Genomic DNA, 115,343 nt, shown 5'->3' with positions numbered 1-115,343 from the left:
CGGTTCGACGTTTCGTGAAATCTGAATCGCGTGTGATGACGACGACAGGCTGTGCAACTGTTTCAAATCGCGAATCATCGCAACGATATCGAATGGCGCCATCTCGTATTCCTGACGGTTCGCTTCCATTCGTTGCAAGTCGAGGAAGTCGTTGATCAACAGCGATAAACGTTCTGTTTCCGAGTGGACAGCCTCTAAATACTTCTTCTGGCGTTTCGGAGGTAAATCTCGTTGGATCATCAGTTCAGTAAAGCCATAGATCGACGAGAGCGGTGTCCGGAGTTCATGAGAAATCGTCGAGACGAGTTCGTTTTTGATCCGGTCAATTTCGACTTCGTTCGTCACGTCACGTAAAACGAGCAGAATGCCGCGGAACTGTCCGCCATAATGGATACTCTCTGAGTATGTCTTGATGAAGCGGCGCTCGTGATCAATCGAGAAGGTGATCCCTTCGCCGATTTCCCGCTGAACGAATGTCTTTTTCAAGTAACGTTCGAATTCCGGTAGTTGATCCACGCGATGTTTGAGTTGAACGACAGACGGTGTGATGTTCATCAGTCCGTTCTCATCGATGCTCTCATCAATTGGATGATCAAACAGATCGAGGAGCGGTCGGTTGATCAACTGAATGTCACCGTCTGGTTCGATATACACGATCGATTCACGAATCGAGTTCAGCAGTCGCGCCGTTTTCTCTCGTTCGCGTTCAATCTCATCAAACGTCCGCATCCGTAGGAGCGACAATGCCAGTTGTCGCGCAAAGGCAGCTAATTCTTCCTGCTCGTAACGATCAAACGGAGCTTGATCACGAGATAAGAAAATATAGGCGATGATCTCGTTTTGACTCGGATCCAGAACCGGTGTGACGGCGCGTGCGACTTCGTGTTCGAATTGTGTATGCGGTCGTTTATCCTGTCGTGCTTCACGTAGTAAAGGTTCGATCGTCGGCATCCAGTCTTCGGTCGCGAGATTCGTCTTTGGATAAAAGACGATGTCGATCACTTTCGTACCATCCTTGAAAATCAAGGCACCTTGCGTCGCATTCGTAATCTCGACCATCTTTTGGATGACCGCAGGGTAAGCGCTGATGCTATCACGTGATGCGAGTGTTTCCGTCAATTGGTTCCGTAGACGCAAGTGGGATTCGTTCCGTTGCGTCAATTTCAAGGCATCTTCCAAATTGACGTTCGTTGACATCAATTGGTGTTTGTTTTCGATCAACGCGGTCGCCATTTGATGGAATGATTTACTCAGTTCTCCAATTTCATCGGCACGGTTGAGTGGAATCAATGGTAACGTATGTTCACCACTCGCAAGCAGTTTACTTTCCTTGCTGAGGAGATGAATTTGTCGCGTCGTCCGTTCGATGAACGGGCGGACGATCAACAAGATGACAAGGAACAGAACGAGTAGATTGACGAGCCAGATCCACTCCGCATACTTCGTCTGCGTGACGAGTTGCTCTTTCGCACCGAGTTCTTTCGCGCGGAGACTACTTCGGTAGCTTGTGAATGTACTCTCCATCGTGTTGACGCTTTTACGCATCGTCTCACTGTTCGAGGCATTCATCTTGAATTTCCGATTGGGATCGCGTGGTGCTTCAGGCATCATCGCCTTCAGACTCGGCATCTGCAAAAACGTTTCGTCGATCGTCCCAGCTTGTTTCGCTTGGACGTATTTAATCAAGCTTGGCATCACGAAGTTCGCGTAGGAATTATAGAGCGACCGAATATCCGACGCATAGACTTCATCGGCTTTGTACAGACGATTTTTCTCGAACCAAGCGGTCTGTTGTTCAAGTGACGCTTTTTTCTCATCGATGACGTCAAGTACCGCGTCATCTCCGAAGACGATATAACCGCGCATTTCGTACTGGAGGGACTGCCAATCATCCCAAAGTTTTGTCGCCCGGTCTTCGCGCACACTAATCGCATCGAGTTCTTGTTTCGCCTGTGCGACCTGATGATTCGTATAAAAATAGGCGGTGATGGATGAGATGGACAGGGCAATGAGAATCAGGTAAAACGAAGACATGATCTGTCGGCTGATCTTTTGATTGAACCATTTTCGCATATGGATTATGGATGCTCCTTTGTGTATGTGTGGAAAGCGTCGATTAGATGTATTACGTTGGAATATTTGTTACCGTAATCGTACATTTTTTAGACGGATAAATATAGTCATAATGCTTAAAATATCTTCAAAGTAAGAGATTCATGTTCACAAAGAACGACAAAAAACAGGATGGGAGTCTAGTCCCGTCCTGTTTTAATTCATTTAATGATGTTCGACGACGATTTTCCCAATCGTTTTTCCGCTCTCGACGAGACGATGTGCTTCTTTTAGATTTTCGGCGTTCATGCCGATCAATGTCTGTGTCACAGTCGTCTCGAGCGTATGCTCTTCAATCCAAGCTGCGACTTGTGTTAGGATTTCATGTTGACGAATCATGTCCTCTGTCTTAAACAGCGGACGGGTGAACATGAACTCCCAGACGAACGTTGCACTCTTTTGTTGAAGTGCACTCAAATCGAGTTTTTGGTCTGTCTCGACGATGCTGCAGATTTTCCCTTGCGGTGCAATCACATCGACCATCGTCTCGAAATGTTGGTCTGTCGCATTCAAGCAGAAAATGTAGTCGACGTACTGATAACCGAGTGCTTCGAGCTGTGGACGGAATGCCTCATGGTGATTGATCGTATGATGTGCACCGTGTTCTTTCGCCCAATCAATCGTCTCGTCGCGTGACGCCGTTCCGATGACGGTCAATCCAGCATGATTCGCGAGTTGCGTCGCGATTGAACCGACACCCCCAGCGGCTCCGATAATGAGGATCGTCTTCTCGAGGTTCGACTTAGCATCAAACGTCAATCCGAGACGATCAGTCAATGCTTCATAGGCAGTCAGCGTCGTTAATGGCAGAGCAGCTGCTTCGCTAAAAGTCAACCGTTCTGGTTTTTTAGCGACGATGCGTTCATCGACGAGTTGGAAGTCACTGTTTGAGCCAGGACGCTGAATCGCACCAGCATAATAGACTTCATCACCAACTTGGAACAGGGAAGCGTCATCGCCGACTTCAACGACGACTCCAGCAGCATCGTAACCGATGACTTTCGGGGCGTCTTCGTCTTTCCCGTGGGCGCGGACTTTCGTATCGACCGGATTAACAGAGACGGCTTTGATCTCAACTAAGAGATCGTGTCCTGTTGCTTCCGGGCGCGGCAGTTCTAAATCGATTAGACTCTCTTGTTCAGTTAATGGTAAGTGTCGGTGGAAACCGACAGCGGACATGTTCGACATCGACAATCATCCTTTCTAGATATGAATCGCTTCTTTTCATCTGTTCCACGCTCGCTTCGTCTTAAAACCAGTTGCGAAACTTTGAAAATGGATTCCCCTTCTGTCGTCAACGAAAGAATGCTGGATAGATATGGTAGCATATGAGAGTAGCTATCACTTTTTAGAAGGAGCGATTTTGTATGTATGACGTCATCTCTTTACCGGCAGGACCGACTCAAGTGACCATTGAACGTTACCTCGTCCATGCGCATCCGCACCCACGTCCGTATCGACCCGCGCGTTTGATTGCCTTACGTCAAAGTGGTGGCGTTATGCATCGGTTGTACCGAACGGAACGGGAAATCGTGCTCTCTGTGCACGAAGCACTCGCACCTCAAGTCCAGCGGCTCTCCTTCTCGCAACAAGAACGTGTTCTAGCGTATATCGAGGAACGGCGCGCGAGCTTCGGTTTTGATGAGGCAGATGAATATAAATTCTACTTACTCGAAGTGGCGTATGAACTCCGTCATCTTCCACGAACGGATCGACCGATTCGAGCACATACGTATTATCAACTCGATGAGTTATTGTCGGGTCGACCGCTCGTCCTGCGCGCTCGAAGTCAAGAACGCGCAAAATGAATAGAAAAAAGCAGTCCGCCTTTTCTTGCGTTCATCGCGAGAAAGGGCGGACTGTTTGTTAAAGTGTTGGCGTCGGTGTCGGAGTGACGCCAGTCTTTGCGTAAGCTTGATCGATTGCAGTTCGAATTTCCTTGACGGAACTGCCTTTCTGATAGGCGACGATTGACTGTGCCGCGATATCGAGACACGTACCACATGTAATACCGTGCGTCGTCCAGGTCGTTGACGTAGCGGTTTGTTCCTCGATGAAGCAGTCGTAATTGCTCGTATGACCAGCAGATTCACCGCAACCACAATAACATGGCATCTTCTTCAATAGATCCGGATGTTTGGCCACGGAACGATAGATTGTTTGAATCGATTGATCTTGCTCATTGAGAAAAGCGGGTAACGTATCCGGTCCTGCTGTCTTCTCGAGTTGATCACCTGCACCATGACTGGCGTGATCGGTGTGGTCTGTGTGTTGTGTTTCATCAGTTTGATCAGCTGTCCCGCACGCGGCAAGAAGCAGGCTGAGGCTGAGTGGAAGTGCGAAACGATACATTCGTGTCTGCATAGGAAGCCTCTCTTTCATCGTCTTGCTTTCATTATAAGGAAAGCTATACCTAGAAAGCTTGACGATTTGTTGACGCTTACTTGGTGAGTGCTTCCGTGATCGTCTCGATGTTCGCTTGCATCATGCTGTAATAGGTGTCGCCGTCTTTACCCGGTGCACCGAGTGAGTCGGTGAAGAGTGTGCCACCGATCGGAACGCCAGTCTCACGAGAGACGGTTTCCATGCTCCGGCGGTCGACACTCGTTTCAACGAACAAGACCGGAATATCTTGATCCTTAATCGTGTCGACGATTCGGCGAACTTGTGCTGGAGTCCCTTGGTTATCCGAGTTGATCTCCCAAATGTAGTCGGCTTTGACGTCATAGGCAGTCCCGAAGTATTTAAAGGCTCCTTCGCTTGTAACGAGATGGCGTTCTGCTTTCGGGATGGAAGCAAATTGTTTTTTCGCTTCCTGATCAAGTGTCTGCAATTTTTTAATATAGGCATCGGCATTTTTTTCGTAGTCGGCTTTATGCTTCGGATCTTCCTTGATCAATGCCTGCTTGACGTTTTCGACGTAGCGGATGCCATTGCTTACATCAAGCCACGCGTGCGGATCGGTTTCCGATTCCTTACCTTTCGTCGTCAGGTACTTCGGTTCGACGCCTTTGCTTAAACGATAGACCGGCGCGTCAGACGCGTCTTTGCCAGTCGTTGCCCGCAGTTTATCAAACCAGGCACCACCGGCTTCGAGGTTCAATCCGTTGTAGAAGACGACATCAGCATCTGCCATCGCTTGTACGTCTGCTGGAAGTGGATCATACTCGTGCGGGTTTGCCCCGATCTTGACCATGCTGTGGACATCGACGTGTTCACCACCGACCTCACGTGCGAGGTCAGCGAGAATCGAATACGTCGCGACGACCTTCAGCTTTCCGTTATCTTCTGCTGGTGTCGAACAAGCAGCAAGCAATACCGTACTGAGGAGTACGAACAGAAAAAGTTTTAATTTCATACAGTAGACTCCTTTCGTTTCCGGTGACGCATCAGACCGTGACGTGGTGAGAAGACGAAGACGAGTGCGAACAACGTCGTCGCGACGAGGACGATCGACGCACCGGAAGATAGATTATAGGTGAAACTGAAATACAGTCCGATGATGGCGGACAACGTACCGAATCCAGCTGCTAGGAACAGCATCCGTGAGAGGCGGTTCGTCAGTAAATACGCGGTTGCTGCTGGTGTGATCAGCATCGCGACGACGAGGATGATGCCGACGGTCTGGAGTGAAGCGACGGTGACGAGTGTCAGTAACGTCATCAGTCCGTAATGAATCCAGCGCGTCGATAGTCCATAGGCTTGCGCCATCGTCGGATCAAACGAGCTGATCAGCAACTCTTTGTAGAACAAGAAGATTCCGCTAAGGACGATCAATCCGATGATGACGGTCATCCACATGTCGCTCGGACGGACCGCGAGGACGTTGCCGAACAAGATGTGATAGAGATCGCTACTGCTGCGCAAGAACGAAATCAGGATGATCCCGAGGGCGAAGGCGGATGTGAACATAATTCCGATTGCCGTATCGTTCTTGATGCGACTGTTCTGGCTAACGAAGCCGATTCCAAGCGCTGTCACGAGACCTGTCACGACAGCACCGATCAGGAAGTTGATCCCGAGTAGGTAGGAAAGCGCAACACCAGGTAAAACGGCGTGCGAGATTGCATCCCCCATCAACGACATCCCGCGAAGGATAATGAAACAGCCGATCACACCACAGATGATGCCGACCATGACGGCAGTGATCATCGCTTTTTGTAAGAACTCATACTGAAGTAATGCCTCGATGAACGTCATCCTTGTCCCTCCTTGCGTCGTTCGAATAGGGGTAAGCCATACGCTGGTTCGAGCCATTCCGGCGTCAAGATATCAGACGGCGGACCGACAGCGATCAGTTGTTTGTTCAACAGCATCAATGTGTCGAAGTAGTCCTCTGCTTTATGCAGATCATGATGGACGACGATGATCGTCCGCCCTTCGGCTCGGAGTGTCCGTAAGAGTTCGATGATCATCTGCTCACTCGCGACATCGATGCCGACGAACGGTTCGTCCAGCAATAGTAGCTCTGCTTCTTGGGCAAGGGCACGCGCCAGGAAGACCCGTTGTTGCTGTCCACCTGACAGCTCACCGATTTGGCGTTCGGCATGATCGGACATACCGACGCGCTCGAGACATTCCATGGCGAACGCTTTTTGTGCTTTCGATGGTCGTTTGAATAAGCCGAGCTTCGGATAACAGCCCATCAACACGACGTCCTGCACACGAACCGGGAAGTCCCAATCAATTGCACTTCGTTGCGGGACGTAAGCGACGCGTGACCGGACGTCTTCGAGTGATTGGTCGAGCACACGTAACTGCTCGATACGAGCCGGGATCAGACCGAGGACGGCTTTTAAGAAGGTGGATTTACCAGCGCCGTTCGGTCCAATGATGCCAATCAACGAAGCGATCGGGAGGCGAACGGACACTCCGTCGAGTGCATGGGTATCAAAATAAGAGACGGTGAGACGATCAACGTCAAGGGCGTACATGAATAATCACTCCTTTGGTTTTGTGGTATATAGAAGGAAAGTTTCCTTAGGGCAAAAAATAGGGTAAAAATTTTAACTTCAATTATTGGAGAAAGATTCGGTCTGCAAATAATGTTTCCTTAAGGCAAACTTTAAAGCCATAGGAAACAGATGTCAACTGTTTTTCGATATCGATCGCGAATCAACTCGTGCTAAGATGAAAAGGCAGAATACAGGGGGTGAGGAGATTGCGTCAGACAGCAGAACAACAATGGAAGTGGTTATTGCTCGATGCGCTCGCGAAGGAAAAGCGGGAGCAAGCACAGCAAGTCATCGAAGAGGTCTATCCGTATGATATCGCGCAAGTGTATGAAGAGTTGGGCGAAGACGATCAGGCACGACTCCTCGACTATCTGGATCACGAGCGATTGGCGGATGTCCTCGAGGAGCTCGAAGGGGAGCAACGTCTCGCCGTTTTACGTCGTTTAGATGTCGAACGTGCCGGGCACGTCCTCGATTTAATGGAGAACGATGATGTCGCGGATTTACTCGAGGAACTTGGACCGGAAGAGACCGACCGTTTGCTTGGCAGCATGCAGACGGATGAGGCTCTGATCGTCCGCAATCTCTTGACGTATCCACCGGAAACGGCCGGGCGCTTGATGACGAACCGGTTCATTTGGGTCGGAGAAGATTTCACAGTCGGTGAGACGGTCGAGAAGATGCGTGACTACATCGAATACTCGGAGACGATCAACTACGTCTACGTCGTCAATCAACTGAGTGAACTCGTCGGTGTCATCTCATATCGGGATGTCATCTTAGCTGAAAATACGGAACGGATCAGCGACGTCATGGAGACGAAAGTGATTCGCGTCGCAGCAGAGACCGATCAGGAAGAAGTCGCGCAGTTGTTCGAACGTTATGACCTCGTCTCGTTACCGGTCGTCGAAGGGGATGTTCTTGTCGGACTGATCACGGTCGATGATGCGCTTGACGTCTTACGGGAAGAAGCAAACGAAGACATCGAGAAACTCTCAGCATCCGGTAAATCGATTGATTTCGAGACGAAGCCGTGGATCGCTGCGACCCGACGCTTACCGTGGCTGGTCTTGCTACTCTTCATCGGGCTCGTCTCCGGATCGATCATCAGTCAGTTCGAAGAGACGCTCTCGAAAGTCGTCGCACTCGCCTTCTTCATGCCGATGATTGCTGGTATGACCGGAAATACAGGTACTCAATCGCTCGCAGTCGTCGTCCGCGGATTGATCACGCGTGAAGTCGATAAGCGGGTCGCGACCCGGTTGATTCTGCGGGAGCTCTGGGTCGGTTTGATCATTGGTGTCATTTGTGGTTTCTTGATCGCGATCATCGCCTACGTCTGGCAAGGAAGTGCCGTCTTAGGTCTTGTCGTCGGCAGCTCGCTCGTCATTACGTTGATCTTTGGGACACTTGCTGGAACGATCATTCCGCTGATCTTGCATCGTCTAAAGATTGACCCGGCAATCGCATCCGGACCACTGATCACGACATTGAACGATATCTTGTCGCTCCTCGTCTACTTCGGGATCGCAACTGCTTTCATTAGCCGTTTGATGTAAAAAAACCGAACCGATTCATCTTCGTCAAGAGGAAGGGAATCGGTTCGGTTTTTTCATGTGTGCTCATTCGCCGTGCGAATCCAGATCGCGAGTGGACCGACATCGTCAAAGCCAGCTTCGAGCGCTGTGATCAAATGATCGCCATATTCGTACCCGACGAGCGGTTGACCGGGGAAGTGTGCCGAACTCAAACGCGCAATGTCATCCCACAATCGTTCGTCGAGATAATCAGAGCTGACGTATGTTAAACCAGTCGTCATCTGGTTCGAATAGGCGATGCAACTTGCTTGTTGCGCTTCTGAATAGAAGAACCGGACGTCCGGATGTTGCCAGAGGGTATCTGGTAATTCTGTTGTCGCTTGGATGGCTTGGAAGCGAGCGAACTGATCGAGATCCGTCACAACGGACCAATCGACGGGAAGGGCACGGCGATCGAGTATGGCAGGGCGGGTCATCCATTCCGCTGTGAAAAGATGACTGAGACCAGCACTCGAGAAATCATAGCTTGCCGTGCAGTCCTTGATGCTGTAGACATCCGTGACACCAATTCGCTGATGGGGAAGTCGGACCATCAGCTCCGGATAATAGCTTGGTACGTTTCCTTGAGCGTGCCAGGTCGAATCAGTTTCCGTCACCCGGCAACCGGCTGACTCACAGACGAGGCGACACCAATCGAAATTATTTTGGATGGCAGCTTGGCGCATGAATCATTCCCCCTTATTCATCCTCCGGTTGTTTAATCAGAACATACGATAACGTGGCAATCAGTGTTAAGAACAACCCGCAGCCAATCGTGATGTATGCCATCGTAAAGACCTTACCGAGCGTCGTCGTCGGAACGAACGTTGGATGCCCGACCGTACTGAGTGTCGTGATACAAAAGTAAAGTGCATCCACCATCGACAGGTTTTCTTCCGTGCTATAGAAGATCGTCCCGGAGACAAGCGTCAACAGGCAGAGAATCAATAGACCACGAAAGTAAGATAAGTGAAAGGCGCGGCGCAATCCCTTGAATAAGCGTGAAAAAATCGTCAGTACAGAAATCATGGAATCTCTCCTTTAGGATCGTTGCGTCGAGTCCATCGTATCATGAATGAAATAATCGTTCTTTCCGGCATGTTTGACGCGATACATCGCTTGGTCAGCATGATGAATCAGCGTGTCGAGATCGACGCCATGATTGGGTGAGTAGCTAAGTCCGATACTCGTTCGGATTTCAATGGTTTCTTCAGCGAACCGGTAAGGGTTGTCTTGCAAGTACGTCAACAAATTCGAAGCATAGGTATGGAGCGTAGCGACAGACGGATGACGATAGAGTAAGAAGAATTCGTCGCCACCGACACGGGCGGCGAATCCATTCTGTTCCGCGTGGTGTTCAAGTAGACGAGCGATATGAATCAAGAAGGCGTCACCGATTTGATGCCCGTACGTATCGTTGATCGCTTTGAAACCGTCGAGGTCGACGACGATGATCGCCGCGTGATCAAGTTCGAGTAACTCTTGCGCCGCACGTTCGTAAAAGCTCCGGCGATTCGCAATCTTCGTCAACGGATCGTGATAGGCGAAGAAACGAATCGTCTGCTCCGCTTCCTTGAAGGACTGGATATCACGAATCAATAACATCCCGTGCAGTTCCTGTTCGATGAAGACGAAATCGGCATCCATGACGACGTAGCGTTCTTGCTGTCGCGCTGTCAAAATCTTCGTTTCGAATTCGTTGAACTTACGTTGCGATAAAAAGTGTGTCATATAATGCAGCGACCAATCGGCTTGTTTTTTATCCGGTAAGTAGGTCGAAAACGTACATGCCGTTAAGTCATCGGTCTCGAACAGGCGATGAGCGGCTGGGTTGGCGCTCTCGATTCGTCCATCTCGGTCGAGTAACAAGATTGCCGAAGGATTCAAATTGTAGAGCGTCGCGAAACGCTTCTGATAGGACGCGAGATAATCGAATCGGCGCATTGCGATCGCCAGTGCTCCTGCCCAGAACAAACCGCCATACATATAGGCATACGGTGGCATGATGCTGTAGAACGACCAGTAGCCGAAGACGATATCCCATGCGAGAACGAGAATCGCGACACTGAGTAAGACACTGATGATGCCACGACGTGCATCTTTCAAGTGTGTCCGTGCGTACACGAGCAGACCGATGACAAGGAGATGGAAGATGTTCCCGACCGTCATCGTCACTAGATATTGTGTGTTGAATTCAGGGTAGATGAACTGTCCGACCTGTGTGAATTGCTGACTGTTGATGACGTTCGTCTGGAATACGTATGTCGTCAGCACGACGCCCATCGGAAGATAGAAGATCCATGGGTACAATAAACGTGGCATTCGTTTCCACAAATTCGAGACGCGAAAGATGAAGTGGAGCGATGTACTGAAGACGATCAGACCAGCGTTTCCGAACCAGTAGGTCACGAATGCCGGACTAAATTCGATTGGAGAAGCATTCCGGAAAAATTCACCGAGGAATAACATCCCGTAAGCGAACGTAAATAAGCTAAGCAGTCGGTGTTGTGGACGTGATGGATTGCGTAAAAATATATCAATCGACATGTAGAACATGATGAAGGTCGGAATCAGATAAACGATTGTAAAAAGAAACAAGGATGGCATAGCGTTCCGCCCTTCTAGATAATTTTTAGGTAGATAGTCTCAGTATAGTGGGCGAAGATTGCTGAGGCGGATTGAAATTTCAAAAAAAGGGGAATCAGTCAAGATTTAATGTCAGCCGTCGTATTTTAGCGATCCCTTCGAGACCTGACGGATCATGATGTGTCTTATGGGCGACGAAATGTTCATCGGCTTCCGTCGTCCGGATTCGTAACGGACGTTCGTCACGGTGGACGACCTCGAAGATTACCTCAGCCAGAGCTTCTGCCGATTGGCGATCGGCATGTCGTGTCCGATACGTCTGCAAATAAGCCGTGATGATCGGTTTGAAGTCGTCTTCGTGTAAGCCACCCGTCCGTTCAAGTTGATCGAGAACATTTGCGGTAAAGTTCGTCTCGACGGCGGCTGGTTCAATCAGGGTGACGTCGATGTTGAAGTATGGTTTATAGTAGGTCGCAAGACTTTCGAACAGCCCTTCGATCGCGAACTTACTGGCACAATACAGTTCATTCATCGGTTGACCGACGAGACCACTGACGCTTGAAGTCGCGAGTAAGTGACTACCGTCCGGTGCTTGTTTGAGTAGGGGAAGGCAGGCTTCGATCGTCCGGATGACACCGAAGACGTTCGTTTCGAAGAGTTGCTTGATTTCATAACTCGTCGCTTGACCGAGTGCGCGCAGTAAACCATGACCGGCATTGCAGAACACGACGTCGAGATGATCGACCTCCTGTTCAATTTGACGAACGGCTGCTTTCACGCTTGCTTCATCCGTGACATCGAGCGGCAAGAAGGTGAGCGTCGGCAACGACACGGTCATTTCGTCTGGACTCCGGACACCAGCGTAGACGAACCATCCGGCGTCTGCGAATCGTCGCGCCGTCGCAAGACCGATACCGGAAGAAGCACCCGTGATCAAGATCGTTTGCATATCAATTCCTCCATTCTGAAAGTAGTTGTCTTCTATTATTTACCCGAATTACCGTTGAACTATTTGCATTAAAATTGCATATTTGTAATGAAAAAACTTAATATATAGAAAAAGGAGGCGGGAATCGATGGGTCAAATGGAACGGCTGCAACAGATGCGGGAATGGATCAAGACGAGTCCTGAAATTTCGCTGGATCAACTGATGCAGGAGTATCAGATTTCACGAGATACCGCACGTCGTGACGTCATCGTCCTCGAACAAGAAGGGGAGATCATTCGCGTTAAAAATGGATTAGTCCGTGCTGGCGGAACACTTGCGTATGAGCAACGGACAGAGAAACCGGAAAAACGACGGATCGGACAACGTGCAGCGCGTCACGTCCAAGCGAACGATCGCTTATTGCTCGACGCTGCAACGACGGTATCTGAGATGGCACGAGCACTTCCGCCATATCCACTACAAGTCATCACGAACTCCCTCGACATCGCAGACTATGTCGGAGCTCGCACGGATATTGAGCTGTACGTCACGGGAGGACGTTTCGACCGGCATGCGCGAAGCTTGAGTGGGATCAAGACGGCAGACGACATCCTGAATTATCAAGTCGATTGTGTTTTTCTTGGAGCATGTGGATTAACGGAAGAAGGACTTTTTGCGGAACAACTCGAAGAAGCGGTCGTAAAGAAAGCGATGATTCGAAGTGCGACCCGTGTCATCGTCCTCGCAGACCATACGAAATTCAATAAGCGTTTTTTGCATAAGGTCTGTGACTGGGAGCAAATCGATGTACTCGTTACGGATCAAGTACCAGACGCAACGTGGCAAGAACGACTAGATCATTATCATGTCGATCTCGACGTGACAGAGGAGGAAACAACATGAACCCGATTCAAACGACGCTCGTCGGATTCGGTTTTTCAGCGGTGACGTTCCACGTTCCGTTCTTACAGGCATTACCGGCATTTGAAGTGACGCAAGTCGTCTCGAGTCGACCGGAGCAGGTGGCACAACATTTCAGTAAGGCGACGGTCGTCGCGACACTTGCTGAGGCGTTGCAGGATGAGAACACGGAACTCGTCATCATCACGACACCAACGGCACTGCATTTCGAAATGGCAAAACAAGCGATCGAAGCAAAAAAGCACGTCTTACTCGAAAAGCCAGCCGTCGTGACGATCGAAGAAGCACTGGCGCTGCAAACGTTAGCGAAACAACACGGGGTGCAGGTCGCCGTCTATCAAAACCGTCGCTTTGACGGGGACTTCCTGACACTTGAACAATTGATGGAAATGAACGAGATCGGCGACTGGCAAGTCATCGAATCACGCTTTGATCGCTATCGTCCGGTCGTTCGGGAACGCTGGCGGGAACAAGCGGGAAGTGGCGCCGGCATCCTGTTTGATCTCGGCTCACACTTACTCGATCAAGCACTTGCCTTGTTCGGAGAACCGGATGCACTCACGGGCGACGTCTACCTGCAACGTGACGGTGCTGTCGTCGATGATGGTTTCCATGTCACGCTGCATTACGGTACGCGTCGTGTCATTCTCCGTTCGACGTCCTTCATTCAAGGACCAACACCGCGTTTCGAGTTTCATGCGACACGAGGTAGTTACGTCAAATATGGAATGGATCCGCAAGAAGGACGGCTTGCGAAAGGTCATCGTGTTGACGAACAGCTTGGTGAAGATGAAGTAGATTCCTACGGCTACCTTCAAATCGCTGATCAGCCAGTCGAGCGTCTCGCGACACTTCCAGGCAGTTATGCGACGTTTTATGAACAGTTGGCGGAAGGACTTCGCGGGGGACGAGTACCTGTCGATTTACGCGACGCTGAAAAAACGATGCGTTTGATTGAAGCAGTGCGCATCAGCAGTGATGAAGGACGACGCCTCTTACGAAAGGAATGGGATGCATGGAAGAATTGAAGGTGTTGCTAGCGGAAGAGGACGAACTCGTCTTGACGTCCCTGACGAATACGGAAGCGATCGGGATGGGACATGAATTGATCGGACGGGCGATGAAGGAGAACTTATCGATCGCCGTTGAAATCAAACGGAACGGGCAGCGTTTATATTACGCGGCGCTCGACGGTACGGCGCCGGATCAGGAAGAATGGATCCGCCGGAAATCGAACGTCGTCTTACGGCATGGCTATAGCTCGCTGTACATGCGTCGTTATAATGAAAGTAAGCATCGCTCGTATCATACGATGTATGCTGTTTCTCCAGCCGATTATGCGGATGCAGGTGGGTCGTTCCCGATTCGGATTGAAGGAGTCGGTGTCGTTGGTACGATCACCGTTTCCGGTCTATCTCAGGAAGCGGATCATCATCTCGCGACGGAAGCGTTGCGCTTACTTAAGAGGCAACAGCTGGGGCAGTGAAGTACTGGACTTGATAAGACGTCCTCACGATTTCCTACCCGCTTTCCTCAGGCGAGACACAAGCCAGTGCCGGCTGTCACAGACAGCCGAATCGGGTCTTGTTTGTCTCTGACAGCACGATGAATCGTGCTTTTTCCTGTAGGAGTCGTGTGGGAATGTGAGGACTGTTCTAAGTAGATAGGCAACACCTTGGTAAAAAAGCGTTAAACCTATCCTCACACAGTAAGTTATGATTTTACGTGGAAATCGGAAAGAACGAGAGGTCATACAAAATAATGAGTAAACGATTCATATTTAAATCAAAACAACACCTAAGTGGTGGTATTATCAAAATTGTCGTAGACACTGAAACAGGTGTAAATTATTTAATGACAAGTGGACTTGGTTTGAACGGAATGACACCGCTATTAGACAAAGAAGGTAAAGTCGTTATCGATAAGCCGATCAATTGAAGAAAAAGTGCATTTATTTGTCCCGAATCGTATTCCTGTTACAAGTACTCGCTCAAGGGGTCTTAGCTATTTCGCTTTTCACGTTCATCAACTGATTTAAAAAATCCGAAACACTGAAGTAGCATCACTTCGGCATTTCGGATTTTTTTTGTTCTATTTTGATAGATCATGAGAAACAGCAGGACTCACGTTGTTCACGCGACTCCTACAGGAAAAGCGCAAGATCTTGCGCTGTCAAAGACAAACAAGACCCGTGTCGGCTGTCTGTGACAGTCGAGACTGGCTTGTGTCTCGACTGAGGAAAGCGCGTGAACGAATCGTGAGGACAATCGTCACGATGCCATCGAATCAGATGAAGCCGACACGTCTTTGCGTGTGTTCCCGCGATAGACGAAGTAAAGCGCAGCAAGCATCGCAAGCAGACCGAGCAGACGTTTTCCGTCGAGCGGCACGACGACGCCACCGAATGCACCGATGTGGTCGATGACCATCCCTGCTGCGAGTTGACCGATGACAGTCGCGATACTAGCTGCCGTGACACCGATTTGTGGAACAGCAAGAATCGTCAGGAATAGATAACTGACCCCAAACAGGACGGCACTTAGTTGCCAACGTGGTGCTTCGAGCAAGAGCAATACGTTTCCTTGACCAAAGAACAGGATGGCGAGTGCGAGAATCAGCATCCCGGTGAAGAAAGTCAGGAACGTACTTTCTAGAGCCCCTGCCTTTTGACTGAAGGCACCGTTGATCGATGACTGCGCACTCAGCATCACGCCGCCGAGTAATGTAAAACCGAGTAATAGAATATTCACGAGCGAACCTCCTTAAAAGATAAGAAATAGAGCGACGAGCATCAAAGCAGAAGCTGTCAGCTTGTCACGATTGATTGGCCGTTTCGGACTACCGAGCCAGCCGTAATGTTCAATGACCATGCTGGCAATCATCTGTCCGATGATGACACTAATCATGGCGAGACCGACACCGACGAGCGGGATGCTAATGATCAAGATCGTCAAGTAGATACTACCGAGTAGACCACCGAGCAAGGTCCATTTCGGTGCGCGGAATGTATAGCCGAGTGAACCTTTTCCGAAGAAGAGGACGATCAGTCCGATGATGATCGTACCGGCGAAGAAATTATAAAAGCTACTTTCGAGTTTTCCGACGAAATTCCCGAGCTCACCATAGATGGCCCCTTCGACACTGAGTGCGATACCCGCAAGTAACGCGAGTACGTAATACACGATTTTCAACAGAATTCATCCTTTCACGAATCTAAATATCGAGAAATGTCGATATGTATGGCGAGGAGAACGGATCAAAGTTCTCCTTTGAGGTACGCTGCGAGCTCCTGGATTTTTTCTTCATTTCGCCGATAATACGTCCATTTGCCGTGACGTTCGGATTCGAGCAATCCGACTTTTTGCAACATCGCAAGATATTGGGAGACGGTCGATTGAGATAAGTTCGCCTTCTCTTGGATATCTCCGACGCAAATGCCTCCCTTGTCCGACAGATTCGTCGCGAGATGGGCCGTCGGCTTATTGAAATGAGTCTCGGGATCCTTGAGCCAGCGTAAGATATCAAGACGTACCTCGTTCGATAATGCCTTGAATAGATCCACTTGATTTGTCATACGCTTAAACTAATCGATGATTCTCGATATGTCAATCCAAGACACTTAAGGTTGGACGAATGCATGTTTTAAAAGTCGATGTGTCACTTTGGTTGCCGTGTACGGCTCAAAACCGAATCGTTCATAAAACGTACTGGCATCATTCGTATAGAGCCAGAGCTCGGAATACGTCAACAGCGCTTCTGGTATGATTTTCTCAAGCAGTTGCGTACCGACACCGTGATGTCGCATTTCTGGCAAGACATAGACATGACGAATCCGACCGACGTCGATCGCGTCGGTTTGTTTCATATAACCTCCGCACGCAATGACGTGACCGGAAAGCGACAAAACGACGAACATTGCTTCTCCGTCTTCTCGATACGTTTCATTTCGGCGTTCACGTAGCATCCGTTCGATGAAGGGATAGCCTTCCTGTGTACTCTTTGATAAGATTGGTAACCAGTTGAAGTCATCAAAATCGTTGACCCGTTCGATTGTCATCTCCATCTGTCATTCCTCCTTCTTCTCCCTTGGATATTCCTTTTTCAGGAGTGGGAAAAACACGAATCGAGAATCAATTCGAGCTTTTTTTAAATAGAGACTGGATTTTTAAAAGACGTTTTGCGTATAATGAGAAGTAATGGATTGAACGCAAATGAAAGGAAGTGGCCGTCACAATGAGCCTCAGCCGTTTAAGTAAAGAAGAGATTACTGATCTTTCGCTGATCGAATTCGTCAACGAAATGTTGCAAGAAGCTGGCGAACAGCCAATCACGTTCGATGACATCACGTCAGAAATCGAAAAGTACCATACGTTTACAGATGAAGAAGACAAGTTCGAGAAACTTGCTCAACTCTATACAGACATGAACATCGACGGAAACTTCGTCAACGTCGGAGCAAACCGTTGGTCACTCCGCGCTTGGTATCCGTTCGATAAGTCGGATGAGGATCTCGTCATCGAAGCGCGTCAACGTGGAGAACTCGATGAGTTTGAAGAAGAGTTCAACTATGATGCAGAAGAAGATGAGTTCGAGACGATTGAAGACGATCTCGATACATTCGCGAAGACAGCGGACTATGATTCAGCTGACGACAGCGAAGACGATGATACGTTCAAAAAAGTCGCAGCCATCGATGATCTCGATGACGATCTCGACGAAGAAGACTTAGAAGACTTCGAAGAAGAAGAAGAAGTCTAAGCACGATCAACCACAACTGTACAGCTGCTATTTCCCTATAGAAATGGCAGTTTTTTCGTTGACGGCTGACGAACGAGCACGGAAATTTTTCTTTGAAAAATTAGGCTTGACGAAGTTTTCCGAATGACGTAAGTTAGTCATGGGCTTCTTTAAGCAACGTGCTTATTTCAGCAAAAGTGTCTCCTATTCCAATGGGGGCACTTTTGCTTTTTTGTTTTTACCACCTCTGTATTGTTGAGATGTGAATTAGGGAAGGGAGCAATATTTAACATGACAAAGTATATTTTCGTAACAGGTGGCGTCGTATCGTCACTCGGTAAAGGGATCACCGCTGCATCGCTCGCTCGTCTCTTGAAAAACCGTGGTCTTAACGTCACGATCCAAAAATTCGACCCGTACATCAATATCGACCCGGGTACAATGAGCCCGTACCAACACGGGGAAGTATTCGTCACGGATGACGGCGCGGAGACAGACCTTGACCTTGGTCACTATGAGCGCTTCATCGATATCAACTTGAGCCAGAACGCAAACGTCACGTCTGGTCGTATCTACTCGACGATCCTCAAGAAGGAACGCCGCGGGGATTACAACGGTGGAACGGTCCAAGTCATTCCGCACATCACGAACGAAATCAAAGATCGCGTCTTCCGTGCGGGCAAAGAAACGGGCGCTGACGTCGTCATCACAGAGATTGGTGGAACAGTAGGGGATATCGAATCGCTTCCGTTCATCGAAGCCATTCGTCAGGTGAAAAACGATATCGGGAAAGAAAACGTCATGTACGTCCACTGTACGCTCGTTCCGTATCTTGCAGCGGCAGGTGAGCTCAAGACGAAACCGACACAACACAGTGTCAAAGAACTCCGTAGCTACGGTATTCAACCAGACATCATCGTCTTACGTGCGGAGCACCCAGTCCCACAAGAGATGAAAGATAAAATCGCTCTCTTCTGTGACACACGTCCGGAAGCAGTCATCGAAGCACAAGATGCATCGACACTCTACGAAGTACCACTCAACTTGCAACGTCAAGGCATGGACCAACTCGTCTGTGATTACTTCAAGTTCGATACACCAGTTGCTGACATGACGGCTTGGAAACAACTCGTCCACACAGTGACGCACCTCGAGAAGACGACGAAGATCGCACTCGTCGGGAAATACGTCGAATTGCGTGATGCGTACATCTCGGTCGCAGAAGCATTGAAACACGCTGGATTCGCCTTCAACAGTGACATCGAAATCGACTGGATCAACGCAGAAGACGTGACGCGTGAAAACGTCAACGAATTGCTTGGTTCAGCAGACGGTATCCTCGTTCCTGGTGGATTCGGCGAACGCGGCATCGAAGGGAAAATCGAAGCAACACGTTTCGCACGTGAAAACAACGTACCGTTCTTCGGTATCTGTCTCGGGATGCAACTCGCGACAGTCGAATTCGCACGTAACGTCCTCAACCTTGAAGGCGCACACTCAGCGGAAATCGACCCAGCGACACCATACCCGATCATCGACTTGTTGCCAGAACAAAAAGACATCGAGGATCTCGGTGGTACGCTCCGTCTCGGACTTTACCCATGTAAACTCGAAGACGGAACGAAAGCACGTGCCGCGTATTCAAGCGAGCTCGTCTACGAACGTCACCGTCACCGTTATGAGTTCGGTAACGAATTCCGTGAGCAGTTCGAAGCAAACGGCATGGTCTTCTCAGGTACGAGCCCAGATGGTCGTCTCGTTGAGATCATCGAAATTCCAGAACACAAATGGTTCGTCGCGTGTCAATTCCACCCAGAATTGATCTCACGTCCAGAACGCCCACAAGCGCTCTTCCATGACTTCATCCAAGCATCACTCGGAGAGTAAGTCGTATCCAAATAAACCTGTCTTCTTCAAGAAGACGGGTTTATTTTCATTTATTCCTATCGTCAAAATACATATCTGCTATAATGGTAGCGGATTCATTCCTACAAATTTTAGATAGAGGGGGGAATATCATTGATTCCGAAGTATAAACATGTCGCTGAACAAATCGAGATCGAGATCAATGAGCACGTCTATCAACATACGAACAAACTGTTGACGGAAGACGAATACGCCCAAAAATTCGATGTCAGCCGAAATACGATCCGGAAGGCGATCGAGATTCTCGTCAATAAAGGATACGTTTACCAAGTACAAGGGAGCGGTGTCTTCGTCCGCGATCATTATAAGAGTGATTACGTCAATCTCGAAAAGCTACAAGGATTGACGAGCGACTTCAGTGGACGGAAGGTCGAGACGCGCGTTCTCGCTTTCGAACAGACGAAGGCAGACGAAGAAGTCGCGGAACGCATGAAATGTTCGGTCGGTACACCGGTCTATTACGTCAAACGACTGCGTCTCGTCGATGATCACCCGTTTTCGATCGAAGCGTCCTATTTCCGGAAAAATCTCGTCATGTATCTCGATGAGAATATCGTTCAAAAATCGATCTACACGTATTTACGCAATGATCAAAATCTGTCGATCGGATTTGCGGATCGCGTCATCTATGCCGATTACTTGAATAGCAGTGACGCCGAGTTGCTTGGATTAAAAGAGAACGATCCATCCTTACTCGTCGACAATACGGTCTATTTGACGAATGGGAAAATCTTCGACGTCTCGCGAGCGACGCATCATTTCCGCCACGTGAAGATGCTGAAGGTCTCGAATATTAAATAAGAAGGAAACACACGAAGCGAATTTCGTGTGTTTTTTTATTTAAATTTTTTAAAAAGAAAGGGTTTACACGTTATGAAAGCGCATGCTATTATCGAACTGTAGAATTTGTACCTATGAATTTAAGTTATCCATACAACAAAGGAGAGACAGCATGACTTCTGAAACAATTGAAATTACCCCGGAAGATATTTTTGGATTGATTGCCTTGTCGGGCGACGCCAAAGCAAGCTACCACCAAGCAATGTTACTGATGCAAGAAGGCAAAGTTGAAGAGGCACAAGCTGCCGTTACAGAAGGTGACGCGACACTCAAGGATGCCCATAGCATTCAGACGAAATTCGTTACACTCGAAGCACAAGGCAAGACAGCAACCGTCGGCGTCCTGATGGTACACGCGCAGGATCACCTTATGAACACGATCCTCGTCAAGGAAATGCTCGGATATATGATGAACATGCAAAACGAAATCAACCAATTGAAGGGAATGGATCAAAAATGATGAAAATCGGACTCTTTTGTGCGGCAGGTATGTCGACGAGTATGTTAGTAGAAAAAATGAAAGCGGTTGCCTCAGAGCGCGGCTTAGAAGCGGACATCGCAGCATACCCGGAATCAGAGATGGAAACATACGTCAACGAACTCGACGTCGCTCTCCTCGGACCACAGGTGAAATACCTTCTCGCAAAAGGAAAACAGATCTGTGAACCAAAAGGTGTGCCGATCGATGTCATCAACACGATCGATTACGGCATGATGAACGGAACGAAAGTACTCGACCAAGCAATCAAACTCGCAAACAAATAAGAGGTGAAGACGATGAAAATGCCAAAAGATTTTCTATTCGGCGCTGCTTCTGCTTCTTATCAAGTAGAGGGTGCTTGGAACGTAGACGGAAAAGGCGTCTCGAACTGGGATGTCTTCTCGAAGATTCCTGGAAAGACGTTTGAAGCGACGAACGGGGATGTCGCAATCGATCATTACCACCGTTATAAAGAAGATATCGGTCTGATGGCAGAGATGGGTCTTGAATCGTATCGCTTCTCGATCTCATGGCCACGCATCTTCCCGAACGGCACAGGTGAAGTGAATGAAAAAGGACTTGAGTTCTATAACAACGTGATCGATGAGTGCCTTAAGCACGGGATCGTCCCGTTCGTGACACTCTATCACTGGGATTTACCACAAGTCCTTGAAGAACAGGGTGGCTGGCGTAGTCCTGAAACAGCAGATGCCTTCGTGCGTTTTGCGAAGACCTGTTTCGAAGCGTTCGGCGATCGTGTCCGCAACTGGATCACCTTCAACGAGACGGTCATCTTCTGTTCGCTCGGCTACTTGACGGGCGCACACCCACCCGGCATCACAGGCGATGCAAAAGCGTACTTCCAAACGACGCACAACGTTTTCGTCGCTCACGCTCGCGCAGTCGAAGCGTTCAAGGAAGCGGGATATGAAGGAGAAATCGGCATCACGCACGTCTTCAACCCAGCGTTCAGCATCGATGAAGCGCCAGAGAACAAACAAGCCGAAGTACATGCGAATGAATACGCGACACACTGGTTCTATGATCCGATTCTAAAAGGTGAGTACCCCGCGTATGTCGTGAAGGATTTAGAAAAGCAGGGCTTGTTACCGGAATGGACAGAAGAAGAGCTCGATCTCTTGAAACGGACAGCACCGCTGAACGACTTCATCGGACTGAACTACTATTGTCCACAACGTGTCATGAAGAATGATTCGGCGCTCGTCATGGCAGGTGGTCGCGAAAACTCAACCGGACGTCCTGGGAACCCATCGTTCGATGGCGTCTATAAGACAGTCTTGATGGACGATAAAGTCTACACGAAGTGGGGCTGGGAAATCGCACCGGATGCCTTCCTTGAAGGAATGCGGATGCTCCAAGCACGATACGGCGATATCAAAATCTACATCACAGAGAACGGTCTCGGTGACGAGGATCCGATCGTCGGCGAAGAAATCATGGATACACCACGAATCGAGTACATCGAAAGTCACCTTCGCGCCGTCAAGCGTGCTGTCGAAGAGGGCATCAATGTCTCTGGTTATTATGCATGGTCCGTCATCGATCTACTCAGCTGGTTGAACGGATATAAAAAGCAGTACGGATTCATCTATGTCGATCATGCGAATGATCTGGCACGGAAGAAGAAAGAGTCGTTCCATTGGTACCAGGAAATCATCGCGACACGTGCTGCTGAACTATAAGGAGGAGTCGGAATGAACCGATTAGAAACCGTATTTGAAAAAGTCACTCCTGCCTTCGCAAGATTCGCGAACGCCAAGCCTGTCCTTGCGATTAAGGACGGCTTCATCTTAACGATGCCGATGACGATCATCGGCTCGTTATTCCTACTGATTCTCGCGTTACCAATCCCAGGCTGGGAGAAGTTCATGACGGGCCTATTCGGTGCCGACTGGACATTACCGTTGACACAGGTCGTCGGTGCGACGTTTGATATTCTCGCATTGATTGGTGTCTTCGGTATTGCCTACTCGTACGTTAAAAACGAGAAGATCGAAGGGGTTCCAGCCGGGATTCTCGGAATCATCGCCTTCTTGATCATCACACAATCATCCGTTCTGTCGAAGTCAGGGGAAGTCGTCACGGGTGTCGTACCGAAAGTATGGACGGGCGGACAAGGGGTCCTTGCCTCGATCGTCGTCGGACTCGTCGTCGGTTTCATCTACTCGCAATTCATCAAGCGGGGCATCCGGATCAAGATGCCAGACGGTGTACCACCGGGCGTTTCGAATTCGTTCTCGGCCCTCATTCCGGGACTTGCGATCATCACGTTGTCTGTCGTCACGTTTGCCGTCTTCCAAGCGTTCGCTGACCGGACGTTCACGGAAGTTGTCTACGACGTCTTGCAAGCACCGATTCAAAACTTGACGGATACGCTCGCAGGAGCGGTCTTGATCATGATCTTGATGTCGGTCATGTGGTGGTGCGGGATTCACGGTGCAGCGATCATCATGGGAATCATGGGACCGTTGCTGACAGCAAATGCTTTGCAAAACCAAGCGATCATCGACTCCGGGAAAGAACTTGTCGTCGGTGACAACGCGAAGGTCGTTACGATTCAGTTCCTAGATGTCTTTACGAAACTCGGCGGAACAGGAATTACGGTCGGCTTCATCATCGCGACGTTGATCGTCGCCCGCTCGGCTCACTTGAAGCAGCTCGGGAAGCTGTCACTTGCGCCAAGTTTGTTCAACATCAACGAACCGGTCATCTTCGGGATGCCGATCGTCTTCAACCCGATCATGTTCGTTCCGTTCGTCATCGTACCAGCGATTGCATCCTTCATGGTCTACTTCTCGATCCTCTGGGGTTGGGTCGAACCATTTAATGCGCTTCAAGTACCATGGACGACACCACCCGTCATCTCTGGTTTCTTGATCAGCGGCTGGCAGGGCGCCTTGCTCCAGCTGGCGACGATTGCGATGTCGGTCGCGATCTATCTACCGTTCGTCCGCATGCAGGATCAGCTGTCTTACGGTGAAGAACTAAAAGCACAAGAAGAACATGCTTCGGCATGATCAAAAAAAAGGAAGCGCGAATGGCGCTTCCTTTTTGTATAACGGTCATTAACGGTTACGCTTTGATTCAATGAAGATCGTAAGCTTAGTCAGACGCGAACACGTATCTAGTGAACTTATATTTATATTATAGAAGAAAAACGTCAATCCCACTCTTCCGTCATCTCTTGTAGTTGCGTCAAGATATGCGTCAGGAGAAACGCGCAAAGGGCAAGACTCGGCAGTCCGTGGCGTGAACCGTCCTCTGCGGGAAGCAGTCCTTTATTGAACTTCAATGCGAGCGGAGCAATCGAACGCTCGAGCGTTTCCGTCACGTCACTGAGTGTGACGATCGCATAAGGTGTATGCCATGCGTCGTAACGGGCAAGAGAAGCGAGGAGATCCGAGCGTTCCGTATCCGGCGTGAAGATCAAGACACGATCGACAGCATGCAAGGTCTTTCGATCCTTGATCTTCGTAACGCGTTTCATCTGGTCCGGTCCTTCTGAGAGCATCGGATAGAGTCCTTCACATTCACCATAGGCGTCGACGTAGACCGTGCCTTCCCCGACGAGCGCCTGTGCGAGTAGACGGACGACATCGAATAGTTCGTCTTCCTGTTTTGCGAGCGTTTGCAATTTTCCGTTGAATTGTGTAGCTAAGATTTTCATCATTTTTATTCATCCTTTCTATGTTTCTCTCAAGGACAGTATAAAGCAAGTTTTGCTTTAGTGTAGAATGGAAATAACTAGAGGGGGAGTGGCAGAGATGAAAGGCAGATTGTTGATCGTCGAGGATGAGCCGGGAATCCGGAACTTACTTGCGCAATTGTTCAGGGCAGAAGGATATGAAACGGACGTCGCCGTCGATGGAGAGGAAGCGATCGTCTACTTACAGGAAGCGGCATACGATCTATTGTTGATGGATGTCAACATGCCGGGACGGACCGGGATTGAGGTCTTGCGTCATCAGGACCGAATCGGACGACGTGTCCGAACGATCCTAATGACGGCACTCGGTGAAAAAGAAGCGATGGAAGAAGCGAAACGATTAGGGGTCGTTGCCTTCTTCGGGAAGCCATTTGACATCTTTGAATTAAAAAAAGAAGTGACTGTGCAAATTTCTCACGATGTAAGCGGTTAATCTTTCACGTCGCCGTCACAAACCAAAAAACCGAGCGAAATGCTGTACGTTCCGATGAATCAGTATGTTATAATCAGTCTGAAATTGCACGAGTTCGTGTAAACAGCGATCAAAACAGAGGAGGATGTCATTATGCCATTAGTATCTATGACAGACATGTTAAACAAAGCTCTCGAAGGTAAGTATGCAGTAGGTCAATTCAACATCAACAACCTCGAGTGGACACAAGCGATTCTCGGTGCGGCTCAAGAAGAGCAGTCACCAGTCATCCTTGGAGTATCTGAAGGTGCAGCACGCCACATGGGCGGATTCTACACTGTCGTGAAAATGGTTGAAGGTCTCGTACACGACATGAAAATCACAGTTCCAGTTGCAATCCACCTCGACCACGGTTCGAGCGTTGAAAAATGTAAAGAAGCGATCGACGCTGGATTTACATCTGTCATGATCGATGATTCGCACAGCCCGATCGACACAAACATCGAAACAACTAAAGCAGTCGTTGAATACGCTCATTCTAAAGGCGTTTCAGTAGAAGCGGAAGTTGGTACAGTTGGCGGACAAGAAGACGACGTCATCGGTGATGTCATGTACGCGAAACTTGACGAGTGTGTACGCATCGTCAAAGAAACTGGAATCGACACGCTTGCTCCTGCACTCGGTTCTGTTCACGGACCATACAAAGGTGAACCAAACCTCGGATTCAAAGAGATGGAAGAAATCCGTGACGCTACAAACCTTCCACTCGTTCTTCACGGTGGAACTGGAATTCCGACACACGATATCGAAAAAGCGATCTCACTCGGAACTTCAAAAATCAACGTTAACACAGAGAACCAAATCTCATTCGCGAAAGTCGTTCGTGAAGTGTTAGCTGAGAAACCAGAAGCATATGACCCACGCGTATTCATCGCACCAGGTCGTGAAGCAATCAAACAAACTGTCATCGGTAAGATGCGTGAGTTCGGTTCAAGCAACAAAGCTTAATCGACTCCTCTTTAAAGTGCGGTAGACTTCGGTCTACCGTGCTTTTTTCATATCATGTGAACGTGTATTCAATGGAAAACAGTAGGACTTCTCGTGAAAAAAACCTATAATAGAGTCGTAAGCGATTTCAAGGGATGAAAGGGGAACGAGAAAGATGAGATTTTTCATTGACACAGCAAACGTAGAGGACATCAAGAAAGCACATAAAATGGGGATTTTAGATGGTGTCACGACGAATCCGTCACTCGTCGCTAAGGAAGGCGTCGATTTCCATACACGACTTCGTGAGATTTGTGAAATCGTCGGGGACGTCTCTGTCAGCGCCGAAGTCATCGCGCTTGATGCAGAAGGAATGATTCGTGAAGGGAAGGAACTTGCCCAGATCGCACCGAACATTACGGTTAAGGTTCCAATGACTCCGGCCGGACTCGAAGCGGTCGCAGCACTTTCAAAAGAAAAGATCACGACAAACGTCACATTGATCTTCAACCCGAACCAAGCATTACTCGCAGCACGTGCTGGTGCGACATATGTATCACCATTCCTCGGTCGTCTAGACGATATCGGACAAGATGGAATGGGACTCGTCGAGACGATTGCTCAAATTTTCGTCGTTCATGATATTCCGACACAAATCATCGCGGCGTCGGTCCGGAATCCGGTTCACGTGACGAACGCTGCTCTTGCGGGCGCAGACATCGCGACGATTCCATTCTCGGTTATCGAGTCACTCACACACCACCCACTCACGACGCAAGGGATTGAAAAGTTCCTCGCGGACTGGGAAAAAACGCAGCAATAATCGTAGCGAAGAGAAAGGTTGATGGAACGTGGACATTTTGCATATCGTAGGGCAACAACGCCTAGAAGGAACCGTATCAATCAGTGGTTCGAAGCAAAGCGCCATCCCGTGTCTTGCTGCAGCCCTCCTGACGGATCAGACGGTCGTTCTTGAAGGCGTGCCGGAGATTGGCGACGTCGCGACGATGATCGAGATTTTGGAGACGCTCGGCGCGGTCGTGACACGTCAAGGCGATATGGTGACGATTGATCCAAGTCGGGTCGAATCGATGCCGTTGACTGGTGCGGAGACGCGCAAGTTACGCGGATCGATCTACCTCATGAGCGTTCTGGCAGCCAGATTCAAACAAGGAGTCGTCGGTCTGCCTGGAGGTTATGCCATCGGACCACGACCGATCGATTTACACATCAAAGCACTAGAGCGTCTCGGTGTTTCTGTACGTAACGAGCAAGGCGTCCATTACATGCGCGTCGATCGTCTCGTCGGCAACCGGATTTACCTCGATCTCCCGTCTTTCGGAGCGACGATCAGTGCGTTACTCGTCGCTGTCTTCGCTGAAGGAACGACTGTCATCGAAAACGCTGCCTATGATCCAGAAGTCATCGACGTCAGTACGATGTTGACGAACATGGGGGCAAGCGTCAAAGGGGCAGGAACGGACGAGATTCGAATCAAGGGCGTATCGCAACTAAGTGGTTGCCGGCATACCTTGATTCCGGACCGAATGGAGGCAGGAACGTTCTTGACGATGGGGGCGGCACTTGGACGCGTCACCGTCGATAACGTCATTCCGCTTCATCTCGAGAGCGTCATCCAAAAACTCGAACGGTACGGTGCGTTGATCGAAGCAACAGATGATTCCGTCACGGCGACGTTTCAGGAGGCGAAGCCGGTCGATATTCGTGTCTTCCACTACGGTGGATTCCCGAGCGACTTACAACCTGTCATCTCGGCAGCGTTGTTGCAAGCGAAGGGAGCGAGTATCGTTGTCGATAAGTTGTACCCGCAACGTTTCCGGCATGTGCAGGAGTTACGACGCTTGAATGCTCGAATCACGCATGAAGACGCCTCAATCATCATTCGTGGCGGAGAAACCTTACTTGGTACGGAAATCGAGGCACCGGACCCACGCGGTGGCGCAGCACTTGTCTTGGCGGGACTTCTCGCTTCAGGGGAGACGACGTTGCACCACGCAGAAGTGCTTGACCAGAGTTACGAACGATTTGATCAGAAGTTGAAGGAACTAGGCGCCCTCGTATGGCGTGAAACGATTTGACCGATTTGTAACAAGGGAGAGGGGACATACACATGGAGAGAAGTCTATCAATGGAACTTGTACGCGTCACGGAGGCAGCAGCGCTTGCCTCTGCGCGTTGGATGGGAAAAGGATTGAAGAACGAAGCGGATGATGCGGCAACAAGCGCAATGCGTGATGTCTTCGATACGATTCCGATGAAAGGAACCGTCGTCATCGGGGAAGGCGAGATGGATGAAGCACCGATGCTTTATATTGGAGAAAAGCTAGGAAATGGGTATGGACCACGACTCGACGTCGCCGTCGATCCGCTTGAAGGAACGAACATCGTCGCAAAAGGAACATGGGGCGCACTTGCTGTCCTCGCGGTCGCGGATGCAGGCGATTTACTTCATGCACCGGACATGTACATGGATAAGATCGCAGTTGGTCCGGAAGCGGCAGGACACATCAGTCTGGATGCGACGATCGAAGAAAACATCGCAGCAGTCGCGAAAGCGAAGAACAAAGAAATCGAAGACGTCGTCGTCTCGATCCTGGATCGTGAACGTCATGAAGAAATCATTCAACGGATTCGGGCAACAGGGGCACGGATTCGCTTGATCGGTGACGGTGACGTTGCTGGTGCGATCAACACGGCGTTCCCGCATACAGGGATTGATATCTTGCTCGGTTCAGGTGGTGCACCGGAAGGCGTTCTTGCTGCCGTTGCTTTGAAATGTCTCGGTGGTGAACTCCAAGGACGATTGTTACCGGCAGACGATGCTGAGATCGAGCGTTGTAAGAAGATGGGCATCGAAGATCCGTCGAAGATCCTTATGATGGATGATCTCGTTGCAGGAGATGACTGTATCTTTGCTGCGACAGGCGTCACGGACAGCGAGTTGATGAAAGGTGTTCAGTTCACGGCGCAGGGCGGTCAGACACACTCTGTCGTCATGCGTGCGAAATCAGGAACGGTTCGTTTTGTCGAGGGGATCCACTCGTTCAAGAAGAAACCGAAGCTTGTCATTAAGTAAAACAGGACGACTCCTCAAAAAGGACGTCTGAATCCATATAAAAAGAGTTGGCGTTGCGGATGATTTCCGGAATGCCAACTCTTTTTTGATGTGTTTCTAGGAATCAAGACGTTCGTCCTCAACTCCTACAGGAAAAGGAAACGTGCTAACGTTTCCGTCAGGGTAAGGGAAGACCCGGCACGAGATGTCGCAGCTTACCTCCCGCCTGAGGAAAGTGAGGATATGAACGTTGAGTGATAAATGAATCGTTATTTGACGATTACCGCGGACGCTGGACTTCTCCTGCTTGTCGGGTGACGTACCGACGCGGTAGAAAACGCGTCGAAAAGATATACCAGGCATTCCCGAAGCCAGGAACGATGAACGTTTTCCCCTTCATATAGCCGCGGTAGGCGATGCGCGCAACCGTCGGAGCATCCATGACACCAGGTCGCAAGAACAAGCGTGACTGTTCAAGATTTGCTGCTGATTCGAAACCGGTATGTGTCGCACCCGGACAGACGACGCTGACTTGAATCCCGTCTGCTGCAAGCTCTTCCGTTAATCCTTCCGAGAAGTGAAGGACATAGGCTTTCGTCGCGTAGTAGACACTCAGCCATGGACCACCTTCAAATGCAGCCGTTGACGCGAGATGGACGATCCGTCCTTTGATTCCCTGTTCTTTCATGCGAGAGGCATAGACCTTCGTTACGTGTGTTAATGCTTCAATGTTCAAAGCAATCATCCGAGACTCGTCTTCAAACGAGGTCTCAAGGAAAGAACCGAAGACACCAATCCCAGCGTTATTGATGACACAGTCGACCGGAATCTGTTCCGTTGCCCGAAACAGTGCCAGTCGATGCGTCCGCTTCGTTAAGTCATACGGAAAGACGGTTGCCGTTCCACCGAGTCGCTCGACATGGAACTTCGTTTCGAATAGAGCTGTCGCATCGCGTCCGACGAGCAGGACATGATCCCCTTGCATTGCGTGCAGATAAGCGAATTCGCGACCGAGACCTCTTGAAGCACCTGTGATTAAGACATGCATCTTGTTTCCTCCTTATGAATGAGATGAAAAAAAGCGATCGAGCCAATGCTCAACCGCTTTGAGATGATGAATTATAGGTAAGATCCAGCGCCGACAAGGCGTGAACCCCAGTACCCTGATTTGAAGCTTGAGTATTTAACGCCACCTGTTTCTGAGTTAACCATGCTTGACTTGCTCGTTGCGATCCCGACGTGTTGAATGCCGCTACCGTGTGAGAAGAAGACAAGATCTCCTGGTTGTACGCTTGAAACGCTGACTTTCTTAGAAGAAGAATATTGTGAAGAAGACGTACGTGGTAATGTTTTGCCTGCTGCTTTCTTGTAAACATAGCTTGTGAAACCAGAGCAGTCGAATCCACGAGTTGTCGTTCCACCCCATACATATGGAGTTCCTTTGTGCTTAGCTGCTTCGTTCAGGATTTTCGTCCGTTTTGAAGAAGAGCTTGTTGATTTTTTAGCGCTTGAAGATGATTTGTATGTCTTTGTGTATTGTGAGTAGACATAGCGTGTTTTACCGCCGTATGAGATTTTTGTCCAGCTGCCTGATTTGCCTTTGTATGTAAAGACTTGACCAGCGTTGACTTTCCCGACGATGCTTGCTTTCGTAGAAGGTGCTGTCCGAACACGAAGACCGTTGTCCGTGATCTTGACTTTCGTGACTGTCGCTGCTTCAACTTTACCTGTACCCACTGATGTAAAACCTGAAACCACTAAGGCTGCTGTCGCGATCGATGCTAGAAAACGTTTCATGTTAAGAATTCCTCCGTTTAATGTAGTGTGTTGCGTCCGTAAGTTATATGATGAAATCATTAAGTGTGTGATTAAGCAGTCTACCTTACAACTGTGTAAGAATTTTGTCTGCAGGAATATCTTAGCACGAGCACACTTGAAAACGTTTTTTCAGTTAGAAGACAAAACAGATGTTTTTGTAACATAACTGAAATAATATCTTTGAATATTACAAAGTAAGAAACGCAAAGGATTGTTGACGACGAATCAAAAAAAATATGATACCTTTAGTTCACGAATAAAATTACATACCTCCTGCTGTATGTATGGAAGTATGCTGAATGCAGTTGAATTTATAAAGAATAGGTGAAGAACATGCCAACAACTGATAAAAAAGATAAACCAGAACGTTCCTATACACTGGCTCAATTGAGTCAACTGACATTAAAAGAACTCTATGAAATCGCAAAGACAAAAAATGTCCCACAATACCGGGAAGCTCGTAAACGCGAGTTGATGTTCAAGATTCTAAAAGCACAGGCTGAATCGACTGGTCTTTATTTCCTCGAAGGGGTACTCGAAGTCATCCCTGGCAATCCACAAATGCAAAACGATGGTGGCTTTGGCTTCCTTCGTCCTATCAATTATTCCCAATCCTCTGAAGATATTTATATCGCAGCATCTCAAATCCGACGCTTTAATCTACGTAATGGTGATGTCGTCACAGGTAAAGTCCGTCCACCGAAGGAAAACGAACGGTTCCAAGGATTACTTAGCGTGGAAGCCGTTAACGGTGAAGCACCGGATACAGCCCGTAATCGTCTGTTCTTCCCGGCATTGACACCGATTTATCCGGATCGTTTGATGCGTCTAGAGACAGAGCCGCGCCATTTATCCGTTCGTGTCATGGATATGATTGCACCAGTTGGGTTTGGTCAACGTGGTTTGATCGTCGCACCACCAAAAGCAGGGAAGACATCACTCCTCAAAGAAATCGCGAACTCGATTCAAGAGAACCATCCGGATGTCGAACTGATTATTCTCTTGATTGATGAGCGACCTGAGGAAGTCACGGACATCGAGCGTTCAGTTCCGGGAGCAGATGTCGTCAGTTCGACGTTTGACGAAACACCAGACAATCACGTCCGGATTTCTGAGCTGGTCCTCGAGCGGGCGATGCGACTCGTCGAACACAAGAAGGATGTCGTCATCTTGATGGATTCGATCACGCGTCTGACACGGGCCTATAACTTAACGGTGCCGCAAAGCGGACGAACGCTCTCAGGCGGGATCGACCCAGCTGCATTCCATAAACCAAAACGGTTCTTTGGTGCGGCGCGAAACATCGAGCACGGTGGTAGTTTAACGATTCTTGCGACGGCGCTTGTCGAGACGGGATCGCGCATGGATGACGTCATCTATGAAGAATTCAAAGGAACTGGCAACATGGAACTGCATCTTGATCGGAAGTTGTCAGAGCGTCGAATCTTCCCAGCGATTGACATCCGAAAATCGGGTACGCGGAAGGAAGAACTGTTGCTTCCAAAAGAGCAGCTCGATGCGCTCTGGACGATTCGCCGGACGATGAACGAGTCGAACGAGTTCGTCGATACGTTCCTGCGTAAGATTCGTGACACGAAAAACAATGAAGAATTTTTCGTTGAACTCGAGAAAGAAAAGAAGAAGGCGGTCCGACGCGCACCAGCAAAACCGCGTACCGTCAAGAAGGAAACACCGACCGAAAAATAACTATTGCGACGCATAAAAAAATCGTTTAGTATAGGAAGGTAACTTACTCTGGCTCAGCAAATGAACCAGGGCGGAAGGAGAGAAATCAACCATGAAACAAGGAATTCACCCTAACTACAACAAAGTAGTATTTATGGATTCAACGACTGAGTACAAATTCTTAAGCGGTTCTACTCGTTCTTCGAACGAAACAATCACTTGGGAAGATGGTAACGAGTACCCACTCATCCGTGTGGATGTGTCTTCAGACTCGCACCCATTCTACACAGGTCGTCAAAAGTTCAACGCGGCAGATGGTCGTGTCGATCGCTTCAACAAAAAATACGGCCGCAAGTAATTACTTGTCGGTTCTTAAAAAACAGCCTGCCTCCATTACGGAAGCAGGCTGTTTTTGTATAGACTGAATTGTGAACGATACGCGAGATACGTCTTCAAGACGAATGAGAAGGCGATTCCACCGGCGATTCCGATTAAATACGGCATGACTTCCGGATGTGCCAAGATATAGTCCATGACTTTGTGGAACGAGAGGTGACGACCGACGAAGTAGCCGGCGCCTAAGAACACGCTGATCCAAATCAACGCACCTGTATACGCATAACTCGCAAACACGCGAAACGGCATTTTCGAGACACCTGCAAAAAAGGCAGAGAGCTGGCGGAGACCAGGTATGTAGTAACCGATGATCAAGACCGATTTTCCGTAACGACGAAATCCGGCTTCAGCGGAAAGAATATGTTTTTCTGAGATACGCATTTTCGGTCCGACGCGGTGTAGTAGTGGCATACCGAGTTTTAATCCGAGTAAATAGCTGATCGTCATCCCGATGCAACTGCCGGCGTAAGCAGCGAGAATCGTACCGACGAGTGGTAGATTGCCTTGATGCATCCAAAAACCGGACAGGACGAGCAGGGTCTCATCAGGAACCGGCAATCCCACGATACCACCTGCGAGAAGGACGGAGAGACCAAGGGCACCATATTGGTGCAGGATGTCGTGTAAGAGATGATGAATCGGGGACACCTTCTTTCGTGAGAGTCTTCTTCTTCAGTGTACAGGAAATAGGGGACGGTTGGAATGAAAGGACAAAAATTCTAGGTAAAGAAAAAATGAATTTTGATTTCCGGAAGTCAACCCTTTTTCTCGATACCGTTTCGGGCTATACTCGTTAAAGTGACTATTTTTAGAGGACGGTGTCGGACGATGATGCATGTAATAAATCAGTACGGCTGGATCGAAGTAATTTGTGGCAGTATGTTTTCCGGGAAATCGGAAGAGTTGATTCGTCGTGTCAGACGGGCGCAGTACGGCAAACTGCCCGTTCAAGTATTCAAGCCGGCAATCGACGACCGGTACCATGAAGAGCATGTCGTCTCTCATATCGGCAACTCCGTCGTGGCGATTCCGATGGCGACGAGTCGTGATCTCTACGCAGCAGTAGCAGAGGAAACACAAATCGTCGGAATCGATGAAGTTCAATTCTTTGATGATGAGATCGTACAAGTCATCGAAGCACTTGCACAAGACGGAAAACGCGTCATTTGTGCAGGCCTTGATCAAGATTTCCGGGCAGAGCCATTCGGCAAGATGCCGGAATTACTGGCGCGCGCAGAATTCGTAACGAAGCTGCAAGCCATCTGTCTTTCATGTGGTGATCCGGCTTCCCGGACACAACGATTGATTGATGGAAAACCAGCGAACTATGATGATCCGATCATCCTAGTCGGCGCTTCAGAGTCGTATGAGCCACGGTGCCGCCATTGCCATGAGGTGCCTGGAAAACCGAAGCCGCTCCAATCGGTGCAGCACCAAGAAAATTAAAAAAGACGAACCGGTCGCGGTCGTCCTTTGATGTAACAGCTGTTCACTTCTAAGTGAATAGCTGTTTTTTTATTATCCCGTTTCCTGTGAGAACCGGCTTGAGCGTTCGATAAAGCGGATCGTCTCACGAACGATCAAATCCTGATCATGATCGAGGGTCGCGACGTGGTACGAGTTCAGTAAACAGTAGCTTCGTTTATCATTCGTTCCGATGTGCTGATGCAGATAATCCGAGCTCGACGGCGGGACGACGTGATCGGTCGCCGAGTAGAGAATTAATGTCGGCAGAAGGATCGATCCCAAGCGTCCTTTCGTCTCATCCATCAGACGGACGAGTTCGAACGCACAACGACTTGGAACGAGGTCATAGATGATTTCGAAGGCTGCTCGCTTAATGTCCGGTGCCCCTTCCGGTAAGTACTGTGGACCGTCCTCGAACGAAAGTGCTTCATAGGATGGAACGGAGAGTGCGGCATTGATCGTAATGATGCCGGCAAACGGAATGCCGTCAGCGGCGAGTGACAGTGCAAGCGTCGCACCCATCGATTGACCGATGACGAAGACTTGATCGCATGTTTCTTGTAAACGTTCATAGCCGTCTTTCAGGCTTTGCTTCCAACATCGAGCAGTCGATTGTTCAAACTCGCGGACGTTCGTTCCATGTCCACGTAAGCGCGGGGCATAGACGGTAAAACCTTCAGCGGCGAATGCCTCACCGACGTCCCGGACACTTTGCGGGGTCGCATTAAAACCATGACAGATTAGAATACCGATCGATCCACCTTGAAGATAAAACGCTTCAGCACCAGTCAATACAGGATAGTTCATCATTACTATTTTTCCTCCATTCATGAAAAAAACTCGTCGACGTCACTGCTTGGACGCCCACGAGTTTTTCACCGTATCATCCAAAGCCGCGCTTTGTTGGTCGGAGCACCTTACAAATTGCAGGTTGCCGTGAAGTCATAGAGCCAGGTCTCTCGTTCACTCTTGATAAATATCATATTGGAATTGTCGGAATAATCATTGAAACGATGGTAGCACGACCAAAAATGACTTGTCAAATCTTTCTTGACGAATCACGATCCGTTCATTAAGCTAATTCATAACTTGTAAATCCATCGATATGCGCCAAATGGATTATTTTTGCAAAGTTGGTTGACTTTTAAAGTTTCGACCCGTAATGTAAAAATTAGTTTTACGACATAAGCAACAACGCAACAACACACATACGAATTTCATACCGCAATACTTATCCAGAGAGGTGGAGGGACTGGCCCTACGAAACCTCGGCAACAGACTCATTATGAGCACTGTGCCAATTCCATCAGACAGATGTCTGAGAGATGAGTGGAGTGGATTCTGCCACTGTGCGGATCCAGGTCTCTTCTTGTTTCTCAAGAAGGGACCTTTTTTGTTGAATGAAGGGGGAAAACGGAATGATTGCATTTCATCAAGTCAAAAAAACGTACGTCACGAAAGATCAGACGATTGCAGCACTCGACGGTGTCGACCTGACGATCGAAAAAGGCGAAATCTTTGGTGTCATCGGCTTTAGCGGTGCCGGAAAAAGTTCACTGCTCCGCTGTGTCAATCTGTTAGAACGACCGACGTCAGGAACGGTGACGGTCGATGGGGAAGATTTAACGCAACTGTCTCCAAAAAAATTACGCCAAGCAAAACAACGGATCGGGATGATCTTTCAGCACTTCAATCTGTTGAATGCGAACACGGTCTTTACGAACGTTGCAAAACCACTCGTTCTCGCAGGCGTCAAGAAAGACGAAATTCGCCGCCGAGTGACGGAGTTGCTCGAATTCGTTGATCTCGCGGACAAGGCGGATCATTATCCGGATCAATTGTCCGGTGGGCAGAAACAGCGCGTCGGCATCGCCCGGGCACTAGCGACGCAACCTTCCGTCCTCTTGTGTGACGAAGCGACGTCAGCGCTTGATCCCCAGACGACGCATCATATTCTCCAGTTATTAAAACGTATCAATGCGGAGTACGGGATCACGATTCTCTTGATCACTCACGAGATGGGCGTCATTCGTGAAATTTGCGACCGGGTCGCCGTCATCGAAGCTGGAAAGTTGATCGAGTCAGGAACGGTCTTCGACGTCTTTTCGAATCCAAAGACCGAGACGGCACGGAACTTCGTCCGGTCTGTCATGCATGACGAGATTCCAGCATCGATTCGTCAGTTGATCGAGTCGCGGAATGCACATCCGATCTACAAGATTCATTTTCTCGGACATCACACCGGGCAGCCGCTCTTATCGCAAGTCGCAAAACGCTTTGACGTCGATGTCAACATCTTGCACGGAAGCATCACAGAGTTGCAGGATACGCCGTTCGGCACCTTGCTCGTCGAGTTGATCGGTGAGCCGACTGAAGTGAAACGAGCGTTACAATACATCGATCAGGCACAGGTGACGGTCGAGGAGGTACTTGCCCATGCTAGTTAATTACAGTGATATCTGGACAGCATTTTTGCAGACGATGACGATGGTATCCGTTTCGCTCTTATTCTCGACCTTGATCGGCTTACCACTCGGTATCCTGCTTGTCGTCACGCGAAAAGGCGCATTGCTTGAAAATGTCCCGCTGTTCACGTTCTTCAACAGTATCGTCAATATTTTCCGCTCGATTCCGTTCATCATCCTACTCGTCGCGATCATTCCATTGACGCGCTTGATCGTCCAGACATCGATCGGAACCGAAGCCGCCATCGTCCCGCTCGTCTTTTACGCCGCACCGTACATGGCGCGTCTGATCGAGAGCTCGTTACTCGAAGTCGATAAAGGTGTTCTGGAAGCAGCAGAAGCGATGGGTGCGACACCGTTTCAAACGATTTTCCGCTTCCTCCTACCGGAAGCACTCGGTTCACTGATCCTGAACTTAACGATCGCGACGATCGGCTTGATCGGGGCGTCAGCGATGGCAGGTGCGATTGGAGGCGGTGGTCTCGGTGACTTAGCGATCACCTATGGTTATCAACGATTCGACACGAAAGTCATGATCATCACGGTCGGGATTCTCGTCATCTTAGTTCAAGGATTACAGACGACAGGCAATATCGTCGCACGAAAAATCAGAAGACATTAATCAAGGGAGCGATTCAGCCATGAAAAAAGCAGTAGCAATTGGAGCAACACTAACGACGATTTTATTTGCCGGGTGCGCAGCATCAGGAGAAGACGAAAAGACGATCAAACTCGGTGTCAGCGGTTCAGACACACAAGTTTGGGACTATGTCGCGAAAAAAGCAGAAAAGGAGGGCATCAAAATCGAGCTCGTCAAGTTCTCCGATTATGTCCAGCCGAACATGGCACTGGCTGAGGGTGAGATCGACGCCAATGCCTTCCAGACGATTTCCTACTTCAACGCCTTCAAGAAGGAACACAAGTTGAAGCTGTCACCGATCGCGACGACCGTCATTGCACCGATGGGGATCTACTCGGATAAATACAAGGATGTCAAAGACATTCCGGTCGGCGGAAAAATCGCCGTTCCGAACGAAGCGACGAACATGGGGCGCGCCCTCTTGTTACTGCAAGAAGCCGGTCTGATCAAGTTACCGGACGACTTCGACGGCAACGGTTCAGTCGATAAGATCGTCGGGAATCCGAAGAAACTGAAAATCGTCCCGATCGTCGCCGGGCAAACGCCACGCGTCTTACCGGACGTCGCGGCATCAATCATCAACAATGGCATTGCCGTTGACGCTGGCTTCAATCCCATCAAGGACTCGATCGTCCATGAGAACGAGACAGCAAAACCATACATCAATATCATCGCAACACGGACGGAAGACAAAAACAAAAAAGAATTGAAAAAAATCGCGTCGCTTTACCAACAAAAAGATGTCGCGGCTTTCATCAAAAAAGAATACAAAGGTAGTACGATCCCGACGTTCGTTCCACTAAGCGACATCGGCGAATAAATTCAAAAGGAGAGTGGACTATATGACGACACCAGTACGCACGACATGGGTAGAGACGATTGAACAAGACATCGAACAAAAACGAGAATCGTATCTTGAGACGAGTCACCGGATTCATGCGACACCGGAAATCGGGAACGAGGAATTCTTTGCTTCGCGGCTCCATGCGGAACGTCTGACGGCTGAAGGATTTACGGTAGAACTTGGTGTCGCGGGGCACGATACAGCATTTTTCGCGAAGAAGTCGAGCGACCGATCAGGCGCAACGATTGCCTTTCTGGCAGAATACGATGCGTTGCCAGGCATCGGGCACGCATGCGGTCATAATATCATCGGTACGACGAGTGTTGCGGCAGCGATCGCACTTAGTAAAGTGCTCGATGAAGTCGGTGGAAGTGTCGTCGTGCTGGGAACACCGGCCGAAGAAGGTGGACCGAACGGTAGTGCGAAAGGTAGTTTCGTCAAACATCAGTTGCTGGAAGGAATCGATGCAGCCTTAATGGTCCATCCGTCCGGACAAACACGGATCACGGGTTCTTCGCTTGCAGTCGATCCGCTCGACTTTGCCTTTACTGGTCGTCCGGCGCATGCTGCGGCGTCACCGGAAGAAGGCATCAATGCTCTCGACGCGGTCATCCAACTCTTCAACGGCATCAATGCCTTACGTCAGCAGTTACCGGACGATGTCCGGATCCACGGAATCATCACGCATGGTGGCGATGCACCGAACATCATCCCGGAATACGCAAAAGCACGTTTCTTCATCCGGGCGACGACACGGGAACGACTGAATGCCGTCACGGAAAAAGTCAAAGCCGTTGCTGAAGGCGCGGCACTCGCGACCGGGGCGACGCTTGACGTCATCGCTTTCCAAAATGAAGTCGATAACCTCGTCTTCAACCGGGCGTTCGACCGTCTGTTCCAAGAAGAAGCAGAGGCGCTCGGCGAAATCGTTCACTTGGACGAACGCCCGGGTCTTGGCTCGACGGATGCCGGTAACATCAGTCAAGTCATCCCGACAATCCATCCGTATATCAAGATTGGACCAGATGATCTCGTCGCCCATACGGAAGCGTTCAAAGAAGCGGCACGTTCAGAAGCAGGAGATGAAGCATTAATCACGGGGGCAAAAATCCTCGCTCGGACAGCACTTCGTGTCCTTGCGGATGAACGGACGCGCGGGGCGATTGCTCAAGAATTCCACGACCGGAAGAACGGGTATTTGTAAGCGGAAAACAACGACTGGACACACTGTTATCAGGTGATCCAGTCGTTTTTGCGATGTAGTCGATGACGAATTGGTGAGAGATGACAGAACTGGAGCGAAATCAAAAAAGAGACAAGACAGAAGCATTTGCGCTTTGTTTTCTTGAAAAAGATATGCTAGGCTAAAGTTGTATAACTCAATAATCCAGTTCTTCGGGGTAGGGTGAAAATCCCAACCGGCGGTGATGCGATCAATCGATCGACGAGCCCGCGACCCATGATGTACGCATCATGGCTGACTTGGTGAGATTCCAGGGCCGACGGTAAAGTCCGGATGGGAGAAGAACGAAACGACGCGATTCAAGCTGTTTTCTGAAAAAATGTTTTCAGGAGACGGTCTCTTTCTGCATGAAAAAATGCAGGGAGCGAACCGTGTATTTCGTGAACCCTTCTATACAGACGCCCCTTTTTCAAGGGGCGTCTTTTTTTCATTTGAAAGGAGTGAACGCGATGTCACAGATGATGAGTTATGCCATGCAATTAGCACATATGTTACACGGACAAACAAGTCCGAATCCAAGTGTCGGCTGTGTCATCGTCAAACAAGGACGCATCATTGGCTTTGGTGCACATCGGTTTGCCGGTGGTCCGCACGCGGAAGTCGAAGCCTTGCGAATGGCAGGAGAAGCCGCCCGTGGTGCTGATCTCTACGTGACGCTTGAGCCGTGCAATCATCACGGTAAGACACCACCATGCACGGAAGCGATTCTACAAGCCGGAATCAAACGGGTCTTCGTCGCAACGGAAGACAAACATGCGATCGTCGCCGGTTCAGGAATCAAACGCCTACAAGACGCGGGACTCGAAGTCGAGGTCGGCTTGTTACGACATGAGGCAGAAGCTCTCTACACGGAATTCTGGAAGACGATCGAACGAAAACGTCCGACCGTGACCGTCAAAATCGCTCAGACGATGAACGGGATCGCAGCGACAGGTGAACAACGCTGGATCACGTCAGAAGAAGCACGCGAGAACGGTCGCGCCCTGCGCGGACGCCACGATGCAATCCTCGTCGGCAGTGAGACGGTCCTTATCGATGATCCGGCACTGACATTACGCGCGGCGTCAGGCATCGAACCGATTCGAGTAATCGTCGATCGCCGTGGTCGGGTCCCGGAGACGGCGCAAGTCTTCCACGATGGTAAAAATCCAACCTACTGGCTGACGAGTGTTCCGCGGGTCAGTCATGATCAAGTGACAGTCCTCGTCGGTGAATATGAGACGCCAGAAGCGATTTTGAAACGCTTATACGAACAAGACATCCGCAGTGTCTTGATTGAAGGTGGACCAACGATTCAAGCCGCTTTCCTTGAGGCGGATCTCGTCGATCGGCTTGAAGTCTATCAAGCCCCATCGATTTTTGAAGGCAATGCCTGGAACAGTCAACACGATATCGAAGATCGGTTTCAAATCGACCAAATCGAAACGGTCGGACCGGATCTCCATCTGACGTACATCCGAAAGGAGGAGACGACATGTTCACCGGATTGATTGAAGAAGTCGGGACCTTAAAACGAAAGATTCCGCGACCGAATGGATTAGCGCTTGAAATTGAAGCGCACCGGGTGCTCGAAGGAACGAAGATTGGTGACAGCATCGCCGTCGACGGGATTTGTTTGACCGTCACGTCGATGAGCCCGACTGGTTTTACGGCCGATGCCGTCCATGACACGATTCGGTCAACAGCCCTCGGCACGTACCGGGTCGGCAGCCCGTTGCAACTTGAACGGGCGATGCCAGCAGACGGTCGCTTCGGCGGTCATTTCGTCAGTGGACATATCGACGGCACAGCACGGCTGATTAGTCGGCGACCGGATGGAGAAGCGATGGTCTATACGTTTGATGTCGGATCGTGGCAAAAGTATTGTATTCCAAAAGGCTCGATCGCAATCAACGGCACGAGCCTGACGTTGCAACGCGTCACGCCGGAAACAATCTCGATTTCATTAATTCCGCACTCACGTCAAGTGACGACGTTTGATCGATTGGCAAGCGGTGCAGTCGTCAATATCGAGTGTGACATGATGGCGAAACATCTCTATCATTTCACGCAGCATGAGAAGCAGACGGACTGGGCAGCATTCTTAGGAGGCGACATGTAATGAATGGATTCGACTTGATTGAAGACGCAATAGAAGATTTGAAGAACGGACGACCGATCATCGTCTGTGATGATGAGGACCGTGAGAATGAGGGCGATCTCGTCATGCTCGCGGAACACGCGACACCAGAAAACATCAACTTCATGATCACGCATGGAAAAGGACTCGTCTGCGTACCAGTCAGTCCGCGGATTGCACAACGACTCGAACTTGCTCCGATGACAGCGAATAATACGGACCCACATGGGACGGCATTCACACTCAGTATCGATCATGAAGACGCGAAAACCGGTATCAGCGCTGAAGAACGGTCGCTAACGATCCAGCGGATGCTAATCGATGGACCGGAACGGTTTAAACGACCAGGTCATATCTTCCCGTTGATCGCAAAAGAAGGCGGTGTCCGGGAACGACGCGGACATACGGAAGCGGGCGTTGATCTTGCCCGTCTTGCCGGCAGCGATGAGATCGCCGTCATCTGTGAAATCATCAAGGAAGACGGCACGATGGCACGTGTGGATGATCTACTTCTCTATAAGGAAGAACACGGTTTAAAACTGATTACGATCGAAGCACTCGTCGCGTACCTCGAGCGTCCATTGACGCGGGAAGCGGAAGTATTACTTCCGACGACGTTCGGAGCTTTCCGGATGATCGGCTATACGACGCAAGACGATAAAGAACACGTCGCTGTCTTGTCGGGTGAAGCGCACGACGGCATGCTCGTCCGGCTGCACTCGGAATGCCTGACGGGGGACGTCTTCGGTTCGAAGCGTTGCGATTGTGGACCGCAACTCGATGCGGCACTCGAACGGATCGAACGAGAAGGTGGAGCCGTCTTGTATTTACGTCAGGAAGGACGCGGCATCGGTCTGATGGCGAAGTTAAAAGCGTACGAGTTACAAGAACAAGGACTTGATACAGTCGAAGCGAACCATGCACTCGGTTATCCGACGGACATGCGTGACTATACGGTCGCGGCCAACATGTTGCGCGATCTAGGCGTGACGAAGATCCGCTTGATGACGAATAATCCGGATAAACAACGGGTGCTCGAACAAGAAGGGATCGAAGTCATCGAACGTGTACCCCATCAAGTACCGGCTGAACCAGAAAATCAGCGCTATCTGAAAACAAAACAAACGAAACTCGGGCACTGGCTCGACATCCAAGGAGGACACACATCATGATCTACGAAGGTTTCTTAACAGGAGAAGGACTACGCGTCGCAATCGTCGCAGCACGTTTTAACGAATTGATCACATCAAAACTCGTCGGTGGAGCAAACGACGCTTTCCGCCGCCACGGTGTTGCAGCGGATGCTGTCGATACAGCGTGGGTTCCTGGGGCATTTGAGATTCCACTCGTCGCGGAAAAGTTAGCGAAAAGCGGCAAGTATGACGCAGTCATCACACTTGGCGCCGTCATCCGTGGGGCGACGTCACACTATGATTACGTCTGTAACGAAGTCGCGAAAGGTGTCGCGAATGCATCACGCGACACAGGCGTACCGATCATCTTCGGTGTCCTGACGACGGATTCGATCGAGCAAGCAGTCGAACGTGCCGGTACGAAAGCTGGGAACAAAGGTTACGAAGCAGCGGTTTCTGCAATCGAGATGGCGAATCTTTTACGGACGATTTAACAAATCAGAAACAGGCTGATGGAAGCTTCCGTCAGCCTGTTTTTTTGCAAAAATCTCACGAGCACTGAACCAAATTTCAAAAAAAGGATAGTAGATTTGAAATTTGAGGGTTCGTTTTAAAGGAGAACGGTAATGGTCTACTAAAGAAACTTTGAAACATTTTCCAATGTTTTTCGTAAATCAGGGTAACGCGTATAAAGGAGGAAATGAATATGAAGAAAACAAGGTGGGTAGCAGCCGGGATTGTCGCAGCATCGATTGGACTTGCCGGATGCCAAGATGGACAGACGGATTCAGGTAGTGGCAGCGGATCTGGTTCGAAGAAGTCGGGGGAACTCTCGAACACAGAGCTGTTAAAGAAAGCGACAGCCGCTCAAGAGGACATCAAATCGTTCCACATGGACGGAACAGTCAGCTCTAAAGCAGGTGAGATGGCGATGGATCAGAAGGTTTCAGCAGATATCATTCAAAAGCCACTCGCGATGAAGCAGACGATGACGATGAAAAATCCTGAAGACGGGAAAGACGTGACGATTGAAAGTTACATCGTTGACGATAAAATGTATCTCTCGCAAAACGGACAATGGATCGTTCAAGATGTGTCGGAGCTAGGCGAGATGGTCGAAGCGATGGAATCATCGGCATCGACGGAACAAAACTTGCAGCTCCTAAAGAAATACAAAGATAATTGGACAGCGAAAAAAGAGGGCGATGTCTATCAAATCGACGTTAAGCTGAGTGGGGATGACCTGAAAGCCTTCATGAAGGATTCACTCGAACAGACAGGACAGATGGCGCAGATGAAAGATGCGATGGATAGCATCGATTATAAAAAGATGAACTACAAGATGACGTATGACGCGAAGACGTTCTATCCGAAGTCACTCGACATGGATATGGTATTTGCGATTGAAAAAGAGACCGAGTTCAATATGAAGAACGAGTCGACATTCTCGAAATTCAATGAGATCGACGAAATCAAACTACCAGCAGAAGCAAAAGATGCGCAACCGCTCACAGGTGCCGGTCAATAAAAAACAAGCCCCTCTCTTCTGATCTGAAGACGAGGGGCTTGTCGTTTAGACTTGGAACTGGCGTAAGACCTCTTTTAGTGACTCCGCCTGTTGTTGACTGACGGAAGTCTGGTTGTGCACATCCCGGAATGCTTGAACGGAATGATTGATTTGTTCCGACATTGATTGTGTGCCTTGCGCTCCATCGTTGACGGTGACGGCGACATCATGGATGACACCGAGCATGTTTGCTGTAAGTTCCTGGAGTTGACCGGCTTGAGCGGCGAAGTGTTCCGCTGCATCACCGAATAATTGTGCGTCATTTCGATACTGAACGGAGGCGTCTTCGAATAAATCATAGTCCTTAACGACCTTCGTATCGATGAAGGAGAGCATCTCACCGGAAGCAGCGTTTAAATGTTCAACGGACTCGATGACGGAAATCGAGACGTCTTGGATTTGTTCGACGGTATCCCGGCTACTTTCAGCAAGTTTACGAATCTCATCGGCGACGACGGCGAAGCCACGACCGACTTCACCAGCGCGTGCTGCTTCAATCGAAGCGTTAAGGGACAATAGGTTTGTTTGTGCGGCGATTGAGAGAATCGCATCCGATAAGACGGAAATTTCTTTGACGGCTTTCGCACGTGTCATCGCGTCCTCGAGTTTACTTTTCGTCTCGGCAAGGATGTGATTCGCGGTCTGTTTCGCTTCTGTCGCGACGACTTGAAGCGATTCAGCACGCCCGCCGACTTCTTGTGCCCGTTTTCCATTTGCTTCTGCGCCGGAGACGATATCATGAATCGTCGCTTCCATATCGACAGCAGACGAGTTCATCTCTTCGGCAGAGGCGGCTGTCTCCTGCATACCGGCTGATAAGTTTTCGATCGTATGGGAAGTCGACGCCATATCCTGATCGAGTTCGCTGATTCGACCGGAGACGTGATGTGAGGTCGATACGACGTGGGTTGCTGTATCATCGACTTGAATGATGATCGTCCGTAAGTGGGCGATGAATTGATTCATCGACTGGGCGATTTGTCCGATTTCATCATCACGCACGACGTCGAGTTGAGCCGTCAAGTCGCCGCCTTGTGTTGCCAGTTCATGCGTTTTCGCCTGCAGTTGACGGAGTGGAACGAAGATCGAGCGTAAAATCAAGACGGTGAAGATGACACCGAGTAATCCGACGACACCGATGATCGTGAAGAGAAGGATATGAGCTGTATTGGCAGAACTTGTGATGGCATCACCATTTATTTTCGCTTGTTGATTATTGTATTTCACGATTTTCGTTAATTGATCAGAGACAGCGAAGTATGAATCACGACTCTCACCTTCATAATAGGTGACTGCTTCTTTTTGGGTTTCTGGTGTACTGAGGGCGAGAAGACGATCAGTCGTCTCATTGAAAGTTTGCCATTTTTTCGTGAGATCATTGAACAGTTCGCGATCGCTTTTTAAATAAATCGTTTTCTCGTATTTCGCGAGATTCGCGTCAACGGTCGCTAAACCGTCTTTGACACGCTTATCATAACCGGCTTTGATCTCTGGATCATTTTCTTGAATGTGTAATAATTCGACACGTCGCAAATCAGACAGTGCCGTGTTCGTTTCATGGGATAAGTTCAGACCAGGAATCCAGGAGGACGTGATGGTCTGACTCTGTTTGTCGACGTGGTCGAGCGAGAATCCGCCGTACAGTCCGACGCCAATCAAGCTTAGCAAAAGGATGGAGGACAATAAGATAAGCTTCGTTTTAATCTTCATATGATTCGCTCCTTTTTTGCAAGATGAACTATTTATTTTCTTGATTATACCTTCACAAGTAAAAAATTTACTTATTATCAAAAAAATTAAAACGTAAAATAGTTTCATGAAAAAATAGTTTGACAATTATCAGTAAATTCTGAAAAAATGGTAAGGAACTACATATCTCATAAAGGGAGGTAAGACGAATGGGAAATTCATTTAGTGAGTGGATTAGTGCGGTGTCCGATATCGTATGGGGACCACCGTTACTCATTCTGTTGGTCGGTACGGGGATTTACTTGACGATTCGCTTAGGATTCATTCAAATTACCAAACTGCCGTATGCGCTGAAGCTTGCGTTTTCAAAGCATCAGGACGATAAGTCAGAAGGTGACATCAGTCACTTTCAAGCGTTGATGACGGCACTGGCTGCGACCGTCGGTACGGGAAATATCGTCGGTGTCGCAACCGCCGTCGTCCTCGGGGGACCAGGCGCGATCGTCTGGATGTGGCTGTCCGGTCTGTTCGGGATGGCGACGAAATACGCGGAAGCGATTCTTGCCGTCAAATATCGTGTCGTTGATGAAAAAGGACAGATGGCAGGGGGACCGATGTATTACCTCGAGCGTGGACTGAAGCAGAAATGGCTCGGTGTCTTGTTTGCCGCGTTCGCTTCGATCGCTGCGTTCGGGATCGGAAACGGGGTCCAGACGAACTCGGTCGCCCTCGCGATGAAATCAACGTTTGATGTGCCACTTTACGTGACGGGGATCGTATTGATGGTACTGACGGGTGTCGTCATTCTCGGTGGGGTCAAGTCAATCGGGAAAGTCGTCAGTCTGTTCGTTCCGTTCATGATTTTCTTCTATGTCGGAAGTGGCTTGCTGATTCTCATCATGAACTATGATCTGATTCCAGGTGCGATTTCAACGATCTTCAGTAGTACGTTCTCAAACGAGGCAATCACGGGTGGGGCAATCGGGGCGGCAATTCGTTACGGTGTCGCGCGTGGTGTCTTCTCGAACGAAGCAGGACTTGGTTCAGCACCGATCGCAGCCGCTGCTGCGAAGACGGACTTCCCGGGGCGTCAAGCGCTCGTCTCGATGACGCAAGTGTTCCTCGATACATTGGTCGTCTGTTCGATCACGGGCCTGACGCTCGTCATGGGAGGGCAGCTCGATACGAAATTGGAGGGTGTTGAATTGACGACGGCGAGCTTCGAAGTCTTCCTCGGTCCTGCTGGGAAATACATCGTTACGATCGGTCTCGTCATGTTCGCTTACTCGACGGTCCTTGGGTGGTCATATTATGGGGAAAAATCGATCTATTATCTGTTTGGTCAAAAATCAATCCTACCGTACCGCATCCTGTTCGTCTTAGTCGCCGGAGCGGGTGCGATGACGACGAACTTGAACATGGTCTGGGCGATTTCCGATGTCTTCAACGGATTGATGGCGATTCCGAACTTGATTGGTTTAATTGGATTGTCTGGTGTCGTTATTGCCGAGACACGACTGTTCCGCGAACAGTTGAAACGAGAAGAAGCGAATCGGAAGGTTTCGTAGGATACATGCTCTAAAAACGAGTTCGTGTATGATGAAGTATGAGAAAAGGGAGATCACGTTCCGGGTCATGTACTCGGATGGTGATTTCCCTTTTTATTTGATCAAGAGAACAACGAGAGATGCATCACTTTTTACGATAAAGCATCAAGGATTCATAAGGACGTAACGTCAGAGTTTGACCCTCTGTCTGTATCTGCTGATAATTGTGAATCAACACCGTATAGTCCGACCCGTCACGAGGTAACGTGAACGTCGTGTCTGTTCCGTAGAAGTTCGAAACGACAAGCAACTCTTCCTCGTTCGTTACGCGTTCGTACGCCCAGAGTGACGGATCGTCTGGTGTCAACAGACGGTACGAACCATCCGTGAGCACGTCATACTGTTTACGGAGTTGAATCAATCGTTTGTAATGATGATAGACCGAGTCAGGGTTTGCGACAGCCGACTCGACATTGATCTGGTCATACGTCGGCGAGACCGGTATCCACGGATCGCTTGTACTAAAGCCACCGTTGAGTGCGTCTGACCATGGCATCGGCGTCCGCGCATTATCACGCGATTTTTGACGAATCGCAGCGAGAATCGCTTCTTCCGATATACCGTTGTTCCGAGCTTCCTGATAGGCGTTCAATGTCTCGACATCGCGGTAGTCGGACAAATCCGTGAAGTCCGGATTCGGCATGCCGATCTCTTCTCCTTGATAGATGTACGGTGTACCTTGCAAACCGTGAAGCGTCGTCGCGAGCATCTTCGCACTTTCGACGCGATACGTGACGTCATCACCAAATCGGCTGACGACGCGTGGTTGGTCATGATTGCACCAAAAAATTGCGTTCCAGGCTTGTCCGTTCATGCCGAATTGCCAGTCGGAGAAAATCTGTTTCAGTTGCTTGAAATCAAACGGTGCTGCCGTCCATTTTTCACCGTTCGGATAATCGACCTTCAAATGATGAAAGTTGAACGTCATCTTCAGTTCTTGTTCATCAAGTGATGAATAACGAAGGCAGTGTTCAAGTGACGTCGACGACATCTCACCGACGGTCAAGAGATCGTGTCCGGCAAAGACTTCTGCGTTCATCTCTTGCAAGTAGTCGTGGACGTTCGGTCCGTCCGTATAATACGAACGACCGTCTCCTGCTGGATCGTTCGGAAGACCTGGCGTTTTTGAAATCAAATTGATGACATCGAGTCGGAAGCCACTGACCCCTTTATCCCGCCAAAAGCGCATCATGTTGTAAACATCTTCCCGTAAACGTGGATTTTCCCAGTTCAGATCCGCTTGTGTCTTGTCGAACAGGTGCAAGTAATACTTGCCAGCTACCTCATCAAATGACCAAGCGGGACCGCCGAATTTCGATACCCAGTCGTTCGGTGTATCGCGCCAGATAAAATAGTCGTGATACGGGCTGTCCGGGTGACGTCCTTCTTCGAACCAAGAGTGCGACGTCGAGCAATGGTTGACGACGATATCCATCATGACAGACAGACCGCGTTGTTTTGCTTCTGCAAGTAACGTCTCGAAATCGTCCATTGTTCCGTAGGATGGATCAATCGCGTAATAATCACTGACATCATAGCCATTGTCGTTCTGAGGTGAAGCATAGACCGGCGTCAACCAAAGGTAATCGACACCAAGATCCGCCAGATAATCGAGTTTGGCAGTGACGCCACGTAACGTACCGGTCGCTTTGCCCTCCGGACTATAAAAACTCTTCGGATAGATTTGATAAACGGCGGATTTGCGCCAATCGGTTGTCGTGATCATTAGATACACACCTTTCTAGAATTACGCTGCTTTTTTCAGGGCAGCTTTTTTTGCGCGTTTCGTTGAGACATAGTGGAACAGGAACGTACAGGCGACAGGAACGATGATCGCTATCACCATGCCGACGATGAATGACAGAATCGAGCCTGGTACGATCGAAATGAAAGCAGGTAATCCGCCAACACCGATCGCAGGAGCAAGAACGCCACTGACGGCGATGAAAGCTGACGCGATCGCTGAACCGACGAGTGCCGCGTAAAACGGATATTTGAATCGGAGATTGACCCCGAACATCGCTGGTTCCGTGATCCCGAAGTAGGCGGATAAAGCGGACGTTGATGCCATGTTTTTATCGTTAACGTTTTTCGCGAGGAAAAGCATCGCGAGTGTTGCTGAACCTTGGGCGATGTTCGAAATCGCGATCATCGGCCAGATGAACGTCGTTCCGCTTTGTCCGATCAACTGTAGATCAACGGCGATGAACATGTGGTGCATGCCGGTAATGACGAGCGGCGCATAGAGTGCGCCGAAGAGTAAGGCACCAAGTAACGGAACAGCTTCGAACGTATTGACGACACCGATCGTAATCCAGTCACCGACTTGACGCGTGACCGGTCCGATGACGGCAAGGGCGAGGAAGCCCGTCAATGTGATCGTCGTAATCGGTACGACGAGTAATTGAATCGCATTCGGTACCCGTTTTTTGAGCCAACGTTCAATCGTACTGAGAACATAAGCAGCGGCGAGTACAGGGAGGATTTGTCCCTGATAACCGACTTTTTCAATTTCAAAGAGACCGAGAATGTTGAACGTCGGGATTTCACCTTTTAGAGCACTTTGTCCGTAGTTCCAAGCGTTTAAGAGATCTGGGTGAACAAGCATCAGACCCATGACAATCCCGAGAATCTCACTTCCACCGAAGCGTTTCGTCGCTGACCAACCGACGAGTGCCGGGAGGAAGACGAAGGCCGTGTTTGCCATCATATTGATGAGATCCCAAAGTCCTTGTAAGTTTGGATAACGATCGATCATCGTCTTGCCACCGAACTCGATACCGAATAGATTATTGATTCCCATTAAGAGACCAGCAACGATGATCGCCGGGATGATAGGCATGAAGACATCAGAAAAGACTTTGATCAACTTTTGGAACGGATTCATCTTGGCAGCGCCAGACGATTTAACATCTGCGATCGTTGTTGCCTGTAAACCGGTTAATTGAATGAATTCTGCATAGACCCGGTCGACGTCTCCGGCACCAATGACGATTTGATAGACACCCGCGTTCAAGAACGCGCCTTTGACGAGCGGAACTTCAAGTAAGGCTTCTTGATCGACAAGCTCTTGATTCTTAAGCGTTAAACGAAGACGGGTGACACAGTGAGCTGCCTGCTCAACGTTCTCCTTACCTCCGATGTTCTCAATGATTTGCTCTGCAATCTGACGATAGTTTGGTTTCATCTCGATGCTCCTTTTTGGAAGTGACATACTCGACCACTTTTAAAATGAAAACGTTTTCTTATCTGCGCACACTTATCTTAACTTATCTATATAAGTTGGTCAAGAACTTATATAGATAAGTTGGGGAGAATAAAAAAGAGAGAATCCGTCATCTACGAATTCCCTCATCTTGCAGCCTATATTCAACGACGGGCAATATCAGTGAACTGAAACTTATCGAGCCGGTGACGCGATTCCGTCCGTTCGAAATGTTGTCCTTCATAGAAATACGTATCGTTCGTGACAACGATGACATGCGTCATATCGTGAAGGTCGAGTCGTTCTTGGTCTTCCATTGTCGCAGGGCGAGCTTCGATTTTTCGTTTTGCGTAGCTGATTTGCCGACCAAGTGTCTCTTCGATGTACTGATAGATCGAACCTTGAGCGATGTCAGTCGTGAGTCCGGGTACGAGTGCTGTCACGAAATGATTGATGTCACGGATGACACGTTCACCATCGATTTGGCGAATTCGCTCGATGCGCGTCACGTCCGTTCCTTGTGCCACATGTAATAACGAAGCGAGTTCAGCAGAAGCGGAAAGGACTTCGCAGGATAAGACATCCGTCTCGACGGTATGACGCCCCATCCGGCGATGTGCTTCCGAGAAGCTGACGATGCCGTTGAATTGGAACTCGATCGCTTCTTGCGACAGGACGAAGACACCTTTCCCCTGGTGTTTACGGACGAAGCCTTTTTCTTGCAGGGCATCAATCGCTTTTCGAACCGTTCCGCGACTTGCTTCGAACTCCTGCATCAGCTCTGTTTCTGACGGCAACTTCGTCTCAGCAGGAAGTGTCCCTTCCTGAATACGTTGCGCGAGCTCATGGTAGATGTTTAAATACTTCGGCATATCATCCGTCCTTTGCATTCAAATAGTGCTTTTAGTGTAGCATGGAACGATTGCAGGCATCAAAATAGCTCCACCTGTCGTCCGGGCATGACCCGAAAAAACAGATGGAGCGTAAAAGCAGGAATGAGTGTTAACGAAGAGACGTCGAAAATGTCGTGCCTTTTTTGAGGACATCTTGTTTTTTATCTAGGACGTCACTTGTTAAGAGTTCAATCGAATCAACCGGTTGTTCCAAAATGAAGCCGAAGTTACCGCTTCGTGATTCGGACGGAGCGTATGTCTTCGCGAGCGACTCTAAATAGACGTCGTCTTCAAGCGTCTTTTCAGTTGCGGCACCGAGCTTAAAGTGGGCGACCGGATTGAACGTGACCGGTTCATCACTCGTATTCTTGATCGTGACGCGTGTCTTGATCAAGTCGAAGGATTCATCGTGCGTGAAACCGTGGAAGAAATCAATCATGCCGTAGCTTGGGCGAGCATGAAAGACTTTGATCTCTTCGATCGTCATCTCGATCGGACCAATCTTCCGTGTTTCGTTCACTCGTTTGAATTGTTTAAGCGTCAGGTCGCCCTTATCATCCGTGACGGTCTGATCGATTTTTGTCAAATCGCGATCATCTGGAATTTGCGGGTTTGGAACGTAGGCGCTTGTTTTTTCAAGCGATACCGGCTGCTCCTGTTTCGCAGACGCTGGTTCTTTTGGTGTGTCTTGTGATGCTGAAGTGCCACAACCAGCGAGCACCGTCCCGAGCATCAAAGTAGCAAGTATCTGTCTCATGAACATTCTCCTTATTTCTTCGATTTCAAGAGATCGAAGATGATTTTCGCGTGATCCGTGTTGTCGACTTGTCCCGCGAAACGTTCTTTAGCAGGACCGAACGCATAGACCGGTACGTCTTCACCTGTATGTCCACCTGTAGTCCAGCCTGTATGCGAGCGTTCGTTGAAGATTTCTTCAATCGCATTATCGATCTCGAGTAATTTCTTCGATTCAGCAGCGCGGGAGACGCTATCGATTTCTTTGTCCGTCAAGGCGAGTTTGTCCTGATCGATATACGTCGTCAACGTCTTGCGGACGTCCGCACCATCGACGATTTTTTGCGCCATGAAGTCAGGTGTTTTCTTTGCCGCTTTGATCGGTTCAGCGAACCAGTTATAGATGCCATCTGCACCGATTGAATATCCACCCGTTGAGTGGTCAGCTGTCGCGACGACGAGTGTATGTTTATCCTTCTTTGCAAATGCGATCGCGGCTTTGAATGCCCGCTCGAAGTCTTCCATCTCACTCATGGCACCGACGATATCATTGTCATGACCGGCCCAGTCGACTTGGCTACCTTCGACCATCAGGAAGAATCCTTTTTTATTCGAGTCGAGTCGCTTAATGGCAGAGTTCGTCATTTGTTCAAGTGATGGGACCGAGTTTTCGCGGTCAATCCGTTTTGGTAATCCACCATCTGCGAACAGACCGAGGACTTGTTTGTTTTTATCACCTTGCAATTGATCCAGATCCGTGACGTAACTGTAACCGTCTTTTTTGAATGCTTTCGTCAAATCAACATCCGGACGGACGAAGTTCGACTTACCGCCACCGAGCATGACGTCAATTTTATGCTTCCCATTGACGCGTTCCTTGAAGTAATCGTCTGCGATCGCGTTCATGTTCTTTCGGCTCTCATCATGAGCACCGAACGAAGCAGGTGTCGCATGCGTGATTTCCGATGTTGCAACGAGTCCTGTTGACTTACCACGTTCTTTCGCTGCTTCAAGGACGGTCTTGACTTCCGATTTATCGTTATCAACGGCAATCGCTGCATTATACGTCTTGATGCCGGATGACATCGCTGTTGCTGCGGAGGCGGAATCGGTGACGTTTTCCTTCGGATCTTCCGGATAAGTCATCTGTTGACCAACGAGGTATTGGTCAAACGCTGTTTTTTCAGCAACCGGTGTCGATGGATCGTTCTTTAAGTAACGATGTGCTGATGTATACGAGACCCCCATCCCGTCGCCGATCAAGAAGATGACGTTCCGGATTTCCGGTGATTTAACAGGTTTCGTCTTTGCTTCTGCTTCAGGCATCGAGAACATCGTACTGAGGGAAAGGGTTGATAAGGCAAAAATCGGAATGATACGTTTTAATTTCATAAGGGTTCCTCCTCGAAAGGTGCTGGGGTTTGATGATCGATACGACCTACAAACTCCACCTTACGGATAGAATGTGAAATCCATGTTTATCGTTTGTAAAGCTTTGTGAAGAATCGATGACAAAAAAATGGACCTTCTGAAAAGTCATTTCAGAAGGTCCATTCGTTGCATTAGCGACTCCACCCAATCATCCGACGATAAGAGCTGAACGTCGGCCAGGCGAGAATCGCGATTGCGAGCCAGTACAGGAATTGATTCTCGGACGAAATCAGACCGATGATTCCCGCGAGTAGGATTGTCGTATAGATCGAGAAGGTGATGATGAGTGCTGGATGTAATTTTGGGAAAATCGTGAAACGCCCGAGACGTTCGTTCGCACCTTTGACATAGAGACGACTACCGAAAATCAGTAAGATGACCGTCAAGGCTAAACTGAACAACACAGCATAGGTGATGTTGAAATCGGTATTGTACTCGAAGAAGAGCGCAAATGGCGTCGTGATCGTCATCAAAAAGCTTGTTGGTTTGTCTAACTCTTCATAGCCCACGCCAAAACCCAGTTGACCGATAGCATAGATACTGAAATACGTGAAGTAATTCAAGAACAAGAAGAACGTTCCAAGTAAGAGCTGTCCGATGATGTCACCGGCAACTGTTCCGGCGAATAAGAAGATTGTTAAAATCGTCACATCAAATAGAAGGAATAGACCAAAATCTTGAAGGAGTGACGTCCACGTGACGTAATCAAACGGATTGATACCGAATCCTTGCAGTAATGACCAGCTGGCGAAAAAACCGATGATCGGGAAGACGATCAACGTCACAGTACCAATCGCCCATTTAATCCAAAACAGCCAGACCTTCGGAAACGGCAACGCATGTAAAATCAGACTGCGGCCACTTCCGCGCTCGGAACCAAGCATCAAAATCGCAAAGACGGCGATCAGAATCGCAGCGAATCCAGCGAAGAACGGACTGACGAGGACAGCTTGAATCGTTTCGGTTTGATAAGATACTTCATATGTTTCAAAGTCATTGATGATGGTATAACTACCAAAACCATAACTGAAGATCGCCAGTAGAATAAAACAAGCGAGTGGCCAGATGCCTTGCTTGATGTGATAGCGGATCAATTGCTTAACCATGTCGTTTCCCTCCAAATGTCCCTAAGAAGTAATCTTCCATCTGCACTGGCAAAGCATCCTTTAATAGAGGACGCGTCGTTTCAAGATACTGCGCGCCTGCATCGGATAAGACGAGTAACGTCACGACCCGACCCGTTTGGGATAAGACGTGGAGATCGGCATGACTGAGCTCTGGAACGTCTTCATAGACGACTTGCCATTTCTGCATGCTAGCTTTGGCATCATCGAGTGCCTTCGGTTCGCGGACGAGGTGTTTTTCGATCGTCATGACGCGGTCGGCAAGGGAATCGAGTTCTTCGAGTTGATGGGAAGCAATCAGAACGGCTGTCTGACGCTCCGCGAGTAACGAGACGAGTTGTTTCAGATAATCACGTTTATTGATTCGGTCAAGTCCATCGGTTGGCTCATCAAGCAACAGAACCGGAGCATTCGTTGCGAATGCGAGTTGGAGAAGGAACAGTTGGGCTTGTCCCTTCGATAAAGAAGTGACGCGACGTCCACGATCGAGGTTCGACGAGCGACAGTAATTTTCGATATACGTCTTCTCGAAGTTCGGATAAAAGACGTGGTAGAAGTTGATCAGTTCGCCGAGCGTCATTTGGCGGTAGACGGAGACAGAATCCGGAACGAGGAAAAGGTGCTCCCGCGTCTTTGGAACGTGATGGATCGACTCGCCATTCCATTCGACTTTCCCACGGGTCGGCTCGAGCGCTCCGACGAGTGTTTTCAGTAATGTCGTTTTTCCTGCACCATTACGACCGATCAATGCGGTAATCGTTCCTGCAGGCAGGGTGAAGGATGCATTTTCATAAATCATGGTACGGTCAATTTGTTTCGTCAGATGAGAAACGGTCAACATGAGGAATCCTCCCTTATGTGTAAGATATGTTGATAAAGTTCTTCGTTTGAGATGGATAATTCGTCGGCGATGGCACAAAGGCGGATGAGTGGATCTTGGATGGCGGCTTGTTTGACTTCATGAAGTGGGATGTCTGAGATGAAGGAGCCTTTGCCTCGCATCGTGACGATGAAGTTGCGGCTCTCGAGTTCCTGATAGGCGCGGGAGACAGTGTTCGGATTGACAAGGAGTGTACCGGCAAGTTCACGGACGGATGGCATCTGTTCGCCGGAGCGGAGTAGACCACGGGCAATCGAGCGGATGATTTGAGCGACCAGCTGTTCATAGATCGGTAACGGACTTTTCGGATCGACGGTGAACATTTCTTCACCTCCTTAAGTGTACTAAGTCAATTAATACACCAATTATAGGAATTTAAAACCCGTCTGTCAACGTTTCTTTTCAAGAAGACGATGACGCCATCGATCGCAATATTTGCTATACTGACGACAGAAGAATCGCCAGGAAGGATGACCGAGATGTTGGATCGATTGAGTGCGTTAGAGGACCGTTATGAAAAACTGAATGATATGTTGGCTGATCCAGCCATCATCAATGATACGAATCAATTGCGAGAGGTCTCAAAAGAGCAGTCACAACTTGCGCCGACCGTCGAGACGTACCGTGTCTATCGCGAGAAGATGGAAGCTTATCAAGAGGCACGTCAAATGTTGACGGATCCGGAGATGCGCGACCTTGCGAAGGAAGAAGTCGCGATGCTTGAGCCGGAGATCAAAGAGCTCGAAGCCAAGCTGAAAGCTTTATTATTACCGAAGGATCCAAATGACGATAAGAACGTTATCGTCGAGATTCGTGGTGCGGCAGGCGGAGACGAGGCAGCCTTATTTGCGGGTGACCTTTTCAAGATGTACTCGAAGTTTGCTGAGAAACAGAGCTGGAAGATTGAGATCATCGATGCAAGCTACACGGAACTCGGTGGCTACAAAGAGATTATCTTCATTGTCAAAGGAACGGGTGCTTATTCGAAGTTGAAGTACGAGAACGGGGCACACCGCGTCCAACGCGTTCCGTCAACGGAATCCGGCGGGCGGATTCATACATCGACGGCAACCGTCGCTGTGTTGCCTGAAGCAGAAGACGTCGAAGTCGAAATCCATGATAAGGATGTCCGAGTCGATACGTTCACGTCGAGTGGACCGGGTGGCCAGTCCGTCAATACGACACAGTCCGCTGTTCGTGTCACGCACGTGCCGACGGGAATCGTCGCCAGCTGTCAGGATGAGAAGTCGCAAATCAAGAACAAGGAAAAAGCGATGAAGGTCTTGCGCGCGCGTGTCTACGATAAGATTCAACGCGAACAGCAAGCTGAATATGATGAAAAACGAAAGTCGGCAGTGGGTACGGGTGACCGTTCGGAACGAATCCGGACGTATAATTTCGCACAAAATCGCGTGACGGACCATCGCATCGGATTGACGATTCAAAAGCTTGACCGAATCTTGCAAGGCGAGATGGATGAAGTCATCGATACGCTCGTCATGGAACATCAGGCACGGGCATCGGAGGCGGCAAACTGATGCGGATCGTAAAACGTCTAAATGAGGCAAAAACGATGATGGAACAAGCAGGACGCGAGGGTTCAAGTGCCGAATGGTTACTCATGCACGTCTTGGATGTCGACCGGACCGGACTCCTTGTCCGTCTATCAGATGAATTGACGCCCGAGCAAGATTTACGTTTCAGTGAATACTTGCTTGCTCATGTTCACGGCGTGCCCGTTCAGCATTTAATCGGCTATCAGCCGTTTTATGGACGGGATTTCCGTGTCACACCGGATGTCTTGATTCCACGACCGGAAACGGAAGAGTTGATCGTCTTCGTCACGGAGCGTCTCAAACGTGAGTCGTTCACCGCGGGACAGATCGTCGACATCGGAACTGGGAGTGGAGCGATCGGAATCACGCTCGCCCTCGAACTCGAACAACCGGTCACGACTGTCGATATTTCACCGGCCGCTATTACGGTCGCGAAGCAAAATCAAGCAGCGCTTGGTGGAGACGTGACGTTCCTTGAAGGAGATTTACTAGCGCCACTTGCGGATAATTCTGTGCGGGTGCTTGTTTCGAATCCTCCTTATATCGAGGAAGAGGAATTACTCAGTGAAGTCGTGTTCGATCATGAACCGCATCTCGCCCTGTTTGGCGGAAAAGACGGTCTCGTCTTTTACCGACGTCTCGTCGAAGAGAGTGGACGGGTCCTACGCGACGATTTCCGACTGATTGCGTTTGAAATTGGACACAATCAAGGACCAGAAGTGCAAATGATGTTAAAAGAACGTTATCCAAATGCGGAAACGGGTATTTTAAAAGATATAAACGGTAAAGACCGTATCGTGTATGCGGAACGAAAGGATTGTACAGCGTGAAGACGGAAATGATTGACTTACAGACGATGGATGAAGCAGTTCGGTTATTGCAGGAAGGAGAGGTCGTGGCGATGCCGACCGAGACTGTCTATGGTCTCGCAGGGGACGCAACGAACGAAGCGGCTGTTCGGCGAATCTTCGCCGCGAAGGGTCGACCTTCTGACAATCCACTGATTGTCCACGTCGCATCCGTAGAACAGGCACATCAGTTCGTCACGCACATTCCAGATGTTGCGGCACGTTTGATGGAGGCGTTCTGGCCAGGAGCCTTGACGATCATCCTCGAATCGAACGGCACCGCATCCACACTCGTCACAGCAGGACTAGATACGATCGGATTACGGATGCCAGACCATCCGCTCGCGCTTCGCTTGATTGAGGCGACAGGGTTGGGTCTCGCAGCACCGAGTGCCAACCGTTCCGGAAAACCTTCACCGACGTCATCTGCGCACGTCGCACATGACCTCTCGGGACGCATCGCTGCGATCGTCGATGGAGGGGAAACGGGCATCGGGGTCGAATCGACTGTCATCGATTGTACGATGACGCCACCGGCGATTTTACGACCGGGCGGCGTGACACGCGAACAAATCGAGTCGGTCATCGGTCCTGTCACACTCGATCCTGCCTTATCGATGAAAGATGTTACACCGAAGGCACCCGGGATGAAATATACTCACTATGCACCGGAAGCAACACTGTCCGTAGTTGAGGGAGATCTTTCATTCTTACAGCAACTCATCGATGATGCACGACAAACCGGACACAAGACGGGCGTTCTCCTGTTTGATGGGGAGGATGTCGACGCAGATGTTCGCTGCTCCCTTGGTAACTCGATGGAGACGGCGGCACAACGTCTTTACGATTGTTTACGGCGATTTGATCAGACGACGGTGGATCAGATTTTTGTACGAGACCTATCAGAAGAAGGGGTGGGGCTTGCGGTCCGCAACCGCCTCCATAAAGCAGCAGGTGGTCGGGTCATTCGCCCTTGAAGAAGGAGGATACGGAGATGAGCACACGTCGCGTTTTATTCATCTGTACAGGAAATACATGCCGTAGCCCGATGGCGATGGCGTTACTACGCTCGAAGGTCGCTGATCAGGAATTCGACGTCCGTTCAGCAGGACTACGTTCGATGCAAGGATTTGATGCGTCCGAGAACGCCTTACAAGTGTTACGTGAGCGCGGTATCGAACTCGAGCACTATACGCAAGTCTTTGATGATGTACTCGGACGTTGGTCTGACATCATCTTGACGATGACGCGTCAGCACAAGCAGGAAGTCGGTGAACGCTATCCGGAACTGAAGGAACGGACGTTCACCTTATATGAATATGTGACAGGGCTTGAACGGGACATCAATGATCCGTATGGCGGATCGATGAACGTCTACCGGCAAGTACGTAATGAACTCGAACCCCTCGTCAACCGTCTTGTGTTAAAATTGACGCAGAACGGAAACGGAAGAAAAGCTCCGGATACACGGAAACTTCCGAAAAAACAACCTAAACAAACGGGGGAATAGTAAAGATGAAAGTAGCAATCGGCGCGGATCATGGCGGTTTTAAGTTAAAGGCAGAAATCAACGACCTCTTACAAGAGCTCGGCATCGACTATACGGACTTCGGTACGCATTCAGCCGACTCAATCGATTATCCAGATGTCGCAATTCCAGTCGCTGAGGCAGTCGCGAACGGAGAGTTTGATCGTGGCATCTTGATTTGTGGAACAGGTATCGGGATCGGAATCGCAGCGAACAAGGTCAAGGGCATCCGAGCAGCACTCGTCCATGATACGTTCAGCGCGAAAGCGACGCGTCAGCACAACGATTCGAACATCTTGACGATGGGCGAACGCGTCATCGGTCCAGGACTGGCTCGTGAGATCGCACAACTTTGGCTTGAAACGGAATTCGAAGGCGGACGTCATGAGAACCGCGTTTGCAAAATCTCAGATTATGAGGTGAAGTAATGGACTTGACACGCATCCAGCACGATTTAGAAGAAGCACTGAACGCTCTGGATGAACGATTTTCCTTAAAAGGAAAATTGCTCGTGATCGGCTGTTCGACGAGTGAAGTCATCGGCAAACAAATCGGCAAGGCGGGTTCACCGGAAGTTGCGGACGCGTTGTTCGACGTTTTCGATGCCTTTCGTCGGTCGCACCAAGTCGATCTTGCCTTCCAAGGCTGTGAGCATATCAACCGAGCGCTGACGCTTGAGCGGCAAACGGCAGAACGACTCGGGCTTGATCCAGTAACGGTCGTTCCGGTTCCGGAAGCCGGTGGATCGATGGCGAGTGTTGCCTACCAACGCTTCTCGGCACCGATCGTCGTCGAAGCGATTCAGGCAGACGCCGGGATTGATATCGGTGATACGTTCATCGGCATGCACTTGAAAGCTGTTGCGATTCCTGTGCGCTTGCCGCACAAGGAAATCGGTGAGGCACACGTAACGGCAGCCGTGACACGACCGAAATTAATCGGTGGGGCACGTGCTAAATACGAATGATTGATGCAAGGGGTTGCGCACCCCTTGCTTTTTTGATGTTGTTTTTAGGGATGCCGGGAACGAAACATTCGTGTTAAGATAGGTCTATCGAAATGAAATGGGGGAATTCAGATGGAACAAACACCGCTTACGTATCTGAAACAACAAGATGAGGCACTCTTTTCGGCAATGCGCCAGGAACTAGGTCGTCAACGGGATAACATCGAATTGATCGCATCCGAGAACTTCGTCTCGCAAGCTGTCATGGAAGCACAAGGCAGTGTCTTGACGAACAAGTACGCAGAAGGTTACCCAGGTCGTCGTTATTATGGTGGCTGTGAGTATGTCGATCTCGCTGAGAATTTAGCACGCGACCGCGCGAAGGAAATCTTCGGTGCGGAGCACGCGAACGTGCAACCACACTCGGGTGCACAAGCGAACATGGCGGTTTACTTCACGATTCTCGAGCAGGGCGATACGGTCCTCGGGATGAACCTCTCGCACGGTGGCCATCTGACGCACGGTAGCCCCGTCAATTTCTCCGGTGTCCAGTACAACTTCGTAGAATACGGTGTCGATCAAGAGACAGAGATGATTGATTACGATGTCGTTGCGAAATTAGCAGAAGAGCATAAACCAAAATTAATCGTCGCGGGCGCATCGGCGTATCCGCGTGTCATCGACTTCAAACGTTTCCGTGAAATCGCAGACAGCGTCGGTGCTTACTTGATGGTCGACATGGCACACATCGCTGGACTTGTCGCAGCAGGTCAGCATCCGAACCCAGTCGAGCATGCACACTTCGTCACGACGACGACGCATAAGACGTTGCGTGGTCCACGTGGTGGGATGATTCTCTGTAAAGAAGAGCATGCGAAAGCAATCGATAAAGCCATTTTCCCAGGCATCCAAGGTGGTCCACTCATGCATGTCATCGCCGCGAAAGCTGTCGCGTTCGGTGAAGCTCTTGCACCAGAGTTCAAGGACTACATCGGTCAAGTCGTCACGAACGCCAAAGTCCTCGGTGAAGAATTGACGAAGCGTGGACTCCGGATCGTCTCAGGCGGAACGGACAATCACTTGCTCCTCGTCGACTTACAACCGCTCGGGATCACAGGGAAACTCGCAGAGCATGCACTTGACGAAGCCGGCATCACGGTCAACAAGAACACGATTCCGTTCGATCCAGCGAGCCCGTTCGTCACGAGTGGTATCCGGATTGGAACGGCAGCGATGACATCACGTGGCTTCAAGGAAGCCGAGATGAAAGAAATCGCCGAGTTGATCGAACTCGTCTTGAACCATCCAGAAGAAGCAGACGTTCTCGCACAAGCACGCGAGCGTGTCGTTGCTTTGACAGGTCGTTTCCCACTCTACCCAGAGCGCGGGTGATCGTCATCCCCTTCGTCCTTTTCGTCATGAGAAGGGGAAGGGGATTTTTGTTTGTCTAAAAAAGGAGGCGTACGATGTATATTCTAGTCGTTGAAGATGATCCACATATTCAAGCACTCGTCTGTTCAACGTTACAAGCCGATGGACATTCCGTCCGAGCGACAGCAGACGGAAACGAAGCGCTCGCTTGGATCGAGACGATGACGTTTGAAGCAGCCGTGCTCGACGTCTTGCTCCCCGGGCAGACCGGTCTCGTCCTGTGTGAGCGATTACGGCAAAACGGGGACATCCCGATCTTGATGCTGACGGCGCTCGGTGAACTAACGGATAAGCGAGACGGTTTTGCAGCAGGTGCTGATGATTACATCACAAAGCCGTTCGATCCGGAAGAATTAGTGTTTCGGCTTCACGCCGTAGCTCGGCGCTATCAAAAAGCGGCGCAACCCGTCCTACATCTCGGGGATGTCACGATTGATAAACGCAGTCAGCTCGTGACGATCCAGTCGACCGAGTGGACACTCCCGCGGCGCGAGTTCGAACTATTACATCAGCTGGCAAGTTTCCCGGGACGGGTCTTCAGCCGCGAGGAATTGATCGAACACGTCTGGGGACTTGATTTCATGGGGGATGACCGGACGATTGACGTCCACATTAAACGACTTCGTGGACGCCTGAAGGAGACGAATCACGTGAAGATCGAGACCGTCCGCGGACTCGGCTACCGGTTGGAGGTCGACGCATGAGATCCCTCTATACGAAAATCGTTGGTCTCGTCTGTGTCGTCTTACTCGTGTCCGCCCTACTGGCTCTTTTAATTAGTAATATTGCCTATTATTCGTTCTGGCAGGACAGCTATAGCCAAAAAGTCGAGGAAGCGGTCGAGACAGCGATCGATTATTACGAGACGCACGGTGACGGAAAGACGGAATCGTTTTACCGGATGTTACAAGCAACTGGCTTTCAACTGTATGTCCGAACGGACGACGGAACGGAGCGTTACGGAAATACGTTTCGTGATGAAACGCTTTCGAGTCAAGTCATCGAGCAAGTGAAGAACGGTCAACCATATTACGGGATGCGCGAGTATCCGTTCCATCTGTTCCTGCTCGGTCTGTTCGATAACGAGGTCATCAATACGTACGGCACATCAGTCAAAACATCGCAAGGAACGGACGCGATCTTCGTTCGTCCGGACTTAAGTCGGCAGATCCGTGAGTTGCACCTGTTTGTTGGTCTGTTCCTCGGACTGCTTATCGTGATCAGCTTTCTCTTGCTCGTCTTCTCGATCCGTTATCTCGTTCGACCGATTGATCGATTAACGAAAGCAACGGAACAGATGGCAGACGGCGACTATGGAATTCGCGTCGGAACGAAGGCGCGCGATGAGATTGGTGAACTGTCCCGACGCTTTGACGAGATGGCGATGGCGATTGAAGCGTCCGATACGGAACGACGCCGGTTCGTTGCAAACGTCTCGCATGAATTCCAGTCGCCGCTGACGACGATCTCGGGATATGCTGGACAACTCAATGTGACCGGAGAAGACGTCACGAAACGGACGATCATTCAACAAGAGGCAGCGCGGATGTCCGAACTGACGCGTCAATTATTGATCTTAGCGAAGCTCGATGAAGGACGACGCTTCAAGCAGCAAGCACTCGATCTGCGCACGAGTCTAGAGACGACACTCGCAACACTTGCCTTTCAGCTCGATGAGCAAGGCATCGCCGTCGCACTCGATGTATCGCCAGCGCTACAGATTCAAGCAGATGCTAGTGCGCTTGAACATGTCTTCCAAAATGTCATTCGAAATGCCGTCTCAGTCTCGAAAGAAGGAGCGACGATTCATATTCAGGCGCAAGAACAAGCGAATCAGGTCATCGTCCGAATTAAAGATGAAGGACCAGGTATGACCGAACAACAGATGGAACATGCCTTTGAACGCTTTTATCAAGGCGATGCGTCCCGCACGTCGCGCGGGACGGGCCTCGGGCTAGCGATCGTCAAAGAGACGATGCGTCAACTTGGTGGGGATGCGAGCTTGTCGTCTGACTCATCCGGTCTGACTGTGACATTGACTTTTTTACGCATTTGACGCGTGCGTTCATGTTCCGTTCATATTGCAGTCGTATCATCAATCCTGTAGCGAACATACAGGAGGGATCACGCAATGAAACTAGGGTGGAAAGAACTCGTCCGGATGAAAGGACGATTCAGTTGGATGACGATCGTGACGATGTTGATCGTCTTATTGATTTTGATGATCACCGGTCTTGCGGACGGGCTGGCCTACGACAATGGGGCTGCCGTCCGTAATCTACCGGTCGAACAGTTTGCACTGAGTAAAGATGCGGAAGGGCAGCTGACCCGTTCGTTCTTACAGGCGGATGAGACACCAAAGGGCGCGGAAGCACTCGGTGTCCAGAACATGGTGCTTGAGAAGAAGAATGGAACGAAGGATGATGTGACGGTCTTTGCGTTACCACAGACGACGAACTATGGTCCAAAACAGCTGCAATCGTTGCAAAAAGGTGAAGTTCTCGTCGATGCTGCGTATGCAGAGCAACGCGGAACCCGTGTCGGCGATACGATCAAGGATTTTCGGACGAAAGAGACGTTCCGGATTGCCGGTACAGTAACGGACGGACGTTATAGTCACGCACCTGTCCTCTGGATGACGGATGAATCTTGGCAAGCATGGCAATCGAAGATGGGGGCATCATACGTCTCAGCGTATATCGGTCAGTCGTTGCAAACGGATCAAGTCGTCTTCTCAAAACAAGCAGTCGTTGAGAACGTACCAGGCTATGCAGCGGAGCAAAACTCCTTCCAGATGATGCGGGTCGCACTCGTTGTCATCGGGGCATTGATTCTGACTGCCTTCTTCTATATCTTGACGATGCAGAAGATGAAACAGCTCGGTGTCTTGAAGGCAATCGGCATCCGGACCCGGACGATGGGTGCGAGTCTACTCGTACAAGTCATCCTCTTGACGAGCCTCGCCTTTGCTGTCAGCGTCGCCATCACCTATTTAACAAGTCGTTTCTTACCGGCGGATCTTCCATTCCGTTTTGAATGGTCTACCAGTCTGATGTACGGCGGCATTTTACTCGTAACGGCAATCTTCGGTGCGCTCGTTCCGTTACGGATGGTCAAGAAACTCGAAGCGGCAGATGCGATGGGAGGAATGAACGGATGATTCGATTAAATCAGATTGAGCAAAGTTATGGTGAGATGACGGTTCTGCATGACATCAACTTACAGGCAGAAGCGGGTGAGTTGATTGCCCTCGTCGGACCGAGCGGTAGTGGGAAAAGTACATTACTCCAGCTGCTTGGATTGTTACAGACACCAACGAACGGTGCCGTCTACTTTGATGATACGTGCGTCAGTGAAGCAACGGACGAAGAACGTCGTCGTTTGCGTCTCGAAGAAGTCGGGTTCATCTTTCAAGAATCGCATCTCGTACCATTTTTGACAGCAGGAGAGCAACTGGAGCTGGTCGCGCAGGAAGCGGGGCGAACCGTTGACGTGACATCGGCGCTCGCGGTGTTCGGACTCGAGCACCGGAAAGACCATTTGCCGCACGCCTTATCAGGTGGCGAACGACAACGTGTGGCGATTGCCCGGGCATTCGTTAATGAACCACGCCTTGTACTTGCGGATGAACCGACGGCAAGTCTCGATTACCCGAACGGTCGCCGGGTGATGGAACTGTTGCAACAACAAGCGCATTTTTCTAACAAGACCGTCATCGTCATCACGCATGACGAACGGATGCTTGACGTCTGTGACCGGATTTGGCGGATTGAAGACGGACGCATCACGGAAACAAAAGTATTCCGATCCTATTCTCATCGTTAAACGATTCATCCTCTTGTTTTCGTACACTGACGTACGAAAACAAGAGGTTTTTTCAATGCTTCGTCAAGAAGATAGGGGAAACGAACCATTTGCGGAAGCGTTATCTTTGCTATACTTAACCGTAGTAAAAAAAGATAAAGGTGGAAATAAATGTGAACTTATCAACCTTGATCCAATCAGAACTTCAAGCCATTCAAACGGAACGCCTGACAGAATGGTTCACTCATAAAAGTCACGAGCGCCGGGAATATCACCGGATGCTCGAAGATTTCAAAGCAATCGTCATCATGCAACAGGCAGGATTTTATGAACAGGCAGATGCTCGTTTTGAACAGTGGAAGACCTTACCGATGCCAGCAGAAGTCTATCGTTATCGCCTGGCGATCGCAGGAAAAGCAGGTGGGAAGCGTCTTGCCCAGAAGCGATTGGTATCCTTCCCCATGACGGTTCAGAATCATCCGCAATTGAAAGATTGGAAGCGACTCGGAAAACTGAATCCATGGTGGATTGGTGGAGCCGTTGCTGTCATCTCTCTCGTTCTCGTCTGGACACAGTTGGATAGCGAACCCGCAACACCAGTCGCAACGAAACAAACAGAGGTCGAGCAACAACTCGCAGCGCTGCAAACGGAAGTCGAACAGTTAAAAGAAAAAAACGAGCAGCTGGCAAGTGAGCAAGAAAAAGCGAAAGCGATTAAGCCAGAGAAGAAGGAGACTTCTTCCGAAACAAAGCAGACGCAACTACCTCCGAAAGAAGCACTCGAGCAAGGGGTTGCTGCTGTTCAGGCGAAAGACTACAAACGAGCAGACAGTGTCTTGACCGGATCCGTCTTGACGAACAAAGAGACAGCAGGTATGGCACGCTTCTATAAGTTGATCGCTGCCGGAAAGCTCAAGCAGACGACACAGGCGGATTATATTGCCTATCGGAAAGATTTCCCGAAGTCCGGATACATGAGTGACGTCCTCTGGATGCAAGCGGTCTATGAACAAAAATATAAAAAAGGTGATTATCGTGCGACCTTGCAAGAACTCGCGAAACAACCGGACAATGAATGGTCTTACGCCGCAAAAGCAATTCTATCAGGGAAGAGTACGCTCGGGAACTGACGAAAAAACAGTTCCCAAGCAGTACGTTTTTAGAGTACAATGCGAAAAGAGAATGGAGAGGAGATGCAAACAATGAGTAAAGTACATGTATTTGATCACCCATTGATTCAGCACAAGATGACGATCATGCGTAAAGTCGAAACAGGAACGAAACAATTCCGGGAACTTGTCGACGAGGTGGCTTCATTGATGGCATATGAAATCACACGTGACCTTCCACTCACAGATGTCGCGATCGAGACACCGGTCACGAAGACGACGCAAAAGATGATCGAAGGCAAGAAACTCGGGATCGTCCCGATTCTCCGCGCCGGTCTCGGTATGGTCGACGGCATGCTCCGCATGATGCCGAACGTCAAAGTCGGTCACATCGGTTTGTACCGTGACCCGGAGACACTCGAGCCAACGGAATACTACCTCAAGCTTCCGACAGACGTCGCAGAACGTGATTTCGTCGTCGTTGACCCGATGCTTGCGACAGGTGGTTCGGCGGCAGACGCCATCTCCTCACTGAAGAAACAAGGGGCAAAGAGCATCAAGCTCGCATGTCTCTGTGCAGCACCTGAAGGCGTCAAACGCGTTCAAGAAGAACACCCGGACGTCGACATCTATCTCGCGGCACTCGACGAGAAGTTGGATGACCACGGATATATCGTCCCAGGACTCGGTGATGCAGGAGACCGTCTCTTCGGAACGAAGTAAAAACAGTAAGATACACAACAAGACCGCAGACGATGATCTGCGGTCTTTTCGTTGCTATTTCGTAAACTGCGCAAGACTGCTGAAGTATGCTTTAATGAAAAAAGGAAAAAAGGAGGAAGTCACCATGCCGATTACAGTCATGCCGATTTTCGGGACACGACCGGAAGCTATCAAGATGGCACCGCTCGTCAATGCCCTGAAGCAACACCCTGCTTTTGATGTTCATGTTACGATTACTGCCCAGCACCGTGAAATGCTCGATCAAGTGCTTGATTTGTTCGAGATTGAACCGGATCACGACTTGAATATCATGAAGCAACGTCAGACACTCGTCGATATTACGACGCGTGGTCTTGAAGGACTCGATGCGATCATGAAGGAAATCAAGCCGGATCTCGTCCTCGTCCATGGCGACACGACGACGACATTTGTCGGAAGCCTTGCTGCCTATTACAATCAGATCGCGGTCGGTCACGTCGAGGCGGGACTGCGGACATACAATAAATACTCGCCGTTCCCGGAAGAGGTCAATCGTCAGTTGACGTCGACGCTTGCGGACTTACATTTCGCTCCGACAGCGCAAGCTGCAGCGAATCTCGCATCCGAAAATCGTCACACTGGTGTCTACATCACGGGGAATACGGCGATCGATGCTCTGCAGACGACCGTCCAATCCGATTACGTCCATCCGATGCTCGAGACGGTCGGGGACCGGAAGTTGATCTTGATGACGGCACATCGTCGTGAGAACCAAGGGGAGAAGATGCATCAGATGTTCCGAGCGATTCGTCGCCTCGTCGATGCGTTCCCGGATACGCATGTCGTCTATCCGGTCCACCTCAATCCGGTCGTTCAAGAAGCAGCGAAGACGGTCTTTGAGGGGCATGACCGGATTTCGTTGATTGCTCCGCTCGACGTGTTCGACTTCCACAACTTCGCGAGCCGTGCGCATTTAATCTTTACTGATTCAGGTGGCGTACAGGAAGAAGCGCCGTCACTTGGTGTACCTGTTCTCGTTTTACGGGATACGACGGAGCGTCCGGAAGGGATTGCTGCCGGAACGTTGAAGCTTGCCGGTACGGAAGAAGAGACGATCTATCAGATGGCGACCGAACTGTTGACGAACGAAACACTTTATCAAGAAATGGCGCATGCCTCGAACCCGTATGGCGACGGTCATGCGTCCGAACGCATCGTCCAAGCGATCCTGCATCACTTTGGTCAAGGGGAAGCGCCGGCACCGTTACTCACACAATGAAGTAGGACAGCACGCGTCATCACCCGACTCCTACAGGAAAAAGCGCGACTTGTCGCGCTGTCAGAGACGAACAAGACCCGAATTCACGGACCGGGAGGAACGTGAATCCTGGCTTGTGTCTCGCCTGAGGAAAGCGGGTGAAGGAAGCGTGGGGAATTCAAAACAAGATAAAATACTAGTATATGTAGCTTCTTGCATGAAAGAGCTATATTATTTTTGTCATTTCCACTAAAATCAGCCCATTTGTTTAGAAAATGTAAAACCAGATGACCTTGAAACTGGAAAGGAAACGATGACGATTCAAGCTGTGACGTACCGCACGATTGAAAAAATGGAAATCGTTGAAATGTATTGTTACAAACAGATGTCAGAGCTGTTTTTATGTCCCGATTCGGAAGCGTTTTCAATTGTGAACAAAAAATGTTTTTTCACAAAATCGACACAAATCAATTTTAGAGGTCTTGTTTCGGTTGAACGGGCACGATATAACGTTACTATTCAACGGTTTTGTTCACCATATGAACAATCTCTTTAACCGTTGATAGTACTACATATTTTCTTCACATCTTCGTGAAATGACTTGCACGGATGACATCTGTGAAAACCTTATCAATCGTTGATATGTATAGGTTTTTCGGCTCTGTTTTTATTGTGAATTCATTTGACTATGAAAGCTGCTTCATTGTATTCTTGACTAGTATGAAAATCCGCAAATTGTGGGAAAGAAAAAGAACTCACAATTGGGAAAAAAGGGGGTCGTCTCTAGTGCGCCAAAGTGGGCTCGCGAAGAGTATGGTCATGGCCTCGCAAATTTCGACGGCACTGGCTGCACCGATCGTCATTGGCTTTTTGGTTGGGAACTATGGGGAACAACAACAATGGTGGGAAAAAATGGGTGCGACGTTCGCCGTGTTCATCGGGATTTTCATCGGCATTCTTTGCATGATCGCCATGATCAGGCACTTGTTAGGGGAGAAGACATGAACATCATCCTTCAAGATGCGTTGTATCGTGCGTACTTACGATGGTTTGGACTCTTTTACGGAATCCTGGCTGTCCTGCTGCTCATCGGACGCCCGAGTGATCCAGTCATCTATGGACTAGCACTTGGTGGAACTGGCAGCTTTCTGATCTTGACGCTTCAACGACTCAGCGTCGATCGGATGTATCGTGTAATCGAGACGGGGCGTAAGCCAGTGTCTCGAGGGACCGTTTCACGCATGGCGGTCGCGGTACTTTGTGTGATGATCGGTTTGAAATATCAAACTGAATTGTCATTAACTGCGGTGGTAATAGGCCTTCTCGCCGGCCACGTCATACAATTTTGTGAGTTCTTGACTCACGAACTCAAGCGGGAAAAGAGGTGAATAGTCAAATGAACCACGAAATGCCACTTTACGAAATCCCACTCTGGGGTGACTTCGTTCTGTACGGTAGCTGGACGAACTTGATCACAGTATTGATTGCTGCTGCTCTCGTCTTCTTGATTGCCGTGGCCGGTACGCGACGTCTTGTGATGAAGCCAACCGGTGCTCAAAACGTGATGGAGATGTTCCTTGAATTCGTTCGCGGAATCATCAGCAGCACGATGGACTGGAAAACAGGGGGTCGCTTCCTTACGTTCGGAATGACATTATTCCTGTTCATCCTTGTGTCCAACATCATGGGTCTCCCATTCAACGTCGTGACGGGACACTACATTTGGTTCAACTCACCAACTGCAGATCCTTACGTGACACTGGCACTTTCATCTCTCGTAGTAGTCTTAAGTCATTACTACGGTGTGAAGATGCGAGGCTTCGGCGCTTATGCGAAAACATTCATGACGCCGATGTTTATCATTACCATCATCGAGGAGTTTGCAAACACGTTGACGCTCGGTCTTCGTCTTTACGGAAACATCTTCGCTGGTGAAATCATGATCGGAATCATTCTTTCGATCGGTATCGTCTCTGGTACGAACGATTTCCAATTCCTCGGACCAATCGGCGCGATCATCTCGGGTATCCCGATGTTGATCTGGCAAGGATTCTCACTCTTCATCGGTGGTATCCAAGCGTACATCTTCCTTATCTTGACGATGGTTTACATCGGACATAAGGCAGCGCACGACCATTAATTCGAAGGTAAAGCATCCGCTTTTCCGATAACAGCACGACAAATCAATGAACATACTCTAGGGAGGCAATTTATCATGAATCTTATTGCAACAGCGATCATCATCGGACTCGGCGCACTCGGCGCAGGTATCGGTAACGGTCTTATCGTAAACGGTACAGTATTAGGTCAAGCACGTCAGCCAGAACTCAAAAACGAACTTCGTCAAACAATGTTCATCGGTATCGGTCTCGTCGAGGCACTTCCAATCATCGGTGTAGCGGTCGGTTTCCTTCTTCTCAACTCTTAATCCACGATTAACGAGAACGGACTACATAGGGCGCTATTCGTTCAACGTTTGAGTGAACCGTCACGGGAGCTTAGGCTCCCTTATGTAGATATTGAAGTTGAACCAACCACGAGGGGAGTGTAATCGAATGAATCTAACGTATCTTGCGGCAGAGGCTGGCGGCGAAGGCAACCAACTCTTACTAGCCAACATGATCGTCACGATCGTCGTTTTCCTCTTGCTCCTCATCCTCTTGAAGAAATTCGCATGGGGCCCGCTCGTCAACATGATGAAAGCGCGGGAAGAGCATGTGGCTAGCGAGATCAACTCGGCTGAAAAGAGCCGTAAAGACGCTGAAGTCTACGTAGAACAACAACGCGAAGAATTAAACAAGGCGCGTACGGAAGCACGCGATCTTTTAGAAGCATCACGCCGTCAGGCAGAAGCAGAGCAAGCACGTGCGATGGAGCAGGCACGTCTTGAATCCGAAATGAGTAAGGAAGAAGCTCGCCGTGCGATCGAACGTGAACGCGCTGAAGCACAAGCTGCTTTGAAGAACGATGTCGCTCTTCAAGCAATCGCTGCAGCACGCCACGTCATGAAAACACAGCTTGCGACAGACGAAGCCGCTCAAAAAGCACTCGTCGATCAATTCCTTGCTGATACTAAGGGCACGAACTAATGCGTGATCACGTAGCGGGACGCTACGCAAAAGCGCTCTTCGATCTTGCGCTTGAGCACCATGTGCTCGAGCAAGCAGAAGCTGATGTGCGGACGCTCGGCGAAGTGCTCCACGCAACACCAGAGCTCGCTTCGGTTTTAGATAACCCATCGATTTCTGCTGAAGAGCTCAAGCAAGTTCTTCAAACAAGCTTCACTGGCTTCAACACGATCGTCTTGAACACATTGCTTGTCATGGTCGAAAACGACCGGGCGGCAGAGATCGTTACATTACCGGAACATTTCATTGCATTGTTGAATGAACACCGCAATGTCGCGACGGCAATCGTCACGAGTGCATACAAATTGTCGGACGAGGAACTCACGAAAGTGAAAGAGACGTTTGGCCAAAAATCAGGTAAAACGCTTGAAGTCGAGAACGTCGTCGACACGCGCGTCATCGGAGGACTTCGCGTCCAAATCGGTTACACGACATATGACGGAACGATCGAAACTAAACTAACGCGCCTTGAGCGTGAGCTGTTAAAAGCGTAAGAAAATAGGGGTGAAACGCATGAGCATTAGAGCTGAAGAAATCAGCGCCCTGCTTAAAGCGCGTATCGCGCAGTACGGTTCTACGATGGAAGTGAACGAGACAGGTACGGTCATCCAAATCGGTGATGGTATCGCTCGTGCACACGGACTCGACAACGTCATGTCGGGAGAGCTCGTAGAATTCGCTAACGGCACAATGGGCTTGGCGCAAAACTTAGAAGAAGGCAACGTCGGTATCATCATCCTCGGTGACTACCTTGAAATCAAAGAAGGCGACTCTGTTCGCCGTACGGGCCGCATCATGGAAGTACCAACTGGAGACGCACTCCTCGGACGTGTCGTTAACCCACTCGGTATGCCAATCGATGGTCTTGGTCCAATCGAAACAGAACACTACAACCCTATCGAGCGTAAGGCGTCTGGCGTCATGGCGCGTAAATCGGTACACGAACCACTTCAGACGGGAATCAAGGCGATCGATGCCCTCGTTCCAATCGGTCGTGGACAGCGTGAGTTGATCATCGGTGACCGTCAGACGGGTAAAACGTCGATCGCAATCGATACGATCATCAACCAAAAAGAAGAAAACATGATCTGTATCTACGTCGCAATCGGACAAAAAGAATCAACAGTCCGTGGCGTCGTCGAGACGCTCCGTAAAAACGGTGCCCTCGATTACACGATCGTCGTTTCGGCAGCGGCTTCACAGCCAGCTCCACTTCTTTACCTCGCACCATTCGCAGGTGTCGCGATGGGTGAACACTTCATGGACCAAGGCAAACACGTTCTTGTCATCTATGATGATCTTTCAAAACAAGCAGCTGCTTACCGTGAGCTTTCACTTCTCTTGAAACGCCCACCAGGCCGCGAAGCTTACCCAGGGGATGTCTTCTACCTCCACTCACGCCTTCTTGAGCGTGCGGCGAAGTTGAACGACGAGCTTGGCGCAGGTAGCTTGACTGCCCTTCCGTTCATCGAAACACAAGCGTCGGATATCTCAGCTTACATCCCGACGAACGTTATCTCGATCACGGATGGTCAAATCTTCCTTCAATCGGATCTCTTCTTCTCAGGTGTCCGTCCCGCGATCAACCCGGGTCTCTCGGTATCGCGTGTAGGTGGTTCGGCTCAAGTAAAAGCGATGAAGAAGGTAGCGGGTACGCTCCGTCTTGACCTCGCATCTTACCGTGAGCTTGAAGCATTCGCACAGTTCGGATCTGACCTTGATAAAGCGACTCAGTCGAAGCTTAACCGTGGTGAGCGGACAGTTGAAGTCTTGAAACAAGACTTGAACCAACCACTTACTGTCGATAAGCAAGTCATCATCATCTATGCCTTGACTCGTGGTCACCTTGATGATGTTGCTGTAACGGATATTCGTCGTTTTGAAAAGGAACTCAACCTCTGGCTCGATCAAAACCGCAAACAACTTTGCGATGAGATCCGTAAGACAGGTAACCTTCCAGCAGACGAAGAGATCGTAGCAGCAATCTCAGAATTTAAGAAAACGTTCCAAGCGACGGTTTAATCCGGCGGAACGCTCTTGATACTAACAAGGTGGTGAATCGAAATGGCATCGTTGCGCGAGATACAAACGCGGATCAACTCGACGAAAAGTACGAAACAGATCACGAAAGCGATGAACATGGTTTCGGCGTCGAAACTGAACCGCGCTCAAGCACATAGCGCGAAGTTCCAACCTTACATGCTGAAAATGCAAGAGGTACTCGGAACCATTGCGAATGGCACGACAGGTGCGAGCCATCCGATGCTCGAGAAACGTCCCGTCAAAAAGACGGGCTATATCGTCATCACATCGGATCGCGGCTTAGCTGGTGCATATAACGCCAACGTGCTGCGTGAAGTCTACCGGGAAATCAAAGAAAAGCATACTGCGGACAGTTACGTTCTCTTCGTGGTCGGTAAAGTCGGTGTCCAGTTCTTCCGTTCACGCGGAATTACGGTCACGGATGCGATCACAGGCTTGAACGATTCTCCTTCGTATGTCGACGTCGCTGAAATCGTGAAGCGCACAGTGAGTGCGTTCACGCTCGGCGAAATCGACGAGCTCAAGCTGTGCTACAACCACTTCTTATCTGTCATCAGCCAAGAAGTGAAAGTCGAAACGCTTCTCCCACTCGGAGAAATCGAAGCTTCGTCTTCGACGACTTATGAGTACGAGCCAAGCGAGGAACAAATCCTTGCTGAACTCCTCCCGCGTTATGCGGAGAGCTTGATCTTCGGTGCGCTTCTTGACGCGAAAGTAGCAGAACATGCGTCACGTATGACAGCAATGCAAAGTGCGACAGATAACGCAGATGACTTGATCGGTCGATTGACTCTCGTCTACAACCGAGCTCGACAAGCTGCAATCACGCAAGAAATCACAGAGATCGTCAGTGGGGCTGCTGCGCAGCAGTAATCCCGACTGGCGTAACGATAGGTAGGAGGAAACACGATGAACGAACTCGGTTTAAAAGGCCGCGTCGTCGCGGTCATGGGACCTGTCATCGACGTTAAGTTCGAAGGACACTTACCGAACATCTACAACGCGCTCCGTATTCAATATACGCCGCAAACTGTAGAAGAAGTGGCTATCGACTTGACGCTTGAGGTCGCCCTGCACCTTGGTGACGACGTCGTCCGTACCATTGCGATGGACTCAACGGATGGAGTACGCCGTGGAATTGAAGTAATCGATACGAATGCTCCAATCTCGGTACCCGTCGGAGAAGCGACACTTGGTCGCGTCTTCAACGTACTCGGTAACCCAATTGATGAAAAAGAAATCGCTGCTGACGTGGAACGTCTTCCGATCCACAAAAAAGCACCGACTTTCGATAACCTTTCAACGAAAGTTGAAATCCTCGAGACTGGAATTAAAGTCGTCGACTTGCTCGCTCCTTACATCAAGGGTGGTAAGATCGGTCTCTTCGGTGGTGCCGGTGTAGGTAAGACCGTCCTCATCCAGGAATTGATCAACAACATCGCGCAAGAGCACAGCGGTATCTCGGTATTCGCAGGTGTTGGTGAGCGTACGCGTGAAGGTAATGACTTGTTCCACGAAATGACGGATTCAGGCGTTATCAAACAAACAGCGATGGTCTTCGGTCAGATGAACGAACCACCGGGTGCACGTCTTCGTGTTGCCTTGACTGGTTTGACGATGGCAGAATACTTCCGTGATGAGCAAGGACAAGACGTTCTTCTCTTCGTTGATAACATCTTCCGTTATACACAAGCAGGTTCTGAGGTATCGGCCCTTCTCGGTCGTATGCCATCTGCCGTTGGTTACCAGCCAACACTCGCAACAGAGATGGGTATGCTTCAAGAGCGAATCACATCAACAAACAAAGGTTCGGTTACATCGATCCAAGCGGTTTATGTACCAGCCGATGACTATACTGACCCGGCTCCTGCGACGACGTTTGCTCACTTAGATGCAACGACGAACCTTGAGCGCCGTCTCTCTGAGATGGGGATCTATCCTGCCGTGGATCCACTTGCTTCGACATCACGTGCCCTTTCACCGGAAATCGTCGGCGAAGAGCACTACGGTGTTGCACGTCAAGTTCAGGAAACACTTCAGCGTTATAAAGAACTTCAAGATATCATCGCGATCCTCGGTATGGACGAGTTGTCAGAAGACGACAAATTGACTGTACACCGTGCGCGTCGTATCCAGTTCTTCTTGTCGCAGAACTTCCACGTAGCTGAGCAGTTCACAGGACAAAAAGGATCGTACGTCCCAGTTAAGGACACGATCCGCGGCTTCAAAGAAATCCTCGAAGGTAAACACGATGACTTAACGGAAGAAGCATTCCGTCTCGTCGGTCCGATCGAAGATGCGATTGAAAAAGCGAAGGCGCTTGTCTAAGTGACAAAGCATAAGGGGGACTTGAGATGAACACACTTCATGTCAATATCGTCACCCCGGATGGCGAAGTGTATGATGGCGATGTCCGTATGGTCGTTGCGAAGACGATTTCTGGTGAAATCGGGGTTCTCCCGCACCACGTCCCACTCGTAACACCACTCGACATCAGCATCTTGAAGTTGCGCCACGAAGATGGCGGACGCACGTTGATCGCTATCAGCGGTGGCTTTATGGAAGTGCGCCAGGATACTGTAACGGTTCTTGCGGAAACTGCGGAGCAAGCAGACAAGGTCGACTACGACCGGGCTGCAGCTGCGAAGGTTCGTGCAGAACGTCGTCTCCAGGACACGAAATTATCAGAACTCGAATTCAAGCGTGCTGAACTTTCACTGAAACGAGCAGTTAACCGTCTCAGCTTGAAAGACTACGGTCGCGATTGATTTGATGAAACCCCGGTTCCGTTCGCGGAACCGGGGTTTTTTTTGTATGAAACGTCAATGATTTTTCGTATGGCAACCGTTTTCGCAACACGATGAAGGATACAGGTTTAAAATACTGAAAAAATGTAAAAGTACAATATATGCCTCGTCTTCACGAATTCTTCAACCTTTTTTCAGTAGAAGACCAAATTTATCTTCAATAAATATATTTTATACGCTAAAATTAATTCAGCGTGTTCTTTTTTGTTTGCGCAATCATTCATTTTATGAAATCATAGTAGAGTTGAAGAAACTATGAAGAAGAGGTGCAACGAAAGTGACATCTATTGGTGTGAGTGCGTTAGTTAGTATGCTGGTCTACATTGTGGCGATTTTACTCGCCTGGTGGTCCTTGTTACCAGTCAAATGGGAGAAAATCCTGCAACATCCTAAAGGACCGCATGCGGTAGCCTTGCGAACGATTCTAGCAATTGCACTTGGATCCATCGTAGCGCGCTTTTTACTGGATTATGCCGGCTTTGCACAACGTCTTCAGTTTTTAATCGGGTGAACTTGTAACTGCATTGTAAACCCTGAAATGGTAATTTGTTTTAACATGGAACAGGACACTGCTCTTTCAATGAAGGAACACAGTCATTTAGCAATCATCTAACATTACAATCGAAACGTCGTATTGGCTTTGGAGTAAGAGATCAACTATAGGGAAGTTTCTTTTCTAACATTCGTTGAATTCCAACTATGATCCTCACCAATCACGAATTGAACATACTAGAACAGAAACGAAGCAGAGGAGTAGGGAGAATGGAAAAAATCGTTGTCCGTGGCGGACGTAAATTAGCTGGAACAGTCAAAGTAGAAGGTGCAAAGAACGCGGTCTTAAAAACACTTGTCGCGACATTGCTTGCATCGGAGGGACAATCGGTTCTTCAAAACGTACCACGTCTAGCAGACGTCTATACAATCAATAACGTCTTACGCAACTTGAACGCAGAAGTCGAGTTCGATGCAGAAGCAAACACGGTGACGGTCAATGCTGAGCCGGACCTCAAAGATGAGGCACCACTTGAGTACGTTCGTAAAATGCGGGCTTCGATTCTCGTCATGGGTCCATTACTCGCACGCCTCGGTCGCGCACGTGTTGCAATGCCAGGTGGTTGTGCGATCGGTTCACGTCCAATCGACCTTCACTTGAAAGGATTCGAAGCAATGGGCGCAAAAACGATCATCGGAAACGGATTCGTTGAGGCACAAGTCGACGGTCGTCTCCAAGGTGCAAAAATCTATCTTGACTTCCCATCAGTCGGTGCGACAGAGAACATCATGATGGCTGCGACACTCGCAGAAGGAACGACAGTCATCGAGAACGTCGCAAAAGAACCAGAAATCGTTGACCTTGCTAACTTTTTGAACGCAATGGGCGCAAAAGTCCGCGGTGCAGGTACAGAAACGATCCGCATCGAAGGCGTCGAGAAATTACACGGTGCAACACACTACGTCATCCCGGACCGGATCGAAGCAGGTACGTTCATGATCGCAGCAGCGATCACTGAAGGTGATGTCGAAGTCATCGGCGCTGAGCGCGAACACCTTCGTCCACTCATCTCGAAGATGGAAGAGATGGGCGTTAAGATCACGGATACGGAAGAAGGTCTCCGTGTCGTCGGTCCAGCAAAACTTGAAGCAGTTGACGTCAAGACGATGCCACACCCTGGTTTCCCGACAGACGTTCAAGCACAAATGATGGCACTCGTCCTCAAAGCAGGCGGCACATCGGTCATCACGGAAACAGTCTTCGAGAACCGTTTCATGCACGTTGAAGAATTCCGTCGTATGAACGCTGACATCAAGATTGAAGGTCGTTCATCGATCATCAACGGTGGCGTACAATTACAAGGCGCAGAAGTTCTTTCAACAGACCTTCGTTCAGGGGCAGCACTCGTCACAGCAGGGTTGATCGCTGAAGGTGAAACACGCGTCGGTGCACTTCACCACATCGACCGTGGATACGTCGACTTCCACTTGAAGTTACAAGCACTTGGTGCAGACGTAGAACGTGTGACTGAAGAAGTAGCAGTCGTTGAAGAAACAGCTGCAACAAAACTTTAAGCACTTATATAAGAGCATCATCCCATTTGCGGGATGGTGCTCTTTTTGTCGTCTTTTGAAAAGGACGACAATGAAATCCGAAAAGCGGAAAAAGAAAGTCGTTTCACGAGGGGGCATATGCTAGAATTGAAAGGTATGTATACATAAATGGGTTAGACGTCCAAACGACGTTCTATATTTTGGAAGAATAGCCAGTGGGTAAAGGAGAGCACACGAGATGTTTTCAAGAGATATCGGAATCGACTTAGGGACGGCGAACGTCGTCATTCATGTCAAAGGTAGAGGCATCGTCCTCGATGAGCCATCGGTCGTCGCGATCGATAAGGCAACAGGTAAGATTCATGCGGTAGGTACGGAAGCACACTTGATGGTAGGGCGGACGCCGGGGAACATCGTGGCCATTCGACCACTTCAAGACGGTGTCATTGCTGATTTTGAAATGACGGAAGCAATGCTTCGCCATTTCATCGATAAGATTGAAGTCCGTAAGATGTTCGGTGGAGTCCGGATGTTGATCTGTACACCAGCAAGCATCACGACGGTTGAAGCGAAGGCAATTCGTCAAGCCGGTGAAAAATCAGGCGCAAAGACGGTCTTCCTCGAAGTCGAGCCGAAGGTCGCAGCAGTCGGTGCCGGTATGGACATTTGGATGCCAGCAGGGCATATGGTCATTGATATCGGTGGCGGAACGACGGATGTTGCCGTACTTTCGATGGGGGATATCGTATGCGGGGAGACGATCAAAGTCGCAGGAGATCGTTTCGACCACGACATCATCCGTTCGATCAAGGATACGCATAAGTTGATTATCGGCGAACGGACGGCACAAGCCGTCAAGACGACGGTTGCTACTGTTTCAGAAGACGGACGGAGCGAACAGATGGATATTCGCGGACGAAATCTCGTGACGGGTTTACCACACAACATCACGGTGACATCAGAAGAGATGCACGATGCGCTTGCGGAAGCAGCGATGGAGATCGTCGAGGCAACGAAGCGTGTACTCGAGAAGACACCACCGGAGCTTGCAGCGGACATCATCGATCGTGGTATCATCCTAACGGGTGGGGGCGCGTTGCTGGACGGAATCGATCAACTGCTTGCAAAAGAACTTGGTCTACCGGTTCTGATCGCAGAAGATCCGATGTTATGTGTCGCACGCGGTACAGGAATCATGCTCGATAACCTCGGAAAGTAAGAACATCGAGATGAATTAAAAGATGGTTCTTCTCAGTAATGGGAAGGACCACTTTTCATTTTGGGACGATGTGGAAGAAAAGAAAGACTTGCTCCATTTGACCCGCTTTCCTCAGGCGAGACATAAGCCAGTCTTCACTGTTCGTATAACAGTGAACCCGGGTCTTGTTTGTCTCTGACAGCGCAAAAATTTGCGCTTTTTCCTGTAGGAGTCGGATCAATGATAGCAAGTCTTTTTTCCTGTGCCTTCGTTTCAAATCTTTATGTTCTCACTGCGTACTACGCATGAACGCTTGGTAGGATTCAAAATCATGATAGACGATCGCACTTGGCGGCAGCGAACTGGCCATCGTCTGATTGACGAGCTGATTCAACTGCGTTCGTGTCTTACCGTAAAACGTGATATCCGGCGTCTCTGGGAGTTCGGTGAACTCGATCGCATACGATAAAGTATGATTGTTGCTTGCGGCATAGAGTGCATCGGTCATCGTGATGGCGCCAAGTCCGTTACCACCACCATAGACGGTCCGGTAACTCATCAACGTGACTTCGTCAGCAAGATCCATTGCCCATTCGCTGAGAGGGCGACTGTTCGCATCCTGTACGGTATGGAACCAGAACGGGAGGAACAGTTGCAGTGGTAATCCTTCAGCAGACGCTTTCTCGCGGAAGGCGAGTAAGATGCGTTCATAGGAGGCGATGACACGTGGTTGGTCCGTCTCCCACTCAGGTAAGGCATACGGTTCGAGATCGACACTGATGCCGTCCGGATGACTGATCGTTTCCTGTTGATAGGTCGAGATCCAGGCGAGTGGATCTTCAACGTTTGGTCGAGCTGTCGTTCCTTCGTTTGTGATCCAGCGTGGCTGTCCGAACAGGAAATAAACTTCAATTCCAACAGCATGCGCTTTTTCAACGAATGTTCGGTAGAGAGTACGGTCACCCTCGACAGCGACATGCAGATAGACACGTTTCATCTGTCTGTTTGCCAGCTGATTGATCTTCGTTGAAATGGATTTGGCCTCTGGGATGGACCAGATGACCGTGTGACGAGTGACGGAAACGGCAGCTGAACTCTTGAGTGGTAGTCCGAATTGAAGCAACGATAGACAGACTACGCCAATCAAAAAGCGTTTCATTTCAATTTCACTCCTTCGTGTGGATTACCTTACTATCGGTCGTAGTACACTAGTTTATATGCATCAAAGGTCCCGTTCTACACTTTGACAGTTCAAATCCTAGACATTTCACAATGTGAAGTGTATATTAAAAGTTGTTGCATTGAAACGAATTGTCAATTAAAAGGAAGTGATGCCACAATGCCATTGTGGAAAAGAAATTTAGTCGTCGTCTGGTTCGGTAGTTTTTTGACCGCCGCCGCCCTCAGTCTCGTATTACCGTTTTTGCCTTTATTCATTGAAGAACTCGGTGTCGACAGCCGACAAGATATTACGACCTGGTCCGGTATCGCCTTTGGTGCAACCTTCCTCGTCGCTGCGATCGTCTCACCAATCTGGGGACGTCTCGCCGATCGAAAAGGACGGAAGCTGATGTTGCTCCGAGCAAGTCTTGGTATGTCGATCGTCATGTTCTTGATTAGTTTTGTTCAAGACGTCTATCAACTCGTCTTCTTACGTCTTGTCATGGGAGCCGTATCCGGATTCATCTCAGCCGGGATTACACTCGTTGCTTCCCAAACCCCAAAAGAGAAAAGTGGCTGGGCGCTCGGCACCCTGTCGACCGGTGGGATTGCCGGTGGATTGCTAGGACCTCTCATTGGAGGATTCCTCGCCGACGTTGTTGGGCTTCGACCCGTTTTTCTCTTTACGAGCGTTCCGCTCTTCATTACCTTCCTCGTGACCTACTTCTTAGTCAAAGAAGAATTCGTCCCAATGGAAGTCAAAAAAATGGCGTCCGCGAAGGAAATCATCCAATCGCTTCGTCATCCGGAACTTATCTTAAGTCTGTTCTTGACGACGTTCCTGATTCAGTTCGCGGCACAATCGATTAGTCCGATCCTGTCGCTGTACGTTCGGGAACTCAGTCCTGGTACAGAACGTCTGGCACTATTATCCGGGATTGTCGCTTCGGCACCTGGTATCGCGGCCTTAATCGCAGCGCAACGACTCGGTCGTCTGTCAGATAAGATTGGTGCAGAACGCGTCTTATTCTTTGCGTTACTCGTCTTTGCGGCCTTCTTGATTCCGCAAGCATTCGTTACGGATACAAGTCAATTGATCGTCTTACGGATGGGAATTGGTTTTGCGACAGCAGCACTGATGCCGTCGGTACAGACATTGCTCCGGAAGAATACGCCAGCGAATGCGTCAGGTCGTATCTTCGGATATAACCAGTCTGCACAGTTCATGGGGAACTTCCTCGGACCACTGGCAGGTGGACAAATTGCTGGTCACTTCGGTTTTGAAGCGTTGTTCCTCTTCACCGGCTTGATCGTCATCACGAATGCCGTGCTTGAGCGGACGCAGACTGCTGTCTTGAACAAAAATCCGAATAACTAAGGAAAGCTTCCATTCCCGTTTGATTAAGGGGATGGAAGCTTTTTTCATACAGTCGATTGTTCGAAGAAGTCATCGACGCGGGAATGATGGGAATGATTTAACTGTTCTTGGACGATGAGAGACAAGGCGCGAACTTGGAAGTCAGCGACGTAGTAGAAGAGACCGTTATCGAGTTCTGAAATCGACGTCGGTTCAATAAAGATATCAGGATGTGTCAGGTGATGCAGTTGCAGAGAGAGCTCCAGTTTATGCTTTACCGGTAGACGAATCGAGGAATAGAAAGAGATCGTCCGATTCGTACAACGATTGATTAAGATCGGAGACGATCCGACTTGGATTGGCTGTCCGTTCAGCTTCGAAATCGTCACCTTCGCATGAAGGCTTAAAATCGGCTCCTTCGGTGGAGCGGTGCCCGTATCTTTTGGATAGAGGGTACCGTTTGCAAGCAACTGCTTGAACGTCTCGATATCGACCGGTTTACTGAAAAGATAGCCTTGAATCATGTCGCATTCTAAATCGCGATACAGATTCAACTGTTGCATGTTCTCGATACCTTCCGCGACGACGGTCAAACCGAACTCCTTTGCCATATAGATGACACTTTTAATGACAGAGAGGCTCTTTGGATCATGTTCGGCATGAATCGCAAACGATCGATCAATCTTCAAACAATGCACCGGATAACGCTGGACATAGGAAATCGAAGAGTAAGCCGTTCCGAAATCATCGAGTGAGAGTTTGACACCGAGATCAACGAGACGATCGAGTGTCTCAAGGACTTGTCCGCCTTCGAGTAGAACATCTGATTCAAGGAGTTCGATTTCTAAGAGGTGACCGGGCACACCGTGTTTCTTTAAGTGTCGTTCGACGATATTCGCGAAATCGCCGTAAAACAATCGTTTAGGCGATAAGTTGATCGAGAGCGGAACGACATGTTCCGGTTGTTCATCGAGCAGATCACGAATCAATCGACAGGCTTGATCGAGTACCCAGTCCCCGATGTGGATATAGAGGTCACTCTCTTCCGAAAGCGACAGGAAGTCCTTTGGCGCAAGTCGTCCCCATTCCGGGTGATCCCATCGAATCAATGCTTCCGCACCGACAATACGTCCGCTCCAACTATCGACTTTCGGTTGATACTCAAGGAACAGCTGGTTCTGACTGATGACATGTCGCAAATCGCGTTCGAGTTGATAACGGCGATACATCGTGATGTCGAGTTTCGATGAATAGAACTGGAAGTTACTTTTAGAAATCGACTTCGCACGTCGGAGTGCCGTATAGGTCTGTTTAATCAGTTCTTCCGCTGTATGATCATGATGGACGGAGTAGGTGATGCCGATGAAGACCTTCGAAAACAATTCGTAGGATAAGACGTCGAACCGGTGATGCGTCAGCTCGAGCAGTTGGTTGGCAAGACCGATCGCCCGTGTCTCGTCGATCTTTCCTTTTAGAATAATGAGGAATTTATCCCCAAACAGATGACCGATGAATACCTCTTTTTTGATAAGCTTTTTCACGGCGTTGCTCGTCTGTCGAATCCACTCTTCCCCGATTTCGTGACCAAATCGTTCGGTCAGAACACTATGTTGATTGAAAGTGACCGTCAATAAAGTGAACGGTGAACGATGCGTCAACAACTCACGAACTTGTTCTAACGTGAAAGCATGATTTGGTAAATCAGTGATCGGATCATGCATCGATAGGTGCCAAATCTCATGTTGCTGCTCCTTGAGTCGTGTGATGTCGGTCGAGACACCGTAGTGTCCGAGGACATCGCCATTCGCATCGATGATTGGGATACACGTCTCTTCGACCCAGAATTGGCGATCGGGATAGTTTAGACGGTAAACGAGTCGAACGACTTCACCTTGGCGAATTTTTGGATACGCGTCTTTCATGATGACGAGGTCTTCTGCTGAGACGAGTTTCGTCCACAGTTGATGATCTTGTTCGATCCGCCGAAGGTAATCAGTGTATGGTTCGAGAAAACCGGCAGCATGGAAGGTCACGGAATCATCACTATAACGGTGTTCGTACGCCGTCGTATGCAGTGACGTGAAAAACTTCTTGAGGGATGCGATCGCCAGATCCCGTTCTTGTTCAAGTTGGATGAGAGGTGTCGCATCCTTGAGGATGAAGAGAATCGAACTGGGAATCGTATCCGTCTGAACGACACCTTCACAGTGGACGATCTTTTGGAAACGACTTCTACGTCCCATTCGTAATTGCATCGCGAAGGTCGGAATTTGGCCTTTATGAAGTGCAAGACTTTGTTCGCGAAAAATCGTTCGATCTTCTGGGTGGATTTCTTCAAGAAAGTCGTAGGCATCCATCTTCACTAAATGTTTTTTGGAGAGTTGTAATAGTGTGGCGAGAGAAGGGGACGTGGCGACTTCTTTTGACGTCGGGAAGTATTCAACGAAACTGACGCCCTCGATCGAGTTCGTCAATCGGTCTTTTATCAAGAGACGCTGATAATCGGTTCGGAGTTCTTGGTGGTGTGACACATCACGGGCAATCCCGTAGAGACCGATGATGACGCGTTGATCGTAAATCGGGATGTTCGTGACGTTCAAGGTCAGCCAATGACCATCTTTATGTCGAACCGTCGTCGTGAAATGGACGGTTTCACCAGCATAGACCCGCTTCTTGAATTGGTTGACCGTCTCGACTTCATTCGCTTTCAAAAATGTCTCGAAATGAAGCTTTTGAAGACTATCCCGATCGTATCCAAGCAGGAGCGGAAATTTATTGTTGAAGGAAATGAAGTGACCTTTCGTATCCATCGTATAGACGGCATCCGGATGGTTCTCTAAAAAATATGTGACGTCTGACAGTGTGTATAAATCTAAAGACCCAGGGACAGTTCGTTCAGTGACTCGTTTTTTAAAGAAGCTCATAGGATTCACCTCAGGCATCTTGAATTTGTTAGTTTTATTATAGCAATATTTGTAAATTTTGAATATGTAAACCCTTAAAAAAGAGGATAATGTAATTTTGGTAGGCCTTTCGATTCATCTCTTACGTATATTACCTTTTTGTTCAAAAAAACTCATAATTCACGTCAAGTCGACCGATATACTGAGAGGAAAGAATTGAACATGAAGTCAATGAGGAGATGAACGCATGCTACGAGGAATGTACACGGCGTCGAATGCGATGCAGGCATTACAACGCCAACAGGAAATGCTCAGCAATAACTTGGCGAATGCGCGGACGCCGGGCTTCCGCGCTGATCAGGCGTCACTCCGGACGTTTCCGGAGATGCTGATCCAGCAGACAGCAAACAATGAACGGACAGGTGTGCGGGGAGTCGCGACGGTCGGAAAACTCGCGACCGGTGTCTTCATGCAGGCAGCGACACCGAACTTCACGCAAGGTTCAATCACGGAGACGGGCAATGCGACGGACTTGCAAATCAGTTCGCTTGAAGGGGCACCGCTCTTTACGATTCGTCATCAGGATCCGTTGACGGGAGAGGAAGAGACGCTTTATACGACGAACGGACAGTTCGCCGTCGGACAGGATGGATTACTCCGGACAACGGAGAATGATCTCGTCCTCGATACGAACGGACAACCACTTAACGTCGTCAATGAAGATTTCCTCGTTGACGCGAATGGTGCCGTCACAGACGGAAACGGTCAGGCGATCGGTAACCTGGGTCTTGTCGTAACTGATCAACCGGAGACGCTTGAGCGGACAGGAAACGGTTTGTTCCGTTCCGCTAATCCGTTGAACGCCGGAAACGTCCGAGTCGATCAAGGTGTACTCGAACTCGGAAACGTTGAAGTAGAACAGACGATGGCAGAGATGAATGCCGGTCTGCGCCAGTTCGAAGCCAATCAAAAAGTCATTCAAGCGTACGACCGGACAGCGGAGAAGGCTGTTTCCGAAATCGGACGCGTTCGCTAATAGGAGGATACGATGCAATCAATCTATACATCCGCAAGTACGATGGGACAGTTGCAAAAGCAGCTCGATACGACCGGTCAAAACTTAGCTAACGTCGATACGAACGGCTATAAACGTCGGGATGCTCAGTTTAATGAACTGCTCGTCCGTAACATCAACAACCAAGCGACAGGTTTTACACCAGGTCCGTTGACGACACCAGAAGGACTTCGACTCGGTGTCGGAGGCTACGTCGCAAACGAAGCGACACGCTTTGGCGTCGGAACGTTCCGGACGACAGACCGAAAACTCGATGCTGCACTTGGGAATCCACATCATTTCTTCGGTGTCGTCGATACGGATGGCGTGACGAAGTTCACGCGAGACGGGAACTTTCAGTTGTCGCCACAAGCGAACGGACAAGTCCTGCTGACGGATGATGCCGGACGCTCCGTCATCAACCAGGCGAATGATCCAATCGTTTTGCCAGCGAACGCGACGGAGATTGAACTGAACAAGGATGGCAATATCACGGGAATCCTAAACGGAGATCGACGTGTCCTCGCTCGAGTAGGTGTCGCGGACATTCCAAACTACGGTGAGTTGACGGAAGTCGGTGGTGGTTTGTTTACAGCAACCGGACAATACCAGAATGCAGCGGGCAATCCATTGACGGTCGGCCGACTTGAGACATCAAACGTCGATATGGCGCTTGAGATGACGAACTTGACGCAGCTCCAGCGGGCGTATCAGTTCAACTCGAAAGCCTTGATGACGAGTGATCAGATGATGGGAATCGTTACGTCTCTTAAATAATTGCAAATCAAAAGGGTGGTGCTTCTCAAATCGAGAGGCATCACCCTTTTCGTTATTTTTCCTGTAAGGCAAGATAAATTGCTGCCATATCAGCATCACCATAATCAGGTTTCGCTTCAGTGTAGCTAGCGTTCGTCGCTTGGGCAAGGGGGAGCTCAAGCCGTTGGCGTGTGGCTTCTACCGTGATAAGCCCGAGATCTTTCGCCATCAGCCGGAGTGGGAAGGCAGAAGGGAAGTCATTCTTCCGGTACATGTCGCGTTTGCCGGTGAAGAGCGGCGTATTCATGCCGGAAGCACTGATCATCTTAATCAACTTCTCTTTTTCAAGTCCTGCACCTTCTCCAAGGAGTAATGTCTCCGCAACCCCTTGACCGACGACAGCAAGCAACAAATTAATGGCGAGTTTCGCCGCACTTCCCGTACCGTGCGCTCCAAAATGAATCGTTTCCTTGCCGAGTAAGTCGAGATACGGCTGACAAGTCGCGATGACTTTCACGTCACCACCAGCAAGCAGGACGAGCTGACCGTTTTCTGCGACTGGAACAGAACCTGATACAGGAGATTCGAGATACGTACCGTTATGCTCTTCGACGAGACGAGCCATCTCCTTCGTTTCTTCTGGTGAGATTGTGCTCAAATTGACGATTGTCTTACCATCGAGATCCTCTTTCACATTTTCGAGAACGGACGCAACAGCCGGTCCGTCAGCTAACATGATGAAAAGAATGTCGCTCTGACGGACCGCATCTCGTGCCTCTTTGACAGCCGTTGCGCCTTTCTCTACTAAAGGAGCTGTTTTTTCATACGTCCGGTTGTAGACGACCAAGTCATGACCACCGTCGAGTAGACGTTTTGCCATCGGTACACCCATATGTCCTAAACCAATCCATCCAAGTTGCATGTTGATTCCTCCTTAAAATAATGCGCTTTTGACTATACCCCGCGTCTTATCCGATCTAACGACAAAAAAGACCATCCACTGATGTGAACGGTCGAATGATTAATCTTCATACGTAAGGATCGTCGAGATGACAGCGATCGGGAAACGAATCGTAAAGGTCGATCCGACACCAACGACGGATTCGACATCAATCGTCCCGTTATGGTGTTTGACGATTTCCTTACAGATCGACAGACCAAGACCGGTTCCGCCGATTTTTCGTGTCTCGGAGTTATCGACACGATAGAACTTATCGAATAGTTTCGGAAGGGCCTCTTGCGGAATGCCGATGCCTTCATCCTGGATCCGGATCTGGGCGAAACCGAGTTCGTTTGAAATTCGTATCAAGACTGTACCCCCACTTGGCGAGTACTTGACGGCATTACTGAGCAGATTGTTCAGCAATTGCTTCATCTTTTCCGCATCACCGTCAATCATGATCGGTCCCCGTGCCTCAAAGTCAATCTTATGCGTTTCATGCGAGACATCATAAAACTCGATCAAGTCCTGGGCCAGTTCGACGACATCGAATGTCGACATCTCATAGCGGTGCTCACTCGACTCCATCCGCTGGACGTCGAGGAAATCATTGACGAGCGTCGTCAGGCGACCAGTCTCCGAGTGAATCGTCTGGAGATACTTCCGTTGCCGTTCTTCCTCGAACCGTTTGTTGAGCATCAGTTCCGTGAAGCCATAGATGGAAGAGAGCGGTGTCCGCAATTCATGGGAGACGGTTGAGACGAACTCTTCCTTCATCCGCTCGGCTTCCGTTTCCTTCGTCACGTCGCGCAGGACGAGCATCGTACCGACCCACATGCCGTCGACTTCAATCTTCTCGGCGTAAATCTGAATATACGTGCTGTGCTTTCGGATCGAGACGATTAAGCTGTCTTTCGGTAAGTTCAGTTCAACGATTTGTTCGATATAGCGCTCGAACGCTGCCGGTTCATCAATGATGTCCGCTAATGCTTGCATCGCTTGCTCAAAAGCAGAGCGTTCTTCGTCTTCGAACTGAGTCGGTACTTCCGGGAATAACGTCATGAGGGGTTCGTTGACGAGCAACTCATCCGTCTCATGTTCGATATAGACGACAGCTTCGCGAATCGAGTTCAACAGTTGCGTCGTCTTGTTCTTCTCGCGGATCATTTCCTCATAAATGCCCATCCGTAAGAGCGAGAGGGACAATTGATGCGAGAACGACAGGATGTCATTCATTTGTTCCGTCGTGAAAGCATCACGGTAGCGGACGAGATAGATACAGGCAATCATGTGCTCTTTCGTCGGATCAAGCACCGGCACTGCGACTTCATACATATAGTATGGATACGGGAGCGGACTCTCGTGCGCGACCTGTTTCGATGAATGGACGGGACGCTTCAAAAGACGTGCCCGGTGCAAGAGCGATTGATCGTCAGAGACAAGACGGCCGACCATCTCTTCTGTCATTCCGTAATCGATCGTCGAGCGAACTTCTTGTTGATCAAGGAACAATAGGGCACCGATTTCAGAATGCGTGATCGAGACAAGCTTTTCGATGATTTCTGGATATGCCGTCAATGTCTCGCGGGAGGCGAGTGTCTCTGTCAATTCATTGCGATACTTCAGATGTTGTTCGCTACGAAGCGTGATATCGAGTGCTTCTTCGAGTTCTTCCTGCTGTGCTTGCAGTTCTTCTTGCTGGGCGACGAGTTCTTCCTGTTGCGCTTGAAGCTCCTCGTTCTTCGCCAGCATATGGACCTTGTTATCTGCAATCGACGCTGCCATCTGATTGAACGATGCCGTCAACGTATGCAGCTCATCCTTGCGTTTAGGCAACGGAATTGCTTGAATATCTTCCCCCGTCGCAAGGAGTGCACTATCGCGAGACAGTGTATTGACCTGTTTCGTGACGCGGCTGATGAACGGACGAACGAGCGAGAAGAGGACGAGAATCAAGACGACGAGATTCGACAGCCAGATGAACTGGGCAACACGCATTTCGCCAAGAAGATCATTCTTTGCATCGACTTCCTTGCCTTGAATCAACGTTAGATAATCCGAAAGTAACGTATCAATCCGTGTCATGTCGACATCAGCATCTGATAAGCTGACCGATCCACGTAACGTACCATTTTCGGTGAACAGGTCTTTCCCGTTGGAGAGAGCAGCGAGCGTATTCGGATCAACGAAGTCTTCATTGATTTTCCCGTCTTTTTTTCCTTCAACGTATTCATTCAGGAGTGGAAGCGATGTTCCGAAGTAATCGTCATAGATTTGACGCGTCGCTGTCGCATATTCTTTTCCTTGCTCATATACCGCATACTTTTCAAACCATGTCGTCAAGCGGTTGATTTCCTGTTGATTTGTCTTGATGGCATCAAGTGTTTCTTGTGAGCCAGTCAATAAGTAGGATTTGACGTTACTTTGCGCGACAGTCCACTCGTTCGCGAGTGCATTGGCGTTCGTTCGCCGTTCCCGCAAATCATCGAACGTCGCATTCGCTTGATCGATTTTCTGCTCCGTATAGAAGTAAACAATTCCGGACGTGATGCTGAGGGCGACGAACACCATATAAAAAGCGAACATCAATTGGCGACCGATTGTGTGATTGATCCATTTCACTAGGATTTCCTCCGTATTCTATTTTACATGTATAAAAAAGGTTGCTTAAATATCGAATATACTTATCTTACGCAGAAACGGACACACCATCAAATTTGAATCTGCAAAAATCACTGAAACAAATATATCATATATTTCTTATCTACATAACGAACTATACATTTTTTAAGAATAAGGATTAAGAAGTATCATTTTAAGGAAAACTAAAGAGGATATTGAACTTTATTCTTTTACGTAGGGAAGTGGTTAGATGCAAAAAATGTTTGAAAACAAATGGTACCGATTCGCCTGGTGGGTTATGACATTACTGATCATCGTCTGGATTGGTGATCATGTGACGTTCCTGTTCCGACCAGTCGCGATTCTGCTTCAGATGGTCGTACCACCCCTCGCGATCGCTGGGATTCTCTATTATGTCCTGCTACCAATCGTCGAGTTGCTTGAGAAAAAGATGAAGCGGCGCCCGGCTGTTTTGATCGTCCTCGTTGGTTTGATCGGTATTTTAACGACACTCGGATTCATCTTTGGTCCGATGTTATCGGAGCAGATCACACAGTTCGTCAATTCGATTCCGACGCTTGCGACACAGTTCCAGCGGCAATTGGTCGACGTTCGGGAACAACTGGAGAACAGTGCCTTCTTTTCACGATTCATGACGGGTCAAGACAACTTATTCAATAAGTTCTCTGGGAACATCTCGGAGTATGCGTCGACGTTCCTAAAGAACATCGGTACAGGTGTCGGTGGGTTCGTCAGTGTTCTGACGACGACGGTCGTGACGATCGTCATCATTCCGATCATGTTGATCTACATGTTGCTTGATGGTGATAAGCTTAAAGGTAATCTCGTTAAACTGATGCCGTATGAGTATCATAAGGAAACGAAAAAAATCCTCGGTGATGTCCACTTGACGATCATGAGCTATATCCGAGGACAAGTCATCGTCAGTATCGGTGTCGGAATTATCGCCTATATCGGATATCTGATCATCGGGATCGATTATGCGTTGTTGCTCGCCTTGTTTGCGACATTGACGAACATCATTCCGTTCCTTGGTCCGGTTCTCGGTGTCATTCCGGCGTTGATCGTCGGGTTCATCCAGGATCCGATTCTTGCGATCTATGCGATCATCGTCATGACGGTCGCGCAACAGATCGATTCGCACATCATGTCACCACTTGTGCAAGGGAAAACACTTGATGTCCATCCATTGACAATTATCATCGTCTTGCTCGTCGCAGGGAACATCGCTGGATTTTTCGGCGTCTTGCTGGGTGTTCCGTTCTACGCTGTCATGAAGGTAGTCATCTTGAACATCCGTCGCCTGTATCATCTCCGGTCGCAAAAGAAGATGGTCATCACGGAGGAAGAGAAGACGTTCGATACGATCATCACCGATCGCGATTGAGTTTTGAAATTCACGTAAAAGTGCGTCATACTGAAGAGGTAGTTAAGAAAAAGGGGGCAGGAATCAGATGGATTCACGTCATACCGAAGAACAAGCCGATTTACTGGCGTTGCAAAAATTTCAACACAACTTCGAGAACAGTCTGAAGTCGAGCATCATTTATCTCTTGCGTGATGGTGCGTTGACGATCGGGGAACTCGAGCAACGGATCGATCAATCGCACGGTCAAATCCTCGAACAATTACAGGAGCTGATCGAAGATGGACTCGTCATCCAGCAGATGTCTGAGAAAGTGCACGGACTTGCCTATTATTTGACGGCACCGGCTGAAGATCTCGTCCGACAGTTCAAGGAATCGATCCGTTGGAGTAAGCAACACATTCGATACTAAAAAGCAGGTTTCTAGACCTACGAGCAGACGCTCGTAGGTCTTTTTGCGTTTTTTAAAACTATGGTCATATAAAATTGAAATAAGCCGTTTTTACACAAAATGGATAGAACTAGCATGAAATAAAATTACAATATATATTAACGTGTAATTATTCATAATATATATTATTTATATTTTTATAGCAAATTAATATCTAAAATACTGGTTAATAGTAACTATTTAAGCATTGTTTTTGTAAAAAATTGTATATTTTCATGGAGATTGCATGCATAATAATAGGTGTACGATTATTTTTTCCGTAGAAAAGGAGTGTTGAAATGAAGAAAAAAGCACCTGATTTTCGAAAGAAGATGAATCGACACCATAGAAACCACACACGAAGACTAGTGAAACTGCTGGCAGCGTCCTCTCTCGCCCTCTCTCCGATCTCATTCACTTATACAAAAACCGAAGCAGCTGAGAATTCTGAAAAGAAGTTTCAGACGCAACAAAGCCAATTCGCGAATTCGGTGCGAAACTCACTCGTCCAAGGACCGAATCGAGTCAGTTTAGCTGAAGTTCAACTACTGACAGATGTCGCGGTCAATGCAAATCTGACGGAACAACCGGATAACTATGATTTAGCCCTTAATTTAACCGGTGTCGGATTAGCCGATGCGGAAGTATTGAACCCAGACCGGGTGGCTGTCTTCAACATTCCAGATTTAGCGGGAAAAATGCAGGCGAACGGTAATGCGTCGGTCAGTGTTGAATTATTACCCATCACACTTGAAGATTTACCGACGCTTAAAGGACAGCTAGATCCGTTGACGGGAACAGTAGCAGATACTGTGACTGACCTATTAGCGGGTATCGATCGATTACAACGTACTCCAGTCGTAGGTAGTTTGTTGAGAGTGGAGGGGCTCACAGAATTAACGGATGCTCTGGATAATCTACAGAATTTAGATACCGCCCTTTCGGATCTTTTGGATTACGAAGGTTCTGCTCCAGTCACGATTAATCCGGATGGTTCAATCGTCATCGATTTTAGTGATGGTTTAGGACAGCATCTTGATACGGTAACGAAACAAGTTGTCCAAGACGCCTTAACCGATTTAGTCAATGCCATCACGAATTTAAAACTATCCGGAATAGCAGGAAACTTAATTGATCCTGTTTTAAACCCAGTCAAAAATTTACTGCCAGGTGTGAACAGTCTTTTAACGGCAGTAACGAACGATACAGTGAACTTGTCGAATGAACTCGCAGGTGTACAAGTACTTGGACCAACTTCTGTTAGTGCCGATGTCATCGTTGATAAACCGGCTGGAGTTGCTCAAGACGAAGCTGTTGTTACAGGGTCTGTCGTCAATACGTCTGCAATTGATGCACAACTGCTGGCCGATTTAGATGGTCAAGATACGATCGTCTTTGATGAAGAGGCAGATGGAGATGCTGACGCAGATGCTGACGCTGATGCGGATGCTGACGCAGATGCTGACGCAGATGCTGATGCAGATGCTGATGCGGATGCCGACGCAGACGCCGATGCTGACGCTGATGCTGATGCTGACGCAGATGCGGATGCCGACGCAGACGCAGATGCCGACGCAGATGCTGACGCTGATGCGGATGCCGACGCTGATGCCGACGCCGACGCAGATGCTGATGCTGATGCGGATGCCGACGCTGATGCCGATGCGGATGCTGACGCAGATGCCGACGCAGACGCAGACGCAGATGCCGACGCAGATGCTGACGCGGATGCGGATGCCGACGCTGACGCTGACGCAGATGCCGACGCGGATGCGGACGCTGATGCCGATGCGGACGCAGATGCTGACGCTGATGCTGACGCCGATGCTGATGCTGACGCCGACGCGGATGCTGATGCAGATGCTGATGCTGACGCAGATGCTGATGCTGACGCTGATGCTGACGCAGATGCTGACGCTGACGCTGACGCTGATGCCGACGCTGATGCCGATGCGGATGCTGATGCTGATGCTGACGCAGATGCGGATGCCGATGCTGACGCTGATGCCGATGCTGATGCTGACGCTGATGCTGATGCTGACGCTGACGCTGACGCTGATGCGGATGCCGATGCTGACGCTGATGCTGACGCTGACGCTGACGCCGACGCCGATGCTGACGCCGACGCCGACGCAGATGCCGACGCTGATGCTGATGCGGACGCTGATGCTGATGCTGACGCAGATGCGGATGCCGACGCCGATGCTGACGCTGATGCTGATGCTGACGCTGACGCTGATGCCGATGCTGACGCTGATGCCGACGCCGACGCTGACGCTGATGCCGACGCTGATGCTGACGCTGATGCGGATGCTGATGCCGACGCTGATGCCGATGCGGACGCCGACGCCGACGCTGATGCGGACGCTGACGCCGATGCTGACGCAGATGCCGATGCTGATGCTGACGCCGATGCTGACGCTGATGCTGATGCTGATGCTGACGCTGACGCTGACGCTGACGCTGATGCTGATGCTGACGCTGACGCTGATGCGGATGCCGATGCTGACGCTGACGCTGATGCTGACGCTGACGCCGATGCTGACGCAGATGCAGATGCAGATGCTGACGCCGATGCGGATCAAGATAATGATGGTGACAATGATAATAACAATGGTGGAGACAAGGATAACGACAATGATGGGAAAGAGGATCCAGACAACGTCTCGAATCCGAACGATGATAACGACAATGACAATGTCATCATCCCGATTCCTGTCGTCACGCCACCAACGACTCCACCAGGAAATGGTCCGGTTGTCACACCAACTCCTGGAACGAGCCCTGTCTCAGGTCCGAACGTCAAGCCAACTCCTTCGAACGGCGTTGTAAACGGACCAAGCGTCAAGCCGACATTGCCAGCGAACACAGTCAGTGCTCCAATCAATAAATCACCACTCGTTTCAAAACCGATCACTCAACCAGTGAAACGAATCGTCGGTGGTACGTTACCGAATACTTCGGAAAATCTGTTCTTGATCACCCTCATGGGAATGCTTGCGACAGCTGCCGGATTGTTCACGAAACTGTTCCGTCGCCGTCCACAAGAGTAAGTCATGCTGTAGTTAATCGTAGTGGGGCCATCTGTGCCTCACTGCGATTCATCCTTTTAGAATAGGAGTGAAGCTGAACATGGACCTGCTCAACCGATTCACCACTGCCATGGATGTACTGGAACAACACATGAAGACTGATGATATCTACTACTGGAATCGTCAGATGATGTTATTCGTCTCACTCGGACAAGCATCGGAGCGAGCCCGTGTCGTTCGATTCCAAGGTAAAGGGCTACAATCCGTAAAAGATCAAGCACGCAATTGGCTCCGCCAACAACCAGAAGTAGCGTGGTTGAAGCTCGACATCGCCCGAAACTTTGAGGCACTCTCGTTTGAGACCTTAAACGAGCGAGTGAAAGACACACGGAAAAATTACTTCCGGTACGGAATCGCGTTTGATCGGAAGATGCAATGTGCCTATCTAGAAGAAGAATTGAATGGTAATGCCGTTTTGACACAAGATCCGACGCATCCAGAACTACACATCAATCTAACGAACTTGAGCAATTATGCGCACCAACAAGGGCGGACGGAGCGGATGAACTTTCATCCGACAAGTCCATGCCTCCTCTTTGATACGCTAGGTGTTTTCGCAGACGAAACACCGCATGTACTTGAAGTCATACGTGATGTTGAAAAAATCCGTGAGACGACAAGTCAACTTCCTTCTGAAATCAAGACAATCGTCGCCCAGTCGAGTGAGTATCTTGCTCGCCAAGTCCGGGCGAATGGTCGCTTCCAATATGGTTACTTCCCATGCTTTGATAAACCGATTAAGTTCTATAACAGCTTACGTCATGCAAGTACACTCTATTCAATGATTGAAGCCTATCGACTGACACCAAGCGAACGATTACGCCAAGCAATCGATCGAGCAAAACGCTATTTGATCGAGGAATTGATCGTACATGAAGGGGAGCGTTCCTTCGTGCTTGATCGCGAATCAAACGAAATAAAACTCGGCGCGAATGCTGCAGCGATCTTAGCATTGACGGAATACATGCAGACACTTCAGACGATGGATGATCTACGACTCAGTCAACGACTCGCAACAGGCATTCTTTCACTGCAACAACCGTCGGGACAATACCTGCATGTACTCGAGTATCCGTCGTTTGCGTTAAAGGAAGCCTTCCGGATCATCTATTACGAAGGGGAAGCGACATACGCCTTGATGCGGTTGTACGCACTCGATCCCGATCCCCGTTGGCTCGATAGTGTCGTCCGATCATTTGATCATTTCATCGCTAAATCGTACTGGAAATTCCACGATCATTGGTTGAGCTATAGTGCGAACGAGTTAACGAAATGGTTGCCGGAAGAGCGTTATTTCCAGTTCGGTCTCAAGAACGTCTCCCCGAAACTCGACTTCATTCATCACCGGGAAACGACGTACCCGACGTTCCTTGAACTGATGCTTGCGGCACGCGAGATGATCGACCGGATCGAAGCGCTTGGAAGAGTCGACTTATTAGCAGACTTTCCACTCGACTGGCTCGACCAGACGATTGAACGACGGATGATCTATCAGCGAAACGGTTTCTTTTATCCGGAAGTCGCGATGTATATGAAGAAACCCGGTCGGATTCTCGGAAGTTTTTACATCCGGCACCATTCGATGCGGGTCCGGATTGATGACGTCGAGCATAATTTATCTGGTTATTGCCGGGCATGGGCACGAATGCTGAAGGAGGTGCCGTCATGATGCGACGCGTATCAACGCTGTTACTCGTCATCGGACTTGCCTTACTTGGATACGTCGGATATCAAAAACTGACGGTCCAGCAAACCTTGACGACGGAACTCGCAAAAGCAAAAGATGTCGTTCGGGCGGAAGAAACTTCATCGACCACATCAAAATCAGAAGCAACGAGCAAACCATCGAAGGAGAAGACGAAGGATGTCCTCTTCCAAACCGGTGAGACGGTCGGATATTTAAGGGTGCCATCACTTGAGATGGAGTTACCGGTGCTTGAAGGCGTCGATGATGCGACACTCGCAAAAGGTGTCGGCCATCATCCGGAGACGGCCTTTCCAGGGCAAGGCGACCGGATTTTCCTCGCCGGGCATAACGATACGACGTTCTCGAAAATCAGTAAGTTGAAGAAGGGCGACGAAGTCGTCCTCTATCTCGCGAACGGCTCCTATCGCTACGTCATGCAGTCGAGTGAAATCGTCGACTACAAAGACACACGGGTGCTCGAGTCAACGAAGCAAGAGTCACTCGTCGTCTCGACCTGTTATCCATTTTATAACGTCACGGACAGCACGGAACGTTATTTGATCTACTTTGAACCGGTCGAGGAGGATGCGTCATGACACGAATTGGAATTTTACGCTTAAATGAGACGCCCCAGTTTCGCGATAAGATTGCCTGCGTCATCGGAGCCTCGATGGGTGTCGACATCTTCTTCTTCCGACCGCGCGATGTTGATTTCGAAAATCGGACGATCCGCGGACTCTTCTTCGACGAAGATGCGTGGCATCAAAGTATGTATGAGTTTCCGGATGTCATCTATAATCATTTGCCACTGAGTGATGCGGACAAAGAATTGTTCAAGCGACTCGCAACCGAGATTCCGTTTACGACGCACCGGATCGGTAATAAAAACGTCGTCCTACGTCAATTGGCACAAGAAGGCACGTTTCAGGATGTCTTGATTCCAATGCACCGGGTAAAGAAAGGAAAGACGATTTTGCCGCTGATTGAGAAATACGGAAAAGTCGTTTTCAAGCCGGCGAATGGTAAACAAGGGCAACGGATTTATACGATTGAACCAAAAGGCGACGAGTATCGATTCAGCCATCTATTGGAGTCAACCGTCTGTTCGACAGGGGAATTGATCACCCGCATCGAAGAAGAGACCAAACGGAATCCGATGATCGTCCAGCCGTTCATTGCCTCGCAAACGATTCATGGACACTCGTATTGTATGCGGATCCATGTCGCGAAGGGAGCGAACGGTCAATGGAAACTCGTCAAATATTTTCCGTTCGTCAGCAACAATCACCAAGAATCGGTCAGCCATCTCAGTCATGGAGCGTTTTCGACGACGCGGATGGACATATTTATGAAGCAGAACTATCCGGATCAACATGAAGCGATCTCGCGACGGATCGTTGACTTTGCGCGACGATTCCCCGTCTATTTCGAATCGTTTTATGATTACCCACTCGATGCGCTCGGGATCGATGTCGGGATTGGTGCGGATGGAAAAATCTATCTCTATGAGGTCAACAGTCTACCGGGAACGCGGTATGTCGAGTTTCAGGCAGAATATCTCGCAGTCCAGTATTGCCAGTACCTTGCGACACATGGACGTCCCGGTGTACATGGACTCGATCGGGGATGGATGAAGGAACGGATCGAGGCTTAGAAAAGAGGCGACGTGTGAAGACAGTATTGTTTTATGTGATGTCGGGCTTGCTCGTCCTTATCATCGTAACGAAATTCATGGTCCCGCTCTTCGGTTGGTTTCAGGCGGAAGAGCCTGCGAAAGAGACGAAACCGCGAACATCGATCCGTCTTGATGAAGCGCAGCTGAAGCAGTTTGATCGCGAAGATCGACTTGGTGTCGTCTATGAGATGGCGGGATTGAAGCTGAAGACGCTTGACGTCGATACGACGGAAAAAACGCGGCAGACGCCACTCGTTCAAATGAAAGTCGAAAAGCAAAAGCTTCTCCAAGTGATGGGGGAGACGGGACGGTTGCTTGCAATCACGGTTAAAGTGACGAATCAATCAGCGGATGAAATCGAGATCTTACCAAAAATCGGGGAGTATGAGACAGCGGACGAGATCGTAACGATCGCGGATCAGTTTAATGCCTTGAACGGTACGTATCAGCCGGATGAAAGCCGGATTGGGATCGTCTTCATTCCGTCGGAACAGCTCCGCGTGACGGAAGGGCGACTTAGTCTATTTTATGAGACGATGTCTGGTAAGAAACAACTCCGAATTGCATTACCAGCAGCGAATAAATGAACAACGGGATGCCTCCGACTTGGAGACATCCCGTTTCGTTATTTCTGAACAGCGCTGAACGCGTCTTCTGATTCGATTCCGGCTTTACTGACAGCCGTGATGACAAAACGACCGGTTGCATCTTCAGGAAGCGGGAACGCTTTACGCTCGATCGATTCTGTCGTACCGAGTTTTTTGCGTTTTCCGTCCTTTTCTTGGTAGACATTGTATTTGACGACGTCTTCATCAGTTGACGCATACCAGTTGATGAAACCGCCACTGACACGGATGTTCGTAGCAGGTTTCGGTGGTGTCTTGACGGGATCGGATGCTTTCTCGTCAAGTTCTGTGAAGACGACGAGACGATCATCATACGTCCCTTGATTCTCATCATACGTTCCGATACACGTAATCAAGTTTAAGTTCCGTGTATCGGCTGGACCAAAGATTTTCTTCAGTGGTGCTTTTAAGTGATCGTACTGGACGAGCTCCTTGACGCGGAAGACGAGCTTCCGTCCGGACGCATCGGTGATTTCGACCGGGTCACCTTTCTTCAGTTCATGCAGTTTATAGAAAATCGCTGGACCAGTCTTCGTATCAGTGTGACCGTCGATGACGGCATTTCCGACGTCACCTGGACGCGGACCGAACTTGTACCAGCCGGCTTGTTGTTCGTTTTTAGGTGTCGCCATCGCGCCATCTTTATCGAGCCCGACCTGTTCAACTTTCGTTTTAATGTCGTGCTTCGGGATGAAGAGTTGTTTCGGAAGCTCGACCTCCGTTGACGATAGGTCCTTGAACTCCTTCTTGAAGATTTCAGACGGCTTGAGCGGATCTTCTTCCTTCGTCTCGGAAGAGGCCGCGGATTCTGTTTTTGGATCGCCTTGCGTGATGTTCGATGTGTCTGGTTTAGTTTGACCGAACAAGAGGAACAGCAAGGTTCCGACCGAAACGACCATCAAGAGGATGCTCGCCGGTAATAACCAACGTTTCATAAGCGCGTATCTCCTTTCCGAGAGAAGGGATTCCCTCTATGTACAAAAATAACAGGATAGCATGTCGCTATCCTGTTATTGATTATACCCAATTTCTTAGGCGTTTTGACGTTTACGTGCGAGGACAAGACCAACTGCTCCGAGTGCAAGACCGAATACTGCGATCGCACCAGTTGTTGCAGCTGTGTTGTTGTCGCTCATTCCACCGTTACCTGTGTTAGGCATTGATCCTGGAGTACCATCCATGAACTTCTCTGGTGATTGTTTAACGATTGCATCACCGAGGTTAGCTCCTACGCCGTACATGTAAGCGTAAGACTCACGGAATGTGTCGACAGAACCTTTGTAGTCGCCTTCAACATACTGCATGAACGTATCTTGGACGTAAGTCTCGTGACCTGATACGGCTTCTTGTGCTGCTTTTGTTGGAAGGTTTTCTTCTGTAGCTGCACCAAGGAATGCACCGAAGTCGTTCGAGAACATTTTGAGCATATCTTGTGCGTCACCCATCAATTTTTTGTCGTCATTGATTGCTGCTGTGACGAGATTAGCTTGTGCTTCGATGTGGTTTTTCGTCCAAACTTGCTCGAACTGATCTGCACCGGCTTGACCGTAGACTGATTTCATTGCTGCTTTGAAGTCAGCTGTGTGCATATCTTCAGCCCAGTTTGCTGCATCGTAGTCTTTCGCTTGATCGACACCAGCTGTCATGCTGAGGTTTGCAAGAGCAACGTGTTCAGCTGCAAGGCTGTTGAGTGTTGAACGAAGATCTGCTGCTTTTGAGTCAGCTTTCGTGTTGTCGAATTTCTCAGGCATCTGTGTTGTGATCGCAACAGAGAGTGCTTTTGAGATATCATACATACGGCTGTAACCTTCGCGGAACGTGTTGTACGATCCTTCGTAGTCACCAGCTGCATATTGCTGGAATGTTTTGTAGACGTCTGCTTCGTGAGCACGGAGAACTTCTTCAGCAGCTGCTTTCGGGAGTTTACCTTCCGTAGCTGTATCGAGGAAGCTTGAGAGATCTTGGACGAACTCTTCTGTTTCTTTCTTCGAAGCGTTGATACCGTCTTGGTCGTCCGCTTTTACAGCTTTGACGAGGTCTGTCGTATATTTGTTGTGATCAACGAAGATTTTCTCGAATTGTTTTGCGCCTTCTTCGCCATAGACTGAAGCGATTGCTGGAGTCATATCGAGTGCGTTTTGTTTAAGTGCTGCTTCGTAATATTGCGCGTCTTTTGAACCGTCATATTGTTTCTTCATGTCCATGACTGCAAGGACGAAGTGCTCAGAGAGTAATTGATCGAGTGTTGCACGAAGGTCAGCGGCTTTTGTTTTGACCGTGACGTTTTTCGGTGCATCTTGTTTCATGTCTTCTCCGCCACCGGAAGCGAATGCTGCCGTTCCTGGTAGTACGAGTGCTGCTGCCATTGCTGATGCTGCGAATTTTTTCGTGTGTTTCATCTTAAATCATTCCTCTCAGTTTTTGGTTTATTTGGCAGGTGTTTCTTTCCTGTTCTGAATAGCTTACGCAACGTCGATTGATTTGGATTGCATCAAGTTTTAATTTTTTAAATTAATTGTTGAAGCGATGTTTCATATTCATCCAAGGACCGTTGCTGCGTCGTTCTGGAGAGCTTACGCCGAGACGTTCAGTTTGGATTTAAAAAAGTGTCAAAAAACCGCAGAACGTGGGAAACTGTTTTTCTCCTTCCTTATATACACAAACTAAAATTTTTTAGAGGAATTGCCTGTCTGGTCGTGTTACACTAGTTGCGGAACACGTTTTGTAGCGAATTTGGAACTATTTAATACCAGGTACTAATATGCTATACTGTTCTCAGACTGAATCAATGAAAGGTGATCAAGATGGTACAAAACCAAACAGGCACGGATCAGCCAACGCGTGAACGCCTGAAGAAGAAGCAACAGCCTTCGAACCAGGAAACCGGCAATCCGGAGCACAAATCAGAGCGACGTCTTCGTGCATATTCGACACGCCGAGTTCCGATCATCGTACGTGTACTGATCGTTCTCGCTCTCATCGTCGTAGCACTGATCGTCGGCGCAATGGTGGGTTATGCGACGTTTGGTGGTGGCGAGGCAATGGATGTGTTAAAGCTCGACACATGGACCCGCATCACCGATTTTTGGATGAAATCTTAATTTAATCAGTGATGGGAGCTGTCGAATATGTATACGATCGAACAAATCAAGGAAGTCATTCCGCACCGATATCCATTTTTACTCGTTGACCGCATTCTCGAGGTCGAAGAGGGCAAACGTGCCGTCGGAATCAAGAACGTCACGGCGAACGAAGAATTCTTCAATGGCCATTTCCCAGAATACAATGTCATGCCAGGCGTTTTGATCGTCGAAGCACTCGCACAAGTCGGTGCGTTCGCCGTCTTAAAGATGGAAGAGAACCAAGGAAAGCTCGCCTTCTTTGCAGGAATTGAAGGATGCCGCTTCAAACGTCAAGTCGTTCCCGGGGATCAGCTCCGCCTCGAAGTCGAATTGACGAAGGTCCGTGGACCAATCGGTAAAGGTCGTGCCACAGCCACAGTCGATGGGGAAGTCGCCTGTGTCGCTGAACTGACGTTTGCTATGAAGTGAAGCGAACATGAAACGCTGGCTTCTCCCCCTCGCGATTTCCTTACTCGTCGTTCCTGGTTGTCAGCGCGCAGAACAAGCGAAGACCGCTTCCCCGACGGTCATCGTGGATCCCGTTAAGCGTGCAGGACAGACCGAGAACATTTCCGCGCAGGTCACACTGACGGAAAATGACCGGATGCGTCTCGTCATCCGGACAGCGAATGACATTCGACTCGATGACCAACAGGTCGATATCCGACTCGAAGTCGCCAACCAATCGATTCCGTTTCCGTTCGTCTCCTTCGAAGCGAAGAAGATGGGGGAAATCCGGACCTACACGTCCAATACGACGATCGAAAAAGAAGTCTTCGATGACCAACGTCTTCCGGTCCTCATCATTGATGCAGGAGCAGGGCGTGGGATCGAGATTCCGCTTGAGATCGTCAAATAAGACAGCATAGCGAGCTTCTAGCTCCATGTGCTGTCTTATTTTTGTTTGATTTCGGCTCGTGAGGGAACAGAAAACATATACAAAGGAGGAATCATTATGGATCAAACGGTACAGCAACAACTGACAGATTGTATTCTTGCTTGTAATCATTGTTTTGATGCCTGTCTGAAAGAAGAACATGTTGGACATATGGCGAATTGTATTCGACTCGACCGGGATTGTGCTGATATCTGTAGCCTCTTGTTACAAGCAATTGCTCGAAACAGCTCGAATGTCGCAGTCCTCGCAAAGGCATGCCAAGAAATCTGTGAGGCATGCGCTGCAGAGTGTAGCAAACACGATCATGACCACTGCCAAGCCTGTGCGAAAGCTTGTACGGAATGTGCAGAAGCGTGTCGTCAGCTTATCTAAAACCTTGTCCTTGGACGAGGTTTTTTGATTATAAAAAAATAGCAGGAATTCAAGATTTCTTCTGGTTATTTTTGGCGGATTTGTTTACTATTTAGGGAGGTAATATTAAATCACGATAGGAGCATACATACACTCATGAAAAAACTTGGTTTACTTATGATGGCACTCGTCGTTGCGTTCGGTCTGAAGTTACCGGTCTACGCAGAAACCGTCGAGTGGGACGTCACAGGAACGGGCACGGGTCCGTATACGTTAACGTTTGAAGGCACAGGCATCGTCGATATCACGTCGGAGACGGCACTCGTCTTTGAAGACGGCGTGACAGGTGAAGATGTCAACATCGAAGAGACACCGGTCGTGACGTTCACGGCAGAGACGGCACCTGTCGTCAAGGTCGTCTCAGCAGATGGACAACGGACGATTCTCGTCGAATTCGGTAAAGTCGTTACACCAGAAGAACCGACGACAGAAGAACCAACTCCAGAGACACCCGTAACAGAAGAACCGGTCAAAGAAGATCCAGCAACGGATGAACCGGTGACGGAGGAACCAACACCAGAAGAGCCTGTGACGGAAGAACCGGTCAAGGAAGAGCCAACGACAGACGAGCCAGAGACAGGTGATGACGCGACACCGACACCAGTCGAAGCGCCGACGACGGCAACGATTGAAGGAACAATCTGGTTCGATGAGAACGAAGACGGCATTCGCCAAGAGAAGGAAACACGTCTCGATGATGTCGTCGTCTATTTGATGGACCGGAATGAAGATGTCATCGATGAAGCATATACGAAGAATGGTCTATATAGCTTCAAGGATTTAAAACCAGGAACATATGAAGTCGAAGTCGACGGATATGACATGGGATATTACTTCTATTCCGAGCAAAACGTCGGTGATGACCGGACGATCGACTCGGATGTCGATGAAGACTTTGGGATGAAGAAAGTTCGTCTCGTCGCCGGTCAGAAGGAAGTGATTGACGCTGGGATTTACGGCGACGAAGAGCTCGACGGTATGTTCGAGCATTGGTTAGCTGTCGTCAATTTCTTTGATGCAAACGGAAACCAACAGCCAGATTTTGATGAAGGAACAGTTCCTGCGACGTATACGGTAACGGATGCGATCACAGGAAAGGATGTCTATCAGGAAAAGATCGCAAAAGATGACTTGATGATGCTCCAACTTGATCCGGGAACGTACACGATCAAGACGGAAGTCGCAGCGGGCTACACGGTCAAAGCGATGCATCACCTTGACATGGATGACTTGATGATGGATATGGATGAAGAGATGTATGAAGACTATGAGTCATTCGCTCAGCAAGCGAAAGCGATGAAACTGATGGCGAGCGATGAAGAAGCAATATCGCCGGAAGAACAAGAGATGATTGATGAGTTGTTGAAGTACTTCGAGCGAAAATCACCGGAAGCGGGTGTGACGATTGAAGAAGGTAGCCTCGGTACGATCTTGCTCGCGGAAATCGCGAAAGCAAAACCGGTCGCGAAACCGACGCCAACACCAACGTCAACAGAAACATCTGTCCAAACAGTCGAATCGGCTGAAAAACAGTCGAAACCTACGACAGCAACGGGCACATTACCACAAGCAGGTGAAGACAAGCCGTTCCCATATGCAGCAACGGGAGCAGGACTTGCTATCGTCGGCCTTTGGTTACTCGTTCGTCGGGGAGCATAACGATTAGAGACCTTCTATACGAGGGTCTCTTTTTTGATGTGTGTATCCTTTGACACACACGCACACATGTGTGTATAGTAAAAGTACTACTAGAGGGAAAGAGGGATGACGATGTTAACGACAAAACAGATCAGTGAATTGTTACGTGTCTCAGAAGAAACGGTCCGTCGCTGGATTCGGACGGGCGAATTGCATGCCGAACAGGACGGAAAAGGGTATCTCGTCGATGAATTGGCGCTCAAACGTCTCGTCGATGAAAAGTCACAGATTCCAGGAACCGCGATGAACAAGATTCTCCCACTCATCCAAGATATGTTCGGACCGGAAGCGGCTCAGTTCGCGAAATCAAACTTGTTTGATCCACTCCGTCAATCGATGGAGCAAGCACCTCCGAAGCCGGAAGCGTCGAACGAGTCGCTCGCGGAAGAACTCGATCGTCTCAAACGCAAAAAACGTCGTCTCGAACTCGAACACGAACTGAAGTTGCTTGAGATCGAAGAGAAAATCGCAGCAATCGAACGCAAAGTCCAGTCCTGAATATGAAAAGCGATGTCCCCCATTTGAGGAGACATCGCTTTTTTCGTTCATCTACAAGAAAAACCCACTTCACGAGTCGGAAGGGGTTTTGTCGGTTGCTTGTTTCTTTTTACGGTACCAGTACCAGTAAGCAAGTCCCAGTCCAATCGGGATTGCAGCTAGATACGGGTTAGCTTCGATGAAGCTGATCATCTCAAAGAGCGCGAACCATCCACTGAGTAAACCGAGGATGAGTAAAATCGTCCGTAGTGCTTCGGGAAGCTTGCGGATCCGATACGCAATGAGACAGACGAGGCAAAAGATAATGATAGCCACGAGCATTCCTCCCATTCCCGTAATCCAGTATAGCGTATTCGGAAAGCTTTTTCGATGCACAAATCTTCTGCTCTCCCGTATAGTGGAGACAGAGAAACTATCGAAGGACGTGATGAAATGCAACTGACAGTGATTGGAACAGGATATGTTGGTCTCGTGACCGCAATCGGACTGGCGGAAAATGGACACGACGTAACGTGCGTTGACTTGAATGCAGAACGGATGGCGCAACTGACACGAGGGATCCCGCCGATTAAAGAAGAGGGGATCGAAGAAGCGCTAGTCGCGAATCAACAACGAATGACATTCACGACGGAATACCCAGTCGCAAAGACATATCTTGTCGCTGTCGGAACACCGGAGAAAGCGGACGGGAGCTGTGACTTATCAGCAGTAGAAGCCGTCGTCGCCCATATTGAGCGAATCGCACCAACTGCAGCTGTCATCATTAAATCGACAGTTCCACCTGGTACGACGATGCAACTAGCGATGCAGTATCCGACGCTACGCTTTGCGATGGTCCCTGAGTTTTTACGGGAGGGTACGGCGCTTGCTGATATGCGCAATCCTCATCGGGTCGTCATTGGAACGAATGATGATGAGTTGTCAAAAGAACTTGCAACATTATTTGCAACGACAGCACCTCTTGTTGCAGTCGACCCGACGACGGCTGAGTTAACGAAATATGCAGCAAATAGTTTTTTGGCAGTGAAAATCAGTTTTATCAATGAAATCGCGCGACTAGCGGATGCTGTTGGGGCTGACGTATCGGACGTCGCAAAAGGAATCGGTCTCGATCCACGAATCGGTTCCTCGTTTTTACGAGCGGGAGCCGGATACGGGGGATCATGTTTCCCGAAAGACATCGCAGCGCTCACGACGCTTGCGCGCGAGCATGAGCAACGACTTCACGTCATTGAAGCAGCAGATAAAACGAATGAAGCCCAGCTAGATTATGTCTTACAAAAAATCCAACCGCGGACGGGAATGCGCGTGGCGCTACTCGGTCTCGCCTTTAAGCCGGGAACGGATGATTTACGAGACGCGCCGGCACTACGCCTCGCAACACGACTGGAGCAATTTGGCGTCAGTGTAACCGGATATGATCCAGTTGCCCGGACGTTACTTGATCAGAAGCAAACGGTCGAAGAAGCATTGAAGGATGCAGATGTTGCAGTTATTATGACGGAATGGGAAGAGCTCCGTAACATTACACCAGAGCAATTCGTTCGTCAGATGCGTCAACCACGTGTCGTCGATGGACGCAACTGTTGGTCGTTTACGGATCAACCTGGAGATGTGCAATACGAAAGTATCGGACGACCGGCTAAATCATTTTCGAACAATCGAACCGTTTGACCTGTCATGATAGGTGAGCCCCTCGCGGACTCACCTATTTTTGATGAAAAGGAGCAGACCCATGGTCATTGATTATTTCGCAGTCTTACCGAGTGGGAAAAAAGGCGCACTAGAACCGCACTGTCTAACACAGGGAACGTGGTATCAGCGCGTCAACGAGGAATTGTTTCGAGCCATTCATTATGGAGCCGGCATCATCCAGATACGCGACAAGGGAGCGGAATTGCGGATTCCGATTGAATTCGGATTCGGTTACGTCTTGCAGTATCTGCGCCAGTTCACGGAGGCGGAACGACAAGATGGACGAAAACGTCATATCTTGCAACGGCAGCTCGATTGGATTGGTCGCGGATTACCGATTGAATTAAAACGACGCGGAGCGAAGATTGAGATGTGGGCCGATGATGTCCATCGTTTGCACCGAGAATCATTTCTTCTGGCAATTGAAAAAGCAGATCACTTCATCTCGTAAAAACAAAACTTTATTTTAGTAAAACGAAAACCAGACGAAAATTTAATAAAATGTAAGCGTTTTCTTTAAAGGGGTGAATCCAAAATTTAATTTCCATACACAGCCTATATAAATATATTTCTATTTACTACTATTCACCTATTTTTTACAAAAAATCTATTGTGGCGTCTTTCCTAGTTTTGTATATTTGACCTGTAGCGTTCTTACCGATTCTCAAAAACGAAACGGTGGAGCGCACGAATCTACAATCAGAAATGGCTTTTTGAGGCGATTTCGGCAGTTTCTTTAGTTCATCCCAATCGGATACATAATGGCTCACGAATGGATCGTCTTGATGATAGACGAAAAGTCGCACGTGAAACAGAAGGTACTCCTCCTAAGACGACTAAAGAATTTTTTAATTGCTTTAAAGTAAAATATTTCTATATTTTACTTATATTGTAGATTTAAAATTGGGATTTGCGCTTTTGATTTGTTAGAAAAGAGGAGGAATAGTAAACATGGGTTATTCGAAGAAAACGAACAAATTGTACGCTGCTGCAGCTGCACTTGCAGTCACGGCGTCTGTCGTAGCACCGGTTGCTGCTGATGCAGCATCGAAGGTCTCGGTTAAATACATCTCTCCAATCTTGATGAAACATGCTGGTGGTTCGAAATATGCAGTCAAGAAATTGACGCTTCCGACGAAAGTGAAAGTCAAACTTTCAAACGGCAAGTACGAAATGCGCTCAGTCAAATGGAGCGGTTCTGTCAAATTCGAAAAGAAATACATCAACAAATACCAAGTCCTTTACGGTAAGGTAGCGGGTACGACAAAGAAAGCTGTTCTTAAAGTCGAACTTCAAAACTACCCAGTTGATGTCCTCGAACCAGTCCTCGAGCTGGTTGCTGTTGGCGGAAAAGTTCAATTGCCAAGCACGATCAGCATCCAGTACAAATCAGGTATCATCGTTAAGCGTCCAATCAGCAAGTTCAACCTCAAAACACCATCGACTTCAAAAGCAGGTAAATATAAACTGGCTTACTCGTACAAAGGTGCTAACTCTGTCGTAACAGGTTACATCAACTACGAAGTCAAGGCAGCAAACATCTCGAACGTCATGGGAAGCGTCGATGATCAGATGCTTTCAGTCAAAGCAGACGTCATGTACCCAGCAGTGGGCGCAATGGCAGAACTCTTGATCTACCCAGGCAAAGACATGTCAGCAACGCCAATCGTTGCAAAAGGAACGCTCTCGAAAGGGAAGTTCATGGCATCGCAAGGTGGCATTCCAGAAGGAACACACAGCTACGTCGTCAAAGTCGGCGATGTCAAATCAGCTCCGATGGACTTCACGATCGCAAACACGGTCCTCGCTTCAGCGAAAGCAATCGGCAAAGAGAAAGTCGAAGTCTCATTCTCGCGTGCAGTTGATTCTGTCATGGCAGACAACTTCAAAATCGCAGGTGCGACAGTCAAGTCAGCGACACTCAGCGCAGACAAGAAGTCAGCAGTTCTTGAAGTCGAAGGACTCGAGTACGGCATGGACTATTCAGTTGACGCGAAAGGTATCTTAATCGGTGGCGTTGCGAAAGACCTCGGTTCACTCAGCTTCATGACACAAAGCATTGAAAACATCTGGATGCTTGAAGTGACACCAAAAGCGTCTTCGATCCTTGCAAACGGATCAGACAACACGGAAGTCACATTCCAGTTGAAAAACAAAGCGACAGGTGAAGTCGATACGAAAGCAGACGATATCGTCCTGAAACTATCAACATCATTCGGTTCACTTGCGAAAGAACGCGTCACGATCCAAGACGGTAAAGCAACTGTTCTTTTGACATCTGAATTCAGCAACACAGACATCGAAGCAACAATCGACGCACAAATCATCGAGACAGCAGACAACGAATATAAAGAGTTGATCGGTAAAATCGATGGTCAAGCGAAAGTCAAGTTCAGCACGGTCATGGTGACACCAGCACCAGTTGAATTGATCAACGTGCTTGCAGCGGAATCGAACCAAGCGGATCGTGTGACGATCTTCCTCGATAAAGCCGTCTCACGTGATCTTCTCTTGAAATCGTTCGGTCTCGATAAGAAATTACCGACTGTTGACGAGAGCGAGTATCTTGCGAACGACAATATTCAAATCGAGCAGTTCGATGGTATGAAACGTGTCATCGGTATCAAATCGATTCCTTCGAATCCAAAAGCATTCGAATTGATCCTTGATAAAGAAACACCACTCCAAGACAACGCCACTGTTAAAGTGCTTGCGAAAATCACAAGCAACACGGATACAGAAGTGAAGTCAAAAGCAAGCTTCAAGTTGACGGATGCACGTCAGCCGGAAGTCACTTCGGTCAAACCAGTCGGTCTGAACCAACTTGAAGTGAAATTCTCAGAAGCAATCGCAGGCGCGAAGTTCAAAATCGATGGTCAATACGGCGAGAAGTACTTCAAAGTCGAATACCTAGGGTTTGATAACAAAACAGGCGTCGATCGCCGTGATACAGTCATCATCACGTTGAACGACGCGAAAATGATGGGTGTTGCTCCAGAAGAAGCGTATCCAGGAGCAAAAGAAGGCTACTTCGCACCTGGTAAACACTCACTCCAGATCTGGAACACGATGGACTTCGCATCCCTTTCGGATGAGTCGAACATCGGAACGACACAAAACCTCGACTTCACAGTTGCTGCTGATACAGTCAAACCAACTGCAGGCGTCGTTGTTGAGTCGCCAGAACAATTCCGTATCATGTTCAGCAAACAGCTCAAAGGTCTCGACCTCGATGCAGTCAAAGCATTGCTTGCTTCGAAGAAGTTGAAACTCGAGCGTTACAACTCAAGCACGAAGTTGTACGAAGACTTCAGCCAGTATGCTGATGTCACGTACTACGATGAAGAGACAGGCGAAGTTCTCCTCGAGCTCAATAAGGACTGGACGGAAATCTACGATACAGTCAACACGAAAGAGAACTACTACAACGATAAGTTCAAACTTTCGCTCGCAAAAGATTCTGTCAAAGCAGAAGCGAACGGCGAGAAAAACGATGCGTTATCGCTTGACCTCAACTATGCTGGTTCACCGCTCAACTCTCCAGATCTGAAGAGTGCGGAAATTACGACGATTGACCGTTATCTCTTGACGAATGACTTCACAGTCATGATGAGTGAACCGGTTAAACTTCGTGGTCTTGATCAGTCGGATACGCCACTCATCAACGCAGAAGGTACAGTACTTCCGCCGAAAACAACAGTTGAGTTCATCGGTAAAGACAAGAACGGTAAAACCGTTACGATCGATGGATCAGTCGTTGGTTACACGGATAGCTCAGATATGAACTTCCGCGTCGCTGCGAACGATAACCTCCAGTACCTCGTCGACAAAGACGGTTACGGAGAAGAGTGGAAAGTCGTCGTCAAGTCACTCTCTGACGATGTCGGTAACACGGTCGCTACAGCGACACACGACTTCAAAGTTTCGAAAACGCCAGTCACACCAGTGGCTTCGCCATTCGAAATCGCTAAAGTCACAGCTAACGCAAAAGATGAAAAAGACGTGATCCGTATCAAGTTCACGGAAGGTGTACAATACACTGGCATGTACGATGCAACGAACACTGCACAGTACACGTTGAACGGAAAAAATCTCCCAGTCGGCACAAGCATCTCGCTGGCTGATTCGGATGATGATATCACGAACGGTCTCGACATCGTTAAGATCAAAGTTCCAGAAGGAACACTCAAAACATTGTCGAACGTCATCACGGTCAACAAAGAGCTTCAGTCGTATGACAACTCTGTCTTGACTGGTGGTTACGAGAAGGCAGTTCTTCTCGGACTATAAGAAACGCTAAACCTCTTCCTACTTCGGTGGGAAGAGGTTTTTTGTGACAAATTAGCGCAATCGATTGCATTTTGGTAAATCTATTTACCTGTTTTATAAATTTATAACTGTATTTACTTTGAAGAAGATGTTAAATTATGTGATGTTATTTGGAATTTTAGGTAGAAATAATCAGAAATATAGATTAGTTAAAGGGAGATTAGACTCATGAACAAGACGAAAAAAGTCTCAACAGGTTTGCTTGCGGCATTGGTCGCGACAAGCGGACTGACGTATGCACCAGAAAGCGCAAAGGCTTTCGCACCAAGTGAAAAACTCGATAACCGCGTTATTTTCCAAAGCTTCAGCCTGTATCAACCATACGAAAGCAACATGTACCGGACGCTTGCTAAAAAAGGTGAGTTGCTCAATTCGTGGGGTGTGACAGATGTGTGGTTACCACCTGCATATCGTTCATTCGATATGGCACGTTACATGGAAGGGTATGCAATCGCTGACCGTTATGACCTTGGTGAATTCCCACAAGGACCAGGTGGATCGGTTGCGACGAAATACGGAAAAGCCACACAACTCGAGATGATGGTCGACATGTTGCATGACGACAACATCAAAGTCCAGATGGACCTCGTTCCAAACCAAATGCTCGGTCTCAACAAACGTGAAGCTGTCTTCGTTCGTCGTGCGACAAGTTCAGGTGAGCCGTTCATGAACCCGTTCACAGGTGGAGAAAAAACGAAGACCCTCGCAACGCCTTACCTCGCTTACACAAAAGGTGGCGGTATGGGACAAGAGAAATACGGTTACCTTAAAGAGTGGAACAAATCATTCATCAATGGAACATCACTGCAAGGGCAGGGTATGGGCCGCGTCATGACGGACAAAGACGGTAAACCGTACCGTTACTTCGGTAAAGACGATGCGAAGAACTACTTACCAGAATGGTTGCTTGACGCAGCGAAGACACAGAACTTGAATGTCGTCGATACGTACCTCGCAGCAGACGGTTGGTATGAAGTCTCACCAGAAAACTGGAAGCCGATGCTTTCGCAATATGCGAAGGATGAAGGATACCTCGAGTACATGAAAGAAAACGGCTTCGCAACAAAAGAAGCTTTGCTTACTTCAACGGAAAACGGAAAAATCGCTTCGTTGACAGAAGAATACATGAAGACACAAGCTGCGTACGGTTATGGATCAGAAGAACGTTCATACCAAAACGATAACTCAGGAATCGACATCGAAGATCAGTTCCTCTTCGTTGATGAGACTGGTTTCCCAACGCAGGCATACAACAAAACAATGACGAACAACGATGAGTTCTTGATCGGTGTCGACCTTGCGAACTCGAACCCAGAAGTCATCAAGGAACAAAAGAACTGGATGAAGTGGATGCTTGAAACGTACAAGTTCGACGGTTTCCGGATTGATGCTGCGTCGCACTACGATACGGCGATCCTCAAAGCAGAAGCGGAAATTTCAAAAGCACACTTCGGGAAACAAGATTACCTCAGCTACATCGAGAGCTATAAAACAGAACAGAATGCTTACATGAAAGCCAACAATAACGAGCAACTCGTCATGGACGGAGAGCTTTACTTCACACTTCGCACTGCACTTACGCCATCGAACAAACGTGCACTCAGTGACTTAGCGAAAGTCTCAGTCGTTAACCGTGAAGGTGACGGCGCAACGAACGTTCAAGCGAACTGGTCATTCGTCAACAACCATGACCAAGAGAAAAACCGTGTCAACCAAATCATGCTTGATACGTACGGCATCAAAACGAATACGCAGTACGGAAAAGACGGCGAGCCGAAATCGTTCGAGAAGCTTTATAACAAAGAAGACGAAGCAAAAGCACTCGCGATCTACAACAAAGAACTCGCAAGTCCAACGAAGAAATACTCGACGGAAAACGTCGTCGCGCAATACGCGTTCCTTCTTTCGAACAAAAACACGGTCCCAACGGTCTACTACGGTGATCTCTACCAGACGGATGCATCGTACATGTCGAAAACGACACCGTACTATGACGAAATCACGAATCTCCTAAAAGTCCGTAAACAGTATGCGTACGGTAAACAGCACGTTGCGTACCACACATCGAACACGTCAAAAGAAGCGGGCAAAGACTTGATCTCAAGCGTCCGTTTCGGAAAAGACCGCAACACAGGTATCGCGACAGTCATCGGGAAAAACGCAGCGCTTGATACGACAGTTCAAGTCAACATGGGTAAAACACACGCGAACCAAGTCTTCGTGGATGCTAGTGGCGTGACGAACACGAAACTCGTCACAGATAAGAACGGTATCTTGACGGTTCCAGTCAAAGGCATCAAGACAGCTGAAGTCAATGGTTACGTCGGCGTCTTCGTCCCACAAGCAACAAAAGCACCAGTTGCAACGATCAAAGCAGGTGCGGTCTACCA

At 49.1% G+C, this 115,343-nt stretch carries 113 protein-coding genes and 3 riboswitches (2 of these 116 cut by a window edge); of the genes, 78 read left to right on the top strand and 35 right to left on the bottom strand.

The genetic code is table 11. The features are described 5' to 3' along the window. Together L985_RS15280 and L985_RS15275 are read right to left on the bottom strand one after the other, a co-directional pair. Positions 1-2,034, bottom strand: partial view of a HAMP domain-containing sensor histidine kinase gene (locus tag L985_RS15280; protein ID WP_235609844.1) — the 5' portion only. It extends 360 nt beyond the left edge of the window; 2,034 of the gene's 2,394 nt are visible here — the first part of the coding sequence; its start codon is at positions 2,032-2,034; its stop codon lies off the left edge, out of view. A 243-nt stretch (positions 2,035-2,277) separates the two neighbouring features. Next, positions 2,278-3,300 carry a zinc-binding alcohol dehydrogenase family protein gene (locus tag L985_RS15275; protein ID WP_047394365.1) on the bottom strand — a complete coding sequence of 341 codons (1,023 nt, stop codon included), beginning with the start codon at positions 3,298-3,300 and terminating at the stop codon, positions 2,278-2,280. A 179-nt stretch (positions 3,301-3,479) separates the two neighbouring features. On the opposite strand from L985_RS15275, the gene L985_RS15270 reads away from it, so the two are divergent. Next, positions 3,480-3,920, top strand: a complete 441-nt coding sequence (locus tag L985_RS15270) for a hypothetical protein (RefSeq protein ID WP_047394368.1) — start codon at positions 3,480-3,482, stop codon at positions 3,918-3,920. Between the two features lie 58 nt (positions 3,921-3,978). On the opposite strand, the gene L985_RS15265 is transcribed toward L985_RS15270, so the two are convergent. The 4 genes from L985_RS15265 to L985_RS15250 form a co-directional block, all read right to left on the bottom strand. Further along, positions 3,979-4,476, bottom strand: coding sequence for a PCYCGC motif-containing (lipo)protein (locus tag L985_RS15265; RefSeq protein ID WP_047394372.1), 498 nt, complete (start codon positions 4,474-4,476; stop codon positions 3,979-3,981). A 76-nt stretch (positions 4,477-4,552) separates the two neighbouring features. Continuing rightward, on the bottom strand, positions 4,553-5,470 hold the full coding sequence (locus L985_RS15260; RefSeq protein WP_047394375.1) for a metal ABC transporter substrate-binding protein: 918 nt from the start codon (positions 5,468-5,470) through the stop codon (positions 4,553-4,555). After that, entirely contained in the window at positions 5,467-6,312 is an 846-nt protein-coding gene (locus L985_RS15255; RefSeq protein ID WP_047394378.1) for a metal ABC transporter permease, read from the bottom strand. The genes L985_RS15260 and L985_RS15255 overlap by 4 nt, the downstream gene beginning before the upstream one ends. Continuing rightward, positions 6,309-7,046: a metal ABC transporter ATP-binding protein gene (locus tag L985_RS15250; RefSeq protein WP_047394381.1), complete on the bottom strand. Its 738-nt coding sequence runs from the start codon at positions 7,044-7,046 to the stop codon at positions 6,309-6,311. The genes L985_RS15255 and L985_RS15250 overlap by 4 nt, the downstream gene beginning before the upstream one ends. 227 nt (positions 7,047-7,273) lie before the next feature. Here L985_RS15250 and mgtE point away from each other — a divergent pair, with 227 nt between their 5' ends. After that, on the top strand, positions 7,274-8,626 hold the full coding sequence (gene mgtE, locus L985_RS15245; protein WP_047394384.1) for a magnesium transporter: 1,353 nt from the start codon (positions 7,274-7,276) through the stop codon (positions 8,624-8,626). A gap of 53 nt (positions 8,627-8,679) precedes the next feature. Here the strand turns inward: mgtE and L985_RS15240 are convergent, their stop codons facing one another. The 4 genes from L985_RS15240 to L985_RS15225 all read right to left on the bottom strand — a co-directional run bounded on the left by L985_RS15240 (position 8,680) and on the right by L985_RS15225 (position 12,179). After that, positions 8,680-9,330: a hypothetical protein gene (locus tag L985_RS15240; RefSeq protein WP_047394387.1), complete on the bottom strand. Its 651-nt coding sequence runs from the start codon at positions 9,328-9,330 to the stop codon at positions 8,680-8,682. 13 nt (positions 9,331-9,343) lie between these two features. Continuing rightward, the gene (locus L985_RS15235; RefSeq protein ID WP_047394390.1) at positions 9,344-9,673 is read right to left on the bottom strand and encodes a potassium channel family protein; all 330 of its coding nucleotides are present in this window, start codon (positions 9,671-9,673) and stop codon (positions 9,344-9,346) included. A 12-nt stretch (positions 9,674-9,685) separates the two neighbouring features. Continuing rightward, the gene (locus L985_RS15230) at positions 9,686-11,251 is read right to left on the bottom strand and encodes a sensor domain-containing diguanylate cyclase (RefSeq protein WP_047394394.1); all 1,566 of its coding nucleotides are present in this window, start codon (positions 11,249-11,251) and stop codon (positions 9,686-9,688) included. Positions 11,252-11,345: 94 nt separating this feature from the next. Beyond that, positions 11,346-12,179 carry an SDR family oxidoreductase gene (locus tag L985_RS15225; protein ID WP_047394397.1) on the bottom strand — a complete coding sequence of 278 codons (834 nt, stop codon included), beginning with the start codon at positions 12,177-12,179 and terminating at the stop codon, positions 11,346-11,348. Between the two features lie 127 nt (positions 12,180-12,306). Between L985_RS15225 and L985_RS15220 the strand changes: the two genes are divergently transcribed. The 4 genes from L985_RS15220 to L985_RS17070 all read left to right on the top strand — a co-directional run bounded on the left by L985_RS15220 (position 12,307) and on the right by L985_RS17070 (position 15,018). Beyond that, positions 12,307-13,062, top strand: a complete 756-nt coding sequence (locus L985_RS15220) for a DeoR/GlpR family DNA-binding transcription regulator (RefSeq protein WP_047394401.1) — start codon at positions 12,307-12,309, stop codon at positions 13,060-13,062. Then, on the top strand, positions 13,059-14,108 hold the full coding sequence (locus tag L985_RS15215; protein WP_047394404.1) for a Gfo/Idh/MocA family oxidoreductase: 1,050 nt from the start codon (positions 13,059-13,061) through the stop codon (positions 14,106-14,108). The genes L985_RS15220 and L985_RS15215 overlap by 4 nt, the downstream gene beginning before the upstream one ends. Beyond that, complete coding sequence (locus L985_RS15210) at positions 14,096-14,566, top strand: heme-degrading domain-containing protein (RefSeq protein ID WP_047394408.1); 471 nt, start codon at positions 14,096-14,098, stop codon at positions 14,564-14,566. Before L985_RS15215 ends, L985_RS15210 begins: the two co-directional genes overlap by 13 nt. A 275-nt stretch (positions 14,567-14,841) precedes the next feature. Then, complete coding sequence (locus L985_RS17070) at positions 14,842-15,018, top strand: DUF6440 family protein (RefSeq protein ID WP_201247402.1); 177 nt, start codon at positions 14,842-14,844, stop codon at positions 15,016-15,018. A gap of 332 nt (positions 15,019-15,350) precedes the next feature. Here the strand turns inward: L985_RS17070 and L985_RS15205 are convergent, their stop codons facing one another. From L985_RS15205 to L985_RS15190, 4 genes are all read right to left on the bottom strand, one after another. Continuing rightward, positions 15,351-15,830 carry a DMT family transporter gene (locus L985_RS15205; protein ID WP_035395771.1) on the bottom strand — a complete coding sequence of 160 codons (480 nt, stop codon included), beginning with the start codon at positions 15,828-15,830 and terminating at the stop codon, positions 15,351-15,353. Between the two features lie 12 nt (positions 15,831-15,842). After that, the gene (locus tag L985_RS15200) at positions 15,843-16,271 is read right to left on the bottom strand and encodes a DMT family transporter (RefSeq protein WP_023469565.1); all 429 of its coding nucleotides are present in this window, start codon (positions 16,269-16,271) and stop codon (positions 15,843-15,845) included. A gap of 65 nt (positions 16,272-16,336) precedes the next feature. Continuing rightward, positions 16,337-16,654, bottom strand: coding sequence for an ArsR/SmtB family transcription factor (locus tag L985_RS15195; protein ID WP_023469564.1), 318 nt, complete (start codon positions 16,652-16,654; stop codon positions 16,337-16,339). 45 nt (positions 16,655-16,699) lie between these two features. After that, positions 16,700-17,143, bottom strand: a complete 444-nt coding sequence (locus L985_RS15190; protein ID WP_047394413.1) for a GNAT family N-acetyltransferase — start codon at positions 17,141-17,143, stop codon at positions 16,700-16,702. Positions 17,144-17,301: 158 nt separating this feature from the next. On the opposite strand from L985_RS15190, the gene rpoE reads away from it, so the two are divergent. From rpoE to L985_RS15155, 7 genes are all read left to right on the top strand, one after another. Then, positions 17,302-17,838: a DNA-directed RNA polymerase subunit delta gene (gene rpoE, locus L985_RS15185; protein ID WP_235609843.1), complete on the top strand. Its 537-nt coding sequence runs from the start codon at positions 17,302-17,304 to the stop codon at positions 17,836-17,838. Between the two features lie 270 nt (positions 17,839-18,108). Further along, a complete protein-coding gene (locus L985_RS15180; RefSeq protein WP_047394418.1) occupies positions 18,109-19,704 on the top strand; it encodes a CTP synthase in 1,596 nt (531 codons plus the stop codon). Between the two features lie 132 nt (positions 19,705-19,836). Beyond that, positions 19,837-20,544, top strand: a complete 708-nt coding sequence (locus L985_RS15175; RefSeq protein WP_035395776.1) for a GntR family transcriptional regulator — start codon at positions 19,837-19,839, stop codon at positions 20,542-20,544. A gap of 151 nt (positions 20,545-20,695) precedes the next feature. Further along, positions 20,696-21,043: a PTS lactose/cellobiose transporter subunit IIA gene (locus L985_RS15170; protein ID WP_029342789.1), complete on the top strand. Its 348-nt coding sequence runs from the start codon at positions 20,696-20,698 to the stop codon at positions 21,041-21,043. After that, positions 21,040-21,348, top strand: coding sequence for a PTS sugar transporter subunit IIB (locus tag L985_RS15165; protein WP_023469558.1), 309 nt, complete (start codon positions 21,040-21,042; stop codon positions 21,346-21,348). The genes L985_RS15170 and L985_RS15165 overlap by 4 nt, the downstream gene beginning before the upstream one ends. A gap of 12 nt (positions 21,349-21,360) precedes the next feature. Further along, positions 21,361-22,767 carry a GH1 family beta-glucosidase gene (locus L985_RS15160; RefSeq protein ID WP_047394423.1) on the top strand — a complete coding sequence of 469 codons (1,407 nt, stop codon included), beginning with the start codon at positions 21,361-21,363 and terminating at the stop codon, positions 22,765-22,767. Positions 22,768-22,779: 12 nt separating this feature from the next. Then, the gene (locus L985_RS15155; protein WP_029342786.1) at positions 22,780-24,102 is read left to right on the top strand and encodes a PTS sugar transporter subunit IIC; all 1,323 of its coding nucleotides are present in this window, start codon (positions 22,780-22,782) and stop codon (positions 24,100-24,102) included. A 143-nt stretch (positions 24,103-24,245) separates the two neighbouring features. Here the strand turns inward: L985_RS15155 and L985_RS15150 are convergent, their stop codons facing one another. Next, entirely contained in the window at positions 24,246-24,755 is a 510-nt protein-coding gene (locus tag L985_RS15150) for a DUF2529 family protein (protein ID WP_035395788.1), read from the bottom strand. Between the two features lie 94 nt (positions 24,756-24,849). Here L985_RS15150 and L985_RS15145 point away from each other — a divergent pair, with 94 nt between their 5' ends. The 5 genes from L985_RS15145 (at position 24,850) to glpX (ending at position 29,287) form a co-directional block, all read left to right on the top strand. After that, entirely contained in the window at positions 24,850-25,224 is a 375-nt protein-coding gene (locus tag L985_RS15145; protein WP_029342784.1) for a response regulator, read from the top strand. A gap of 132 nt (positions 25,225-25,356) precedes the next feature. Beyond that, positions 25,357-26,211 (top strand): class II fructose-1,6-bisphosphate aldolase, encoded by an 855-nt coding sequence (gene fba, locus L985_RS15140; protein ID WP_023469553.1) that lies wholly within the window; start codon positions 25,357-25,359, stop codon positions 26,209-26,211. A gap of 154 nt (positions 26,212-26,365) precedes the next feature. Then, a complete protein-coding gene (gene fsa, locus L985_RS15135; protein WP_023469552.1) occupies positions 26,366-27,013 on the top strand; it encodes a fructose-6-phosphate aldolase in 648 nt (215 codons plus the stop codon). A gap of 28 nt (positions 27,014-27,041) precedes the next feature. Beyond that, entirely contained in the window at positions 27,042-28,289 is a 1,248-nt protein-coding gene (murA, locus tag L985_RS15130; RefSeq protein ID WP_047394432.1) for a UDP-N-acetylglucosamine 1-carboxyvinyltransferase, read from the top strand. Positions 28,290-28,321: 32 nt separating this feature from the next. After that, positions 28,322-29,287: a class II fructose-bisphosphatase gene (glpX, locus tag L985_RS15125; RefSeq protein WP_035410722.1), complete on the top strand. Its 966-nt coding sequence runs from the start codon at positions 28,322-28,324 to the stop codon at positions 29,285-29,287. A gap of 259 nt (positions 29,288-29,546) precedes the next feature. Here the strand turns inward: glpX and L985_RS15120 are convergent, their stop codons facing one another. Together L985_RS15120 and L985_RS15115 are read right to left on the bottom strand one after the other, a co-directional pair. Continuing rightward, entirely contained in the window at positions 29,547-30,314 is a 768-nt protein-coding gene (locus tag L985_RS15120) for an SDR family NAD(P)-dependent oxidoreductase (RefSeq protein ID WP_047394439.1), read from the bottom strand. Positions 30,315-30,385: 71 nt separating this feature from the next. Then, positions 30,386-31,063, bottom strand: a complete 678-nt coding sequence (locus L985_RS15115) for a C40 family peptidase (RefSeq protein WP_047394443.1) — start codon at positions 31,061-31,063, stop codon at positions 30,386-30,388. A gap of 354 nt (positions 31,064-31,417) precedes the next feature. Here L985_RS15115 and rho point away from each other — a divergent pair, with 354 nt between their 5' ends. Then, a complete protein-coding gene (rho, locus tag L985_RS15110) occupies positions 31,418-32,791 on the top strand; it encodes a transcription termination factor Rho (RefSeq protein WP_029342779.1) in 1,374 nt (457 codons plus the stop codon). Positions 32,792-32,882: 91 nt separating this feature from the next. Further along, complete coding sequence (locus tag L985_RS15105) at positions 32,883-33,128, top strand: type B 50S ribosomal protein L31 (RefSeq protein WP_023469546.1); 246 nt, start codon at positions 32,883-32,885, stop codon at positions 33,126-33,128. A gap of 35 nt (positions 33,129-33,163) precedes the next feature. Here the strand turns inward: L985_RS15105 and L985_RS15100 are convergent, their stop codons facing one another. After that, positions 33,164-33,814, bottom strand: a complete 651-nt coding sequence (locus L985_RS15100; protein ID WP_050676976.1) for a DedA family protein — start codon at positions 33,812-33,814, stop codon at positions 33,164-33,166. A 183-nt stretch (positions 33,815-33,997) separates the two neighbouring features. Between L985_RS15100 and L985_RS15095 the strand changes: the two genes are divergently transcribed. After that, complete coding sequence (locus L985_RS15095; RefSeq protein ID WP_029342777.1) at positions 33,998-34,612, top strand: thymidine kinase; 615 nt, start codon at positions 33,998-34,000, stop codon at positions 34,610-34,612. Between the two features lie 72 nt (positions 34,613-34,684). Here L985_RS15095 and L985_RS15090 read toward each other — a convergent pair whose 3' ends face one another. Then, positions 34,685-35,443, bottom strand: a complete 759-nt coding sequence (locus L985_RS15090; protein WP_047394446.1) for an alpha/beta hydrolase — start codon at positions 35,441-35,443, stop codon at positions 34,685-34,687. A gap of 67 nt (positions 35,444-35,510) precedes the next feature. Beyond that, positions 35,511-35,612, bottom strand: a riboswitch (SAM riboswitch). Positions 35,613-35,861: 249 nt separating this feature from the next. Next, positions 35,862-35,965, top strand: a riboswitch (SAM riboswitch). 86 nt (positions 35,966-36,051) lie between these two features. On the opposite strand from L985_RS15090, the gene L985_RS15085 reads away from it, so the two are divergent. The 9 genes from L985_RS15085 (at position 36,052) to L985_RS15045 (ending at position 44,605) form a co-directional block, all read left to right on the top strand. Beyond that, positions 36,052-37,080 carry a methionine ABC transporter ATP-binding protein gene (locus tag L985_RS15085; protein WP_047394449.1) on the top strand — a complete coding sequence of 343 codons (1,029 nt, stop codon included), beginning with the start codon at positions 36,052-36,054 and terminating at the stop codon, positions 37,078-37,080. After that, the gene (locus tag L985_RS15080) at positions 37,070-37,720 is read left to right on the top strand and encodes a methionine ABC transporter permease (protein WP_029342774.1); all 651 of its coding nucleotides are present in this window, start codon (positions 37,070-37,072) and stop codon (positions 37,718-37,720) included. Before L985_RS15085 ends, L985_RS15080 begins: the two co-directional genes overlap by 11 nt. 19 nt (positions 37,721-37,739) lie before the next feature. Then, positions 37,740-38,558 (top strand): MetQ/NlpA family ABC transporter substrate-binding protein, encoded by an 819-nt coding sequence (locus L985_RS15075; protein WP_047394453.1) that lies wholly within the window; start codon positions 37,740-37,742, stop codon positions 38,556-38,558. A gap of 22 nt (positions 38,559-38,580) precedes the next feature. Next, positions 38,581-39,786, top strand: coding sequence for a M20 family metallopeptidase (locus L985_RS15070; RefSeq protein WP_047394456.1), 1,206 nt, complete (start codon positions 38,581-38,583; stop codon positions 39,784-39,786). A 183-nt stretch (positions 39,787-39,969) separates the two neighbouring features. Further along, positions 39,970-40,114: riboswitch (FMN riboswitch) on the top strand. A 160-nt stretch (positions 40,115-40,274) separates the two neighbouring features. After that, complete coding sequence (gene ribD, locus L985_RS15065; protein ID WP_029342771.1) at positions 40,275-41,315, top strand: bifunctional diaminohydroxyphosphoribosylaminopyrimidine deaminase/5-amino-6-(5-phosphoribosylamino)uracil reductase RibD; 1,041 nt, start codon at positions 40,275-40,277, stop codon at positions 41,313-41,315. After that, positions 41,300-41,926: a riboflavin synthase gene (gene ribE, locus L985_RS15060; protein WP_029342770.1), complete on the top strand. Its 627-nt coding sequence runs from the start codon at positions 41,300-41,302 to the stop codon at positions 41,924-41,926. The genes ribD and ribE overlap by 16 nt, the downstream gene beginning before the upstream one ends. After that, on the top strand, positions 41,926-43,116 hold the full coding sequence (gene ribA, locus L985_RS15055; RefSeq protein WP_047394461.1) for a GTP cyclohydrolase II: 1,191 nt from the start codon (positions 41,926-41,928) through the stop codon (positions 43,114-43,116). The genes ribE and ribA overlap by 1 nt, the downstream gene beginning before the upstream one ends. Continuing rightward, positions 43,113-43,571: a 6,7-dimethyl-8-ribityllumazine synthase gene (gene ribH / locus L985_RS15050; protein WP_047394466.1), complete on the top strand. Its 459-nt coding sequence runs from the start codon at positions 43,113-43,115 to the stop codon at positions 43,569-43,571. Before ribA ends, ribH begins: the two co-directional genes overlap by 4 nt. A 212-nt stretch (positions 43,572-43,783) precedes the next feature. Next, positions 43,784-44,605: a DUF6612 family protein gene (locus tag L985_RS15045; protein ID WP_047394469.1), complete on the top strand. Its 822-nt coding sequence runs from the start codon at positions 43,784-43,786 to the stop codon at positions 44,603-44,605. Between the two features lie 45 nt (positions 44,606-44,650). Here the strand turns inward: L985_RS15045 and L985_RS15040 are convergent, their stop codons facing one another. Continuing rightward, on the bottom strand, positions 44,651-46,354 hold the full coding sequence (locus L985_RS15040; RefSeq protein WP_047394473.1) for a methyl-accepting chemotaxis protein: 1,704 nt from the start codon (positions 46,352-46,354) through the stop codon (positions 44,651-44,653). Positions 46,355-46,542: 188 nt separating this feature from the next. Between L985_RS15040 and L985_RS15035 the strand changes: the two genes are divergently transcribed. Continuing rightward, positions 46,543-47,901 (top strand): alanine/glycine:cation symporter family protein, encoded by a 1,359-nt coding sequence (locus L985_RS15035; protein WP_029342765.1) that lies wholly within the window; start codon positions 46,543-46,545, stop codon positions 47,899-47,901. A gap of 124 nt (positions 47,902-48,025) precedes the next feature. On the opposite strand, the gene treC is transcribed toward L985_RS15035, so the two are convergent. The 8 genes from treC to L985_RS14995 form a co-directional block, all read right to left on the bottom strand. Beyond that, entirely contained in the window at positions 48,026-49,666 is a 1,641-nt protein-coding gene (treC, locus tag L985_RS15030) for an alpha,alpha-phosphotrehalase (RefSeq protein ID WP_047394477.1), read from the bottom strand. Positions 49,667-49,687: 21 nt separating this feature from the next. Next, entirely contained in the window at positions 49,688-51,127 is a 1,440-nt protein-coding gene (gene treP, locus L985_RS15025; RefSeq protein WP_047394480.1) for a PTS system trehalose-specific EIIBC component, read from the bottom strand. Between the two features lie 182 nt (positions 51,128-51,309). Then, the gene (treR, locus tag L985_RS15020) at positions 51,310-52,017 is read right to left on the bottom strand and encodes a trehalose operon repressor (protein WP_052169471.1); all 708 of its coding nucleotides are present in this window, start codon (positions 52,015-52,017) and stop codon (positions 51,310-51,312) included. A gap of 130 nt (positions 52,018-52,147) precedes the next feature. Then, complete coding sequence (locus tag L985_RS15015; RefSeq protein ID WP_029342761.1) at positions 52,148-52,795, bottom strand: DUF4352 domain-containing protein; 648 nt, start codon at positions 52,793-52,795, stop codon at positions 52,148-52,150. 11 nt (positions 52,796-52,806) lie between these two features. Continuing rightward, positions 52,807-54,165, bottom strand: coding sequence for an alkaline phosphatase (locus tag L985_RS15010; protein ID WP_029342760.1), 1,359 nt, complete (start codon positions 54,163-54,165; stop codon positions 52,807-52,809). 170 nt (positions 54,166-54,335) lie between these two features. Next, positions 54,336-55,310 carry a hypothetical protein gene (locus L985_RS15005; protein WP_047394491.1) on the bottom strand — a complete coding sequence of 325 codons (975 nt, stop codon included), beginning with the start codon at positions 55,308-55,310 and terminating at the stop codon, positions 54,336-54,338. After that, positions 55,303-56,169, bottom strand: a complete 867-nt coding sequence (locus L985_RS15000) for an ATP-binding cassette domain-containing protein (protein WP_029342758.1) — start codon at positions 56,167-56,169, stop codon at positions 55,303-55,305. Before L985_RS15000 ends, L985_RS15005 begins: the two co-directional genes overlap by 8 nt. After that, positions 56,163-56,531 carry a GntR family transcriptional regulator gene (locus tag L985_RS14995; protein WP_029342757.1) on the bottom strand — a complete coding sequence of 123 codons (369 nt, stop codon included), beginning with the start codon at positions 56,529-56,531 and terminating at the stop codon, positions 56,163-56,165. Before L985_RS14995 ends, L985_RS15000 begins: the two co-directional genes overlap by 7 nt. Before the next feature lie 156 nt (positions 56,532-56,687). On the opposite strand from L985_RS14995, the gene prfA reads away from it, so the two are divergent. The 27 genes from prfA to mreB all read left to right on the top strand — a co-directional run bounded on the left by prfA (position 56,688) and on the right by mreB (position 80,633). Next, the gene (prfA, locus tag L985_RS14990) at positions 56,688-57,746 is read left to right on the top strand and encodes a peptide chain release factor 1 (protein ID WP_047394495.1); all 1,059 of its coding nucleotides are present in this window, start codon (positions 56,688-56,690) and stop codon (positions 57,744-57,746) included. Next, positions 57,746-58,594, top strand: a complete 849-nt coding sequence (gene prmC / locus L985_RS14985) for a peptide chain release factor N(5)-glutamine methyltransferase (protein ID WP_047394499.1) — start codon at positions 57,746-57,748, stop codon at positions 58,592-58,594. The genes prfA and prmC overlap by 1 nt, the downstream gene beginning before the upstream one ends. Further along, positions 58,591-59,589 (top strand): L-threonylcarbamoyladenylate synthase, encoded by a 999-nt coding sequence (locus tag L985_RS14980; RefSeq protein WP_047394502.1) that lies wholly within the window; start codon positions 58,591-58,593, stop codon positions 59,587-59,589. Before prmC ends, L985_RS14980 begins: the two co-directional genes overlap by 4 nt. Positions 59,590-59,606: 17 nt before the next feature. Next, positions 59,607-60,122: a low molecular weight protein arginine phosphatase gene (locus L985_RS14975; RefSeq protein ID WP_023469513.1), complete on the top strand. Its 516-nt coding sequence runs from the start codon at positions 59,607-59,609 to the stop codon at positions 60,120-60,122. A gap of 5 nt (positions 60,123-60,127) precedes the next feature. Beyond that, positions 60,128-60,568, top strand: coding sequence for a ribose 5-phosphate isomerase B (gene rpiB / locus L985_RS14970; protein WP_029342752.1), 441 nt, complete (start codon positions 60,128-60,130; stop codon positions 60,566-60,568). Continuing rightward, a complete protein-coding gene (locus L985_RS14965) occupies positions 60,568-61,107 on the top strand; it encodes a TIGR01440 family protein (protein ID WP_047394507.1) in 540 nt (179 codons plus the stop codon). The genes rpiB and L985_RS14965 overlap by 1 nt, the downstream gene beginning before the upstream one ends. Positions 61,108-61,218: 111 nt before the next feature. Further along, the gene (gene glyA, locus L985_RS14960; RefSeq protein ID WP_029342751.1) at positions 61,219-62,478 is read left to right on the top strand and encodes a serine hydroxymethyltransferase; all 1,260 of its coding nucleotides are present in this window, start codon (positions 61,219-61,221) and stop codon (positions 62,476-62,478) included. 74 nt (positions 62,479-62,552) lie between these two features. Next, positions 62,553-63,221, top strand: coding sequence for a response regulator transcription factor (locus L985_RS14955; protein WP_047394512.1), 669 nt, complete (start codon positions 62,553-62,555; stop codon positions 63,219-63,221). Then, positions 63,218-64,573: a sensor histidine kinase gene (locus tag L985_RS14950; RefSeq protein WP_047394517.1), complete on the top strand. Its 1,356-nt coding sequence runs from the start codon at positions 63,218-63,220 to the stop codon at positions 64,571-64,573. Before L985_RS14955 ends, L985_RS14950 begins: the two co-directional genes overlap by 4 nt. A gap of 75 nt (positions 64,574-64,648) precedes the next feature. Beyond that, positions 64,649-65,677 carry an ABC transporter permease gene (locus L985_RS14945; protein WP_029342748.1) on the top strand — a complete coding sequence of 343 codons (1,029 nt, stop codon included), beginning with the start codon at positions 64,649-64,651 and terminating at the stop codon, positions 65,675-65,677. Beyond that, a complete protein-coding gene (locus L985_RS14940) occupies positions 65,674-66,342 on the top strand; it encodes an ABC transporter ATP-binding protein (protein WP_047394522.1) in 669 nt (222 codons plus the stop codon). The genes L985_RS14945 and L985_RS14940 overlap by 4 nt, the downstream gene beginning before the upstream one ends. A gap of 152 nt (positions 66,343-66,494) precedes the next feature. Further along, positions 66,495-67,451, top strand: a complete 957-nt coding sequence (locus tag L985_RS14935; protein ID WP_047394525.1) for a hypothetical protein — start codon at positions 66,495-66,497, stop codon at positions 67,449-67,451. A gap of 72 nt (positions 67,452-67,523) precedes the next feature. Beyond that, on the top strand, positions 67,524-68,153 hold the full coding sequence (gene upp / locus L985_RS14930) for a uracil phosphoribosyltransferase (protein WP_029342745.1): 630 nt from the start codon (positions 67,524-67,526) through the stop codon (positions 68,151-68,153). Between the two features lie 124 nt (positions 68,154-68,277). Further along, positions 68,278-69,411: a non-hydrolyzing UDP-N-acetylglucosamine 2-epimerase gene (gene wecB / locus L985_RS14925; RefSeq protein ID WP_047394529.1), complete on the top strand. Its 1,134-nt coding sequence runs from the start codon at positions 68,278-68,280 to the stop codon at positions 69,409-69,411. A 765-nt stretch (positions 69,412-70,176) separates the two neighbouring features. Then, the gene (locus L985_RS14915) at positions 70,177-70,395 is read left to right on the top strand and encodes an AtpZ/AtpI family protein (RefSeq protein ID WP_023469502.1); all 219 of its coding nucleotides are present in this window, start codon (positions 70,177-70,179) and stop codon (positions 70,393-70,395) included. Then, positions 70,392-70,778 carry an ATP synthase subunit I gene (locus L985_RS14910; RefSeq protein ID WP_023469501.1) on the top strand — a complete coding sequence of 129 codons (387 nt, stop codon included), beginning with the start codon at positions 70,392-70,394 and terminating at the stop codon, positions 70,776-70,778. Before L985_RS14915 ends, L985_RS14910 begins: the two co-directional genes overlap by 4 nt. An 8-nt stretch (positions 70,779-70,786) precedes the next feature. Then, positions 70,787-71,530, top strand: coding sequence for a F0F1 ATP synthase subunit A (gene atpB / locus L985_RS14905; RefSeq protein ID WP_029342742.1), 744 nt, complete (start codon positions 70,787-70,789; stop codon positions 71,528-71,530). A 75-nt stretch (positions 71,531-71,605) separates the two neighbouring features. Further along, complete coding sequence (gene atpE / locus L985_RS14900) at positions 71,606-71,818, top strand: F0F1 ATP synthase subunit C (protein ID WP_023469499.1); 213 nt, start codon at positions 71,606-71,608, stop codon at positions 71,816-71,818. A gap of 127 nt (positions 71,819-71,945) precedes the next feature. Further along, the gene (atpF, locus tag L985_RS14895; RefSeq protein ID WP_023469498.1) at positions 71,946-72,479 is read left to right on the top strand and encodes a F0F1 ATP synthase subunit B; all 534 of its coding nucleotides are present in this window, start codon (positions 71,946-71,948) and stop codon (positions 72,477-72,479) included. Then, a complete protein-coding gene (locus tag L985_RS14890) occupies positions 72,479-73,012 on the top strand; it encodes a F0F1 ATP synthase subunit delta (protein ID WP_029342740.1) in 534 nt (177 codons plus the stop codon). Before atpF ends, L985_RS14890 begins: the two co-directional genes overlap by 1 nt. Positions 73,013-73,031: 19 nt before the next feature. Next, complete coding sequence (gene atpA, locus L985_RS14885) at positions 73,032-74,540, top strand: F0F1 ATP synthase subunit alpha (RefSeq protein ID WP_023469496.1); 1,509 nt, start codon at positions 73,032-73,034, stop codon at positions 74,538-74,540. A 42-nt stretch (positions 74,541-74,582) separates the two neighbouring features. Then, positions 74,583-75,434, top strand: coding sequence for an ATP synthase F1 subunit gamma (atpG, locus tag L985_RS14880; RefSeq protein ID WP_047394533.1), 852 nt, complete (start codon positions 74,583-74,585; stop codon positions 75,432-75,434). Between the two features lie 36 nt (positions 75,435-75,470). Next, on the top strand, positions 75,471-76,889 hold the full coding sequence (atpD, locus tag L985_RS14875) for a F0F1 ATP synthase subunit beta (protein WP_029342738.1): 1,419 nt from the start codon (positions 75,471-75,473) through the stop codon (positions 76,887-76,889). A 26-nt stretch (positions 76,890-76,915) separates the two neighbouring features. Continuing rightward, on the top strand, positions 76,916-77,329 hold the full coding sequence (locus L985_RS14870) for a F0F1 ATP synthase subunit epsilon (RefSeq protein WP_029342737.1): 414 nt from the start codon (positions 76,916-76,918) through the stop codon (positions 77,327-77,329). Positions 77,330-77,678: 349 nt separating this feature from the next. Beyond that, the gene (locus L985_RS14865; protein ID WP_230088486.1) at positions 77,679-77,879 is read left to right on the top strand and encodes a DUF1146 domain-containing protein; all 201 of its coding nucleotides are present in this window, start codon (positions 77,679-77,681) and stop codon (positions 77,877-77,879) included. 251 nt (positions 77,880-78,130) lie between these two features. Further along, positions 78,131-79,435: a UDP-N-acetylglucosamine 1-carboxyvinyltransferase gene (gene murA, locus L985_RS14860; protein WP_029342735.1), complete on the top strand. Its 1,305-nt coding sequence runs from the start codon at positions 78,131-78,133 to the stop codon at positions 79,433-79,435. A 217-nt stretch (positions 79,436-79,652) separates the two neighbouring features. Next, positions 79,653-80,633: a rod shape-determining protein MreB gene (mreB, locus tag L985_RS14855; RefSeq protein WP_029342734.1), complete on the top strand. Its 981-nt coding sequence runs from the start codon at positions 79,653-79,655 to the stop codon at positions 80,631-80,633. A 268-nt stretch (positions 80,634-80,901) separates the two neighbouring features. Here mreB and L985_RS14850 read toward each other — a convergent pair whose 3' ends face one another. Beyond that, positions 80,902-81,771 carry a hypothetical protein gene (locus tag L985_RS14850; RefSeq protein WP_047394538.1) on the bottom strand — a complete coding sequence of 290 codons (870 nt, stop codon included), beginning with the start codon at positions 81,769-81,771 and terminating at the stop codon, positions 80,902-80,904. Positions 81,772-81,951: 180 nt separating this feature from the next. Here L985_RS14850 and L985_RS14845 point away from each other — a divergent pair, with 180 nt between their 5' ends. Further along, entirely contained in the window at positions 81,952-83,151 is a 1,200-nt protein-coding gene (locus L985_RS14845; protein ID WP_047394542.1) for a multidrug efflux MFS transporter, read from the top strand. A gap of 44 nt (positions 83,152-83,195) precedes the next feature. Here the strand turns inward: L985_RS14845 and L985_RS14840 are convergent, their stop codons facing one another. Then, a complete protein-coding gene (locus tag L985_RS14840) occupies positions 83,196-86,054 on the bottom strand; it encodes a sensor domain-containing protein (RefSeq protein ID WP_052169472.1) in 2,859 nt (952 codons plus the stop codon). A gap of 226 nt (positions 86,055-86,280) precedes the next feature. Here L985_RS14840 and L985_RS14835 point away from each other — a divergent pair, with 226 nt between their 5' ends. Further along, complete coding sequence (locus L985_RS14835) at positions 86,281-87,069, top strand: flagellar hook-basal body protein (protein ID WP_047394545.1); 789 nt, start codon at positions 86,281-86,283, stop codon at positions 87,067-87,069. A 12-nt stretch (positions 87,070-87,081) separates the two neighbouring features. Further along, the gene (locus tag L985_RS14830) at positions 87,082-87,864 is read left to right on the top strand and encodes a flagellar hook-basal body protein (protein ID WP_029342729.1); all 783 of its coding nucleotides are present in this window, start codon (positions 87,082-87,084) and stop codon (positions 87,862-87,864) included. A gap of 52 nt (positions 87,865-87,916) precedes the next feature. On the opposite strand, the gene L985_RS14825 is transcribed toward L985_RS14830, so the two are convergent. Both L985_RS14825 and L985_RS14820 read right to left on the bottom strand, forming a co-directional pair. Further along, the gene (locus L985_RS14825; protein WP_047394550.1) at positions 87,917-88,765 is read right to left on the bottom strand and encodes an NAD(P)-dependent oxidoreductase; all 849 of its coding nucleotides are present in this window, start codon (positions 88,763-88,765) and stop codon (positions 87,917-87,919) included. Positions 88,766-88,864: 99 nt separating this feature from the next. After that, positions 88,865-91,405 (bottom strand): HAMP domain-containing sensor histidine kinase, encoded by a 2,541-nt coding sequence (locus tag L985_RS14820; protein WP_047394553.1) that lies wholly within the window; start codon positions 91,403-91,405, stop codon positions 88,865-88,867. Between the two features lie 250 nt (positions 91,406-91,655). Here L985_RS14820 and L985_RS14815 point away from each other — a divergent pair, with 250 nt between their 5' ends. The 7 genes from L985_RS14815 (at position 91,656) to L985_RS14785 (ending at position 100,263) form a co-directional block, all read left to right on the top strand. Then, positions 91,656-92,813: an AI-2E family transporter gene (locus tag L985_RS14815; protein WP_029342726.1), complete on the top strand. Its 1,158-nt coding sequence runs from the start codon at positions 91,656-91,658 to the stop codon at positions 92,811-92,813. A gap of 67 nt (positions 92,814-92,880) precedes the next feature. Beyond that, positions 92,881-93,204 carry a winged helix-turn-helix transcriptional regulator gene (locus L985_RS14810; protein ID WP_029342725.1) on the top strand — a complete coding sequence of 108 codons (324 nt, stop codon included), beginning with the start codon at positions 92,881-92,883 and terminating at the stop codon, positions 93,202-93,204. 317 nt (positions 93,205-93,521) lie between these two features. Continuing rightward, positions 93,522-96,275 (top strand): adhesive domain-containing protein, encoded by a 2,754-nt coding sequence (locus tag L985_RS17065; RefSeq protein ID WP_201247401.1) that lies wholly within the window; start codon positions 93,522-93,524, stop codon positions 96,273-96,275. Between the two features lie 79 nt (positions 96,276-96,354). Beyond that, positions 96,355-97,983 (top strand): hypothetical protein, encoded by a 1,629-nt coding sequence (locus tag L985_RS14800; protein ID WP_052169363.1) that lies wholly within the window; start codon positions 96,355-96,357, stop codon positions 97,981-97,983. Continuing rightward, positions 97,980-98,597, top strand: coding sequence for a class D sortase (locus L985_RS14795; protein ID WP_052169364.1), 618 nt, complete (start codon positions 97,980-97,982; stop codon positions 98,595-98,597). The genes L985_RS14800 and L985_RS14795 overlap by 4 nt, the downstream gene beginning before the upstream one ends. Beyond that, positions 98,594-99,655, top strand: coding sequence for a YheC/YheD family protein (locus tag L985_RS14790; RefSeq protein WP_029342721.1), 1,062 nt, complete (start codon positions 98,594-98,596; stop codon positions 99,653-99,655). The genes L985_RS14795 and L985_RS14790 overlap by 4 nt, the downstream gene beginning before the upstream one ends. A 14-nt stretch (positions 99,656-99,669) precedes the next feature. After that, complete coding sequence (locus L985_RS14785) at positions 99,670-100,263, top strand: hypothetical protein (protein WP_047390333.1); 594 nt, start codon at positions 99,670-99,672, stop codon at positions 100,261-100,263. Between the two features lie 38 nt (positions 100,264-100,301). On the opposite strand, the gene L985_RS14780 is transcribed toward L985_RS14785, so the two are convergent. Further along, the gene (locus L985_RS14780; protein ID WP_047390336.1) at positions 100,302-101,237 is read right to left on the bottom strand and encodes a class F sortase; all 936 of its coding nucleotides are present in this window, start codon (positions 101,235-101,237) and stop codon (positions 100,302-100,304) included. A 96-nt stretch (positions 101,238-101,333) separates the two neighbouring features. Next, positions 101,334-102,701, bottom strand: a complete 1,368-nt coding sequence (locus tag L985_RS14775; RefSeq protein ID WP_047390339.1) for a copper amine oxidase — start codon at positions 102,699-102,701, stop codon at positions 101,334-101,336. A gap of 405 nt (positions 102,702-103,106) precedes the next feature. Here L985_RS14775 and L985_RS14770 point away from each other — a divergent pair, with 405 nt between their 5' ends. The 6 genes from L985_RS14770 (at position 103,107) to L985_RS14745 (ending at position 106,929) form a co-directional block, all read left to right on the top strand. Next, on the top strand, positions 103,107-103,403 hold the full coding sequence (locus tag L985_RS14770) for a DNA-directed RNA polymerase subunit beta (RefSeq protein ID WP_047390342.1): 297 nt from the start codon (positions 103,107-103,109) through the stop codon (positions 103,401-103,403). A gap of 27 nt (positions 103,404-103,430) precedes the next feature. After that, the gene (fabZ, locus tag L985_RS14765; protein ID WP_029342716.1) at positions 103,431-103,853 is read left to right on the top strand and encodes a 3-hydroxyacyl-ACP dehydratase FabZ; all 423 of its coding nucleotides are present in this window, start codon (positions 103,431-103,433) and stop codon (positions 103,851-103,853) included. Between the two features lie 7 nt (positions 103,854-103,860). Beyond that, positions 103,861-104,283: a hypothetical protein gene (locus L985_RS14760; protein WP_029342715.1), complete on the top strand. Its 423-nt coding sequence runs from the start codon at positions 103,861-103,863 to the stop codon at positions 104,281-104,283. Positions 104,284-104,379: 96 nt separating this feature from the next. Continuing rightward, entirely contained in the window at positions 104,380-104,694 is a 315-nt protein-coding gene (locus L985_RS14755; protein WP_047390356.1) for a four-helix bundle copper-binding protein, read from the top strand. Between the two features lie 135 nt (positions 104,695-104,829). Further along, positions 104,830-106,392 carry an SdrD B-like domain-containing protein gene (locus L985_RS14750; RefSeq protein WP_047390359.1) on the top strand — a complete coding sequence of 521 codons (1,563 nt, stop codon included), beginning with the start codon at positions 104,830-104,832 and terminating at the stop codon, positions 106,390-106,392. Positions 106,393-106,503: 111 nt separating this feature from the next. Then, positions 106,504-106,929, top strand: coding sequence for a helix-turn-helix domain-containing protein (locus tag L985_RS14745; RefSeq protein ID WP_029342712.1), 426 nt, complete (start codon positions 106,504-106,506; stop codon positions 106,927-106,929). A 69-nt stretch (positions 106,930-106,998) separates the two neighbouring features. On the opposite strand, the gene L985_RS14740 is transcribed toward L985_RS14745, so the two are convergent. Next, positions 106,999-107,250 (bottom strand): hypothetical protein, encoded by a 252-nt coding sequence (locus L985_RS14740; protein WP_235609842.1) that lies wholly within the window; start codon positions 107,248-107,250, stop codon positions 106,999-107,001. Positions 107,251-107,361: 111 nt separating this feature from the next. On the opposite strand from L985_RS14740, the gene L985_RS14735 reads away from it, so the two are divergent. The 4 genes from L985_RS14735 to L985_RS14720 all read left to right on the top strand — a co-directional run. Further along, entirely contained in the window at positions 107,362-108,603 is a 1,242-nt protein-coding gene (locus L985_RS14735; protein ID WP_029342710.1) for a UDP-glucose dehydrogenase family protein, read from the top strand. A 61-nt stretch (positions 108,604-108,664) separates the two neighbouring features. Beyond that, positions 108,665-109,075 carry a hypothetical protein gene (locus L985_RS14730; protein WP_047390362.1) on the top strand — a complete coding sequence of 137 codons (411 nt, stop codon included), beginning with the start codon at positions 108,665-108,667 and terminating at the stop codon, positions 109,073-109,075. 500 nt (positions 109,076-109,575) lie between these two features. Next, positions 109,576-112,914 (top strand): hypothetical protein, encoded by a 3,339-nt coding sequence (locus tag L985_RS14725; RefSeq protein WP_047390365.1) that lies wholly within the window; start codon positions 109,576-109,578, stop codon positions 112,912-112,914. Between the two features lie 207 nt (positions 112,915-113,121). Then, a protein-coding gene (locus L985_RS14720; protein ID WP_047390368.1) for a glycoside hydrolase family 70 protein crosses the window boundary here: on the top strand, positions 113,122-115,343 show its 5' portion. It continues 457 nt past the right edge of the window; the window shows 2,222 of its 2,679 coding nt (coding positions 1-2,222); its start codon is at positions 113,122-113,124; its stop codon lies off the right edge, out of view.

The sequence above is a fragment of the Exiguobacterium sp. ZWU0009 genome (genome assembly GCF_000798935.2).
Lineage (GTDB): Bacteria > Bacillota > Bacilli > Exiguobacteriales > Exiguobacteriaceae > Exiguobacterium_A > Exiguobacterium_A acetylicum.
Note: the sequence above shows the minus strand (reverse complement) of the source record. Positions and strands in the feature narration are given on the sequence as shown.

Coding starts and splice junctions, on each gene's coding strand:
- L985_RS15035 (WP_029342765.1), top strand. CDS start 46,543: ATGGGAAATTCATTTAGTGAGTGGATTAGTGCGGTGTCCGATATCGTA.
- L985_RS15070 (WP_047394456.1), top strand. CDS start 38,581: ATGACGACACCAGTACGCACGACATGGGTAGAGACGATTGAACAAGAC.
- L985_RS14825 (WP_047394550.1), bottom strand. CDS start 88,765: ATGCAACTTGGATGGATTGGTTTAGGACATATGGGTGTACCGATGGCA.
- L985_RS15105 (WP_023469546.1), top strand. CDS start 32,883: ATGAAACAAGGAATTCACCCTAACTACAACAAAGTAGTATTTATGGAT.
- L985_RS15075 (WP_047394453.1), top strand. CDS start 37,740: ATGAAAAAAGCAGTAGCAATTGGAGCAACACTAACGACGATTTTATTT.
- L985_RS15010 (WP_029342760.1), bottom strand. CDS start 54,165: ATGAAATTAAAACGTATCATTCCGATTTTTGCCTTATCAACCCTTTCC.
- L985_RS15220 (WP_047394401.1), top strand. CDS start 12,307: ATGGGTCAAATGGAACGGCTGCAACAGATGCGGGAATGGATCAAGACG.
- L985_RS14945 (WP_029342748.1), top strand. CDS start 64,649: ATGAAACTAGGGTGGAAAGAACTCGTCCGGATGAAAGGACGATTCAGT.
- L985_RS15235 (WP_047394390.1), bottom strand. CDS start 9,673: ATGATTTCTGTACTGACGATTTTTTCACGCTTATTCAAGGGATTGCGC.
- L985_RS15095 (WP_029342777.1), top strand. CDS start 33,998: ATGCATGTAATAAATCAGTACGGCTGGATCGAAGTAATTTGTGGCAGT.
- L985_RS15270 (WP_047394368.1), top strand. CDS start 3,480: ATGTATGACGTCATCTCTTTACCGGCAGGACCGACTCAAGTGACCATT.
- L985_RS15180 (WP_047394418.1), top strand. CDS start 18,109: ATGACAAAGTATATTTTCGTAACAGGTGGCGTCGTATCGTCACTCGGT.
- ribA (WP_047394461.1), top strand. CDS start 41,926: ATGAATGGATTCGACTTGATTGAAGACGCAATAGAAGATTTGAAGAAC.
- L985_RS15085 (WP_047394449.1), top strand. CDS start 36,052: ATGATTGCATTTCATCAAGTCAAAAAAACGTACGTCACGAAAGATCAG.
- L985_RS14975 (WP_023469513.1), top strand. CDS start 59,607: ATGAGCACACGTCGCGTTTTATTCATCTGTACAGGAAATACATGCCGT.
- L985_RS14760 (WP_029342715.1), top strand. CDS start 103,861: ATGAAACGCTGGCTTCTCCCCCTCGCGATTTCCTTACTCGTCGTTCCT.
- L985_RS15150 (WP_035395788.1), bottom strand. CDS start 24,755: ATGATGAAAATCTTAGCTACACAATTCAACGGAAAATTGCAAACGCTC.
- upp (WP_029342745.1), top strand. CDS start 67,524: ATGAGTAAAGTACATGTATTTGATCACCCATTGATTCAGCACAAGATG.
- L985_RS14910 (WP_023469501.1), top strand. CDS start 70,392: ATGAACATCATCCTTCAAGATGCGTTGTATCGTGCGTACTTACGATGG.
- L985_RS15155 (WP_029342786.1), top strand. CDS start 22,780: ATGAACCGATTAGAAACCGTATTTGAAAAAGTCACTCCTGCCTTCGCA.
- L985_RS14830 (WP_029342729.1), top strand. CDS start 87,082: ATGCAATCAATCTATACATCCGCAAGTACGATGGGACAGTTGCAAAAG.
- L985_RS15045 (WP_047394469.1), top strand. CDS start 43,784: ATGAAGAAAACAAGGTGGGTAGCAGCCGGGATTGTCGCAGCATCGATT.
- L985_RS15260 (WP_047394375.1), bottom strand. CDS start 5,470: ATGAAATTAAAACTTTTTCTGTTCGTACTCCTCAGTACGGTATTGCTT.
- L985_RS15250 (WP_047394381.1), bottom strand. CDS start 7,046: ATGTACGCCCTTGACGTTGATCGTCTCACCGTCTCTTATTTTGATACC.
- L985_RS14775 (WP_047390339.1), bottom strand. CDS start 102,701: ATGAAACACACGAAAAAATTCGCAGCATCAGCAATGGCAGCAGCACTC.
- treR (WP_052169471.1), bottom strand. CDS start 52,017: ATGCCGAAGTATTTAAACATCTACCATGAGCTCGCGCAACGTATTCAG.
- L985_RS15040 (WP_047394473.1), bottom strand. CDS start 46,354: ATGAAGATTAAAACGAAGCTTATCTTATTGTCCTCCATCCTTTTGCTA.
- mreB (WP_029342734.1), top strand. CDS start 79,653: ATGTTTTCAAGAGATATCGGAATCGACTTAGGGACGGCGAACGTCGTC.
- L985_RS15240 (WP_047394387.1), bottom strand. CDS start 9,330: ATGCGCCAAGCTGCCATCCAAAATAATTTCGATTGGTGTCGCCTCGTC.
- ribD (WP_029342771.1), top strand. CDS start 40,275: ATGTCACAGATGATGAGTTATGCCATGCAATTAGCACATATGTTACAC.
- glyA (WP_029342751.1), top strand. CDS start 61,219: ATGGAACAAACACCGCTTACGTATCTGAAACAACAAGATGAGGCACTC.
- L985_RS14750 (WP_047390359.1), top strand. CDS start 104,830: ATGAAAAAACTTGGTTTACTTATGATGGCACTCGTCGTTGCGTTCGGT.
- L985_RS14810 (WP_029342725.1), top strand. CDS start 92,881: ATGGATTCACGTCATACCGAAGAACAAGCCGATTTACTGGCGTTGCAA.
- L985_RS14955 (WP_047394512.1), top strand. CDS start 62,553: ATGTATATTCTAGTCGTTGAAGATGATCCACATATTCAAGCACTCGTC.
- L985_RS14865 (WP_230088486.1), top strand. CDS start 77,679: ATGCTGGTCTACATTGTGGCGATTTTACTCGCCTGGTGGTCCTTGTTA.
- L985_RS14815 (WP_029342726.1), top strand. CDS start 91,656: ATGCAAAAAATGTTTGAAAACAAATGGTACCGATTCGCCTGGTGGGTT.
- fba (WP_023469553.1), top strand. CDS start 25,357: ATGCCATTAGTATCTATGACAGACATGTTAAACAAAGCTCTCGAAGGT.
- L985_RS15160 (WP_047394423.1), top strand. CDS start 21,361: ATGAAAATGCCAAAAGATTTTCTATTCGGCGCTGCTTCTGCTTCTTAT.
- L985_RS14835 (WP_047394545.1), top strand. CDS start 86,281: ATGCTACGAGGAATGTACACGGCGTCGAATGCGATGCAGGCATTACAA.
- atpB (WP_029342742.1), top strand. CDS start 70,787: ATGAACCACGAAATGCCACTTTACGAAATCCCACTCTGGGGTGACTTC.
- fsa (WP_023469552.1), top strand. CDS start 26,366: ATGAGATTTTTCATTGACACAGCAAACGTAGAGGACATCAAGAAAGCA.
- ribH (WP_047394466.1), top strand. CDS start 43,113: ATGATCTACGAAGGTTTCTTAACAGGAGAAGGACTACGCGTCGCAATC.
- L985_RS14850 (WP_047394538.1), bottom strand. CDS start 81,771: ATGAAACGCTTTTTGATTGGCGTAGTCTGTCTATCGTTGCTTCAATTC.
- L985_RS15275 (WP_047394365.1), bottom strand. CDS start 3,300: ATGTCGAACATGTCCGCTGTCGGTTTCCACCGACACTTACCATTAACT.
- L985_RS14845 (WP_047394542.1), top strand. CDS start 81,952: ATGCCATTGTGGAAAAGAAATTTAGTCGTCGTCTGGTTCGGTAGTTTT.
- treP (WP_047394480.1), bottom strand. CDS start 51,127: ATGAAACCAAACTATCGTCAGATTGCAGAGCAAATCATTGAGAACATC.
- L985_RS15215 (WP_047394404.1), top strand. CDS start 13,059: ATGAACCCGATTCAAACGACGCTCGTCGGATTCGGTTTTTCAGCGGTG.
- L985_RS15115 (WP_047394443.1), bottom strand. CDS start 31,063: ATGAAACGTTTTCTAGCATCGATCGCGACAGCAGCCTTAGTGGTTTCA.
- L985_RS15210 (WP_047394408.1), top strand. CDS start 14,096: ATGGAAGAATTGAAGGTGTTGCTAGCGGAAGAGGACGAACTCGTCTTG.
- ribE (WP_029342770.1), top strand. CDS start 41,300: ATGTTCACCGGATTGATTGAAGAAGTCGGGACCTTAAAACGAAAGATT.
- L985_RS15120 (WP_047394439.1), bottom strand. CDS start 30,314: ATGCATGTCTTAATCACAGGTGCTTCAAGAGGTCTCGGTCGCGAATTC.
- murA (WP_029342735.1), top strand. CDS start 78,131: ATGGAAAAAATCGTTGTCCGTGGCGGACGTAAATTAGCTGGAACAGTC.
- prfA (WP_047394495.1), top strand. CDS start 56,688: ATGTTGGATCGATTGAGTGCGTTAGAGGACCGTTATGAAAAACTGAAT.
- L985_RS14950 (WP_047394517.1), top strand. CDS start 63,218: ATGAGATCCCTCTATACGAAAATCGTTGGTCTCGTCTGTGTCGTCTTA.
- atpG (WP_047394533.1), top strand. CDS start 74,583: ATGGCATCGTTGCGCGAGATACAAACGCGGATCAACTCGACGAAAAGT.
- L985_RS14740 (WP_235609842.1), bottom strand. CDS start 107,250: ATGCTCGTGGCTATCATTATCTTTTGCCTCGTCTGTCTCATTGCGTAT.
- L985_RS17070 (WP_201247402.1), top strand. CDS start 14,842: ATGAGTAAACGATTCATATTTAAATCAAAACAACACCTAAGTGGTGGT.
- L985_RS15230 (WP_047394394.1), bottom strand. CDS start 11,251: ATGCCATCCTTGTTTCTTTTTACAATCGTTTATCTGATTCCGACCTTC.
- L985_RS15165 (WP_023469558.1), top strand. CDS start 21,040: ATGATGAAAATCGGACTCTTTTGTGCGGCAGGTATGTCGACGAGTATG.
- L985_RS15090 (WP_047394446.1), bottom strand. CDS start 35,443: ATGATGAACTATCCTGTATTGACTGGTGCTGAAGCGTTTTATCTTCAA.
- L985_RS14965 (WP_047394507.1), top strand. CDS start 60,568: ATGGACTTGACACGCATCCAGCACGATTTAGAAGAAGCACTGAACGCT.
- L985_RS15145 (WP_029342784.1), top strand. CDS start 24,850: ATGAAAGGCAGATTGTTGATCGTCGAGGATGAGCCGGGAATCCGGAAC.
- L985_RS14795 (WP_052169364.1), top strand. CDS start 97,980: ATGATGCGACGCGTATCAACGCTGTTACTCGTCATCGGACTTGCCTTA.
- atpA (WP_023469496.1), top strand. CDS start 73,032: ATGAGCATTAGAGCTGAAGAAATCAGCGCCCTGCTTAAAGCGCGTATC.
- L985_RS14790 (WP_029342721.1), top strand. CDS start 98,594: ATGACACGAATTGGAATTTTACGCTTAAATGAGACGCCCCAGTTTCGC.
- L985_RS15255 (WP_047394378.1), bottom strand. CDS start 6,312: ATGACGTTCATCGAGGCATTACTTCAGTATGAGTTCTTACAAAAAGCG.
- L985_RS14745 (WP_029342712.1), top strand. CDS start 106,504: ATGTTAACGACAAAACAGATCAGTGAATTGTTACGTGTCTCAGAAGAA.
- L985_RS14725 (WP_047390365.1), top strand. CDS start 109,576: ATGGGTTATTCGAAGAAAACGAACAAATTGTACGCTGCTGCAGCTGCA.
- L985_RS15080 (WP_029342774.1), top strand. CDS start 37,070: ATGCTAGTTAATTACAGTGATATCTGGACAGCATTTTTGCAGACGATG.
- L985_RS14735 (WP_029342710.1), top strand. CDS start 107,362: ATGCAACTGACAGTGATTGGAACAGGATATGTTGGTCTCGTGACCGCA.
- L985_RS14770 (WP_047390342.1), top strand. CDS start 103,107: ATGGTACAAAACCAAACAGGCACGGATCAGCCAACGCGTGAACGCCTG.
- L985_RS15015 (WP_029342761.1), bottom strand. CDS start 52,795: ATGAGACAGATACTTGCTACTTTGATGCTCGGGACGGTGCTCGCTGGT.
- L985_RS14870 (WP_029342737.1), top strand. CDS start 76,916: ATGAACACACTTCATGTCAATATCGTCACCCCGGATGGCGAAGTGTAT.
- fabZ (WP_029342716.1), top strand. CDS start 103,431: ATGTATACGATCGAACAAATCAAGGAAGTCATTCCGCACCGATATCCA.
- L985_RS14890 (WP_029342740.1), top strand. CDS start 72,479: ATGCGTGATCACGTAGCGGGACGCTACGCAAAAGCGCTCTTCGATCTT.
- L985_RS14780 (WP_047390336.1), bottom strand. CDS start 101,237: ATGAAACGTTGGTTATTACCGGCGAGCATCCTCTTGATGGTCGTTTCG.
- L985_RS14840 (WP_052169472.1), bottom strand. CDS start 86,054: ATGAGCTTCTTTAAAAAACGAGTCACTGAACGAACTGTCCCTGGGTCT.
- atpF (WP_023469498.1), top strand. CDS start 71,946: ATGAATCTAACGTATCTTGCGGCAGAGGCTGGCGGCGAAGGCAACCAA.
- L985_RS15005 (WP_047394491.1), bottom strand. CDS start 55,310: ATGGTTAAGCAATTGATCCGCTATCACATCAAGCAAGGCATCTGGCCA.
- L985_RS14800 (WP_052169363.1), top strand. CDS start 96,355: ATGGACCTGCTCAACCGATTCACCACTGCCATGGATGTACTGGAACAA.
- L985_RS14755 (WP_047390356.1), top strand. CDS start 104,380: ATGGATCAAACGGTACAGCAACAACTGACAGATTGTATTCTTGCTTGT.
- L985_RS14995 (WP_029342757.1), bottom strand. CDS start 56,531: ATGTTCACCGTCGATCCGAAAAGTCCGTTACCGATCTATGAACAGCTG.
- L985_RS14730 (WP_047390362.1), top strand. CDS start 108,665: ATGGTCATTGATTATTTCGCAGTCTTACCGAGTGGGAAAAAAGGCGCA.
- L985_RS15225 (WP_047394397.1), bottom strand. CDS start 12,179: ATGCAAACGATCTTGATCACGGGTGCTTCTTCCGGTATCGGTCTTGCG.
- treC (WP_047394477.1), bottom strand. CDS start 49,666: ATGATCACGACAACCGATTGGCGCAAATCCGCCGTTTATCAAATCTAT.
- rho (WP_029342779.1), top strand. CDS start 31,418: ATGCCAACAACTGATAAAAAAGATAAACCAGAACGTTCCTATACACTG.
- atpD (WP_029342738.1), top strand. CDS start 75,471: ATGAACGAACTCGGTTTAAAAGGCCGCGTCGTCGCGGTCATGGGACCT.
- wecB (WP_047394529.1), top strand. CDS start 68,278: ATGCCGATTACAGTCATGCCGATTTTCGGGACACGACCGGAAGCTATC.
- glpX (WP_035410722.1), top strand. CDS start 28,322: ATGGAGAGAAGTCTATCAATGGAACTTGTACGCGTCACGGAGGCAGCA.
- rpiB (WP_029342752.1), top strand. CDS start 60,128: ATGAAAGTAGCAATCGGCGCGGATCATGGCGGTTTTAAGTTAAAGGCA.
- L985_RS15265 (WP_047394372.1), bottom strand. CDS start 4,476: ATGCAGACACGAATGTATCGTTTCGCACTTCCACTCAGCCTCAGCCTG.
- L985_RS15190 (WP_047394413.1), bottom strand. CDS start 17,143: ATGGAGATGACAATCGAACGGGTCAACGATTTTGATGACTTCAACTGG.
- atpE (WP_023469499.1), top strand. CDS start 71,606: ATGAATCTTATTGCAACAGCGATCATCATCGGACTCGGCGCACTCGGC.
- L985_RS15170 (WP_029342789.1), top strand. CDS start 20,696: ATGACTTCTGAAACAATTGAAATTACCCCGGAAGATATTTTTGGATTG.
- L985_RS15000 (WP_029342758.1), bottom strand. CDS start 56,169: ATGTTGACCGTTTCTCATCTGACGAAACAAATTGACCGTACCATGATT.
- L985_RS14940 (WP_047394522.1), top strand. CDS start 65,674: ATGATTCGATTAAATCAGATTGAGCAAAGTTATGGTGAGATGACGGTT.
- prmC (WP_047394499.1), top strand. CDS start 57,746: ATGCGGATCGTAAAACGTCTAAATGAGGCAAAAACGATGATGGAACAA.
- L985_RS15195 (WP_023469564.1), bottom strand. CDS start 16,654: ATGACAAATCAAGTGGATCTATTCAAGGCATTATCGAACGAGGTACGT.
- L985_RS17065 (WP_201247401.1), top strand. CDS start 93,522: ATGAAGAAAAAAGCACCTGATTTTCGAAAGAAGATGAATCGACACCAT.